Here is a 97,263-nt window from a genome sequence, read left to right as displayed (position 1 = left end):
CTACCCTCTCCTACCTCTCCCTAACCCTCTCCTACGAGGAGAGGGAAAAGAAAAAAGCTAGGGGTGGGTTCTGCAAAAATTGATGTCTGGCGATCAATAATACATATAAACCCGCCTTAACTCCTCAATATTCTCCCCTCGCCTTTTAGGAGAGGGGTTGGGGGAGAGGTCATAACGATAGAATTCTCCACCCGGAAACAGCCCTCCTCGTCAAAGAGCGAGGCGAGTTGAGTGAGGTTAAATCCTCTAGGCTACGTTTGCGGGTTGCTTCTCTAGCGGCACCTCAAACCGTTCACCAGGAGTGGGGTTGAGAACACGGGTAGACAGGTTGTGACGAGCCAATAACGACCGAAAATCCTCAAGCGTCCCGACGGCTTTCAGCAGAGAAACCAATAAACCCTCATAATCGACATCTCCACCTGCGGCCGTTGGTAATATGACTTGCGGCTTCACCCATTCCGCGATTTGTAATGCACTCTTGGTTCCTTTGATAATCGGCCCGATTAATGGTAAAGCTAAGTCAATAATCGGCGTAATCACCACATCAATCGGTGCTTCTTGTTGAAGTGATTTGTCGTGATAGCCGTGAGGTTCATAATAGGCTTTGAAATTTGTTTCTAACTCTCGGAATAAATAACCATTTTCGACTGTTGTCGGCCCGATGGGAGAACCCGGAACGGCTTTGATTTCAACTTGGTTATCCAAAAAATAAGTCGAACCATGTTCTAAGGCTCTGACTTGAGTAAATCCCAATTCTTGAGCGACTTTAGCCGCACTCGGCGAACCCACAACCGGAATCATTTTATCGAGTATTTTTAAGGTCGGAGGATGAGCATGATCTTCCAATCCCTGGGATAATACAATCAGGTCAATATTGGCAGGAGCAGGGCGAGGAGTGCGTTTTTCTCCTTTGAACAGCCAAGCCTGATTCCCAAATACTAACGGCCCAACTAGCCAGGGATCAATCAAAATTTTTTTGTTGGCGATCTCCAATAGCCAAGAGTTACTATCAAACCAAGTCAGATACATCAGATTTTTTGATCAAGATACTATATTCTCTATTGTAATTAACCTTTACATTCTCTGTTGAACGAAAACCAAAAAAGTAATGGGGATGATCTCCAGTGATGACCCCGCCACAGCAACAATTTTGTGAGTCTTACGAGCATTAAACCTCTATTTTTTTTGATTCATTCAGTAGAAATACGGTCTTGAATATTTAGACAAGCTTTGATTAGCTGCTTAAAGTTCCGTAGTCCTACGGATGCTTTTAAGGGGGTTTCTGTTGTAGATTTGCATATAGAACTTATCACTGGCTTCCTTGAGGGTCAACCCGAGTCAGTGACAACTTATTATATTTTGAGGTACTCTCATCATGGATGATCTAGAAGAACTTCTCAGTACATTACCTGAACTTGCTGAAAATGCACAGTTAACTATTGGTGACGCATCTACAATAAAACATGAAATCACTAGACTACAACAGATTGAAAAGAAATTAATCACAATTTATGATCGCTTAGAAATAGCTATAAATGATGAAAAGTTTAATAAAGGATTTATAGGGATATTACCTACTATTGGATCTGTAGCAAGTGTTTTTGTTCCTGGAGGATTCCTAGTACAAACAGCCCTTTCAGCAGGAAGTGGTTTTTTAGCAGAAAAGTTATTTGTTCCAGAGCAGGAAGAGACATTAGCTGATTGGTTAGCAACTGTTAAAGAACTAATAGATTGGTGTCAAATTCTTCAAGAATGGGCAAATGAAATTTTACAGAATAATGAATGTATAGCTTATTTAAAACAAAAAAGCAAACATCCAGGTATAGTTGAACAGGTAGGAAAAATTGATAAGAGCTTGAGGATTCATCTAGAGTTTGGTGAAAAGAGAGCTTTGAAAAAGCAAATTGAGTCCATTAAGTCCGCTCAATCTCAGCTTCAGCAGATTCAACCCGAGTTAGATAGTATTATTCACAACTTCGAGCGAGGTCTTGGATTTATTGAACGTATAAAAGCACTAATTGATTACTGTGGTAAAGCTGGATTCATCATTAAGTGGATTGATGAAGAAAATGGATTAATTATTTCCTATGACAATCAGATTATTACTAGAGAAACCATTTTGGAAAAATGCGAAGATCTCAAGGAAAAAACTGATAATTTAGTTGTACAAGCGAATAAGCTGAGAAGCCAAGCCGAGCAATCCATTCATCAAGGGAAAGAAGAAACACAACAATCTTTAAATCAGACCTTACTCGCCCAAAACAATACTGTTTTTCTCTTGAAGCCTTCTCTATTTTTTTTAACTATCATTGCAGCGATACTAAGCGTTGTGAGTTGGAAAATGGGAGATAAATTTCCTCAACTTCAACAACAATCAAAAACGAATACTTCACCTATAGAAACTGTAGAAGCAAGTTTGATTACAACTCAACCTGCTGTGGCTTCAGTGAATACACAAACTCAAGATACTGCTAACTTTGAAAAATCTCAAAAATTAGCAATGGAAGCTGCTGTGATGGTTCAAAATGCACCTCATCCTTTAGAAGTTTGGCAGCAAGCAGTTAACAAATGGCAAGAAGCAATTAACTTATTAGAAGCCATTCCAGAAAGTTCTTCAATAGCGGTTCAAGCTCAAGATAAATTAGCAAGCTACCGAACTAACTATACTGCTATCAATAATCGATTATTAACAGAACAAAAGGCTGCAAAGAATTTAGAAGAAGCCCAAAAACTGGCTTGGGAAGCTGCCGTTTTAGTTCAAAATCCTCCTCATCCCGAAGAAGTTTGGCAAGCTGCACAATCAAAACTACAGCAATCTATCAGCTTGTTACAAGGAGTTCCTCAAGGTACTTTTGTAAAATCACAAGCTGAAGAAAAAATGGAAAACTACAAAAATAACTATGCAGCTATCACCAAACAACTTGAAGCTGTGCAATCAACACCTTAAGTTGAAATTGAATTTATTAAAAATAGCGATCACATTTTTTATCTATCCCTATAAAGTGCGATCGCTTTCGTTACCCCCTCTATTTGAATTAACAAAAAACCCAAAAAGATGAACTACTCCTTTCAACAAAATTACGCTCAAAACACCAATTTAGACCTCATGTATCCCGCCACTGGAACCCTAGCGGGAGTCGGTTTATCCGCGACAATTGGTAATATGGGTTTAGTCGGATCATTTGGGGGCGTTGCGGTTGGTGCGTTTCCCGTTGCGGTTGCAGGTTCGGTAGTTGGTTTTGCGGTTTATGGTGCAACAGAAGCACTCAAAAATAACGATCCTGTTGCCATTTTTCCCATCGCTACAGGTGCAACAATTGGTGCCGGAATGTTTGGTATTTTTGGCGGAATGGGGTTAGGAGTTGCGGGAACTGCGGTGAGTATTGGCGGTGCAACAATGGGGTTGGCGGGGGGCGTTGTTGGGTTGGGGGTTTACGGTGCTTTTAAAATGATTGAAAAAGTTGATAAAGTGATGCCAGCAGAAACGCCTATGCAAGCTTTTTCCCGCATGGAAGAACGGATAAACGATGCTTATATGGATTCGTTTTTTTATACGGAAGCGTTGCTAGAAGTTGCGGAGTTAATTAATCCCGATCTGGCTTTGGAACAGAAATTTAGAGAGTTAGAAATTGAAGAAGAATTACAACAACTGAAAGCGCAGGTTAAACCGTTACCCAAACTTGAAAACATTAACGTACAAATAACAGTAACGGGTTGGTATGACTGGCATCCTCATCTGGATATTGCACCGAATAGTATAAAACGAGAGTTGGCGAAATACCTTTGTATTCAAATGAAACATTCCGAAATTAAGTTAATGATTTGGAGTATTAAAGAAATCGATGTTCAACCCTCCGCCAAAAATTATTTAGGGAAACAATACAAATCACCGAGTATTTCTAAGATTGTTGAGTTTGAGTTAAAAATTGGCTTAACGTTGTCGGTTCCTGCCGATATTCTTGTATCAGAAAACTTGAACGATATCGTTAACAAACATCTGGAGATAGGCGAACTTTTTAGCTTGGTTAAGGTGGATAAATTTGCTTTAGTTCAAGTCTAATGTTATCAAAATTATCGAGAAATTATCGCTTCGACTTCTTCTAACGCTTGAAAACTGCCAACTTGCCAAGAACGTTCTACCGCAGTTGTAATAATTTCAGGAATGTTGATATTTGGAAAATTAGGGCTAGTTTCAGATTGAATATATTGACTATTTTGAAATAGATAAATGTTCAACTTTCCCTGACTATAAATCCAGAGTTCTGGAACTTCTAGGGCTTCGTAGGCGGCTAACGTTGTTTGAGAAGTGACATCAACTTCTATTGCTAAATCTGGGGGTGGATCGTTCGGTTTGAGTCGCCGACAGTTAATCATTTGTTGATAGTTTTGGATATAAAAACTGGCATCGGCTTCAACTCCGGCTATTCCTTCTTTTTTAAACGTCGTTGAACGAAAAGATTCATATCGTTTACCGAGGGATTTTAACACCATTTTGACAATATCGGAAATAATTTCTGTAGGTTTTTCGTGTTCGGGTAAGGGAACCATAATTTCTAAAGTGTTGTGACTGTAAACGACTCTCGAAGATCGTTTTTCTCCGAGTTCTTGTAAAATCGCTTCAAATTCCTGCCAATTGACGTTAGGAATTGTGATCACACTTCCGGGGGAAAAGTGCATTTGACTAATGGGTTTAACAATAGGAGTTGTTACCGTCATTTTTTAAACCTATCTAATTGTTCTATATTTATTTTAACTCAAACCGAAAAAATAATAACCGAATGTTAAAACAACCGCTTGAGCAATTTATTGATATAATATAAATCAAACTAAAGATTCAAAAGCAAGACGAATTTTATTAGGAGATTATCCCCATGAATTCGACAAGCAGTTTACAAGAAATCGTAACCTCTTTACCGATTTTCAGCGAACCCGAACAAAAAGAAATATTTTTGTTTGTTTTGGGAGCTTTAACAGCGAAGATTATTAGCTTGAGGAAAGCCGCAGAAATGATGAATCTTGATGAGGATGGCTTGTTACAAACTTTAGATTTGTTAGGAATTGAGTTTTCCTATTTGACTCAAGAAGATATTGAACAAGAAAGCATTTGGTAGAAATCGTGAAAATTGTCATCAACTCATCTCCGATTATTTTTCTCGTCAAGTTACAATTACTCGACTTATTTTTAATCCGTAATGATGAGTTTTATATTCCCTCGGGAGTTGTTGAGGAAATTGAGGCAAAAAGTGATGAAGTCAGACAGGGAATTTTACCTTTTATAGAAGCGGGAAAGCTGCGGGTTGTTTCGACTCGTTTATTCACCTTGGTTAACCGTTTAAATCTCAATTTGGGACGGGGAGAATCCGAGGCGATTTCATTAGCAACTGAACTACAAGCTGATTTAATTATTTTAGATGATCGGGCGGCTCGAAGAAGGGCTGTAAATTTGGGGTTAAATGTAAAAGGAACTTTAGCTTTGATTAAAAAGCTGAGTCAAGAAGGTAAAATTACAATAGATAACGTTGATGAACTTTACGACAGACTGCGGCGAATCAACTTCCGAGTTTCTCGTTCCATCTTTGATGCTGTTTTTAAGAATTGTGAACCCTGATTGGCTCTAATTGTTATCCTTTATTTTAACTCAAATTTAAAAAATAATAATCGAGGAATTGCTAAACCCACAGGAATTGCTAAAGTCATTAATACTGCTTTTGTGGCTGCAATAACAGTATTAACTAACAATGACAATTCAGTGGCAGTTCCTAACGCTAAAATCTGAGTTAAACCGCTAATTGCACGAAAAATAAACACGCCTGGAATCATTCCCACAACCGCCCCAAATGCGATCGCAGCAGAAGGGGCTTGATAGCGTCGAGAAAAATAAACCGTCATCACACCGACTAAACTTGAGGCAATTAAATTTCCCCAAACTATTCCTAAATCTAAATTTAAACAGATTTCTCTCATTCCATGACCCACCATTCCACACAACACACAAGCGGCTAACATTTTCTGAGGAACGTTGAAAGCCAGTGCAAAACCCATAGCAACTAACCCCGCAAAAAACATATCTTCAGCGAGGGGTAAACGAACGCTTTTACTACTGGCAGAAATCAATGTTTCTGTTGCACTTGCAGCGAGTAATAACCCAAATGCAATTGAACTCAGAGTAACAAAACTTAAGCCCAAACGGGCGATGCCAATCGTAATATGATTTTCCAACAAATCTAATATAGCATTAATTAAATGAACACCAGGTACTAACATCAACGACGGTACAATTAAACAGAGTTCCGGCGTTGAACTCCAACCCAAACGCACCGCAATACCGCCAATACATCCACCCAAAAATGCCGCTAAAAAGGAAATTAAAAAAGGATTTAGTTTGCGTTTTACTAACTGTTGACGCAATACAACTCCCAGTGCAGTTGCAATAAAAACAATCATAAATGTTTGCCAGTCTGCCCCAAAAAGTTTAGCTAAACTTCCCGAAGTTATCCCCAACATTAAAATCAGTAACCAATGGTTATAATGAGGCAAACCTGCATCAATTCTTTCAAGTTCTTGAACGGCTTCTTCAGGTGTAATTTGTTCTTTTTTAATGGCATCAATAACTCGATACACATGAGTAATGACAGCCATGTTAATATTCATCGCTTGAACATTGCGGCTAAAGCGAGAAATAAAACGATTTCCGACTTGGGCTGTTAAGGTTAAAACTTTGTAGTCTACAAATAGACGAACCTGCCAGTTAAAAACATCAGCAAGTTGATAAACGGCTTGATAAACTCGACCTGTTGCTACACTATTTTGTAATAATAATCGACCACATAAAAGAATTAAATGAAATTTTTGTTCAACCGTAGCTTTTTCAGAATAATTGAGAGAATCCATATCAATAGTCATCGACTTAATATCCTAAAATTAATTAATAAAACTAAGCAAAAATCAAAAAAATGTGATAGAATTAATGCTAGATTAAATAATCTAACCAAGTGTCAATAATATCAGGTGAACCGTACCATTTTCCAGGCGATCGCGGAGAATGCCAAACCCCCTCTAAAGTTACATTTTCAGCCCCTTCTAAATGTGCCGCTTCTACAGGTGTAATGCCATCTCCCCAGGTTTCTCCTTGACCAATCGTAAGTTGATAACTATTGTAAGGAAGCCAAGTTTTAAAGGTTCGTTTCCCATAAACCGCTTTACCTGCAATACAAACATAACGAACCTGAGAATAAAAAGCACCTGGATAGTTATCTTTAACAAAATCTAGATTTTTTTTCGTCCATCGTTCTTGACTAATGTGAGGTGTTCCCAGTGTTATTAAAGTATTAACAACCGGGTACATATTCCACAAACCCATCGTTTCTTCTGTGACATCTCCATGCACAATATAGGGTTTTTCACCGATAAAAATTCTGGCGATCCATCCTCCCGCAGAATGTCCGACGAGATTAATTTGAGGAAGTGAATATTTATCTAAAACCTGTTGAACCGTTGCATTAATTTTCTGCAAAATTGGCACCATCGAACGTCCGCCAATGGTCTGAAACCAATCTCGTTTTCGCAGGGGAACTACAACCGTTGGAATTCCTTGTTGGTTGAGATATTGTGCTAAGAGATAGTAATCTTCAGCACCCGCAAAAAAACCCGGTAAAATGACAGTTGGTAATGGCATTCTGATTTTTGATAGATAAGATAGAACGGTTTGAGATCTATTGAGATTTTAGCGAGATTTTCAAAAAATTGACTGTAAAGAAGGGCGGGTTCACTCAGGTTGTTGGTGAGATGAATAAATCTATGTTTATTGTAAAACCTGTCCCACCCCCATCAACAAAATTAATTAAACATCAGATCATTTATTTTTAGTGTCACCCTTTGATAAAACGCCGACCCAACGTCAGCAGTGATACCGCAAATAAACCTGTAAAATAAGACGGTTCGGGAATCTTTTCAGCAGTTGTAACCGTGACATTATCATCGAGTTCATCGCCTACAGTATTTATGTATTCTAAAGCATCTTGATCGTTGACAACATAAGCTCGTAAAAAAGCCGCACTCCAGCGAGCAATTGTTTCCGTTGCAATTTCCTGTTCTACAGTTGGCTCGTTAACCGCTCGAACCGGATTATTTTCATTGGTAATTCCGTAATGATTCGCCCCTTCTAGTTCAATAAAAAGCTTCGGTGAATTGATTATTTTGTTGTAAGTATCGACCGTTGTACCGGGTCGAATTACTCCATCTTTTGTCCCCAAAATTAATCCTATCGGAGCCTGATTATCAATCGGAGGAACACCAGAAAAACCTAAATCTCTGAGGTTAAAAGCTGCCCCATAAAAAATTCCGGCTTTCAAAGCATCTGGGAAACGATAACTCTCCGTACAAATCCCAACAAAACACTCGTCTTGAAGCGCAGCAATTCCGACTAACCCCCCGAAAGAATGCCCCAATAAACCCAAAGAATTCGTATCAAGTAAACCCGCTATTGGTGATGTGGGATTATTGTTTTCTATAGTCATAAAATCCAACACCGCAGGAACTTGTCCCTGTTCTGATGCCAGACCTGTTAACTCCACACCTCCAGGCCCTTGTAACGTCCTCAAATTGTTAGGAACAACGACAGTAAATCCATAACGAGCCACGAGACTGGCATAATTACTATAGTCGGCTTTATCAACCAAAGCCCCTTGTAGTAATAAGGCTATTGGAGTTGATACAGTGGGATCGGAAACAACGGGATAGTAAATATCAGTCGGATCGCCGTCAATTACAGTAGAATATTGGCGAACTTCTGAATATATTGGTTCTCCGGTAAAGGTTGTTGCTTGAACAGAATTGTTCGCTGATGATAGGAATAGTAAAGCAGATCCGATAACAGAAACGGGGTTAAAAAGGGTGATTTGTGGTTTATTCATCTGAGTTTAACCAAAAATTATTCAATGAAGTTTTCAGGTGTATTGCTTTGGTGTAACAAAAATTATTTTTAGAGCAGCACCTGGGGTCTTTGAACGAGCGATCGCCGTCCCTATATTACGGGTTAATCTGGAGATTAATCTTAAAAATTATCAGTCAACTTTATAAATTCTGTCAAGCAGGACGATCAGATTAGTATTTGAGCTAGAGAAGTAGCAAATCAATTTTTGCTCAAAGATTAAAAATTCAACTATTCTTCTAAATCTCCCTCGTAGGTAATGCGATCAGATTTATAACTGAGTGGTTCTACATGAATTACAGTTCTAACCGGACTAAAATGTTTTTCGAGTTGAGCTTCTACTTGTTCAGTAATATTGTGAGCAGATTTGACATCATCCGCTTCAACAATCATGTGCATTTCAATAAAAATCTGCCGACCGACAACTCCACGAGAGGCAATATCATGGCAATTAATAACACCCGGAACTCTCATCGCTAATGCTCGAATTTTTTCAGGTGGAATTGCCATCCGATCTGTTAACCAAGGCAAATTTTCTTTGAGAATTTCCCAGGCACTATGAAACACTAAAACTGCAACGGGAAACGCCATTACTACATCTAAAGCTTCTAATTGAGGAACATTCCATTTTCGGCCGAGCCACACACCAATTAATCCACCAATTACCATTAAAGTAGTCCAAATATCACTCATAGTATGTTGGGCATCGGCAACCAAGAACGAACTCCCAAGTTTTTGACCCATATAACGTTCATAGTAGGCGACAAAAATGTTAATTCCTAATACAATTAACAAAATCCAGAGCGCACCCGAATCAATATTGATCGCATCTCCACCCACAAAAATGCGTTGAATTGCACTACTGAGTATTTCAAAACTAGCAATAGATAGAAAAACCGTCACCGCCAATGCACCCAAAGCATCAAATTTTTGATGTCCATAGGGATATTCGCGATCAGGTTCGGGAGAAGCAAATTGATTGGCAACTAAACCAATAATATTATTGGCTCCATCTGTTACACTATGTAGCGCATCAGCCAGTAAACTTAGAGAGCCAGTCAGTAACCCTAAAGTGGCTTTAATCGCCATAACAACGATATTCAGCACTAGAGTGAGAATGAGAACTTTGCGAATTTTTGGACGATTATCAATAACCATAATATCTCCTTTGTGTCAATAATTTTGGATGTATCTCTAGTTTATACAAATAATAGCAATTAGAGCTACTTCTAAGGGAATAGCTTTGATTAGTTTTAAGAATTTTTCTCAATAATTAATAAGACGAATTGATTGATATTTAGTAAACCTCAAATTTAAAAAGCTGAAATTAACGGATTAGAAAGGGATTATTTCTAGCAAACAATATTCTTTGCTCGGTATTTCTCAGTCCTGTACTTGCAAATATTATCTGTAACTCTATCTGTAACCAGCCTTGAGCTTTCAGTCAATCCCAGATTTTTGAGAAAATTGAACGAAACTAATCCGCCTGATGAACGTCAAGTGTATCACCTCTGTTGCATCCGCAGTCCCCAATTCTCTTTTTTTCGCTAATTAGTCCGGAATTTCTTCCATGACACCTGCATCAAACACATAGAGACCAACGAGTGTGACGAAATAGGGGAGGGTGGTTCCTCCCTCTTTCTAATCTCTAAGCGCTCAAACCGTTATAGATTAACGGACAGAACTCGGCTATTCCAGGGTAATTATCATCAGGATTTCGATGCAGTTGAGAACAGAAACAACATCTATCACTCAATCTGAAATCGAACCCTATAACACTGTTCATCGATTGGAATTGAGCTATAAATGTTTAATATTTTTGATAACGTTCTGAATTTTTTTAAAGGGAATTGGCCTGTATTTGAACCCCTAGTGAAAGTTCTATTCCCCGGTTATACTCCATTAATTAATGCAGCAGAACCGATTGCTGATCTACTGATCAAGACTTTGTTTTCCAAAGAAAAGACCGGATTTAATTCCAGTCAACTCATTCAAACTGAACCCGAAATTCTTGAGATTCAGAGTGATTCTGATTTTCTCAGTGATTACCAAACTCGAATGAACCGTTCTATCGATTCTATCGATTCCTCTAAATTATTTCTACTGACCAATGAAGCGGATATTTTAGCGCCTGCGGGTCTGGAAATGGAACCTCCCGCAACGGGTGAAATCAAACCGGAGTGGACCGCAGAAAATCCCGGTGGAATTTTAGCTTTAGACGGTGATGATTTCCTGATGGCTTCTGTTGAGATGGATGTCATCAATGGAAATCTAGGTGATGATACAATTGCAGGTTTAGACGGTGATGATGTTCTCCGAGGAGGTAAGGGAAATGACGTCATGGGAGGGGATTTAGGTAACGATTTAATCAACGGAAATCGAGAACGTGATCAAATTTGGGGGGGTGAAGGTGATGATATTATCCGAGGGGGTAAAGATAGCGATACTTTGTATGGAGGCGAAGGAAATGATCTCTTAATTGGAGATTTAGGGATTGATATTTTAACCGGGGATGAAGGTGCGGATCGATTTGTTCTCGCAGGAACCAATACTGAAGCTGATGTGATTACGGATTTAAACACCGCAGAAGGGGATCAGATTTTAATTGTTGCGAATTTTGGGGGTGAAAATATTACGGTGAGTTCCTTTGATTCTACTAATATTACCTCAAATCTTCCTATTGATGTTGATAATATTAAAGGCACTCTCATTCAAGAAACACAAACCGGAAATGTTTTGGGAATTGTGACTGATATCACTGACATCGAACAGGTAAAAAATGCAATCACTTTTGTAAATCCCGATGACCCAATGTTAATGCTTGGTTAAGTTGCCGGATCTGACTGCCTCCAAGCTGTAAACCTGACTCAAATACTCCCAAAAACTGCATAAGTGTTGTGGCGTGAGACATATGTAAAAGTAGAGTCGTAAAACGCTCAACCTGATTATCTTTATATTAACTTGAGGCTGTAGTTTTTGGGGTAAGTGTTCTGCCCTGGAGGTGATCCAAAATGCAAGTAAGATGGAAAAAACTAATTACTAAAACCTTGATTTGGCTACTTGCTGAACTCTTACTCAACTTGATTGGACTTGACGATTTAGCTGACTACAGTGAGTTTCTTTTCGAGAGAGATGTGATTATTCTCAAAGCTTAATGAAAATAGGTAGACATCAATTTTAGATCATTAATGTCTACTTTTATATGATCAACGATATTTATAATGAGTTGGTCACACTCACTTTAGATTTGGCATTGACGACAACTTTTGAACTCAAAACTAGATCAATTAATTCAGTCGTCCGTTGTTGGTGGCTCTTGGCATTTCTTTACTTATCTTAAATCACTTCATTGAAAATCGCAACCCTAGAATTAAAATTCAACTGAGTTTTTAGACATCAGATTAATTCTGAGACCATTTCTTGTATAAATCACTGCAAAAATACAAAAAAAGAGACTGGAAACATTTTCCAAATCTCTTTTGGTCTATCTACTCCACATTATTGAGAGAAATGAGAGCTTTGCGACTTAAACCCTTTGATGTCTCTAGTATGGCTAATTTTCTACCCGACTAACATATATAAAGTTAGTCTCTTACAACAAACTCTAATCAAAAAATTTTACACAAACTTTAAAAACCTATTCTCAACTTTTACAAAACAGTCTTGACTTCAAAAAATATTCACTAAGCTGCTTTACAAAATCTTTATAAAAGCTCATTTAGGCTTAATAAAACTGCCTTCAATATAAAAAGTATCCCAACTTTTTCACAAGCTTCAGATTGATCCACTTTTGTCAACCTATAAAGTTATGCAATCTTGAAAAAATCCGGGATAAACCCCTGATCCCTTAAGGAAACTGTCTCGATCTCACCTCCTGACAATATTGTTGGATCGCTTGAGTGACCCCTTCTTCCAAATTGGCATAAGTTTTCACAAAAGGCGGTTGCCAAGCCGATAACCCCAACAAATCCGGAGTCACCAACACCTGACCATCACAATGCGCCCCCGCCCCAATTCCAATCGTGGGAATGGTTAACTTTTGAGTAATTTCCATTGCCAACTTTGCCGGAATATGTTCTAATACAACCGCAAACGCCCCCGCATTCTCCAAAGCGATCGCTTCCGTTAAAATCCGATCAGCCGCTTCCGCCGTTTTCCCCTGTTTGCGAAATCCGCCTAACTGATGCACCGACTGCGGCGTTAACCCGACATGACCCATCACCGGAATACCCGCCTGTACCAAATAACGCACAGTTTGCGCCATTTCCGGATATCCGCCTTCAAGCTTCACCGCCTGCGCCCCCGCTTCCTTCATCACTCGTCCCGCCGATCGCATTGCTTGTTGGGGACTTTCTTGATAAGTTAAAAACGGTAAATCAACCACCATCAACGCATTTTTGACCCCACGCCGCACTGCTTTAGCATGATGCAACATCTCCTCTAAGGTCAACGGTAAAGTCGTTTCATAACCCAACGCCACCATCGCCAGAGAATCTCCGACTAAAATCACATCGACACCCGCTTGATCGAGTATTCGCGCCATCCCATAATCATAAGCAGTCAACACGGCGATCGCCCGCCCTTGTTGTTTCCATTGGATTAATTGTTGAATGGTAATAGTCATAATTTCACTGATAACTGATAACTGTAAACACTGATAACTGCTAACTGTTTACCGCCATCCTAACCAACGTAAAATCGGCACAATAAAATAATGATTCACAGCCAAAGATAAACCCGTTGCACAGCCCAAAAGCCCAATAAACCCCAAACCAAACCAAAATTCTTCCCACTGGGGTTGAACTCCAACAGAGGGAAATTGCAACACCTCGGGCGGAAACGTTTGATCTAAACTTAGTCCCCAAAAAATTGCCGTTGTTCCCACCGCGACGACCATCGCAGAAGCCCAACGATGACTCGGTAGCCCTAACCCCAACGTCAGGACGGCTGCCGAAAGACCCATACACAAATGTCCTACAGTCCCAAAAAGACTCAAAACTTGCCAACTGATCCCACCAACGATATAGCCCAAACTTCCCATCATCGCCGCCCATCGATAACGACGGTTGATATTAAACCCACCTGCATCGGTTAAACCCAGTCCTGTTCCCAAACCTGCTAAACCCAACACCAATATTTGGGTTCCGAGTTTCATCGCCGCCCCCGGAAACCAGAAGGGAAAATTACTCGACAAGATCTCCGCAAATGCTTGACCCACGGGAGTCCAATAAGCCAACACCAACCCAAATACCGCCCCCGCAATACCGCCAACCCCAGCCAGTCCCATTCCCCACAATATTGTCATACTGACTTGCATCAGTTGGGCGGTTAGATATCCCCCGGCTTTCATCAAATTCCACAAGGCGCGATCGCTTTCCAATAAAGCCGTTTTGACCACATCCAAACCCCACTGCGACAACGACATCATCCGGCGAGGATAGCGTTTATGACGGGCAATTTTAAACAAATAAGTCTGAATTTCGGTAGCAGTTTGGGGACGGCGAATGGCTTGATCTTGAACCATTTGATCAAGTAAATTGGCAAACCAGGGACTAACAACAGCCCGATGCTGCCATCGTAATTCTGCGGTAATGGGATCTTCAAGATCAGGCGGAAAAGTGCCTGTTAACAGATGAATACAAGTTCGACCCAACGCATAAAAATCCGCAGGTGGCCCAACAGTAGCACCAACAATTTGTTCAGGAGGACTGTAACCGGGAGAAACTAAACGAGTTGTGCTTCTGGGCGTGGCTTCGCGATCGCTGGACATCAACCGTCCCACCTGTTTCGCCCCGCCAAAATCAATCACGACCAATTGATGAGTTTGTATCGGAGTCACCGTCAATGGGAATGCAGGAGTCGAACGCAACATCAAGTTAGACGGTTTGAGATCTCGATGAATAATATTTGCCCCGTGTAATTCCCGTAAAATCTCTAAAGCCTGTTGTAACCAGTCAATTACCCATTCTTCTGGACAACCGTGGGGATGCTCGTCTAAAATCTCCTGTAGCGTTAACCCGTGAATTTTTTCCATCACCAAACACGGTAACGGCGAGAGAGTAGAGTTGCGTTTTTTGAGGAGAAAATAGCTATCAGGCGACACTTTCGGCACTCCAGGGTGACGCATCCGTGCCAGAACACTCGCCTCTTGTTCAAAGAGTTCTAACGCTTTAGGAGACGGTTCTAGCAATACTTTTAAGACTTTTTCTGTTTGTGTTTTTAAGTCCCAAACCACATAAAGCGTTGAAAATCCTCCTGTTCCCAGACTCCGTAAAGGAACATAACGATTATTGAGTTCTAAAGGGGCGCCGCAACGTTGGCAATATTTATTTCCCCAAGGTTGACCGTCCGGTTGAGAACACTTGGGGTTAATGCAGTGCAGTGTAGATGAAACAGGATGATCCACAGTGGGTTTTACAGTGAACAGCTTTTACAGTGACCAGCGCTTGTCTTGTGACAAAGTAACTCGTAATCGTCAGTTTACAGTTCTACAAAGTTGTTAGTCTTCAATTAATAAGGATACCTTGTATGTAGACGATTCATCCGGGGCAATTGTTCAGTGAATCGCCGACTCTCTCACTTCTTCTTTTTTCGGGCTTCTCCATCCTCAATTAATTTCTAAAATGATATGAGCTTGCACCATATTTTACTAGACCTGGTTTTACTTTTAGCAATTACGACTGTTTCTGTCATTCTATTCAAACGAGTTAAACTCGGTTCAGTTGTCGGTTTGTTAGTGGCGGGAGTGGTTCTTGGCCCTTCAGGTTTAGCCATTACAGACGATCCCGAAGGACTGCGACACATTACTGAACTGGGAGTGGTGTTTTTACTGTTTATCATCGGGTTGGAAATGCACCCGGAAAAATTGTGGTCAATGCGTCGGCTTGTTTTTGGTTTGGGTTCACTCCAATTGGGTTTAACTGCGATCGCTATTACTCTCTACGGACTGGTTCTCGGCTATTCTGGAAACGCGGCTTTAATTCTCGGACTGGGTTTGGCAATGTCTTCGACAGCATTTGTGATGCAGTTACTCGAAGAACGCAATGAAGGCTCGACTGAATACGGTCAAACGACTTTTGCAATTTTACTGCTACAAGATATCGCTATTGTTCCGATTTTGGCTTTGGTTCCTCTATTATCAAACCAACCAACCCAGACTAATAGTATTCCTTTTTGGCAACAGGGAGCGAGTATATTTGGTGGATTATTTGCGGTTTATTTGTTGGGATGTTACGGGGTGCCGTTTATTCTCAAAATTGTTGTCAGTCAACGCAATCGAGAAGCGATCGCCGGGATTGTGGGTTTAACTGTGATTGGTTCGGCTTGGGTGATGGATACGGTGGGGTTATCGATGTCTTTGGGTGCTTTTTTTATCGGAATGTTGTTATCGGGTTCCCATTATCGTCACTATTTAGAATCGGAAATTGAACCGTTTAAAAATCTTCTCCTGAGTTTGTTTTTTATCTCTGTCGGGATGTCGATTAATCTTGAGGCTTTCTTAAGTGAAGGGTTTCAGATGGTTGGTCATGCTTTGGCTTTAATGTTGGTGAAAGCAATTGTTTTGTTTGGCTTGTGTTTGGCTTTTCGCTTGAGTCGATCAACGTCTGTGCGGGTGGCGACTTTACTTCCTCAAAATGGTGAGTTTGGTTTTGTATTGTTTAGTGCAGCCGCAGAAACTGAATTAATTAGTGATGAGGCGTTTTCTTGGTTGGTGGTGATTATTGTGATTTCGATGGTAACAACACCTCTATTAGTTCAGTTTGGAGATTCACTGGCGCAACGTTTATCTCCATCAACGGAAATGAGTGAAGACTCTGTTCAAGCTTTATCTAAACGCAGAATTCGGAACCCCAAAGCTGTTTTAGTGATTGGTTATGGTCGAGTCGGACAGGTGGTTTGTACGATTCTTGAACGTATGAATATTCCTTATATTGCCCTCGAAAAAGATCTCGAACAAGTTGCTGCTGGACGCGCATCAGGTCGAGCGGTTTATTTTGGGGATGTGGATAATCCTCGGATTTTATCAGCAGTCAGAGTGAGGCGGGCGCGAGCGGTGGTGATTACGGTGGGAGAGTCTAAAATTACCAAAAAGTTAGTGGCTTTGTTGCAAAGTTCTTATCCGAATTTACCCTTAGTTGTCCGAACTCGCAATTTAGAAAAACGGGAAAAAATGTTAGGGGTTTGTGTCGGTCATGTTGTCCCTGAAGTGGTTGAAGCGGCGTTAATGATGGGAGAAAAAACACTCGAACTTTTAGGGATTTCTGAACTTGAATCGACCTCACTTTTGAGTTTACTTCGTCAAGATGAATACGCCGCCCTCCATCTTTCTAAAGATTAATGATCTTCGTCTTCTGGTTCCGCATCTGAAAACTATTTTAGATACTTTTGAGTATTTTTACATGGGGAAACTTCAGTCAGCTAGATTGACTGTTTTGGCTCGAAACACAGCGAGAAGGAATATGGCTACAAGTGTTGGACGTTAATAAAAGTTAACATAATCGTGTACAAAAACCTGATTTAATTACTCTAAAGTATGGAAAGAGTTAGTAGATAAGTTACTAACATCTCAAGCTGGAGATTTTTATGGGAGATGGATTACTGCTGATATTGTCGAGCCATTTAAAGGAGGATCTGGTACATGGGGTTGGTAGATAATCAAACTAATATTAACTCAATAACTGATGATTCTAATGCTTCAAAATCTTACTATCAAGCAGAAAATCTATATCTAAATTCATGGTTTCAGGTCACTCAAATAGATTACGAAAAATTAATTAAAGAATATTCATTTAATAATCTATTTAAAGGATTTGCTAAAAATCAACTCAAGCTTCTAGATTTAGGGTGTGGCACTGCTAAATTTTCTAGTTTGTTAGACAAGAAACTTGATGGTAATATTCATTTATTAGCAGATTTACTCGATATTTCTGAATACTGTCTACAGGTAGCACAAAAACAATTCGATAGTTTTCAGCATTTTAGTACAAATAAAACTTACTTATCTGCTACAGAAAATCTGCAACAATTCGTTTATAAAACTAATAGCTACGATATTATATGGGCGATTCATTCTCTTTACACTGTCGATCAAAATAGAATGGCAGATGTCTATCTTTATTGTTTAGACTTATTAGGTTATAATGGTAAGTTTTTAATTTATCAACTTGCTGAAAAATCTTCTTATAAAAACTTATATAGTTTTTATCTTAGCCATTATCCAGAACGAAAAAATACTAGATATTTTCTAACATCTGAAGAACACCAACAAATTTTAGATACATTAGGAATAAATTATGAAAATATTAGATTGCATTTTTCCCACAGGATAAATTGTGAAAGTAAAGATATACTAGAAATATATTTAAAAAAATGTGTTTTAGATAATACATTAGATGTCTTAAATTTTTTTCAACCCATATTGCAAGAATATTTTGATCGAGAAAATAATCAATACAAATTTGATCAGGTCGTTGATTTACTGATCATTAAAAAAGCTAGCCTGATGGGGTGACAAGCCCGCTAAAAGTGTTGTTAGTTGGTAATTAGAGTCATTTGTGGTGTAAGAAAAAACGGTCTCGATTGTTAACAAGACCATCCTTTTGAAAAGTTACCTCAATTTTACCAGACTCATCTTCAAAGTCGATTAAGTGCGACTCAATATCTTCCTGTACACAGGTGCAAGCGTCTCGCGATCTCGAAGTGATAGCAGTACCCACATAGTTTAGTACAAAAAGATGACTGATAGGCGGTTCGTAAAGACGCGCCATAGCGTATCTCTATACAAAAATTGGGGAGTTCGTTTCTGACGGTAGCAGATTCAAGAAACAGACATTGGTTATGACCAGCGACCAAGATGGTTCCACTACCATGATTTCGCTCTGATTGAGAACCATATTTAATTCAAACGACGAGCAGCTTATAACTGTTGCTTTTTGTCTGAAGTTAATTACTCCTCTGAAAAACGTCATAATCTTTAAAAAAGTTAACATTTATGGGTGCGGTTTGGTGATATAGAAAACAAAAAATCGGTTTGTCCCCTCAAAATGTAGGGGCATTTAAAGAAATATAAAGAAATATTATGTAAATCTTAAAAATATTCAAGGTAAATGAGGACAGATTCTTGATACTATCTTAAGTATCTTGGCATAAAGACCAAAATATAAGCGATTCCGACAAGGGAGATATCAAGGAGTTATGGCTTACTCGCAAACTCGAACTCAGTCAAAAGCTGGCTATCAAGCTGGTGTAAAAGACTATAAACTGACTTATTACACGCCCGACTATACGCCGAAAGATACAGATATCCTGGCTGCATTTCGTTTCAGCCCTCAGCCTGGAGTTCCTCCCGAAGAAGCAGGAGCAGCAATTGCCGCTGAATCCTCCACAGGAACCTGGACAACAGTATGGACGGACTTATTAACTGACCTCGACCGCTACAAAGGCCGTTGTTATGATATCGAATCCGTTCCCGGAGAAGATAATCAATACTTCTGTTTTGTTGCTTATCCTCTCGATCTGTTTGAGGAAGGCTCTGTTACCAATATGTTGACCTCCATCGTAGGTAACGTATTTGGATTTAAAGCACTGCGATCGCTGCGTTTAGAAGATCTACGCATTCCTATCGCTTACATGAAGACCTTCCAAGGTCCTCCTCACGGAATTACCGTAGAACGCGACAAACTCAACAAATACGGTCGTCCGCTCCTCGGTTGTACCATTAAACCCAAACTCGGTTTATCGGCAAAGAACTACGGACGTGCTGTATATGAATGTCTGCGGGGTGGCTTAGACTTCACCAAAGACGACGAAAACATTAACTCTCAGCCCTTCATGCGCTGGCGCGATCGCTTCCTGTTCGTTCAAGAAGCTATCGAAAAAGCTCAAGCAGAAACCGGAGAAGTTAAAGGTCACTACCTCAACGTTACCGCTCCCACCTGCGAAGAAATGCTGGAACGGGCAGAATTTGCCAAAGAAATTGGCACCCCGATCATCATGCACGACTACCTGACAGGGGGCTTCACCGCGAATACGACTTTAGCAAAATGGTGTCGTCGTAACGGTCTGTTACTCCACATTCACCGGGCAATGCACGCGGTAATTGACCGTCAACGCAACCACGGAATTCACTTCCGCGTCCTCGCCAAATGCTTACGGATGTCTGGTGGAGATCACCTTCACTCCGGTACCGTTGTGGGTAAACTCGAAGGCGAAAAAGGCATCACCATGGGTTTTGTTGACCTGATGCGTGAAGATCACATCGAACAAGATCGCGAACGCGGTATTTTCTTCACCCAAGATTGGGCTTCTATGCCGGGTGTAATGCCTGTAGCTTCCGGTGGTATCCACGTATGGCATATGCCTGCGTTGGTTGAAATCTTCGGCGACGACTCCTGCTTACAGTTCGGTGGTGGTACTCTTGGACACCCCTGGGGTAATGCTCCGGGTGCAACTGCAAACCGGGTTGCTCTTGAAGCTTGTATCCAAGCGCGTAACGAAGGCCGTAACCTGTTCCGTGAAGGCGGCGACGTCATCCGCGAAGCGACCAAGTGGAGTCCTGAACTGGCTGTTGCTTGCGAACTGTGGAAAGAAATCAAGTTCGAGTTTGAAGCAATGGATACAGTCTAAATCCACTTCCAGAGTGATGATAATGAATTTTAAGCAATCAGTAGATAAACTTAGAATTCAAAACTCAGAACTCTTGGAGGTTGGTGTCAGACATGGATATCAAAAAAGTTGCAAAAGACACGGCCAAGGTACTCTCAAGCTACCTAACCTACCAAGCTGTACAGGTGGTTTCATCTCAATTAAAAGAGACAAACCCCGGTCTAGCAATTTGGTTGAGCGGATTTTCGTCCACCGGAAAAATTCAAGACGGAGAAGCGTATCTCAAAGAGATGCTTCAGGAAAACCAGGAAATGGCTTTCAGAATTATGACGGTGCGAGAACATCTCGCTCAAGAGGTGGGGGATTATTTACCGGAGATGGTGCGTGAATCGATTCAGCAAGGCAATATGGAACATCGCCGTCAGTACCTTGAACGGATGACACAGGTTTCCTTGTCTGACACCAATCCTCATCCCGAATTTCAGATAGATTCCGAACCGACTCAGGACGAATAGAGCCTGAGCGCTGGACTGTTGTATACCTTTTTTAACGTTTTAGGAAATCGCAATGCAAACTTTACCCAAAGAGCGTCGCTACGAAACTCTGTCTTATCTGCCTCCGTTGACTGATGCTCAGATTGACAAGCAGATTCAATATATGCTGTCTCAGGGTTTTATTCCGGCTGTTGAGTTCAACGAAACCGCAGAACCCGAAGTTCACTATTGGACACTGTGGAAATTGCCTCTGTTCAACGCAACCACTGTCCGTGATGTGATGATGGAAATTCAAGCCTGTCGTCAAGAATATCCGAAGTGTTTCATTCGGGTTGCTGGTTTTGACAATGTGAAGCAGTGCCAAGTTTTAAGCTTCATTATTCACAGAGCTGATAACTCATCCGGTTATCGGTACTAATTCCTGATCGCCTAGTTTAACGGATTAATTTTGACAGGTAGGGAGTGATCTCTACCTTTTTTGTGCTGGCTGCAATTTAAGGACACATTATAACATCAAATAAATTTTATATGAGTCCCTTGACATTAGACCCGAAGACTAGGTATCTTAGTTTAAGGAACAGGTTTTTCACAATTGGGGTAGTCAATCTGTCAAGACTATTCAATTCTAGGGTGTATTTTTACAACTAAAGATAGACAGTGAAAGTAAATTTAATCTTTTCAGGGACAAGCATAAACCAGACTTTCCTGTTAATTTTGTCAGAAAAACAAGGGTGATCTGATCAAGATTGGCATAATCTTATCAAAGATAAATACTGTTAGTTGTCATCTTTTGAATATTCATCATTATCCAGTGTATAACTGGAGATTCTTCAATGTGCAGAAATTTACGAAATACTTACCTTTTTAAATCATTTGAGGTGTGTTAGTGGTTTATTTTTTAGTCCTAAAACAATATTCAACTGAAGCAAATACAATAAAATATTGTCTTATACTGTTAAAATTCAAATTCAAAGATTGGATAAAATCTTTAGCAAAATTAAAAAAAATTCGCTACAATATTATTAAAAGAGATAAGATAGATGAACCCCCATCAGAAAACTAGAACTTTAAGTTCCTACATCATCTTTGTGAACAGATTTCTAGTGAGTGCATCAGTTAACTTCATCTCAGTCAAAAGATGAAATAAGTTACATCAGTCACGACAACTCATCAATTCATTCTCACTTGATCAGAACTCAAGTTATACTCAAGTTAACAGAGAAACTTGTCCTGATAATCTTGGATTAAAAAGTAAAACAATAAATTTTTGATCCAATGAAATGAATAAAAATTGATCAGTCATTTGAAGCATCTACAAATTAGCTCAAACTATATAGCGCTACTTGAATCGGGAACAGGGAACAGCGCTTGCCTTGCGGCCCGGCGCGGTTTCCGGCGAGACTTAGTTTGCAATCTTAGGGAACAGGGAACAGCAGACTATGAAAGCGGTGTGACCCTGCGGCTTTGTAAGCCGCCAAGGAATGCACACGCCTGAGAGGGTTTCAGAATTTAGAAATGTCCTAACCAATTTGCGTAGTGCTATATATAGAGCTAAAAATCTCCTGACTGTAGTTATTCTTCAAATCTGTCCTTCATCAATTAACACTCAAACTCAATGAACGATTCTGCTATTATTCCCGTACAATCTTTTGTCGTTGAGACCGAGATGAACTCATCTGAATCCGAAGCAGCTTTAGGAGATCAAGCGAAAAGCACAGCCCTAGCAAAGGAATTAGCTGTTTTACGTTCTCACATGGAGTATCGAGTCAATCAACTTCAAGAATTAGTTGAAAAAGAAGGTGCAGCAAGTCAACGCGCCCAACTTCTAGATCGCATTACTGCTCAATTGCGAGAGTCTATCAGCAGCGATGAATTACTTCAAACATTAGTTCGGGAGATTCGTTCAGCCTTAAAAACAGATCGAGTTTTGGTCTGTCAATTAACGTCCAGTTTTTCCAATCAAACTAATCGGGGAAAAGTAGTCACAGAATCGGTTGAAAGCCAGTGGTTATCTTTACTAAACGCAGAAATTGTTGACCCCAGATTAGGCCGCTATGCTGAACAGTCTCGTCGCGGAAAAGTGCAAGCGATCGCCAATATTAAAGACGCGGGACTCGATCAACAGATAGTTCGTCAACTCACCACCTTACAAGTCCAAGCGAGCCTCCTCGTTCCGATTTATACTCGCAACTTCAACGAAGAAAAAACAAGAGGGGAAAAACAGCTTTACGGCTTCTTAATCGCTCATCAATGTAATCAACCTCGATTTTGGCAACCTTCAGAAATCGAATTTTTCCGGGCAATTTCCCTACAATTCAGTTACGCCCTCGATGAACTCCAACTACAACAACACCAACAAGCCATTATTCAACAAACCCGACGCTTAAATCAGATTAACGATCACCTGCGTCAATTTACTTGTGTCAATGAGATTTTAATGACCGCTGTTGAAGAAACCCGAGATGCTTTAAACTGCGATCGCGTTTTAGTGTACGAATTCGGGCCAGAATGGGATGGAAAAATCATTGCCGAATCCGTTGATAGTCAATGGCCTGCGGCAATTGGTGCCGAAATTGATGATCCTTGTTTTGCCAAACGCTACGTGCAACCATATCAACGAGGACGAGTCAAAGCCACCGATAATGTCTATGAAGCCGGTTTAACCGAATGTCATCTCAGTCAACTCGAACCCTTTGCGGTGAAAGCCAATCTCGTCGCCCCGATTTTGGTAGAGAATCAACTCAAAGGCTTATTAGTAGCGCATCAATGTTCTGGGCCAAGAGCTTGGACAGAACTCGATATTGATCTGATTCGGAGTGTAGCAATGCACTTAGGCTATGCCCTCGATCAAGCTTCAGCCCTCGCCCAACAGCAAGCCAACGCGGAAAAAGCAAAAATCTTAAACAACATCACCTACCAACTTCGCAACAGCGAAACAACAGAATCAGTCTTTGATCTGATTGTCGAACAAGTGCGTCAGTTGTTCAAAACCGATCAAGTCTTCATCTACAAATATTGTGAAAACGGTTCAGGGAGAGTGGTCGCCGAATCCGTTGTCAATAACCTACCGAATCTCTTAGGATTAAAAATTGAAAATGCGGCTTTGACAGACGAAGATCTTACCATTCTGGGGCGTAAACGAGTTTACCGAATTGACAATTTTCTCACCTGTGAACTCAACACCGAACTCTCCAACTTCCAGCCCTACGAGAAATTGCTGCTTTTGTCCAAAGCAAAAACTCATCTGATTGCACCCCTAATCACTTCCACGCAACTCCATGGTTTGTTAGTAATCAATCACGCCACCCCAAAGCGAATTTGGAAAGAGACAGAGTTAGACTTTCTCAAACAATTAACCGATCAAGTCAGTTTAGCACTCAATCAATTCACCTTACTCCAACACCAACAAACCGTCGCCCGACAAGAACATCGCCTCAATCAAATTAATGCCATACTGCAAGAGTCCCTCGATCCGGCTGATATTTTTAAAACGGTAGTCGGAGAAACTCGAACTGTACTCAATGTAGATCGTGTGAGTATTTATCAGTTTGAGACGGAATGGGCAGGTAAAATTGTTGCTGAATCGGTAGATCCGAAATTGCCGAGTGCGTTGGGTAATCAACTCTACGATCCGAGTTCAACTCACGAGATTCAACCCTATATTAAAGGTCAAGTGATGGCGATCGCAGATATCGACAAATCTTCATTGCAGGCTTTTCATCTGCGTCAACTCAAAAGCTTGTATGTCAAAGCCAAATTAGTCGCACCGATTATCGCCAAACAAAAATTACATGGGTTATTGATCATTCACAGTTGTAGTGAGTCTCGTCAATGGCAAAGCCATGAAATCAATTTTGTGCGACAATTAGCGGTTTCTGTTGGACACGTCCTCAACCAAAACTTTCTCCAACAACAACAACAAGCAACTCAACAAGCGACTCAACTCAATCAGATTTGCTTCCACATTCGCCAAACTCTCGATCCGCAACAAATTTGTCAAACTGCGGTTGAGGAGTTGCTTGAACTCATGCAAGCAGATCGGATTATTTTGTATCAGCCAGAAGTTGAGGAGTTGGAAGTTAGAAGTTCTCCAAAGACTCAAATTATTGCCGAAGCTGTACGATCAGGTAATTTGAGTATTAGGGGTTCTGGATTTACAGTCAAGTATCCTGATAAAAACGTGTTGAAAATACTCTCTGAAGGTGATGAAGTTGCACTTTCTGATCTCACCGAAGCCCCACTGACAAATGATCATAAACAACAACTTTATCAATGGCAGGTTCAAGCCGCTTTAATGATTCCTGTTTTTGTGAATCAAACCTTTTACGTGATCGAAACTCACTGTCGTCAGTCTCATCAATGGCAAAACGCTGAAATCGAACTGTTTAAACAAGTCGGTTTACAAGTGGGTTATGCGCTCGAACAAGCTCAACTGTTGCAACAAGTTCAGGAAAGTCGCAGCCTGGCTGAAAAAATGATGAACGAGCAACAGCAACAAAAACAACAACTCGAACATCAAATCGAAACCTTTTTAGGGCAAATTGAAGATTCTTTTCAAGGGGATTTAACTGTGCGAGCGCAGGTGAGTGAAGGGGTAATGGGAACCGTTGCCGACTTTTTTAATGCCACAATTGAGAGTTTACAACAGTTAGTTGCTCAAGTTCATCAAAGTGCAAACGTTGTGACTAAAACGGCTGCTGAACGTGAACAAGAAGTGGAAAATTTATCCGGTGAAATTTCCCAACAAACAGAAGCAATTGTCGAGGCTTTAGCCCAAATTCAAACGCTGACTCATTCTATCGAAGCGGTTTCAACTTCCGCCCAAGCCGCCCAAACTCAAGTGCAAACTGTAGCGGAGATTTTACAGGCAGGAGATCGGGCGATGAACCGCACTGTTAACGGGATTTTGACAGTAGAAAAAACCATCCGAGGGACTGCTATAAAAGTGAAGCATTTGGGAGAATCTTCTCAAAAAATTTCACGCATTGTCAAATTGATTAATGAGTTTGCCAATCAGACTCATGTGTTGGCGTTAAATGCTTCTGTAGAAGCCAGTCGAATTAGTCATCAGGAAGGAGGGTTTGCGATGGTGGCGACAGAAGTGCGAACTTTAGCCGAACAGTCAGGGAATGCAACAGCAGAAATTGAACAGATGATTGGGGAAATTCAAGCAGAAACTCACGAGGTTATACAGGCGATGAAAGTGGGTTTAAAACGAGTTCTTCAAGAAACAGAGTTGGTGAAAAAAACTCGTCAAACGCTAACTGAAATTGTACAAGCGAGTAATCAAACCCATGAGTTTGTCAATCAAATTGCAACTTCGGCTCACCATCAAGCCCAAACTTCAAGTCATCTGTCTGAAACCATGCAACAAGTCGCAGCCATCGCCCATGCTAGTTCTCAACAGTCTCTAGAGGTACGTCAAGCTTTTTCTCAACTGATGCAGGTTGCTCAAGAATTGCAGCAGGGAGTGACGCAGTTTAAGGTGACTCAAGACGAGTAACAAAAATCAATTCAGTTAGATTCTGTACCCGGATATAGCAATGTTACCTGATTTGTAAAAAAGTAATCGAGATCACCCCCCAACGTTGCAGGGCCGTTTCGTTCTAGCCCGAAAACTTGATTTGTGGGGAGGTGGGGAGGTAGGGAGGTAGGGAGGTAGGGAGGATTTTTATTAATAAAAAGCTATTTTTCCTCGGAAAAAACTCCTCTCCCCATCACCCCATCACCCTTTCACCCCATCAACCCCGGCAATTTTTAACTTAGAATGAAACAGCCCTGCCCAACGTTGGGGGGAAGGGGGGCGCGCGAGGAGGGGATTTGGAGGCAAAGTCGTTTACAAATGATTTCTTATTGCTATATTGATCCGATTTCTCCGTACAGAATCTCACCCTGGGATGAATGGGTATCTAAGTCTGGAGATAGAGGTTTTTATGGGGTATGATCCATTAATCTTAAAAATGTAAAGTATGGTGTAGTTGCTCCATGCTGAATAAATTGTATTAGGAGATTGGGATTAACATCCTGTTTCTTCATTTAAGGGTTTTTGTTAATGTTGAAATATAGAACAACCATCGGATGGTCACTCATTACTTCAGGGATTGTGACTCTTTTACTTAAGTATGTTTTACCGGGCGCTCCTGTAGGATGGGGAGTTGCATTTATTGTGATTGGTACTGCTATTTTCTTTATCCGAAAAAGCTAAAGTTTGAATCTGATCAAAAAAGATTCCCGAGTTTAGTTTCGGGAACCTTCGTATTTTTTTGACAAACAAAAAATTAATTGTTATAACGAAGAACAATAGGTTCTAGCCGCTAAGGTTGAATCAATCACAAAAGGATTTTCATTGCCTTGATATTCTGCAACTACATGAGAACGAGTTATTTCTTCGTCATCAACGGGATCTTCTAGATTCCACTGACACAATGTTTCTTGTTGGGCGGGAAAGAATCTAGCGTCGGCAGCATCCGCTTTATACCGATAAATTGTATAGAAATAAAACATCGCTCGGGCAACGTCTCCTTCCTTACTTTCTCGGGGTTCAAAGGCGCTTTTTGTGGCTTCGCTATACTCGTCAATTAATGTTGTGGGTATGGCTTCTTGTTGTTGAGCGAGTCGAAACCAACCTTCTGTCTGAGTATCATTTATTTCGGCAAAGGGGTTATTTCCTCGTCTGCTATTGACATAAACACGAGAGGGATAAAGGCTGTGTAAATCACTTTTGGCTGAACCATTCGCCCCTTTACTTTGAGGATAAATATGTTCGGCGTTAATATCTTGTTGATAGGCGGTTTGTCGGGGTTCAGAAGAATTGGGATCGAGTTTGATAGAATAATCTGTATAAATTCCTTTTAATATCCCGTCGTGATTGTCAACTTTGCTATATAATATATCTCGTCCTCGTCGATAACCTAATGTTTGTTCGGGAGTATAGTCTTGGGCGACAACTTTCAGGAGTTCAGTCCCTTCTAAGTTGGGTGAAATTACATGAAGTTGATGATTGTCTAAGTTCTCTGCAAAACTTGGAGAAATACCACTCAGGAGTAATAAACAACTTAAACCTAATCCGATGATTATTTTGTTGATCCAGTTCATTATAAACTTTAACTAACTTCTTGATTACTTTACTCCGGTTGTGGTATCCAATCCGTCAAAAATTCGCAATGATCTAGAATTTTTTGACTTAATTTTGACTCAATAACGAGTTGTACAAGCCCAGGTTTCGATCCGACAAGTTCCGGTTCCACAAGCAGCAACAGCTGAGGCTTCGGCTTGTTTGCGTGTATCTGCCCAAGCCCAACCCAATTTTCCTTCTTCGTTTTTCGCCACGGCACCACAAGCATTTTTAAACCATACTTGTACTTGACAATTTGACTCTCCACATTCTTCTAAAGCCCTTTGTTCGGCTTGTTCTCGCGAAGGATAATCATAAGCATAACCCCAAACTTGCCCATCTGGAGTAATTGCGATCGCCCCATAGCTGTCTGATGGTTGTGCAGAAGCAATAGGACTGACTAATATTTCAGTTGCCACAAACAATCCAATCACTATTCCTAAACGTTTCATCTCGATTGAGTCTGGTCGCATCTTTTCTGAATAATATTATTATGCAACATTTAGCTCAATTAAGAAAGGGTAAGATTAATTAATACTGAGGTTTGAGTTGGGCTGAAATATTATTTCCTACTGTCAGACTCAACGATAGAAAATCCTCGATGATAGGGTTTCGGTTCAGCCACTTGCACTTGAAACTGAATGCTTTCTGTGCGATCGCCTTGTTTAACTGTTAACGTCCATTTTCCCGGTTGCATTTGCCAAAATAGAGAATTAGCCGCTTTTGTTGCTAATTTCTGATCATTTAACCACCATTCTACAGGCTGTTGAGTATTTGTGGTAATTTTAAATTCGAGTTGATCAGATTGATCAGAATCAACCAAAAAATAATCATCTGATAAAGGGGATAAAATTCTCAGTTGATTTGGGATTAAATCCCATCGATTTTGTTGGGCTAACCATTCGTTATATTCAGAGGTTAACTTCAAGTTTTCGGCTGAATTTTGATACGCTGGAATATCGTCTTGATGAAAATATTCTAAGACAATTCCTGACTGACAATCTGATGTTGGTTTTTTTCCGGTTGTTGCACAAATTGGTAACTTGACAAACTCAGCAGGAACAGAAAAATTAAGCGGTTCTTCTTGGGAATGTAACTGCATCATAATTCGACTCCACAACGGGGCGGCACCCATCACTCCTGAGACATTTTGCATTGGTTTTCCGTCAAAGTTTCCTACCCAAGTTGCAACCGTATAATCAGGGGTAAATCCAACTGTCCAAGTATCACGATGATCGGAAGATGTTCCGGTTTTCACCGCCACGGGAAAGGGTAAATTTAAGACAGATTCGACTCCAAATGCAGCCGCCCTCGCATGAGAATCACTCAACATATCGGTGATAATTTGCCAAGTTTCCGGGGTATGAATTTGTGGTGTTTTCTCTTGACAATTTTGATTGTTTTCTAGACAAGTTTGAGGGGGAATTGTAGTTAATATTGTTACGAGAGGTTTAACCTGTCCCTGATTTGCTAAGGTTACATAAGCTTGGGCGAGTTCCCATAATTTGACTTCTCCACTGCCTAAACTTAATCCTAAGCCATAGTGTTCGGGTGGATGGTTTAAAGATGCAAATCCTAATGTTTGTAAATGAGATAAAAACACAGGAACGGTAACTTTTTCTAAGACTCTAACCGCTGGAATATTTAAGGAATTTGCCAACGCTAAACGCACTCTCACCGGGCCTAAAAAGGTTTCGCTATAATCGGTTGGGGTGTAGAGTTTTGCACCAGGAATCGCGTAATAAGTGGGAACATCGGCGAGAATCGTATTAGGCTGAATCATGTCTTGTTCTAAAGCCAGTTCATAGAGAAAAGGTTTTAAGGTTGAACCCGGTTGACGTAGGGCTTGAACACCGTCGTTACTTCCCAGTTTAAGGGTGTTAAAATAGTTGGGAGAACCCACATAAGCTAAGACTTCTCCGGTTTTATTTTCAATCACAATTGCGGCAGCATGATTAACATTTTGATCGGACAATGCCATCACAACTTGCCGAACTTGGGCTTCTACAAATTGTTGTAAGTTTAAATCTAATGTGGTTTGAATATGGGGTTTTGGGTGAGAATTTTGAGCAGAATTAGACATCTGTTCAGATACCCAAAATAAAAAGTGCGGGGCGGCGATCGCACCGAGTTGAGGGGGTTGTAATTCTACATTTTCTTGATAGGCATGATTGGCATGGTTTAGAGTAATATAACCCTCGGCAACCATCCGATCTAAAACATAGCGTTGTCGTTGTTTTAAAGCTTGCCAATTGTAGTAGGGATTTAAGTCAGTTGGATCGTTGGGTAAAGCGGCGAGTAAACTGGCTTGAGATAGGCTTAAATCTGTGGCGGGAATGTTAAAATAAGCCCGAGAAGCTGCCTCAACACCATACAGATTTCCACCCATGGGTAAACGGTTGATATAGGCTTGGAGAATTTCATCTTTATTCATTCCTGCAAATAACCGCCAAGCTAACCAAATTTCTCGACTTTTATTGATTAATGTTGTGGGTGCAGGTTCCAACATTCGGGCGAGTTGCATAGTAATTGTCGAGGCACCACTGACAATTTCTCGGGCTTGGATGGCTTCTAAAATCGCTCTAACGATGGCTATACTATCGACGGCACCTTGTTGATAATATCGTTTATCTTCTGCGGCAATAATGGCTTGAATAAAAAGGGGTGAAACTTGCGCTAAAGGCACAACTGCGGTATGATTTTGATCTCGGCTGAGTAATGTTCCGAGGGGTTGTCCATAGCGATCGCTAAACTCAACAGCAAGGCTATCTTGAGTAATATCTTGGGCGTGAATGGGGGCGAGATAGGGAATTGATCGCACTGTTACCCCTGTCAGAATAACAGCTAAAATCACTTTGATTTTTGTATCGCAAAACCAACGAGTTTGTTTCATCAAAATTAAATATTCTAAATTAAATATTCTCCGCCTCTCTCTATTCTATTTTGACAATGCGATCGCTAGTTATTCCGGAAAATGATCTGATGTCGTGATATAACTTGATTTGTAAAAAATTAATCAATCTAATATAGCAATTCTTTAATCATTTGAAAATTGTTTAGCCCCCAAACCCCCAATAATGGGGGCTGTAAACGGGTAGGATTTTAATGTAGTTTACAAATGATTGCTTGTTGCGATATAATTTAATAGCAGTATCGATTTGTTCCTGACTCTTTTTTTGACTGTTCTTGTCCGGTACGAACGACTCCGATTAAAGTAGAAACAATCACACAACGTTTTGCATTTTTTAGGTTTTTGTGTTTGAGTCCCAAGCGTCCTTTTGCACGCAAAGATGTTTGAGTACATTCATCAGTCGGCTTGTACACTGGACAACCTTTGTAGTTGAATAAAGCGCGATAAACGGTTCCTGAATTTCTCACTTTATTATCTTTCGGATCAACTCGAATAAGTGTTGTTTCGTCCCCAAACTTTTCATCTTGATCGTTATCTTCCTCTTGAGGTTCTTGTGTTTGATCATCGATTAAAACACCCACAGGAAGGCTTTCCCAAGCTGCATCTGATAGGTCATTGGGAGGAATATTGGGTCGATGAACCGCCCATTGAACTTGATTATCTTGCTCTCGAAAACTGGCTTGAACAGCAATTTTTTGACGTTTGGCTTCACTTTGAGCAGTTCGCATCGCCCAATAGACTCGGTTTGCACCCGCACGCAGTTGTTGACGCCCAACAAACCCATTCCAAGCGGGAACTGCTATTGCACTAAATAGACTAATTAAAGTCACAACTGATAGGACTTCAATAATAGTATATCCGGTGGTATTTCTAATCTTTGAAGTTGAGGAGAGAGAGGTAAAAGGCTTATGATAAATTTGGCGATCGCATATTAATCGCGTGTCTGGTTTCATTGAGTTGAACTACCCTGATTAGAATTAAAAGATTAATCTAATTTTACATCAACTCTTAATTATACGGACATCCAATTTTATTATCATCCCCTTCAGATGTTATCATTGCTCCTAATAATGTCACAACTTTTACACATTGTTGGAAAATGACTAATTCCTATCTTTCATCAATTATTAATTAGAGCCGCATCCGGTGTCAGGATCATCACCCTCAGCCGTTATCATTGCACCTAACAATGTTTGAACAATCACACATCTTTTTAGCCCACCGTCTGGAGTAGAAATAACTACTTTTATAGGTAAACTCCCACCATATTCCTCTAGTAGTTTTTCTGTATCTACAATACCCTGATCAGTAAATGGTATTCCTTGATCCAAACTATATTGACCTTGGGGTATATTGTACATATCGAGCTTAACCATTTTTCGATCAATCTCACCTTCAATACTAAATTCTTCCCAGTTCCGTATTATTCCTGGTTTATCTACTAATTCTTCTTCCTTATCTGCATCTTCTATTATTGTTGTTGGTTTATGAAAAACAAACCTTGGTGGATCATTAAGTGGATGATCTTCCTCATAGGCAAACGTTACAGTTAAAGGTTGTTTCTTACGTTTGGCTTCTGCTTGTGCAGTTTGTAACGTTCGTAAAACTTGACCATTAACGGCTCGAATACGTTGACGGTTAACAAAACCAGTCCAGGCGGGTGCAGCAATAGCAGCAAAAATACCGACAATAATGACTACCACCATCAACTCTAGCATTGTGAAACCCAGTTCAGAGCGTCGAGATTGACCTGTTTTTTGCCTTCTTTGTCGGAGTAAGTGTTTCAATAAAATATTTTTCATAATTTCCCTTTTTCATTGTTGATATTTTCATTCTCATAAATTTGGCTATTGAATTTTAACCTTTAGCCCCTGTACTCGAACACTTGCTTTAGGACAGTAGGCGGAACCTTGACCCTCATCACTCTCACAAAAGCCTGTCTTCTTTCCATCTATTCGGCGCATAGCATTAGCTTTTATTGTGAATTGAACTGAATCATTAGTGTCTGATACATCAATTCGATCTTCAGAATCTTGATCTGGATAACAAATTGAATCTGAAAAACAACTAATATAATTAACTAAAACCTGTGGATCTTCTGAAACTGCTGGAAAGGAACTTGATATCGGATCTTCTTCCAATGAAAAGGTATTAGGAATCATTAGTGTTCCCTTTTGAGAATCTTTCAAATCACCTTCTGGGTAAGGTATCCCAGTTCCCCGAAACTTTTCTAGGGGTTCATGGGCTAGATAACGAACAATTCTTTGGGGACAATCTTTTCCATCACCTGTTGTTGGCTGACACCAGATCGAATTAGGATTGGTTTCCTTAACCAAATAATAAGCGACGACTGCTCGAACAGAGGTATCATTACACTCATCTGGTGTACAGTTTTTTGGGGCTGTTATTCTACTTCCAGGAATAGGAATGGCATTCCGCAACCTGTGCAGTTTCCAGAACACTAGAATTGGCGTTTCGGACGCCCGAGGAAGTTTAGCTTGAATTGCATCAATCTGATTAATTGTTTTTTCATCTTCTTGATGCTCTGGATCATAGATGTAATAAGCTTGAGATAAATCTTCACTAATGAAGTCTACCGCAGCTTGTAGTTCATAATCTGTTGTGGTTTTAACTTGTTCTCTGGAGTCATCATTGAGAATATTCACAACAAAGCCTAGCAACGGTCCCATAATCAGAAAGGCTATGACCGCTCCAACTACTAATTCAATCATCGTAAAGCCATCTGTTGAGTGAGTCGGTTCCGAAGGTTTTGATCGAGAGCGAGTTTTGAGCAAAAGTTGTAGTAAAGTCATCTTTTTAAATTTCCAGTACAAGAAATTTGGTTGATTCTAGGGAGAGGGAGGGGGAACACATCCATTCGTCCTTTCACAATATGAATTATAAAGGCTTCGGTCAGCACTAGCTGAGGGTGAAATAAAAGTTGCGGTTTGAAATAGGGGTAAAGTTCGATTTCCTAATGCTTGAGCAACACTACTATCTACCTCACCATCTTGTTTTAATGCTCCTACATCATCAGCAAAAGAATTAGCACGGTATACTCGAAGGGATAGATTATAGCCCAAATCAGTGGCTATGGGATTATTGTCTGTATCTAGAGCTACCTCTCTAATCGGCCAGACAACCATATCTACCATGCTACTCTTTTGACAGCCTTCTTCCTCATCAAAATTAACGCAATACAACGTTCTACCCGTCTCCGGTTTATCTGCTTGATAGGAACAGTATCCGTCACTATCCTCACAATCACCTGTCAAGTCGCCAATATTAGCGATATCTTCTTCTGTACTTGGAGCTAAACCATCATTTTCTTTTGGGTTTGCTTTGAGATCAGCCAGATAACTTTGTGAGGCTTGAGTGGCGAGTTGTATTCGCTTGGCTTGCATTCGCGCTCCCATTGAAAAGACAATCATCGGAGTCACCGCAGTCATCAGGATAGCAACAACAACGATCGCAATTAATGACTCGATGAGGGCGTAGCCAGCCTCCTCCGACTGACAGGGATTGCGTTGATGGATGAGTTTTTTCATGGCTTGATTCCTCCTATTTTGTTTTGAGTTTGTAGGCTGTTAATTTGATGCTAGTCATCGTATCCTTCCGAGCAGTCCAATGATCCCCGAATCACATCAGGAGCAACATTCTCACCATTTTCCTTAACCTTTGCACACAAGATACCTTTCACCCAAGGATCATCTTGAGGGAGTTCTCGGAAATACTGCTGGACAATCAGATCTCCTTCTGCATCTTTATCCAATCGCGCAAACTTACGAGAGAAGTAATCGGGCGGTTGATAGTACAAGCCCAAATCAAAACCCCAACTCCGATTAGGCGGTGCAAAGTATCCTATTTTTCCACCTGCGTTAGCGACGTTGTACTTGGCATCGTTACCTGTTTCACCAAAGATTGTTCCATCATCATCTTCTCGAAGCCCAAAATAAGGAGCGGTTGAATATTCACTGCGACCAGACTGAACAAATGAGCCTGCAATTGTAGTCGTACTTTTACTGTCCTTACCACTCCTCTTTTGTTGCCAGTTTTCTAGGAATCGTGCCAGGTTTTGTAAACCTCCATTCGTCTCATCTGGACGGGCAGGCACATCACCCGCTCCAAACACTAGGTTATATTCATAGTCGTTTCTCGGTGTTTTTGGCAGCCAACGTGTGTTTTCTTGTGCTTTGTTGTTAGTAACGGGGAAAGTGGTACCGCCTGGAGTCTCCCGAGACGCATGAAGTTGTAGAACAGGAACCAAAAGCGGTTGTTGAACTGTTGCTGGAACAGTCGCTGGAGTATCAGTAGGTTTGTTAGCTAGAGGGTCGTAGTACCATAAAGGATTACTTGCTTTCCAGTTTCTCGCGCCATTATTGTTTGTTTGGAACCACAGAGCGTTCTCTGGTGTATCAGGAGTAGTAGCAGCATCAGCAAATGTTGCTTGAATAATGTTGTTGCTTCTAATACCCAGTGGAATCGGCGATGAGCCACTAGGAAAATCTAACTCGTTCTCAGGAGGACTCGTAGTACGCTTGAAGGCAACTCGACGAGGATAACGTTGATATTCTGGAGAAGCTAAACGAGCTGTTGTACCAGAACCATCAATGTCAGCATAGCTATCACCGTTAATAAAAGCTTCTGATGCGGTTTTGCTAGCCCCACCATCTTTGTCAACCACAACCCAATCACCAGGCTCACAAGCAGAAACAGAGGGTTTTAGACACATCTCCATCACATACTCAGAGAAGGTTCCTCGCCGTTGAACGGGGGTAACGTAGTTATTGAAGTATGAACTATCCAGCGCTGTGTTTCTGTTCATGCTGTAGAGTTCGTCGGTGTAGGCTCTATATCTAGTACCCGTACCACCCGGACCATCAAAGTCAAAATCCCAACTACTCAAACCATTTACCGCGAAATCGTTGTAAGCGTTGAAACCATTCAGTTGACGGGCGGCTTTAGCTGTTACCTGATTTTCCGGAACATCATCATTTGTATCACCATCACCAGTCAAATCAATCCCAAAAGTAGTCTCATTAACTGAATTCGTTCCGATACTACCATTTCCATTCAAGTCATAACCAACAACTGCGTTACCCGCATTATTTCTCAGGTCAAAGTCTCCTTCATTACGGAAACCTTCCTGATACTCATCTGTTAACAAAGTAATCGCATCGGCAAAAACCGTTACAGGACGCCAGTTATCCCCCTCTGTACAAGGTTTTTGTAACTCTTTCCGAATGGGATCACCCTTGCGACAAGCAAAGCTAGCATTCAGAGTTTTGCGGCCATTGTAGAAGCTATTAATATTCCAGTCAAAATCTTCTTCAAACTCCTCTTGAGTGTGCTGGTTGAATGTACCTCTTGCGTCTATATTGCCACTGTCAGAAGCAACACCATTTCTATCATCCGCCTTGATATAAACCGGGAGATTAGAGATTAGGGTTAACCCTTTTTCCTTCAGCACATCTTCTGTACTGGTGGGTGCTTGACTATCGTTGCGACCTAAACTTCCGCCATGAACTAGCATGATTCCATTCGGCTTACGAGTCGGATCGAGTACAAAGTCTACCGGACTGAGGGCTTTACTTTTATCCTCATCCATGATCCCAGTACCATCATCTTCTCGGAAACTACGATCTGGCAGGGCATCATCCCGTGTGGCGTAGATAATACCACTGTAGGGAAGCATATACTCAGGATCTAATTCATCCTTCACGTCAGCATTTGTATTTGCAATTGGTGTGTTTCGGAGAATACCCAAATCGATTTGAGTCACCCGAACTTCTATAGGCAAACGATCTTCGAGAGGTAAGTCGTATTGCGTGTTAATTACACTCGCCTTTTCTGTCCCCGTCAAAGGACTGCTTAAAGTAAAGGTTTCATCAACCTCTGTTGTATCATTATCTTTGTGAATTGCCTTCACTTCTCGGGCGTTGAGTAGCGTAACTTCTTTAATGGCTCCGTCAAAAGCACTCAGATAGGCAGGAACACCACCAAGCGTAAAACCATTTGTTTCTGTTCCTATTCCTAAAATCCCCAGTGAACAGAGAGTGGCATCAATAGCAGCTTTATCAGCTAAACTGCGATTATCCTCATCTCTCAGTAAAGCATCTCTCAAGGGTTTATTGGCAAAACGTCCATTAGGAAATACATAATTTGCTTGTTTTTCAAGGTCAGAAGGAGTCGTACCTCCCAGTAAACCACCTGCTACAGTTGAAGCATTTTCGGGTCTAGCCGTTGCGGGTGGCCCGTAAACAATACCATTGTTTGAGCGGCCGCCTTGTCTGGTTGTATCTGGATCTTCATTCCACCCTAAACCCGTTTCATTAAAAGCTGTAATCAATGTAGAAGGATCATAGTAGCTACTGACACAAGCAATCGGTCTTTGATCTAAGTCTGGTGGATCATTTGATGGATCAAAGGCGTCCTGAGCGTAGTGATAAACAGCAGTTGCTCGCATCTTCAGGTCGCCCTTAGCATACTTGGGCGTGTTGGGGTCTATCGAGTTAGCAGGTGGAGGTGAATTCGTTGTTGTTAGTGGCCAGTTAGAAGCAAGAATTGTACTATCCCATGCAAGAGTGCCGGGGTCATTGTCAAATACCTCAGAATTTTGCCCTGGAGGTGACATTGGCATCGTATCCGGCCAGACAATTGGAAATTCTTCATCAGTTGCTGCGGTTGCTGGATCGTTATATAGATAATAGGGATTCCCGGCGGGATCAGGAATGCTACCCTTGACTTGAGGAAGAGGTAAGAAAGAACTTTCTCGCTCATAGACTCCGCCTCCTGTGACGACTCGCAATCCTCCCACACCTTCAATAAAGCTTTTTGGTAGACGAGCGGCTGCTTTTTCCCAAAAACCGTTCCGACTCAAATCTCCAGCCTCCGGCAAGGGTTCTGCTTGAGTTGGACGAGTGCGATCAGTTTCTGTGTCTGTCCATGTTCCTAAGACTTGTTCGGCTACCACGAGTTGACCATTTTCTTCTTCTTTCAAAGCTGGTTGGTTGTTCCCGACTAAAACGCGATCGCCGAGTTCGTTTTCTTCACCTGTCTTCCGAGTCTCGTCAGTCGGTTCAGTTGCTTGTAGCTGATCGGGTTTAACACTCACTTCCCCATATGGAATTTTTGGCTCTAGTGCTTGGTAGTGCCTTTCTAACTGATCTCTTCGAGTCTTTTCTACTGCGGCATCTCCTTCTTCATTACTAACCCGATCTACAATTGCTTTGACTTTTACTGGATCTGTACTCAGATCTTGGGCGAGTTGAGCTTTAACCTTCTCTTCTATCAATTCTCGATATGGCTCATCGTTGTACATTGCCACCTTCGCCGCATTTCCCGCAACTGACTGATTGTTCTCCGATATCTCAGCGACTTTCGGATCATCTTCACCTTGGTAGAGGTGAACTTGAACAGGCTTTTGTTCATCAGTATCCACCATACCGTTGATCACGTTACCCCCAACCGTTATCTTGCTGAGTTCGGGATCGTAGAAACAAGATTTTTTGGCACTCGCTTGATAGATCGTGATGTTATTCCCAAACGGTGAAACAATTAAGTTACTTTGGGTTAATAAACTGCCATTAAAGTTAAATGCAGGGCCAGGGTTAATATTTAAGTCATCTCGATAAACAACACCGTTAAGCGGTTTAATCTGCCAGTCTTGCTGATATTCCACAGGTGAGGCAGCAGGGGAGTTTGCTTGTAAGCTTGCTTCATATTCTCGGTCAGGTAAATTTTGTGCCTGCATCATCTCCTCTGTAACTGGCACAGTGGTCGCATAAGCAAAGATACTTTTCTTAAACTTTCCTCGGGTTGGAGTGAGTCCTTCTTCTGTCACCAAGTCATCAACCCCACCACTGACAAAAGCACATTCTTTGCGTGCATCGAGAGAGGGGAGAGGTTGAGTTCTGGCATTGAGTGGATTTCTAGGTTTGCCCTGTTGTGGAGTTGTAGAGAAAATTCCATACAGGATGAAACTATCAAATTTCCCGTTATTATCTGTATCAAACGGGAACCGCCATGCCGTCTCTACCTGTTCGTTATCATTAATCTTCTCTGTTGCTCCGGCGGGGTTAATCCCACCCTTACCATCAACATCATATCGAACTTGTACAACCTTTTCGTCACCAAATACAAATCGACTGGTGGTTAATATTTTGTAGATTTCCTCATCAGAAACCTCTGTAACTTCTTGTAAAGCTTGAGTAACTTTTGCTTTGGCTCGGTCAATTGCGGGTGCAACTGCATTTAGAGTCTGTTGACTGACTCTTGTATACTGAGCATCCTGCGCCCGATCAAACGCCCGAAACATAATCGCGAGTGATAGCAACACCACCACCAACATCACCATCGTTACTGTTGGCAAGACAAACCCCGCCCGACCATAGCGATCGCGTCGGTTTACTCTCATCCAAGTCCTCAACAGCGATCGCATCAGCCTTTGAATGATTCTTTCTATAGGCCGATACACATTCTGTAATTGAGATAGTATTGACAAATTTGACTTTTTGTGTTTAGACATAGCCCCTGTCCTGACCTTTATCCTAGAGGAGTTTGCGAGAAACAGCGATCAAGCGGCGGTGTTGCCCCAGCACCTGACATCATCCGTTTTGGCATCCCCCGGCAGTAATTAATTTCAATTTTATAAAATTGAGATAAATTTGTTTTTTGATTTGGCAGTCATCGAGGGTTTGGGGAGGCGGGGATGCTAACCTACTCATCCTGGAGTCAGCCCGAAAGCACCAAAAGCGTTAACCGTATCTGACCCTACTAAAATCCTAGCAACAATCCTAAGTGAGCGAGTGATTTCTCTCACTCTGGACATTACTATTCCCCATTTGGGGAAAAAATTGATCACCTCCGAAGCAATTGATACGGAAATTCAAAGCGGTTAACCACCGTACCCCCTCAACGCACATAGGCTCCTGAAGTGCAAGTCACGCTAAAATGCAGCTATCTCGCGACGATCAATCCTTCCCTGCAACTCTTGAAACATGAATCAACACCCCGCTTCCAATCCTCCGTCCCCATTTGATAGCCTTCAGATCGGGGTTGCTCGATTTCTTAGCGCTCCCCTAAGAATGTTACCCCATTTTATTATTATTGGCGTTCAGAAGGCGGGAACAAGCTCCCTTTATAACTATTTAAGTCAACACCCCTGCATTTATCCGGCTTGTACCAAAGAAGTTCACTATTTCGACCTGAATTTTTCTCGGGGATTGACCTGGTATCGCAGCCATTTTCCCCTCCAATTGAAAGCCCATTATCAAACTTTATTCAAACAACAAAAGTTTTTGACCGGAGAAGCAAGTCCCTATTATATTTTTCATCCCCTAGTTGCCGAAAGAGTCGCCCAAATCGTGCCGAATGTTAAATTAATCGTTCTGCTGAGAAATCCGGTTGATCGAGCCTATTCTCATTATCAGCACGAGTTTAAGCTTGGATTTGAAACCATTTTGTCTTTTGAGGAGGCGATCGCCAAGGAAGAAGAAAGACTAGCCGAAGAAGCAGATAAAATCGGAGAAAATCCATCTTATAACAGCTTTAACTATCAGCATTACTCTTACCTTTCTCGGGGGATATATCTTCCCCAGATTGAAAAATGGCAACAGTTTTTTAAGCCTGAACAAATTTTGATTCTTGCCATGGATGATTTATTGACATATCCCAAGATTCTCTACAAAAAAACGCTGGACTTTTTAGAATTGCCCGAATGGTTTCCCCAAAAGTTTAAAAAATATAATCGCAATCAATATTCTTCTCTCAATCCAGAAACTCGGCAAAAATTGGTTGATTATTTCAGACCCCACAATCAACGGCTTTATGAATATTTGGGGGTTCGCTATGACTGGGAGCAATAATAGAATTTCAACATAATTTCAAATCATATAATTTCCAAAAATACGCCCCTCTCCTGCAAAGAAAAGGGGTTGGGGACAAAAGCCGCGACCCCCTGCGTCCCCGTAATGAAACGGTTTTCCCTGGGTGTAGGGGGACACCCAAAGGATGGGTTAAAACTTATTAAGATTCAGCCCAGCTTCTTTCGCCATTGCGTGAATTCCTTTCGTTTCTAGGGTTTTAATCGCCTTCGTCGAAATTTTCAGTCTCACCCAACGCTTTCCTTGAGGCCACCAAATCCGTTTCCATTGCAAGTTCGGTTGTTGTAACTTGTGGGTACGACGGTGGGAGTGAGACACAGCCATCGCGTTATTTGCTTTTTTCCCGGTTAGCTGGCATCTACGAGACATAAAACCTCCTAAATTAACATTTTACTTACAGTCCAAACCTTTATTATATTGCCTCATCTGTAGAACCAAAAAATCTGTGATGTCACTGAAAACTAAAATTTTGTTAAACTCAAGCCAAATCTGCAATTGTGCGATCGCGATTTTTGTCAACTTCTCTATTATCTCCCCGATCTCTCCGCCTGCGGCATCTCCCTTAACAAGCTACCATTTATACCCATCTCAAGTTCTACCTTAAGCATTCTACATTTTGCCCCCCTCCCTCCGCCTCTAACTTTAGGAAGCCCCCCTTTGTCCCCCCAAGTTTGGCAGGGCTGTTTCATTCTAAGTTAAAAATTGCCGGGGTTGATGGGGTGAAAGGGTGATGGGGTGATGGGGAGAGGAGTTTTTTCCGAGGAAAAATAGCTTTTTATTAATAAAAATCCTCCCAACCTCCCTACCTCCCGCGCACGGGTTCGCCACTCCCCTCAACGCGGGGAACCCGCGCACGGGGGTGGACTCACTACCTCCCCACCTCCCCACAAATCAAGTTTTCGGGCAACGAAACGGCCCTGCCCAAGTTTGGGGGGAATCAATCTTTTCCAAGTCCCCCAGGATTGGGGGATTTAGGGGGCAGGGGACAGGGAGGAAGAAAGAGGGGTTGGAGGAGAGGTGAATTAAACCGCCCGTTGAGTTAACTGAGTTAACACATGATTTGACCGTTCTACAAAAGATTTCATCCCATTTGCATCAAAGCCTTTTTGTGCCATTAATGCCAAGTCATAAACATGGTGACAAATCATATTTGCTAGTTCTGCGGAAGGAGATTCAGCCCCTTCTATACTTCCTTGACTTAAGTTGGCAAGATTTTGAATTAAGGGATGAGAAGTATTAACCAACAGAACATGATTGTCAGGAAATTCGGCTTTTTGTTGCTGCATTAATGCGGTCATATCCTGTAACCGTCGCATCGCTTCTGGAAGTAAAACCATCGCTGGAGGGGTGTCTTCCGATTTCAGCGCTTCGGTGCGAATATTCACACTCGGTTTATTGAGAGATTTCTCAAACAATTCTTTGATTTGTTCGCTACGAGTTTTATTGGTTTTGGGATCGACAATTTCTGTTTTACTACTTTCTTTGTCAATCAAATCTTCGTTAATTTCTGAGTCAACTCGCTGGAATTTCACATCGCTGTGTTCCCGTTCGAGGAAGCTAATAAAGTGAGTATCGATGAAAGAATCAAGGAACAACACTTCCAACCCTTGACTCTTGTGCAGTTCGATGTATGTAGCTTGGGCGGCTTCTTCGGTGCAGTAAAAAACACTATTTTCATGGCGTTCTTTGTTGCGTTCCAAATATTCGTTTAAAGTGGTGTAATAGTTTCCTTGTTCATCAAAACTACCAGCAGCATCTTCTGAAGACTGCCAAGCATCATCTGTTGCTTCGGGTTTTTGGCTGTCAGTAGGTTCGGGTTTATAAGTTGTTCGGAAGACGAGAACATCTTCGACTTGCTTTTTAAACTTCTCGTCGTTGAGAGAACCAAACTTGACAAAAGTTCCGATATCTTGCCAACAGCGAATATATTCTTTGCGATCATCTCGATACACTTCTTTTAAGCGATCGCCGACTTTTTTAGCTACATAATCGGCAATTTTCCGAACAGTACGGTTGCTTTGTAAAGCACTCCGAGAAATATTTAGGGGAATGTCGGTGCTGTCAATTACACCCCGCAACGGTAGCAGGAATTTAGGAATGATTTCTTCGCAGTGTTCGCTGACAAAAACTTGGTTACAAAAGAGTTTAATATTGCCTTGACTAACATCAACATCAGGCTTGAGTTTGGGGAAGTAGAGAATACCGTTGACAATGAAGGGATAATCAGTATTCAAATGAACCCATAATAGGGGATCTTCTTGGAAGGGATAGAGATAACGGTACAGATCGAGATAATCATCGTCTGTGAGGTTACTCGGTGACTCTCTCCAGGGTGCTTTCTGACGGTTGAGGGTTTCACCGTCCATCTTGATAGAGACGGGCATAAAGTCGCAATAGGTTTTCACCAGTTGACGAATGCGACTTGCTTCGGAGTATTCGAGTTCATCATCCATCAAGGTGAGGGTGATGGTGGTGCCGCGTTGAGTGCGGTTGGAGTCTTCGAGTTTAAATTCGGGGGAACCATCACAAGTCCAGTGAACCGCTTGCGCTCCCTCTTGGTAAGATAGGGTATCGATTTCGACTTGTCGAGCGACCATGAAGGACGAATAAAAGCCTAACCCGAAATGTCCGATAATGGCGTTATCTGCGTTGGATTGATATTTCTCGATGAATTCTTCGGCGCTGGAAAAGGCGACTTGGTTGATGTATTTTTTGATTTCATCAGCCGTTAAGCCAATTCCATTATCGGTGATGGAAAGGGTTTTGTTGTCTTTGTTGACTTCGACGATAATTTCAGGTTCGCCTGTTTCCCCGGAATATTCCCCAGTGCGGGCGATGGTTTTGAGTTTGGAGATGGCATCAACGCCGTTAGAGACAAGTTCCCGAAAGAAGACTTCGTGATCGGTGTAAAGGGATTTTTTGATAATCGGGAAGATATTCTCGGTGTGAATAGTAATCGTTCCCTGTTCAAGTACGGTCATAGGTTATACTGCTAATGCTCTATAAATATGGTATCCAGGAACCATTGTCTGCGATCGCGATCCTTTTTGGTGAATGGGATCACCCCCAAGTAGGGATTCGGATTTCCGTATTGATCAGCTTTGGCTTGAATATTAATCCAAATAGTGGCTATATTTTGTAGATTTTAGCTGTTGAGTGAGGCTTTCGTAGTTTAACACCAAGTCTTGTAAGTTTCTCGGAACGATTTTCACCAAGTTGGTTTGAATTGAGGTGGCTGGAATTTCTAAATAATCAAAAATGAGATTGGCTGTTTTTTGATGACAGCTTGCATCCTGAAGATGTTCTTCGTAGGTTAAGCTTAGATAGGGTAAATCTTTCAAGATTTTCTTTTCATATTCTGCTAAAGATTGACTATGTTCAATCCAATGAATCAGGTCTTCTAGGTCAAGATAAATCGGTTGAAATTTGGGTTTCTTTTCGTTGGCTTGATGATGAAATTTATTCTGTCTAGCGTTAAGATTAGAAATGGCATGATAAAATAGATTCGTCCGAGTCAGATAGATAATTTTGTATCCTTTTAAATAGAGGTCTGATAAAAACTTTTTGGCATTAATAATGGGCTGAACATCTCTCAGTTGATAGCTGAGTAATTTAAAGCCATAGACAGGAAGTTGACCGCGTGATGAACAAACATCAATATACAATTGAGGCCAAGAAACGGGGTGATGTAAAATCTCGCCATCGCAGCGAATTTGTTGATGAGAATCTAGTAAACTTACCAGGAGTGTACTTCCTGAACGACCTCGACCAAAGAGAACAAATCGTTTTTCAGGTAAAGTTTGGCGATTGATCCAATACTGTCCATAAGCCCAGAATTATTTGAGGGTTTGCTTGTTTTTTTGAATCAAGTTCATAAACTTTTAAGGGTAGGATTTTTGAGAACGTTATTCAAGTATTTTCTTTCTAAGATTTTAGTCAATCAAGATTTAAGTTGTCAATGATCCAGGTCTTGAATTTGTTGATTCACTTCAGCAACCTGATCGAAGATATATTGTCTTTGCGACCCATCAAAGATCCGATTAAATTTCTCAGACTGAGAAGGGTTTATTTTTTGAGTATCAACCGTGCGACCATGATTCGGTTGCAACAGAGGTGAGGCGGCTTTGCTATAATTTTTGATCAGATTTTGGTCATCAGCAATGCTCAAAAAATGACAGATTTTTTTCAACACTATTTCAGGCGTTTCGGTTAACTGTTCATAACTGACTAAATGATGATTGAGTTTATTTTTAGTGTTTAAACTCAGTTTAACGGCTTGTTTCCAATGGTCAACACATCGATCAATTTCCCATTTTCCATCCCAACCTTGCGGATAACGGTGTGTTACCTCATACAAAGACGCAACCACATCAGTTCCACTGCGTAAAAGATGAATGATTTTAGCATTGGGGATATACTTTTCAATGGTATGGATATAAAAAATATGCTGGGGAGTTTTTTCCAGAAAAAGGGGTTTCCCCTGTTCTTCGGCTAAAAGACTGAGAACTTTAATAAACTGTCGGACATAAAGAAATTGTAAAGGAATAACCGGAAAATAAGTCAGTAAATCAGAGCGACCCAGTTCATCTGTAAAATAATGCTTGAGCCAGGGCTTTAATCGTTGAGAGATGAATCCGAGTCTTTTTCGGCGTCGTTCGTATTCTGGGGTAAAATATTGAAAAAACTTCGACTCAGGAAAAGATATAATATCAGGATGAGCCGCGAGTAAGCTTTGAAGTAGTGTTGTACCGGAGCGGGGACATCCAACCAAAAAAACAGGAGTTTTGGACTGTACTCTCATTTCTAGCGCCAAGCTAAACGTTATTGAAACCCGGAGCCAATTGGAGATGCCACAAGTTTCTGTTATTATTCCAGTATACAACGGTGAAAAGACAATTCAAGAAACGATTAAATCAGTTTTAGATCAGAGTTTTACTGATTTTGAATTGATTATTATTAATGACGGTTCAACAGATAAAACCCCTGAAATTTTAGAAAATATTTCCGACTCTCGGATCAAAATATTTTCTTTTCCGAATGCTGGATTATCTACCAGTCGAAATCGGGGAATTGATCGCGCATCGGGTAAATATATTGCTTTTATTGATGCAGATGATTTATGGAAGCCCGGTAAACTTGAAGCTCAATATCAGGCTTTAGAAGCGAATATAGAAGCGGCTGTTGCTTATAGTTGGACAGATTATATTGATGAAACGGGTCAATTTCTCCGTCGTGGCCCTCATTGTGATTTTAGCGGTAATGTTTATAAAAAATTATTATTAGCAGATTTTATTGGAAGTGGTTCTAATCCGATGATTCGGACTCAGGTATTTTCTGAAGTGGGAACATTTAATAAATCCCTTCGTTATGTAGAAGATTGGGAAATGTGGTTACGTTTAGCGGCGCGTTATTCGTTTATCGTTGTGCCATTTGTTCAGGTTTTTTATCGAAAATATGCCTATTCTATGTCTTATAATGTTTGGGGAATGGAAGCAGCCAGTTTACAAATTTTAGAACAAGCATTTGCTGAGGCACCAGAATCAATTCAATCTCTGAAATCGATTTGTTTAGGAAATCGTTATAAAGGTTTAACAACAATGGCGTTAGAAGCAAAACCCGAACGGCTTCGTGCTTTTAAAGCTGCATCTCTATTTTGGAAAACAGTTGGTTATGATTCATCTCTGATCAAAACTCGAACTTTCTACAAAGTGCTACTCAAAATTACAGCAATGGCGGTGTTACCTTCTTCATTAGCCCAAGCTTGTTTTACTCGGTTTGAACGGGTATTTAATACAACAACGTTATCTGGATATGCACGTTTAGATGATCGCTAACAAACTTTTAATGGACATTTTTAGGACAAAAGGAAATTGAGATAAAAGATGAGACTCATTTTGAGTATAATTCCAAAGATAACGAATCGCTTGTAAACCTTTGTGTTGTTTTGATCCGGCGAGTGTTTTCCAGAGTAAATACTTATAAAGATCAGCTAAACTCTCTTTTTTGAGATATTGAACTGATTGAGGAGCTTGACTATATGCTTTTTCTATAACTCTCAAAGATTCTAGCTCCTGCTTGCTAAAATTGCTTGTGATCGAGTGAGGAGACATTCGATACAAGACTTGAGTTTTGGGTATCGCAACAAATTTATAAAGCTGGGAAAGACGAATACTCAAATCCCAATCTTCGACACCAAAGATAGATTCATCAAAGCCTCCAACTTTCAGATAAGCATCTTTACGAATTAAAAAATTGGAACCGTTTTCTAGAACATATCGAACTAATAACTTTTCATAAATATTGCCATTTAATGTAATATGTCTACCTGAATAAATGATTTGATCGGACTCATCGATATAGTCTGTCCAACTGTATGCAACCGCAGCTTTTGGATGTTCTTGTAAAGCTTTGAGTTGCAATTCTAATTTATCAGGAGTCCACAGATCATCAGCATCGATAAAGGCTAAAAACTCACCTGAAGATTTGTTAACGCCTCGATTTCTTGCGGCTGAAACTCCTGCATTTGGAAAAGAAAAAAGAAATATGCGATTATCTTTTATTTCTGCAACGACTTCCTTTGTACTATCCGTTGAACCATCATCTACAACGATTAATTCCCAATCTAAAAAAGTTTGATTTAAAACAGATTGAATTGTTTTTTTAATTGTTTTTTCTGCATTGTAAGCAGGAATAATCACAGAAATTATTGGCATAAAAGTAGTAGATAATTTTATTATTTAGTCAAATTTTATGAGCGATAAAGTTTACCTAAACCAAGGACTATAAAATTGACCCAGTTTAGCTTCCAATTCACAGGCTTTTCCAAAATCTTCAGGTATTTCTTGACGGTTTTTGAGATAAAAATTAAACACTCGTATTCCTTCCCGTAAACTCAGGAGAGGTGTTAATAAAGGGATGAAGGGTCGTTGCCAAGCGTAATATCGAGCCATGCGAACCGGATGTTGAGATAGGCCGTAACCCCGTGCTAATTTCAGCAAATACGCTTTTTCTAAACGTTCTGGATAAATATGATGCCAGATTTCCATCTTGGGGTTATGCCAGATTTCCCAATCTGTATTTTGTAAATAATATAAAACTTCCGCATCTTCTCCGGCTGCTAGGGTTTTAGGATCACGTCCACTAATGAGAAGCTTGTCTACAGGGGGAACAACTTGGTTCCAAGCTTGTTTTCGGAAGACACACCCGGCACCGGCTGGAACTTTACGTGCCTTTGCAGAACGGCTATAGCAAAAGGCTTCTGAACCTCTATTATAAATTGTTAAATAAATTTTGATTTGATCAAAATACTCTGGAGGAGGAGAATCGAGTTTAAAGTGAATATTACCTCCATAGGCACCAGCTTGAGGATTTTCTATGGCAAAATCATAAGTCTCAGCAACCCAATTGAGAGCCGGAATATTATCATCATCTAAAAAAGCAACTAAATCCTGACTATTTGCCGCTTGTATAGCTCGTATTCGGGCATAAGCTAACCCCTTTCGTTCTTCTCGAACATATCGAAGCTGAGAATCAGACCGCCAATTTTTTATCAATTCTGAAACAACTTTCCCTGTCCCATCAGTGCTATTATTATCAACAACCAAAACTTCCCAGGCAACCCCTTCGGTTTTTTGTTGTCGAAGCAGAGCATCTAGAACCTCCCGAATGCGAGCTTCACCGTTGTAAGTACAGATGGCAACTGTTAAGTCCACGGCACTATGTTCTAACCCTTGCATTATTAGCCAAGCTTAACATAAATAGGTTAACTGGTTTGCTGTAGCTTGAGAAAAAAGTAAAATGGACTGAGTAATCTACCGATTAAAAACTGCATTTCACTAGCGGCCACAACCTCAGTACGAATGGCAATTTTATATTTAAACAAATGTATAATAATCTTGCGGAGATCGTTGAGTAAGTAAGCAACGGCTATCAATGGCTGTTGCCACTGAGGAAATTTTAACATTCGGATAGCGTGACTACTTAACCCGACTCCAAAACACAATTTCATTAAATAGTCTTTTTCCAAGCGTTGACGAGGAATACAATGATAAACAACCATGTCTGAACAGTACCAAATTTCCCATCCTGCTTGCTGAATATATCGTAATGCTTCTAAGTCTTCACTGGCTAACATTTTACCCCCAACTCGACCGGCAAGAACCAACTGTGAGGGAACATTTTTTAACCAAGCTTCTCTACGAACAACTAAACCCGCTCCCGGTGGTAGTATTTTTTTTCCCGGTTCATAAAGAGAGGGCTGGTTCCCCCGTTCTGTTAAAGCCAGAAATGAGGCGATGCGTTCAAAGTTTTCCGGAGGAGTGACTTCAAACTTTCCCAGAACTCGACTTCCAAATGCACCCACTTGGGAGTGAGTTTGAGTGAATTTATCGGCTGCGGTTAACCATTGAGGTTCGGGATAATTATCATCATCAAGAAAGCCAACCCATTCACCTAATGCTTCTGTTATACCCCGTTGTCGAGCGAAAGCTAAACCTTGTTGGGCTTCAAAACAATACCGTAATGGAACGTTTGATAACCAATTTTGCTGATACTGTTTAACCACTTCAGCCGTGTTATCGGTGCTATTGTTGTCAATAACAATGACTTCCCAGGAAACTTGTTCGACATTGGTTTGCGATCGTAATTTGTCGAGAACCTGGGGTAAACGTTTGGCGCCATTGTAGGTTGGGATCGCGATTGTGAAATTAACCATAACCACTTATTTGTTAGGGTTTTAGAGATACGCTTTGCTCCGATTGGCTCTCTGTTAATAGAGAACTATATCGGATTGAATAGCACCCCCCAATATAACTCAATTCTACCCAGTTAACCAATGTTTTATTATCAGTCCAAGGTTTTAGGTTCTATACTAATAAGCAGCTCTACCCGAATGCAGATTCAGGATGCCACAAATATCGATTATTATTCCCGTCTATAACGGTGCGACGACCATTCAAGCCACAATTGATTCTGTTCTCAAGCAAACTTTTTCAGATTTTGAATTGATTATTGTTAATGATGGTTCAACGGATAGTACCCTAGAGATTATCTCTCAGTATCGCGATCGGCGTCTTCAAGTGTTGTCCTATCCCCATGCTGGCGCTTCCGCTACTCGTAACCGAGGACTCAAACAGGCTTCTGGGGAATATATTGCATTTTTGGATGCTGATGATTTGTGGACTCCCGATAAACTAGAAGCCCAACTCAACGCCCTCCAAACCCACCCCAAAGCCGCAGTTGCTTATAGTTGGACTGATTTTCTAGATGAGGCGGGTTCCTGGCGACAAGCAGGTAGACATACGACAGTTAATGGAGAACCCTATGCTGCGATGCTCCTCTATAACTTTATCGAAAGTGGTTCAAACCCGTTAATTCGTCGTGATGCTCTTGACGATGTAGGAGGTTTTGATGAGTCTCTGAGCGGGGGACAAGATTGGGATTTATACTTGCGTTTAGCGGCTCGTTATCTGTTTGTCAATGTTCCGGCTGTTCAGATCTTTTACCGCATCCGCAATAACTCAATATCTTCTAATATTACTCGCCAAGAACAACAAGTTGTGAAAGTCTTAAATCGGGCTTTTTCGCAAGCTCCCGACAGCTTACAACCGTTAAAGCAAAAAAGCTTGGCTCTTGTGTATAAGTATCTGGTGTGCAGAACCCTTGACCTTTTACCAAATCGTTCTAACGGTTGGAAAGCGTTACGACTCATTGTTATTTATGTGAGGTACGAACCGGAAATTATTGGACAATTGAAGTTAATTTTCATTCTCCTACTCAAAAGTATTGGTTTAATCCTAACCCCTCAATTTCCCCAACTCCTTCAAAAACTCAAACGTCTCATTCACTCAGAAGTTCATGCTTCGGGTTGAATTTTTGTGGTAATTGCCGTTAACTGAGAGGGAAGTTTTTCTTCTTTTTCGGAAGTTGCGGGTTTGTTAGTAAAAGACAAACCTTCCTCGGAACGATCAATATAAATCGTATCTCCGGCTACATACTTTTGTTCTAATAATAAATTCGCAATCGGATTTTCTAACTCCCGTTGAATGGCTCGTTTTAACGGTCTAGCCCCATACACTGGATCGTAACCCACTTCTGCAATATAATTCATTGCCTCTGGAGACAACACCAAACTAATTTTTTGATCGACTAATAACCGCATCAGTCGCTTGACTTGAATCGCCACAATATGACGCAATTCTGATTTATTCAAAGCATGGAATAGAATCGTTTCATCGACTCGATTGAGAAATTCGGGGCGGAAATGCGATCGCAAAGCACCCATTACCCGACGGTACATTTCTTCATAGCGAGAGTCATCTCCAGCCACATCAAGAATGTATTCACCCCCAATATTACTCGTCATCACAATGACTGTATTGCGGAAATCAACTTTCCGGCCGTGAGAGTCGGTAATTCGGCCATCATCGAGGACTTGTAAGAGGATATTAAAGACATCGGGATGGGCTTTTTCCACCTCATCAAAGAGAATCACAGAGTAGGGATGACGGCGCACAGCTTCAGAAAGTTGACCGCCTTCATCGTAGCCAATATACCCTGGAGGCGCCCCGACTAACCGAGAAACGGCGTGTTTTTCCATATATTCGGACATATCAATCCGAATCAAGGAGTCTTCGCTGTCAAACAGAAACTCGGCTAAGGCTCGGGCTAACTCGGTTTTTCCGACCCCTGTTGGCCCCATAAACAGGAACGAACCGATGGGACGGCTGGGATCTTTCATTCCGGCTCTCGCCCGTCTAATTGCGGCAGAAACGGCGGCTACGGCTTCTTGTTGTCCGATGACTCGTTGATGCAGATGGCTTTCGAGTTGCAGGAGTTTTTGGCGTTCAGACTCTAACAATCGATTAACAGGAATTCCAGTCCATTTAGCGACAATCGCGGCGATGTCAGCTTCGGTGACTTGTTCTCGTAGGAGGGTTGAACCTTGAGATTGTAATTTCAGCAGTTCGGCTTCTTTGGCTTCGCGATCGCGATGAACCGCTTCTAGTCTACCGTATTTTAATTGTGCAGCTTTATTGAGATCATAATCTCGTTCGGCTTGTTCGATTTGAACTCGCAGTTTTTCTTCTTCTTCTTTGAGGGTATTAATTCCGTCGAGTAACTCTTTTTCAGATTTCCATTGCGAGGATAATTTTTCTTGCTTGAGTTTCAACGCTTCAATTTCTTGTTTGATGCGATCTAAGCGGAAACTCACGCCTACATCGGCTTTGTGGAGTGCATCTCCATTTTTAGCATCACTTTCGCCTTCAATGGAGAGTTTTTCCATTTCTAGCTGCATGATCCGCCGATCTATTTGTTCGAGTTCGACGGGTTTGGAGGTGATCTCCATTTTGAGTTGGGCTGCGGCTTCATCCACTAAATCAATGGCTTTATCGGGTAGAAAGCGATCGCTAATATAACGACTAGAAAGTATCGCCGCCGCGACTAAAGCAGAGTCCGTAATTTTAACCCCATGATGACGTTCGTAGCGGTCTTTGAGACCTCGTAGAATAGAAATCGTATCCTCTGGGGAAGGCTGATCAACGTAAACCTGTTGGAAACGTCGTTCTAAGGCGGCATCTTTTTCGATATGTTTGCGATATTCATCGAGGGTAGTTGCTCCGATACAGCGCAATTCGCCCCGTGCTAACATCGGTTTGAGTAAATTTCCGGCATCCATCCCCGAGCCTCCGGTACTCGCACCCCCGCCTGCACCAACAACGGTATGCAGTTCATCGATAAATAGTACAATTTGTCCGTCGGAGTGGGTGACTTCTCGCAAGACTGAGCGTAATCGTTCTTCAAATTCGCCTCGATATTTGGCACCAGCGATTAAACTCCCCATATCGAGGGAAATTAACTGACGATTTTTGAGAGATTCGGGAACGTCTCCATTGACGATTCGTTGAGCGAGTCCTTCGGCGATCGCTGTTTTTCCGACTCCGGGTTCTCCGATTAATACGGGGTTATTTTTGGTGCGCCGGGACAGACAACTGACGACTCGACGAATTTCTTCATCCCGACCAATAACGGGGTCAAGTTTTCCGGCTTTGGCTTGTTCGGTGAGGTCGCGCCCATAGCGTTTGAGGGCATCATAACCGGTTTCGGGGTTCTGTGTTTCGACTTTTGCACTGCCCCGAGTGGCTTTGATGGCGTCTTCTAGCTTTTTACGACCAGCAACAGTCGGAGGACGAGCGGATGTGCGTTGCTCCATTCCAGGGCGACCGGGGCGTGCGGGAGGTTGTTGTTGTCCACCACCACCGAGAAGACGACGCCCAATCCGTTCATCGTCTGCAAAAGCCAGCAAAAGGTGTTCGACGGAGATAAATTCATCTTGCCAAGTTTCTCGGGTTTGTTCGGCGACATCGAGTAATACATCTAACCCACGACCCAGGTAGAGATGATCGATTTTACCGACTCGGGGCTGACGCTTGGTATGGGCTTCGAGTTGTTGGGTGATATTTTCTGGGTCTATTCCTGCGCGCTCTAGGATGTTGGTCGCGAGTCCATTTTGTTCGAGTAGAGCAATGATTAAATGTTCGACTTCGAGTTGCTGATTTTGAAAACGACGAGCCACATCCTGGGATTTTACGATCGCTTCCCAGGCTTTATCTGTAAATTTGCTCGGATCAGTCGGTTGCATCTTGCGATTTTAAGTTGGGGGTTTGGAATTGAAAAAGGAAGGTTGGGGATAGAAGCAGGAAAATTTTAGAATTGACTGCTGGTCAGATGGCGTTAGGGCTTTACTGCTGTTTGTTTTCCTACTTCTATCATTTTTTGTTAGCTGGCAGCAGTTGCGGTTTCTTTTTCTGGGGTGCTGCTGTGGGTGCTGAGTTGAATCAGTTCTATCTTATACCCATCGGGGTCTTGTACGAAGGCAATTACGGTAGAACCATGTTTCATTGGGCCAGGTTCACGGGTGACTTTACCCCCTGCGGCTTTAATTTGGTCACAGGTGCTGTAGATATCTTCTACTCCTAAAGCAATGTGGCCGTATCCATCCCCGATGTCATAATGATCGGTTCCCCAGTTGTAGGTTAACTCAATAACGGAGTGATCGGCTTCATCCCCATAACCGACAAATGCCAGGGTAAATTCTCCGCCGGGATAGTCTTTCTGGCGTAGGAGCTTCATTCCGAGAATATCACAGTAAAACTTTTTAGATTCTTCTAGGTTGCCGACGCGCAACATGGTATGTAACAGTCTCATTACTCGTATTTACCTTTTTTTATGTACCCTCACTGTTTATTTTAAGAGGATGTTTGCGACTTGAGCAGAGATTGGGGTTGAAATTTGCTGAGGCTTTCCTCTGTGTTCCCTGACTTTTGCGGGGTTGTCTTCCGTATTTTAAGAGACGTTAAGTTGATTATCGGTTCGTTTTAATTTCTTTGACATCCTCTCCGTCGTAAACAACGGAGATTCCAAACATCACTGTCTGGGCTTCCTCTTTCCACGAGCTGACTTACTAGGTTGAGTTTCCCCAACAGAGCAGAGGGCATTCTCTTCAGAGGCGTTAATTACCACCTGCCCGGCGGTATTTTAAAAACAGATATTAAGCGGAAGAACGGATTAAGTTATCTGTAGGACAGCATAAATCTCTGATACTCGCAGTTAAATTAATCCGTTAATCGATTTCTTATCCGTTTCTTTATTTGATAGCTGTTTTAATGCAGATTTCAATATGTTTCTGGCGGCATTTTCATCTCGGTCAGCAATATACCCGCAGTGAGGGCATTCATGGGTTCTCGTACTGAGAGTTTTTACAACTTTCTCGCCACAATTTGAACAGTTTTGAGAAGTATATGCGGGTTCGACAGCAATAACTGGAACCCCATAAACCCGCGCCATATATTCTAACCATTCTCGAAACCTGTACCAAGCTGCATCGCTAATTGATTTGGCTAGATGATGATTTTTAACCATGTTGCGAATCCGTAGGTTTTCAACCGCTACCAAGTCGTTAGACTGTATGACGTGTTGGGCTAGTTTACAAGCCCAATCATTACGCCTGCGTGAAACCTTGAGATGCGCTCTACCTAATTTGTTTCTGGCTTTTTGGCGATTTTGACTGCCTTTTTGAGTTCTTGATAATCGACGTTGTAGCTTTTTAAGCTTGCGTTCATCTTTTCTCAAAAACCGGGGATTATCTATTTGATTACCAGAACAATCTGTGTAGAAATAGTTAAGACCTACATCTAATCCTGTTTGTTTTCCTGTGAGTTCTTTTTTCTCCTCTCGTTCATGGTCTATCAGAAATTGAGCATAATACCCGTCATGTCTTCTAATTACCCTCACTCGTTTGATTTGTTTTAACTGATAATAGTGCAGGTTCCGGCTTCCCCAAAGCTTAAATGTACCCGTTTGAAACTTGTCTGTGAACGTTAGATAACGTCTGTCCTCTGAAAGTTTCCATCCTGATGTTTTGTATTCAACAGACGCTCTAACTTGATACTTTTTAAACTTTGGGAATCCTTTTGAGCCTGGTATTTTCTGCTTGCAATTCCGATAAAATCTTTCAATTGATGCCCAAGCTCTTTCTGCGTGTGCTTGTCGTGCCATTGAGTTTAACCTTGATGCCCAAGGAAACTCTGGATTGTCTGACAACAGTTTGCAGTGCTTGTAGGCATCGTTGCGACTTTTAACTTGACCGTCTAACCATGCCCTGATGACGCTGTTGCGAACAAATCGACCTGTCCGAATGGCTTCATCCAAGCTTCGGTACTGGCAATATGTTCCTTGCAGCTTCATTTCATATACGAGCATAATTTGTCGTCGTCGCTGACGATAACCCATCATAGCACGAACATAATCCGTCGTGAACGACGGGGCTTTTGACCCGCTTTTTTTGGTAAGGAGTAACTGACAATTTTAGAAAAGAATGCTTAAATTGTAATAGGGAATACAAAAACCTGACCCTGAAAGTCTGTGGATCTCGTTTCAGGCTTAATTCCCCGGAATTCATTTCAGTTTGAATGACAAAGCACCGCCAAGATTCGACCTGTTAGACGAACCGTTCCCACGTCGCTCTTTTTAGGCTTATAGAATTTTTGGGTTGACCATGAATAAACTGACCTCAACGCTGGATCCCTTGACCGCAGAAGATATCACTCGCTTAACTGGAATTGATACTCCTGTCGTCGAAAAAATGTTTAATGCAATTGCTGATTTTACAAAAGGTGATTATCGCCAAATTCGACGTGCTGAACAAGCAGGAGTAAAAGATGAGAAGATTGAACTTCTCAATACTTTTATGAATAAAATGTCAGGCTATCAGGGAGAGATTTATCGAGGACTATCTTTTGGTGAGAAATCGATTCAGACCTTTATTGAAAATCTCAAACAACCGGGCGGTTATACTTTAGAAGCAATGGCTAGCTTTACCTATAGCTTAAATGTTGCTGAAAATTATTCGGGTTCTTGCTATTGCGTTGTACTCCGAGTCAAAGGAAATCGTTCGGGTGTGGCGATTTGTGATTTTTCTGCGATGTATGCTGAATGTGAAGTGTTGGTTCCCAAAGGCACTAGATACCAAGTTGTTAATCTCCCGGATAAAATAGAACGGGGAAAAATTAATTATATTGATCTGCAAGAGATTTAAAATCATCAACTTAGTGTTTACTGTTTCTAGGTGGGGGCAATTTATGAATTTCCCCTACTTTTTTTAGGGATCACTTTTGACTGTCTATGAACCTGACCTAACCATTTTTGCAATCGATATAACTCACTTAATCCGATGGATTTAGTTTTGACCGAAATTTACTTCCCGATGGCGATGCTTTAATTAGTCTTTTGGCCGAATGTGCAAACGATGGTATGGCGATGGCGATGCACTTTGAACCCAATAAAACTACGCCTGCAAGCGTTCCTGAACCCACCACTGTTACCAGTTTGGCTTTAGTTGGTTTGGCGTTGGTTGGTGGCAAACTTCGCAACCGCAACAAAGCTTAGTTAACATTTTGCTAACATTTATGAGCAGCGGTTTCCCTTTTGGCGTCTACTTAATTTTGAACAATAAACATAAACAGAAAAAATCTCAGAATATAAACGGTAGAGAAGTTAAATTTTCTACCGTTTAGTTTTGCTTTGAGGAGAAAGGCTTTTACAAAAAGGACTTTCAGAGGTAGACTGGAAAACTTAGATTCATTCTACTGTTTCAGTGTTTTCCTCTCCAAACTCATGCAACTGATTGACTGGTTAATTGTTTTACTATACCTTATCGTGACAATGGCGATGGGGTTGTATTTGTCTCGTCAAGGTTCAAAAAGTCTTGCTGATTTCTTCGTTTCTGGGCGATCGCTTCCTTGGTGGTTAGCAGGAATTAGCATGGCGGCGACGACGTTTTCGATTGATACTCCTCTCTATATTACCGGAGTTGTCGCTAATCGAGGAATTGCTGGAAATTGGGAATGGTGGACGTTTGGTATCTCTCACGTCATCATGGTCTATGTTTTTGCACGAATGTGGCGACGTTCAGAGGTTCTCACCGATGCCGAATTAACCGAATTGCGTTATGGTGGCAAAATGGGGGCTGTTTTAAGGGGTGTAAAAGCGTTTATTTTTGCAGTTCCAATGAATTGTATTGCCATTGGTTATGCTATGTTAGCGATGGTAAAAGTGGTAGAAGCGTTAAATATTTGGCAAGCATTAGGGATTGAAGCAACTGAAACCAATTTCAAACTTTTGAGTGTGATTGGGGTGAGTATTTTTGTTTTATTTTATGCCGGATTAGCCGGACTTTGGGGTGTTGTTGCTACTGACTTTTTTCAGTTTTTTCTGGCTTTATTTGGAGCGGTCATTGTTGCTTATTTTGCTTTAAATAGTGTGGGTGGAATTGGGGAATTAGTGGCAAAAGTTCCCCTTGCTTCTCCCGACAAAGATATTTTATCTTTACTTCCGGTTTCTTTTGGCGGTGAAAATGGATTGATTAGCTTTAGCAAAACAGCCGGAATTACAGCAAGTACCTTTTTTGCTTATATTTTTATTCAATGGTGGTCTTGGCGAAGAAGTGATGGGGGCGGTGAATTTGTTCAACGATTTGCAGCGGCGAAAACAGAAGCTGAAGCTGAAAAAGCGGCTTGGACGTTTAATATTATGCACTATGTTATTAGAACTTGGCCGTGGATTTTGGTGGCGTTGGCTTCGATAGTTCTTTATCCAGATTTAGAAGATAAAGAGTTGGGTTATCCTCAATTAATGCTGGATTTTTTGCCTCCGGGAATTTTGGGATTAGTTGTGGCTTCTTTGTTGGCTGCATTTATGAGTACAGTTTCTACTTCGATTAATTGGGGGGCTTCTTTTATTACTAATGATCTTTATTTGCGTTTTGTTAAACCTGATGCGTCTCAAACTCAATTGGTTTTTATCGGGCGATTATCTTCGGTTTTAGTTACTGTTTTAGGGGCGGGTGCAGCATTTTTAGCAACGGATGTAGCGACGGTTTTTCGGTTAGTTATTGCCATTGGTACGGGTTCGGGATTGATTTTGATTTTACGCTGGTTTTGGTGGCGAATTAATGCAGCAGCCGAATTAACCGCAATTTTAGCCAGCTTTTTTGTGGGGATGACCACCAGCTTAGTTCCGCTTTTTAAGATCGAAGATTTTGGCTTGCGGATTATGTTTATTACCGCTTGTGTGACGATTTTGTGGGTGACGGTTTTGCTGTTGACTTCACCAGAATCTGAGGAAACTTTAGAAGCATTTTATCGCCAGGTTCGACCCGGTGGGCCAGGATGGACAAAACAACGTCTGAAAACGAGTTTACCTCCAGATCAAGATTTGGGGTTGGATTTACAAAAGGCGATCGCAGCGATTGTATTATTGTTAGGGACGCTGTTAAGTGTGGGTGGATTTTTACTGTTGCAAGAAACCCTCGCTTGGGTTTGTCTAATTTTAGCCGTTGGGGGCGGAGTAACCTTGCGTCAATTGAGTAAAACTCGAATCTTACCCACACCCAGGCCAGGACTCGATGATCAAGATCTAGAAGATGATCAGTAGAAAACTACACCCAAAATAGATTACAATTGTCAAAGCATTCTCCGGCTGAATTTGAAAATCCTATGGCTATTTTTCGTCAATATATTGCGCCTTTGTTGGCGGTTTTGATCTTTTTATTGGCTTTGGTTGCAGTCAGCGCTCGGATCTTTTTACCGGGTGATTTAGCGGCACCTGCACCCGTCAGTGAAATGAGTCCGACCGGAGAACAAGCTCTAGTTTTCCTCAATCGGATTCGTGTCTGATCCGTTCATTCCCGGTTATCGATTGCGTTCGGGTTCTCGTTTGGATCGGGCGTTGCTGTTGAAGTTTATGACTCGCACTTATCGAGAACTCTATAGCGATCGCAACTTTAACCATTTAGCCGATACCATTGAGCAGTATTTTAGCGCCCAAACGCCTCTGTGGTGGGTGGAAGTTACAGGGGATCAAAAGTCCTCAGAAACACCCGTTTATTCAACTCCATTCCGAACGCTTTCGCCGATTGCTTGTTTGTGGATGGGAAATGCTATTGATCAGTTGCAGGGTGAACGAATTGCTCATATTTTTCTGGTGTACGTTCATCCGCAACATCGTCGTCGGGGAATTGGTTCAGCTTTAATGCTTCAGGCCGAAAATTGGGCGAAACAACGAGGAGATCAACAAATTAGCTTACAAGTTTTCTCCCATAATCAACCTGCACTTAATCTTTATCAGAAATTGGGTTATCAAACTCAGTCCATTTCGATGTTGAAGTCCCTCGCCGATCAATAAAGGTAAGAAATTTGCGATCGCGTGGCTCAGATGTGACCGTCGTGCTGTAAATTAATAATATGGAGGATGAGAAGCTTAGTGTAATTCATAGCCCAGAAGCCTGGGAAAGCCCCCTGGATCACATGGAGGAATCAGAAATTCCCAAGCCCGATCCAGAGGAAATGTTGCCGTTGCTTGAATCACCGGAATCGCAACGCCGGATGATTGCAGCGAGGGCATTTTGTGAGATTCAAGACAAGCGGGCAGTTCTGCCGTTGATTAATTTGTTGACGGAGGCTTGTCCATTAATTCGGGTGAGTGCAGCTTATGCTTTAGGACGAAACCCAAGCCCCGATGCAGTCGAAGCGTTAATTGAGCAACTCGAACAAGATTGGAATGGTTATGTTCGTAAAGGCGTCGTTTGGGCTTTGGGAAATTGTCGAGATCAGCGGGCCTTAACTCCATTGGTCGATGCGTTGAAAACCGATATTCCCGCCGTGCGGTTGTGGGCCGCCAGTTCTCTCGGTCAAATGGCAAAAGTCGGGTATGATGTGGTAGTTCGGGCGGTTCCGCCTGTGATTGAAGGGCTAATACACGATGAAGTCGCCGCTGTTCGCAGTAATTGCGCTTGGGCATTAGGTCAGTTGTGTCGAGAAATGCCTTCTAATGCAGTGTATGCTGGAGCGATTGATGCCCTGATTGAAGCCTTAGAAGAAGACAAGGATGTAGGTGTGCGAGAGGATGCCAAATCGTCGTTATTACGAGTCGGTGATCCCCGTGGGTTACAGATTATTGAGGAGTTACAACGGGATGGTTTATTATAACCTCTGAACTTGGGGTTTTTGCTAATTGCGCTAAAACCATGAACAATGAACCGTGAACTTCTCAAGTGCAATAAATATTCATGGACTTAAACACCATTACGATTTCTGCGGAAACAGACAGTCCCGAAGGTTTAATCGTGTTTCTGCATGGTTGGGGCGCCAATGCTGAAGATTTAGCTTCATTAACGCCGTTGCTGAGGCTACCCCAATATCAGTTTATCTTCCCCGATGGCCCCTTTCCCCATCCCCAAGTTCCGTTAGGACGGGCGTGGTATAGTCTAGAAACCTCTGAATACAAAGGACTAGATGAAAGTCGTCAAACGCTACAAGACTGGTTAGCTTCCCTGGAAACTTCTACAGGGATTCCGGCGAGTCGAACAATTTTAGGCGGTTTTTCTCAGGGAGGGGCGATGACGATGGATGTGGGACGAAAATTGGGCTTGGCTGGATTAGTGGTGTTGAGTGGCTATCTGCACTTTTCTCCTGAACCTCAAGAGGATTCTTTACCTCCGATGTTAATTGTACATGGTCGTCTGGATCGGGTGGTGCCGTTGAGTGCTGCTCTAAGAGCCAGAGATAGTTTTCAGAAACTTGGAGCAAATATACAGTATCACGAATTTGATATGGCGCACGAAATTCGTCCGGAAGTTTTAAGTTTAATACGAAGTTTTGTTGTGGAGGTGATGTCGAAATCCAGTTAAAACCTTACACTAGAAATAGGGAGTCTGATGTGAGATTTACCCACACAAAGGCTCAAAGCAAATGCGACTTAACGGAGGTAGCTACAGATGGAAACGTTGACTCGATCCTCACCGCAAATTTCTACACTGACTGTAGAGGATGTGGCTGAATTAGCTACACGTTTGGAAATCGATGACTATAGCGATCCGTTTGAGGGTCTTAACGATTGGCATTTGCTACGAGCGATCGCATTTCAGCGTCCAGAGTTAGCTGAACCTTATCTGTATTTACTCGATATCGAGACTTACGACGAGGCTTAATCGTTCATCGGTGAGTTGAGATGAATAATTTGAGGGGTTCACAGCATGGGCTGTACCCCTATTTTCATTTTAATTCCGAGTGATAACAAGGGTTTAAAGGTCAACTGATTTCTCTATTTTTACCCTTTTTATTTGGAAGATAGAAGATGAAACAAATTTTACCTTCTCCTTTTAAAAGAAAAATCTTAATCGCGGTTAGTGGGGGAATTGCAGCTTATAAAATTTGTGAGGTGATCTCAACTTTAGCGAAAGCTGGAGCGGAAGTCAGAGCGATTTTAACCGACTCAGCACAACAGTTTATTACGCCTTTAACGATCGCGACGCTTTGCCGTCATCAAGCCTACACTGATGCCGATTTTTGGCAACCGACTCACGGGCGTCCACTACATATTCAGTTAGGAGAATGGGCGGAATTAGTGGTCATTGCTCCAATAACTGCCAATACTTTAGCGAAAATTGCGACCGGAATGGCGGATAATTTGTTAACCAATACTATTCTCGCTTCGAGTTGTCCAGTGTTGTTGGTTCCCGCGATGAACCGTCAGATGTGGCAACAAAATATTGTTCAGCAAAATTGGCAGCAAGTTTTGAGTCACGAGCGCTTTCATGGGATGACTCCGGTTGCGGGGATTCTTGCTTGTGATCTTCCCCTCAAAGAAAGGGAGGGTTGGCAAGTGAGTGCAGGACGTATGGCTGAACCGAAACAAATTCTAGCTCATATCGAGTCATTGCTGCATACGGGTGGAAAACGGGATTTACTCGGAAAGCGGGTGTTAGTCAGTGCAGGAGGCACCCGAGAACATCTTGATCCGGTGCGGTTTATTGGCAATCCTTCCACGGGGAAAATGGGGCTGGCTGTTGCTCAAGCGGCGATACATCGGGGGGCGACGGTAATGTTCGTACACGCACCGATAAAGACGGAGTTGCTGGCACTGTTGCCCGATGAGGTGGAAGGGGTGAGTGTTACCACTGCCGAACAGATGCGTCAGGCGATGTTAGAACGGTTCTCGCCAGCCGATATTACGGTGATGACGGCAGCCGTGGGAGATGTTCAACCTGCGGACTATTACGATTACAAGCTCTCAAAAGGGGATTTACCTACAGCTATCCCATTAAAGCAATGTGTAGATATTTTAGCAGAATTGGGTAAAATAAAGCAACCCCCTCAATTTTTAGTCGGATTTGCAGCACAAACAGGGGAGATTTTAACGCCTGCTTTACGGAAATTAGAAGCAAAGAATTTGGATATTATTGTTGCGAATCCTGTGGATCAAGTTAATGCCGGGTTTGGGAGTGATACGAATACAGCGACATTAATTAATAAAATGGGAAAACAGGTTGATTTTGTCGGATGTAGTAAGTTAAAACTCGCCCATCATTTGTTTGATTTTATAGAGATTGATCATTAAATAATTATAGAAAAAAGAAGGACTAAAATCATCCTTCTTTAGAATAAACTTGCATGAAGTTAAAGCGAACAAAATGTTTTAGTTATCGCTTTCCCTAGAGGAATGTTGAAATTCCGAGTGATGACCATTACTATCTGGATTAGAACTTTCGTTATCGTGACGCCAGAGAAGACGTTGAGGCATTCCAATGGCAATTCCTTCGCGATCAAAAGCCAACTTAATTCGTAAGCGAAACTCTCGTCCAACTGCCCATTGTTGAATAGGTTGAGTCTTAATCCAAACTTGAATTAAAATACCATTGTGTGTAATCCCATCTACCCCTAAAATAGAAGCAGGTTCGATCATTAAATCCTGCCATTGAGGTTCACTTCGCATTTCCTCAGCGACTTGATGAATCACTTCTAAGGCGTGTTTAACATCAGCATCATAAGCAATCTCAATTTTGAAGTCAACCCGTGACCATTCTTTCGTTAAGTTTTGAACAACATCAATATTTCCATTCGGAATGGAAATCAAACGCCCTTCATCACCTCGCAAATGAGTCATGTACAAGTTCATTTTTTCGACAAACCCGGCAACATTACCCAACACAATCACATCACCCACTGCAAATTGATCGGTAAAAAGAATCAAACACCCACGAATTACATTGGTAATATGAGGTTGAAAAATATAGGTCACAATCAAAGTGATCACACCCGCACTAGCAAGTCCTTCTGTAGAAAGTCCTAACACTGATAAAGAGAGAATTGTTGCTAACCCATAAGCAATCACAGAGGTGAGTTGAGACAAAGCCGCAGAATAGGTTTTTACCCGCATGGTATAGCGTTGAGGTGTGGATGAAGTTTGTTGTGCTTCTGTCGCCCAACGGTTGAGAAGGGAATCAATAAAGAAATCAACAACTTTGTCAGCAATACTCAAAACAATCCAGATTAAAGCAATCCAAATCGGACTTTTAGCCAATAATACGGCATAAACTTTAGTAGGAGGATAGAAAAACAAAATCGCTGCGATTCCAAGCCCCCAAACAATCAGTTGTACCCAGAACAAAATATTTTCAATTAACAACATTAAGTTGATTTGCTGTTTTAAAATACTTTGTTGCTTTAAAGAATTTTGAGTTATGTACTGCCAGATCGACTCCACACTGGAAGTCACTAAATCAAACGGAATGTCTGTTAAATCAGTGTTGGTATTCTGCCGCTTGGAAGAATGTGTAGATCTTTGCTCAGTATGAGTTTGATCTGTCTTTTTCGCTGCATTAATTGCTTCTTCAGCTTCGGCAGCTTTGGCGGCTAACTCCTCAGAAGTTGTATCGGGTTCTACCGCGATTGATTTTTCTAAATCTTCTAACTGTTTGCGAACTTTACGGCGTCTGGCTTTAATTTGCTTTTTAATCCAAAAGAAGATGAAACTCAGGAGGAAAATTGCCGATAAGATAATTAAGAAAAGAACAACAAAATAAAAAGTATTTGCAGCAACAGCCTCTTGGGTTTTCAAAGAACTACTTAACTGTTGTTGAATTTTATATTGCCAGATTTTTGCCAGAACAAAGGCTTCTGTTTTCTCATAGGAGAAATTGGGAAAATTTTCAGTAATTTGCTGACGCCACTGTTCAATTCGTTTGAGTTGTTGAGGATCATTGGGTATCAATACATCCTGGTTAGGAATAACATCCCATTCCCGCACACTCAACAGGGTTTGCTTTAAAAATCCTTCTTGAGAAGGTAGATAGATAACCGGTATATTATTTTCAAGTGCAACTTCTATTTTAGGAGTTTGAGGGTGAAGACTTTCATCGGTCGTTTCAGATTGAGAGGTGAGTTTTTTACCGATGGCAGTATCTTTACTTTGTTCAAGGATAATTCTCTTCGCTGAATTCTTATTTCTATTTTTATTTAATGAAATTTCAGAGTTAGCTTGATTGGATGTTGCCCGACTTTGGGCTTTTTTTTGAATAAGATTCAGTTGTCGCTGAATTCTTCTGGCTCGTAATTCAACTGGTAAACTCGTGTTTTCTCCATTTTCAGTAACGGGTGGTGAAGCAATCTTCAAAACTGGCTCTGTACTTCCAGTCATCCAGACATGACTACACAACTGAAGATTCACGCAATTGAAGGGTTTATTAAAGGCATTGAAAATCGGTGTCTCGTTATTGCCTGTGGATTCGAGAGAAATGGGAATCGGAAATTGTGCTGTCGCTGTGGGTATTGCAGTTACAATTAGGATAAACGTTAGCACCGAAATAGACACAAACCGCATGGGTCTGTAGAGTCGGCTTCGTAAATGGCTGCTAAACGCTTCTAGTGTTCGGATAATCCCGATGTGGATGTCCACTAATTTAGGCATATTTACTTAACCTCTTGTTCGCACTTTTTCCATTCTACGCAACCCGAACAGAAACTGGGGGGAAATACTACTAAGGGGAGAGAACCCTACCCCTTCCTGTTTTCCCAATTTTTGACTGTAGCGAGAAGGTTAAGCAGATGACTCTATCTGAAGATAGAAAGATAAACCGGGTTAAAATCCGGATGATTACCCCTTTTTTATCTGATTTAAAGTAACTCGATAGTTTTAAGTGATTAGATGATCTAAAATTAATAATTCTAATTTATGAATATCGGGGAAGCGGGTATCATTTGTTGTAAAAAAGGTGATTGTAGAGGGGATAACTTTCAATTTAACTTGACTCAGAGCTTGAAAAAAAGCACTAACAACTGTCAAATAAGTTGAATTTTGTTCAATAAAATAAATCAGTAATGGAAATTCAGACTGACTAAATCCCCATAAAATATTTCCCTAGCTGAGAAAACTAGGGAAACAACTTAATATTAGATAATACTCCGTTCAGGTTGATAAGAAGTAATGGCTTTCATGTATTGAGCGCGTTCATAGGCCGATTGATTTTCACAATGGAGTTGTGACATAGAACCTTGCATCTGTTTAACAGACTCATATTCTTTCTCCTCCATCCAGGTTTTGATCTCAGTTTCCATCGTCTGAAGGTAGGGAATTCCATGTCGCAATAACGCCGAACAAACATGAGTTACTTTTGCCCCGGCCATTAACATTTTTATCGCATCTCGACCCCGTTGAATGCCACTTGTTGAGGCTAAATCTGCATTAATTCGACCTGATAAAATCGCTATCCACCGCATCGGTAAACGCAAAGCTTGAGCATTACTTAAAATCGAACCAGGTTCAACTTCTAATTCCTCGGGATTAATATCGGGTTGTAAGAAACGATTAAACAAAACTAACCCATCCGCCCCGGCTTCATCTAACTGTTTTGCCATGTTTGCCATATTGCTAAAAAACGGACTGAGTTTCACGGTGACGGGAATATTAACCTCCGCTTTCACTTCTCGCAAAGTATCAATATAATTCTGTTCAACTTGCGCTCCACTCATGTTAAAATCAGTTGGGACGTAGTAAATATTCAGTTCAATCGCATCGGCTCCGGCGTCTTGCATGAGTTTGGCATATTCGACCCAACCGCCCGAAGAAAAGCCATTTAAACTGGCAATAATTGGAATTTGAACCGCTTGTTTGGCTTGGCGAATATGGTCTAAATACAATTCCGGGCCAACATGAAATTCATCGGGTTCAGGAAAGTAAGTTAAGGCTTCTGCAAAGCTTTCGGTACCGTATTCTAAATGATGTTGAAGTTCAAATTTTTCGCGCAATAATTGTTCTTCAAACAGCGAATGCAAGACCACTGCACCCGCCCCCGCGTCTTCGAGACGTTTAATATTATCAATGTCTTCTGATAAAGGTGCCGCCGCAGAAGGAACGAGAGGTGAACGCAAATCTAAGCCCAAATAAGTTGTCGTTATATCCATGGTTTTGTTCTCTAAATACTGGGAAATTGAGGCGTGTTTATGAGCTTTTATCCCCCCTTCCTGTCTTCAAAAAGGGGGTGATTTGTCGGAGTTTAAATTATTCGGTATCGCTACTCGGACGAGAAGAATCATTTGTTTCCGGCGAACGATTTGCCAAATATTGATACATTTCCCAACGAGTATTTACATCTTGTTGGGCTTCTTTCATCAACTGTTTTGCATCAGCAGGTTTGCTCTTGGTTAACATCTTAAAGCGGTTTTCTTTATACATCGATGTTTCTACAGGTTGCTTCGGCGATCGCGAATCAAGTTGCAGTGGATTTTTACCTTGATCTGCAAGTTCTGGATGATAACGATACAACAACCAACGACCACTTTCAACAATCTCTTTTTGAAGGCTCATAGCAGTCATCATATTAATCCCATGAGCAATACAATGAGAGTAGGCAATAATTAATGACGGCCCGTCATAAGCTTCTGCTTCTAAGAAAGCTTTTAAAGTGTGTTCATCTCGCGCCCCCATCGCCACACTCGCCACATAAACATTACCGTAAGTCATGGCAATTAAGCCCAAATCTTTCTTCTGTGCAGGTTTACCGCCTGCGGCAAATTTTGCCACCGCAGCGCGAGGTGTAGACTTAGAAGATTGACCTCCGGTATTAGAATAAACCTCGGTATCCATCACTAAAATATTGACATTTCGACCACTAGCTATGACATGATCGACACCCCCAAAACCAATATCATAAGCCCAACCATCCCCACCGAAAATCCAAACCGATTTCTTCACTAAATAATCAGCAACACTGACTAATTGTTGAGCATCAGGATCATCAACACCCCGCAGGTTTTGTTTCAGTTGGGCGACGAGTTCCCGTTGTTCCCAAATATCAGCTTCTGATTTTTGCGGGTTATTGAGAATTTGCGAGACTAAATTATCGCCAATCATTCCGCCTAATTTCTGCAATAATTCTGTGGCAAAAGCGGCGTGTTTGTCTATCGAAAGTCGGAACCCAAAACCAAATTCGGCGTTATCTTCAAACAAACTATTTGACCAAGCTGGCCCCCGTCCTTCGGCGTTTGTGGTGTAGGGTGTGGTGGGTAAATTTCCGCCGTAAATAGATGAACAACCTGTGGCATTTGCAATCACCATGCGATCGCCAAATAACTGGGTTGCTAGCTTAATATAAGGCGTTTCTCCACAGCCTGAACAAGCCCCAGAGAACTCAAATAACGGTTCTTGCCATTGTTGTTGACGAATGCGATCAACGTGCAGTTGACGGCGATCTGGGTTGGGTAAATTGAGGAAGAAATCCCAATTTTCTCGTTCTTGTTCCCGCAGGGGTTGTTGCGGTTCCATATTAATCGCTTTGCGGGATGCCATTGATTTGTTTTTCGCCGGACAAATATCAACACAAATTCCGCATCCGGTACAATCTTCTGGGGCGACTTGAATGGTGAATTTTTGACCGGAATATTCTTTATCTTTGATATTGGTAAACTTAAAGCTTTCCGGCGCTTTTTCTAATTCTTTTTCCTCATAAACTTTACCGCGAATGACCGCATGAGGACAAACCATAATACACTTGCCACACTGTACGCAAACATCCGGGTCCCAAACGGGAATTTCTTGAGCAAGGTTGCGTTTTTCCCATTTTGCAGTTCCCGTTGGATAAGTGCCGTCACTGGGTAAAGCACTCACAGGTAATTCGTCTCCCCGTCCGGCGATCATTGCCCCTTCGACTTCCTGAACAAATATCGGTGCATTAACAGGAATTGGCGGTAAACGACGCAGATCGCTATTCACTTCGCTGACATTAACTTCGTGTAGATTTGCTAATGTATTTTCTACGGCTTGGATATTCATTCTAACAATTTCCGCACCTTTTTTACCGTAGGTTTTTTCAATGGATTTCTTGATGTTGGCGATCGCTTCTTCTCGGGGTAAAACTCCTGATAAGGCAAAGAAACAGGTTTGCATAATGGTATTGATGCGTCGTCCCATGCCACTGTCACGGGCAACTGTATCAGCATCAATCACATAGAATTTGAGTTGCTTGCGGATGATTTGTTCCTGCATTTCTAGGGGCAATTTACCCCAAACTGACTCGACACTGTAAGGACTATTCAACAGGAACGTTGAACCCTGAGCGGCACATTTGAGAACATCTAATTTTTCCACAAACGTCCATTGATGACAGCCAATAAAGTTGGCTTGAGAAATCAAATAAGTGGAACGAATGGGGTTCGGGCCGAAACGCAGGTGAGAAACTGTTACCGCCCCGGATTTTTTGGAGTCGTAAACAAAATAACCTTGGGCGTAATTGTCGGTATCGTTCCCAATAATTTTAATTGAGTTTTTGTTGGCGCCAACGGTACCATCGGAACCCAACCCATAAAACATCGCCCGAACAACGTGATCAGGTTCGATTGAATATTCAGGTTCAAAAGGTAGGGAAGTTAAACCTAAATCATCGTTAATCCCAATCGTGAAGTGATTTTTGAGATTTCCTTGAGCTAGGTGATCAAACACGCCTTTGATCATCGCCGGAGTAAACTCTTTCGAGGATAAACCATAACGTCCCCCGATGATTTTGGGGAATTGTCCAACCCACGCTTCCATGAAAGCGGTAACAACATCGAGATAAAGGGGTTCACCACCTGCGCCCGGTTCTTTGGTGCGATCTAATACCGCAATGGTTTTAACGGTTTTGGGGATAGCTTCGATGAAGCGTTGGTTATCCCAGGGACGATACAACCGCACTTTTAACACCCCGACTTTTTCGCCTTGGGCGGTGAGGGTGTCAACGGTTTCGTGAACAGTTTCGCAACCGGAACCCATGAGGATAATGATCTGTTCGGCATCGGGGGCGCCGTGATATTCAAACAGTTTATAATGACGCCCGGTGAGTTCTCCGACTTGATCCATTGCGTTTTGAACCATCGCCGGACAAGCGGTATAGAAGGAATTCACCGTTTCTCGGGCTTGGAAGTAAACGTCGGGGTTTTGGGCAGTTCCCCGCAATACCGGGGCATCGGGGGTTAAGGCGCGGGCGCGATGTTCATAAACGTATTTGTCGTCAATGACTGAACGCAACACCGACTCATCAAGGGTTTCGATTTTTTGGACTTCGTGGGAGGTGCGGAACCCGTCGAAGAAATGAACGAAGGGAAGGCGAGACTCTAGGGTAGCCGCTTGAGAAATGAGGGCAAAATCATGGGCTTCTTGGACGGAGGCGGAACACAACATCGCAAAACCGGTTGCCCGAGTTGCCATGACATCGCTATGATCACCAAAAATGGAGAGGCCTTGGGCGGCTAGACTACGCGCAGCAACGTGGATAACGCAGCTTGTCAGTTCTCCGGCTATTTTGTACATATTAGGGATCATCAGCAATAATCCCTGAGAAGCGGTGAAGGTGGTCGTCAGAGAACCCGCTTGTAAGGCCCCATGCACCGCCCCGGCTGCACCTGCTTCGCTTTGCATTTCCACAACAGAGGGAATGGTTCCCCAGAGGTTGGGTTGGGCTTCAGACATCCAAGTATCTGACCATTCTCCCATCGGTGAGGAGGGGGTGATGGGGTAAATAGCGATCACTTCGTTGAGACGGTAAGCAACACGGGCGACTGCTTCGTTCCCGTCGAGGGTTGCATAGGTTTTTGTGTTCATTTGGATTTCCTCTAGATGCTGCGGTTATCAGCAGATTAACGACAGATTAAAATAGACTCAGTTTGATGCGACTGTATTGGGTTAAGGTTAAGGGTTTTCCTTTCTGTTATTAAACCTGCAAAAAATTTCATCCAATTTTACGGTTTACGGCAATCATTGCTATTTTGTGTTGAGTTCCTCAATGTCAATTATAAACGGTTATATATTCTTTAATCAACGGTTAAAAATTTAGGGTTAAGTTGTCTGTTTCCCTGAAAAGTTTACTCCGTTGATTCTGGGTTGGCGGATCTTGCCTGTTTTTGTTCTCTAAATCTTGGCTTTCACACCTGAGTCTGATCCCTCCCCCCATTTTCACTTTTTGAGTGAGTTGGTGAGAAGATTTGAAATTTTAACGGGGATAACCTCCTATCGGCTTCTCTGTGTTGATCTTCCAATAGATTTTCTGAAAAGGGATCGGCTCTTCATGTTTTTTAATAGTTTGTGACTTTCTGTTGCTTTTTTCCGGCCGAAAACTTGAATCTAGGATTTGATTCGGGGTATTTTTCAGAATATGTCTCTACCAATCACCAAGTCTTTTTGTAAATAAACAATAATTTTACCACTCAACTGAATCGATTAATGGGTTAGATGTCTATTCAGCAGCAATTCTTAACAAACTTTGTTCGCTGAATTTTTAGAAGAAATTTAACAATTGCAGACAAAACATTCCGATATACTTAAAATTAGAAATTGAACCCTAGCTAGAGGTTGGTTGACAAATTTACATAAACAACCCTGCTGTTGTTTTGAACAAGTTTGAATTGTCTTGTTGATCGTTAAAATTCTCTCAACGGTGTGTACAGTCAAAGGTAGAAATAACAGACCCTTCAACACCGAAAAGCAACGGAAATTGTCACCAAAAGAACTATGCAATCTTCGACAAAAACCCCCCCTGCATCGGGACAAACCCCAGATTCATCGACTCATCCGAGTGGCGATAAGCGCTTTAAGGTCTTAGATGTCACCATGAAACGCAGCCAATATCGTCAAGATGCCCTGATTGAAGTGCTACACAAAGCCCAAGAAGCCTTCGGGTATCTCGAAGATGACGTGTTAATGTACGTTGCCCGTAACCTGAAACTGCCCCTCAGTAAAGTCTACGGCGTTGCCACCTTTTATCATCTATTTTCCCTCAAACCCGCAGGCCGTCATAACTGCGTCATCTGTATGGGAACAGCCTGTTATGTCAGAGGCGGTGACAAAGTGTTAGCCGCTATCGAAGAACAGACCGGAGTTCATTCGGGAGAAACCACCCCAGACGGTTTAGTCTCCCTGGTAACAGCCCGTTGTGTCGGGGCTTGTGGGATTGCGCCTGTGGTTGTCTATGATGGCAAAATGGCACCCCAACAAACCGCAGAATCTTCGGTTGAAAAAATTAAGGAATGGCAAGCGGAATAGGGAACAGGGAACAGCGCTTGCCTTGCGGCGGGCGCGGTTTCCGGCGAGACTTAGTTTGCAATCTTAGGGAACAGGGAACAGGTAAGAGGCAACCATGCAATAGTTTTGTGGCTTCTGCTTCCCCCCTTTTTTAAGCAGGGCGAGGGGGAATAAAAACCTGATGACTCCAAGCCAAATTCAATCCCAAGTTACTTCCCGAACTTCTAATAAAAAAACCGTTGGGTTTCTCAAGTTAAACCCAAGTTACATTTGAGAGAAGAACACTATGGAATTAAATGAACTCTTAGAACTCGCCGAACAAGAACGTCAATCTTTGAAAAGTATTCGCATTCATTGTTGTACGTCTACCGGATGTCAAGCGGCGAATTCCTTGGCGGTGAAAAAAGAAATGGAACAGGCTGTTAAAAAAGCCGGACTCCAAGATAAAGTACAAGTGGTTGGCGTCGGTTGTATGGGGTTTTGTGGCAAAGGCCCAATTGTTGAAATTGAACCCGAAGGCTTACAATATGAAACCGTTAAACCCGAAGTTGCCGCTTCAATTGTAGAAGGATTAAATGGAGGAGAAGTTAAAGCCACTCCCGGCGATCCTCAACATCCATTTTTCAGTCGTCAAATGTTGGTGGTTCGTGAACATAGCGGCAAAATTGACCCCGAAAAAATTGGCGAATATTTAAGCGTTGGTGGCTATCAAGCCCTGCATCACGCCATCTATGAAATGACCCCGGAAGACGTCGTTTCAGAAATCACAAAATCGGGTTTGAGAGGACGAGGCGGGGCGGGTTATCCCACGGGTTTAAAATGGGCAACGGTGGCTAAAATGCCCCCCGGACAAAAGTATGTGATTTGTAACGCCGATGAAGGTGATCCGGGCGCTTTTATGGATCGTAGTGTGCTGGAAAGTGATCCGCATCGGATTTTAGAAGGCATGGCGATCGCCGGCTATGCAGTCGGTGCAACTCAAGGGTATATTTATGTTCGGGCAGAATATCCCCTGGCGATTTCTCGTTTACAAAAAGCCATCCAACAAGCCAAACGTCAAGGTATTTTAGGCACACAAGTTTTCGGATCACCTGTTAATTTTACCGTCGATATTCGCGTCGGTGCGGGGGCGTTTGTTTGCGGGGAAGAAACCGCTTTAATTGCTTCCATTGATGGAAATCGAGGCGTACCTCGTCCCCGTCCTCCTTATCCGGCTGTTTCAGGGTTGTGGGGAGAACCGACATTAATTAACAACGTTGAAACATTGGCAAATATTGCCCCAATTATCCGTAAAGGTGCCGATTGGTTTGCTAGTATCGGCACAGAAAAAAGCAAAGGCACCAAAATATTCTCTCTAACGGGTAAAATAAGAAATACGGGATTAATTGAAGTTCCGATGGGAATTTCTCTCCGAGAAATTGTAGAAGAAATGGGCGGAGGAGTTCCCGATGGAGAAGTCAAAGCCGTACAAACAGGAGGGCCGTCAGGCGGTTGTATTCCGGTTCATTTGTTAGATACACCTGTCGATTATGAATCGTTAACAAAATTAGGTTCAATGATGGGTTCGGGCGGTATGGTGGTAATGGATCAAGGCACTAGCATGATTCAAGTCGCACAATTTTATATGGATTTTTGCCGCGAAGAAAGTTGTGGAAAATGTATTCCTTGTCGCGCCGGAACCGTACAAATGTATCAGCTTTTAACTAAACTGATTAAAAAACAAGCCACCGCAGCAGACCTCGAAAAACTCAAAGAATTGTGTGAGATGGTAAAAGCTACAAGTTTGTGTGGATTAGGACAAACAGCACCGAACCCGATTGTCAGTACCTTGCATTATTTTGAATCTGAATACACCGAATTATTGGTTTCTCAAGAAGTTTCTAATAGCAAGGTTTTGGTTTAATTAACCTGTTTGAATTTTCAGAGGAATTAACCATGTTTTGTGAACAATGTGAACAAACCGCAAGCGGACAAGGCTGCCATCAATGGGGTGCTTGTGGGAAAAGTCCAGAAGTAAATGCTGTACAAGATTTACTCGTTTATTGCTTGCGAGGAATTGCCCCTGTTGCCTTAAAAGCGAAGGAATTGGGAATATTAACCCATGAAATTGATGTGTTTACCTGTGAGTCGTTGTTTTCCACAATGACAAACGTTAACTTCAATAAAAAACGCTTTGGGGAATACGTTCAACACGCCATTCAACTCCGAGAAAATTTAAAAGCTGAAGTTGAAAAACAGAGTTCAACTCCGGTTGAATGGTCTGAGATTAGTGACTATCAACCCGACTTTACCGAAAGTTTGGCACAACAAGGTCAAGATGTTGCCTTGAAGTTGATCACGCAGTCTGAAAGTAATGTTGATATTTTCTCACTCAAACTAACAGTGCTTTATGGGGTAAAAGGGTTAGCATCTTATAGTTTTCACGCCCAAGAATTGGGTCAGGAAGATGACCGCATTTACCAATTTTGTTACGAAGCCTTAGCCGCTTTAGACCAAAATAACCTCAGTTTAGAAGATTGGGTGAATTTGGTGTTAAAAGTCGGAGAAATCAACTATTTGGCAATGGAATTGTTGGATGCGGGTCATACTCAAACCTACGGCCATCCCACGCCAACAGTTGTCCCGTTAAACCCGAAATTGGGTAAAGCAATGTTAGTCTCAGGACACGACATTAAACAACTCGAAGCTATTCTAAAACAAACCGAAAATACCGGGATTACCGTTTACACACATGGCGAATTATTACCCGCCCACGGTTATCCGCTTTTGAAGCAAAAATATCCCCATTTGTACGGGCATTACGGCACGGCTTGGCAGAATCAAACTAAAGAATTTGCGAAGTTTCCGGGGGCGATTATTGTCACAACTAACTGTTTAATGCCCACCCAAGAAACCTACGAAGATAAACTGTTTACACTAGGGCCAGTGGGTTATCCGGGAATTAGCTATTTAGCGGATACAGAAGACAATACGCCTAACTATACTCTCGCCATTCAAAAAGCCCTGGCGTTACCAGGATTTACAGAAGAAAAAGAACCTCGTCAAGTCACCGTAGGTTTTGCCCGCAATAGTGTTTTAAATGTTGCCGATCAAGTTATTTCTGCGGTAAAAGAAGGCAAAATTCGTCATTTCTTCCTGGTTGGGGGTTGTGATGGCGCAAAACCGGATCGCAATTATTACACCGAATTTGTGGAGAAAGTTCCCAAAGATTGCATTGTTTTAACGCTAGCTTGTGGTAAATTCCGTTTCTTCGATAAACAGTTGGGAGAGATTGGAAATCTGCCCCGGTTGATGGATGTGGGACAGTGTAATGATGCCTATTCTGCCATTCAAATTGCGTTGGGACTCGCCCAAGCATTTGAGATGGATGTGAATGAATTGCCGTTATCAATGATTCTGTCTTGGTATGAACAAAAAGCCATCGCAGTGTTATTAACCCTATTGTATTTAGGGATTAAAGATATTCGCTTAGGGCCGACTTTACCCGCTTTTCTATCTACCAATGTATTGAATTTGTTGTCGGAAAAATATAACCTGCAACCGATTACAACACCGGATCAAGATTTAGCCGCTTGTTTAGGTTAACCCCCACCAACCTCCCCCTAAAAGGAGGAGGCTAATTACACCCTCTCCTCGCAGGGGAGGGATGGGGAGGGGTCGATAAAGAGGTCAAAAAAACACCCATCTGACTCAAAGAGGAGAACACCATTTATGTCTGTAAAAACCCTGAAAATTAATGACATTGATGTAGCCATTGAAGAAGGTTCGACAATATTAGATGCTGCCAAAGAAGCCGGGGTTCATATTCCCGTCCTCTGTCATTTAGAAGGAGTTTCTGATGTGGGGGCTTGTCGGTTATGTTTAGTCGAAATCAAAGGCCTCAACAAATTACTTCCTGCTTGTATTACCGAAGTTTCTGAAGGAATGGAAGTCACAACACACACTTCTCAACTGCAAGACTATCGTAAAATGGTTGTAGAATTGTTATTCTCAGAAGGGAATCATGTTTGTGCCGTTTGTGTGTCCAATGGTAACTGTGAATTGCAAGATGTGGCGATAGAAGTCGGGATGGATCATACCCGTTTCCCCTACATATTTCCCAAGCGAGACGTTGATATTTCTCATCCCCAATTTGGCATCGATCATAACCGTTGTATTCTCTGTACTCGCTGTGTTCGAGTCTGTGATGAAATTGAAGGCGCCCACGTTTGGGATGTCGCCGGACGAGGTGCCGATGCTAAAGTGATTACAGGATTAAATCAACCTTGGGGTCAGGTCAGCGCTTGTACATCTTGTGGAAAATGTGTAGATGCTTGTCCGACGGGTTCAATTTTCCGTAAAGGATCTACAGTAGAAGAAATGATTCACGACCATTCTAAGCTTGACTTTATTGTTACCGCACGGGAGAAAAAAGAATGGATAAGATAAGATTTGCTACCATTTGGTTAGCGGGTTGTTCCGGTTGTCATATGTCCTTTTTAGACTTAGATGAATGGCTAATTGATCTCGCTGAAAAAGTCGATGTTGTCTTCAGTCCGGTGGGCAGTGATATTAAAGAATTTCCCGAAAATGTAGATGTTTGTTTGGTGGAAGGGGCGGTTGCCAATGAAGAAAATTGGGAATTGTTAAAAAAAGCTAGAGAAAGGTCGAAATTTCTAATTTCTTTCGGAGACTGTGCGGTAACAGCCAACGTTCCCGCCATGCGAAATATGTTAGGGGGTTCTGAACCTGTTTTAAAACGTTGTTACTTAGAGTTAGGTGATGTCACGCCGCAAATTCCGAAAGACCCCGGTATTGTCCCAGAACTCCTTGATCGGGTATGCCCCATCCATGAAGTCGTGGATGTCGATTTGTTTTTACCGGGTTGTCCGCCATCCGCCGATCGGATTAAAGCTGCGATCGCACCCTTATTAGCCGGAGAAAAACCCCAAATTACCGGGCGAGAAATGCTCAAATTTGGATAAAAAAAGGATGATAATTTATGTCTAAAACAGTTGTCATTGACCCGGTAACTAGAATCGAGGGTCATGCTAAAATTTCGGTGTATTTAGATGATGCGGGCGAAGTGGAAAATGCTCGTTTTCACGTTGTAGAATTTCGCGGTTTTGAGAAATTCTGCGAAGGTCGCCCGATGTTTGAAATGGCGGGAATTACCGCTAGAATTTGTGGAATTTGTCCGGTTAGTCATTTATTGGCTTCTGCAAAAACTGGCGATAAAATATTAGCGGTTCAAGTTCCGCCTGCGGGTGAAAAACTGCGGCGAATGATGAATTTAGCCCAGTTAACTCAATCTCATGCGCTATCGTTTTTTCACCTGAGTAGTCCCGATTTTCTGATCGGTTGGGATAGCGATCCAGCAAAACGAAATATTTTTGGATTAATTGCTTCTGATCCGGATTTAGCCCGAGGAGGAATTCGCCTGCGTCAGTTTGGTCAAACGGTGATTGAACTATTAGGTGCGAAGAAAATTCATGCGGCTTGGGCGGTGCCTGGAGGAGTGCGATCGCCATTATCAGAAGAAGGTCGAACTTGGATTAGAGAACGTCTTCCTGAGTCAAAAACGACCGCAGAAAATGCCCTAGATTTGTTTAAAAATTTGCTGGATTCTCACTTTACTGATGAGGTGGATGCGTTTGGAAAATTCCCCTCATTATTTATGAGTTTAGTTGCAGAAAATGGGAACTGGGAACATTACGGAGGTCATCTCAGGTTTATTGATAGTGATGGAATTATTGTTGCCGATAATTTGAGTGAAGATGATTACCAAGAATTCTTGGGAGAAGCTGTTGAAAGTTGGTCTTATCTCAAGTTTCCCTATTACAAACCTTTGGGATATCCTAATGGAATGTATCGGGTTGGGCCGTTAGCCCGCTTGAATGTTTGCGATCGCATTGGCACCCCAGAAGCGGATCGAGAATTACGAGAATTTCGCGATCGCGCAGGTGGACGGGTGGCGACTTCTTCTTTCTTTTATCACTATGCAAGACTAATTGAAATTATTGCTTGTTTAGAAGAAATTGAGCGTTTAGTTAATGATCCAGATATCGTTTCTTCACGGGTTCGCGCCAATGCTGGAATTAATAATTTAGAAGGAATTGGCGTCAGTGAAGCCCCACGCGGAACGTTATTTCATCACTACAACGTCGATGAAAATGGCTTAATTCAAAAGGTGAATTTGATTATTGCCACCGGACAAAATAACCTCGCCATGAATAAAACCGTTACGCAAATTGCTAAACATTATATTCATGGTCAGGACATTCCTGAAGGGCTTTTAAACCGGGTAGAAGCCGGAATTCGGGCGTTTGATCCTTGTTTAAGTTGTTCGACTCATGCTATGGGTCAAATGCCTTTACAGGTGCAGTTAATTCGCCCTGATGGTACAATTGTTAACGAAGTTTTCCGCAATTAATCTGTTTGATTGGGGAAAAGGATTTTAAGTTTTGGATTTAGACCTTTTCCCTTTATCTCAAACTTTTATTGAGGAGATATTGTATCAAGTTCATCTTCTAACTTACTTTCCCGAACATACAAAAACAGGGGAAGGGCAAAGGAATAAGCAATTAAAAACCCAATGAGGATATAAATAAATCCGAACTTTATACTCAAGCGTTTGGATTCAAAATACATCCAAATTGAACCAACAACAGTCGCAATAAACAAATCTAAACTAATCGATTGCGTCGCTAAATTCCCCGAAGAAGCAGCCACAAATTCCCCTAAACTTCCCGTGAGAAAAAACTGAACATTATAGTACCAGGGAAAAATCAAACCTGCGATCGCAAGTATGAAATAGACAATTTTTTTTAGGTTCATACTGTTTACATGATCTTAGCTTAATATATTTTATAATAACCTGAGTCTGTTGTTATACTTTAGTACAATTAAATCTTAGCTTTCTCGTAGAGTTGGGAAAAACAAGCTTTGTGATCTGATTAATTTAGACTCAAAAATGAATCAAAAAACGGTCTTAGTTATGGGATATGGTAATCCCATTCGGGGTGATGATGGAATCGGAGAAAGGGTAGCAACGGAAGTCGAAAACTGGAATTTTTCCAACGTGCGATCGCAAAGTTTACATCAGTTAGTTCCTGAAGTTGCCGAAGATTTAACTCAAGTCGATGTTGTGATTTTTGTTGATGCGTCGATCACTGGAGAAACCGTAGAACTTTTAGCTGTAGAACCCTTAGAAACAACAGAACTTAACTGGGGACATTATCTCAATCCTCAGTCTTTATTAACTTTAGCAAAAACTCTTTATCACAAAACGCCTGAAGCTTGGTTAATATCAGTTCCTGGCGTTGATTTTGAATTGGGTGAAAATCTCTCGGAAATAGCCAAACAAGGAGTAACAGTTGCGTTAGAAAAAATTAAACAATTAATCAGTTAAATATTGTCTTTCATCCATTGTCGAAACTCTCGTACAGCTTTACTTCTGCCTTGAGTTAATGCTTTTTGCACAAACTGATTAATCAACTCAAGAATCGGAATACCGGGAAAATTAGGACTGGTTTTAGACTTGACATATTCTCCCATTTGTAATAAATTAATCTCCAAACCTTTTTGATTGTAACGCCAAAGTTCAGGAACTCTTAACAAACGATAATTATCAAATTTTGTGCGGGAGGTAATATCAATTTCAATAGCGAGATCAGGAGGTGGATTAACAGTTAAATCAATCCGATTTTTACCAATAACTGCTTGATGATTTTGAATATAAAAACAGGTGTCCGCTTCTATGGCTTGGGTCATTTGTTCACTTTTAAACGTGGTTGAACCCAAAGCCTCAAAATCAATATTCAGCGTATCTAATAACATTTTAACTAAATCCCCAACCATTTCTTTGTCTTTTTCATGTTCCAATGAAGGTGTCATCATTTCTAAAACTCCATGACTATAAGACAATCGAGAAGCACGGCTTTCTCCCAATTCCTCTAAAATTTGTTCAAATTCTTGCCAAGTTATATCTTTCAGCAAAACTTGATGACCGGGAGAAACGACAATTTGTTCAAGCTTAATTTTCATTGTTATTCATCCTCATTTTCAGGTTCAGATAATTCTAAATCCGTCGGTTTATGACTTAGCAAATAAGACTTACCTGGATGTACTAAAAAATGTTCTCGTACAGCAGCCCGTCCGAGTAGCATCCGAAACCCCATCACATCTCGATTGGTTAAAGTCAGTTCAATTGGCCATCGTTGTCCGTGAAGTTCAACTGTGGTTAAAATCGCAATTCTTTTTTCGGCGTGACCCCCAGAATTACGCACTTCTCGTTCATCTAAAATTTCAGCTTCGGCTGTGATTGTTTTCGATGTATTTCGCTGGAAAGGGTGCATTTGAAAACGAACCCAGTGCTTTTCATCTTTCCAAAAGGTTTCGACATGAAAAGCATGGATGGCGGAGGAACGGGCGCCTGTATCAATTTTTGCTTTGATGGCGGTTACTCCGAGTTCGGGTAATACAATCCACTCTCGCCAACCGATGATTGATAATTGTTTTTGTTTGGACAATTTAAACTTGATTTAAACTTTTTCATTACAACTCTAATTTTAGATTTTATCTCAAACGGTATCTAAAGTCACTAGATTAAAACAGTTTTTGAACCAAAATACAATTCTGTTCAGAGAAAAGGAACACGTTTTTAGAAATAAGGTTTAAAATCTATCAAGGATGTCTCTACTGAGTTGATCTTCTCGTGATTTTATCAGAATGAGGAGTAATCATTGAACAAACAAGCTGCAAATTAATTGACTTAAAAAAATGAAGACAATCTTTAAAAAATCTCGCTGGCTGGCCTTGGGTACCTTATCTTTTATTTTAAATTCCTTTCCGGTTGTAGCGGCTGAACGCATTTACATTGACTATGGTTCAATGGAAACTTCTATTTCTGTGACTACTTTAGAAAATTATGCAAAAGATAATAATATTGAGCCTGAACTATCTCCCTATCTTAATCTTTTAACGCCAGAACAAAAGGAACAATTTCGTCAACTATTAAAAATGCAGTTGACATTTGATCCCCAACAAGTTCAGCAAGTTTTTAAAGCTAAAATGGGAGAACTTTTATTTGAAACAATTGGAGAAATGATTCAGATAAAAGAGGGAGAAAATGGTGCTGTTGCCCTGCAAAATGCCGTACTGAAAGCATCCGCAAATCCCGAAGGTTTAACTCTCCTTAGTATTATTCGTCAGTTTCCTGGAGAAATTCAGCTTGATATTGTCAAAATTCAGGAATTATTCGATAATCTATCCAGTTTAAAACAAGAAACTCTATCTCTAGTTCAAACCTTAGAAACAAGGACTCAAGCAGAAGCTCAACAGGAGCCAGAAATCGACTTTTATCAGTTAGCAGATATTCGCACAATAGGTCAATATAAAGTTTCCCGAGAAACATTTACACTACAAGATACTCAACGTAATCGTGAATTTAATGTTAATCTTTATTTTCCAACTCAATTACAAGGAGAACCCGAATCTATTCCTGTCATTGTCATTTCACCCGGTTTAGGTGCAACATCTGAAACCTGGTTACATCTCGTTCAACACCTCGTTTCTCATGGATATGTTGTCGCTACAGTTCATCATCCAGGGAGCAACTTTAGCCATTTACAAGCCTTTTTTGAAGGACGAGAAACTGATGTTTTTGATGTGCAAGAATTTATTAATCGTCCTTTGGATATAACCCAGGTTCTCAACGAACTCGAAGATCGAAACTTGTCTCAATTTCAAGGAAAACTGAACCTCAAAAAAGTCGGAATTGCAGGTCAATCTTTCGGTGCTTATACCGCCCTTGCTTTAGCCGGAGCAAAAATCAACTTTGAGCAACTGAAACAAGATTGTCGTTCTCCCATTGAACTCTTAAATCTTTCTCGTCTGTTACAATGTCAAGCCCTCACACTTCCTCAACAAAACTATAACCTAAAAGATGACCGAATTGTTGCTGCTTTTCTAGTCGATCCAGTCAGTAGTAGCGTTTTTGGTCAAGCCAGTTTAAGTCAAGTCAATTTGCCAATTTTTTGGGGTTCTGGAAGTAATGATCGACTGACACCTGTAATCCTCGAACAACTCCATTCTTTCACCTGGTTATCCTCAAAAAATAAATATTTTGCATTAACCAAAGGATCACAACACCTCAATCTTAATTTTTCAGCATTGCAAAAATTGCGTTCTTTAGAAGAAGAAGCTTTACCGGAATTAGTCAGTCAAAACTTACCTGTTGTTGAATCCTATGTAAATGCTTTGAGTCTGGCATTTTTCCAAGTCTATATCGCCAATCAACCGAGCTATCAACCCTATCTGCGTTCTTCCTATGCAATGATGATTAGCCAAGAACCTCATACCCTAAGTTTCCTCTCCTCCTCAACTTCTCATCAGCTTACAGATATTTTGACCCAGATAATCGGGAGTACAAATAAATAACCCGGAAATTATCAAAAGTGACCCGAATTATCTATACTAAATGATAACCCTTAAGTTTGATTCAACATGAACAAGCGAGTTCAGCTAGCCCGAGTCAGTATCGTCAGTTTGCTCTCTTTAAGTTTAGTCTGGAGTTGTGGAATATTACCCAGTTTATTCAAGCCAAAAGCTGCTTTGGGAGCCGAACAGATTACCTTTTCCTATCCTCCCATCAATGTTTATATGTCTGTTGAGAACTTGGAAACTTTTGTCAATGAGGGCAGAATAACAGGTGACTTTGGAGTTTATGCTCAGTTAATTGGTAAAAACAGATTAGGAGATTTTCGTAAAATTTTAGGACAGCGTTTTGATGTCAACCCTGAAATTGTTTCTCGGGCAATTAATATGCCCCTTGCTGATCCGTTATTTGAAAGATTAGGACAAGTCTTGCAAACCGAGACTAACATCAATGGTTCCGAGGCTTTACGCTTGGCAATTATGACGGCGGCTTCTGATCCCGAGGGGTTCACATTATTAAATGTAATTCGGAAATTTCCGGCAGAAAGTATCCAAGTTGATGCTAATCTCATCTTTGAACTCGCTGAAGAATTACCCATTCTATTAGGATATCGAGAAGTCGCAACTCAAGTCATCATTCAAGAAGCGATCGCCGAAGCCGCAGCAGACCCTAAAGTTGATTTTTCTCAATTAATTGATTTACGAGAACCTGGGCCTTATAAACTCACAAAAAAAGAAGTCAGTTTTCAAATTAAAAATATTCGTCAAACCGAGACAGGTTTATCCGGTTCCTATCAACTCGATGTTGATTTTTTAATTCCAGAAGGACTCACCGAACCCGTTCCTTTAATTATTTCTAGTCATGGTTTTGGTTCCTACAAAGGTCACGATAGTTTAGCCCGACATATTGCCTCTTATGGGTATATTGTTGCTACTCCTGAACACATCGGAAGTAGTTTAGGATATCGAGATGCCTTTATTCGAGGCGAGGTAGATTTATTGCTCAGTCCGATTGAATATATCAGCCGTCCTTTAGATATTATTTATCTGTTAGATGAGGTTGAAAAGTTAGTTAAAACCGATCCCTTTTGGAAAAAATTAATTGATTTTGATCAAATTGGTGCGATTGGAAATTCCTTTGGAGGAACAACCGCCTTAGCGTTAGGGGGTGCAGAAATCAACTACAATCGACTCAGACAACAATGTACACCGGATCTCTTTACCTTAAATGCGTCTTTATTACTGCAATGTCGAGCGGTTTATCTCCCTCAAAACAACTATGATTTACGAGATCCTCGCATTAAAGCAATTGTTGCCGCTCATCCTCTCACCAGTGCATTATACGGCCCGGAAGGAATGAGTAAAGTCGAAGTTCCAACCTTAATGGTTGCGGGTGCAAATGATATTGTCACTCCAGTTATTCAAGAACAAGTCCATCCTTTTTTGTGGTTGAATTCCCCGGAAAAATATCTCTCCTTAATGGTGCCAGGAACCCATTTTTCTTCAACGCTGCGTTCTGATACAAAAGGCGTTGCAGGTGTTCCTAAATTTATTATTGGGACAAATTTCGACCTGGGAAGACCTTATTTCTTTGGTTTAAGCACAGCATTCTTTAATGTCTACCTCAAACAACGTCAACAAGACTTACCTTACCTAAGTTCTTCTTACAATAAATCTCTCAGTCAAGAAGGCTTAGATATTAACTTCATTCAGTCCCTTTCTCTCTCCCAACTCGAAGCCGCTTATGGAGGGCCGGTACCTGCTCCACTCTTACCCAAATCCCCAATTGTTGAACTTCCCCCACCCCCCGCAGGAGAAACAATTTTAGAAGAAATTAAACGCACAGGAGTTTTAAAAGCAGCGATGAGACGGGATGCCGCCCCGTTTGGCTATATTGACAATAAACAGAATTGGACAGGATATTGTTCAGACTTTTTGAATGATTTTGCGAATCATTTAACCGAAAAACTGGATACAGCTATTAAAGTTCAATTAGTTCGATTTCCGTCTAATCTCGATAACCGTTTTCAATTAGTTCGCAACAAAACTGTCCATCTCGAATGCGGCCCTAATACAATTCGCAATAATATTCCAGATGTCGCTTTTTCTCAACCTTTCTTTGTCACCGGAACCCAATTTTTAATTCAAACCAAAAACGAAGATCAAATTCAGCCCAACACAAGCTTAAATGACATCAAAACCGGAGTCGTTAGAAACTCAACAAATGAACAATTTATCCGCCAACAATATCCCCAAGCACAAACCATTTATTTTCGCGGAGAAAATGCCATATCAGACGCCGTTAAAGCAGTAACAAACAACCAAATTGATACCTTCGCGAATGATGGAATTCTCACTTTAGGAGAACTCTTTAGACAACAAGTACCGATAGAAAACTACACCTTAGTTCCCGAAAAACCCCTCACCTGTGATTTTTATGGGGTGGCTTTACCCAATAACGATACCCGGTGGCGGAGAATGGTCAACAGTTTTATTGATAGTCAACAAGCCGAACAAGTTTGGGAAGGTTGGTTTACCTTTGCCTTTCCTTATGTCTTATTAAACCTAGATTATTGTGTCAATCGTTAAACATTTGATTGCCGAGTTCACCAACTGACGATAAAACATGAGAATATTATCTTACGCATAATCACAGTCAAATGTTTTTTGGGAAACTAATCGTTTTCATTCTCAGTAGTTTTAGCTTGGGTGCCCTTCCTCTGACTTACTTTGTCGTCAAAATTTTGACGGGTATCGACTTAACCCAAGTCGGCACGGGGAACGTCAGTGTCGCCGCCGCCTTCACCCACGCCGGAAAAAAAGCCGGAATTGCCGCCGTTTTAGCCGAGATAGCCCGAGGAATTTTCCCCGTCCTACTGGCAAAGGCCTGGTTTCCTGGCATTTCTGCCTTAGAATTAGTAGGATTAATCTTTCTAGTTTTAGGGCGATATTTCATCGCTCGGGGTGGAGGTGTCACCAACGCGACTTGGGGAACTCTAGTTTACTCTGTAACCGTGACCTTGAGTACAATCATCACAGGCTTAGTCATCTGGCAAATTGGGCGTTTAGTGACTCCCTCTCATCCGACTCAAGCCAGACTGAGGGCTGTGCGTTGGGGTTGCCTTAGCGGGCCGTTTTGGGTCGGATTGTGGCGTATTCCCTTCACGACTTCCCTCGCTGACTTTCTTTTAGAAATATTGGCAGCTATTGGTTTAGCAGTGACTTTAATCGTTATTAATTTGCGTCAAGGAGATGATTTTGGTTTGTATAAAAAACAGCGTTTATTAACTTTATCAGACCCCTTAGATGAAGCCATTTATGGTGCAAAAGCCAGTCGATTGAGCCAACTGAAACAAGCCGGGTTTAAAGTGCCTTCCGGTTGGGTTTTACCGACCTTTAAACTGAAAACACAAACCGCACCCAAACTTTCTCATTTTAGTCTACCGATTCCGAATGCTAATCTGCCCTTAATTGTCAGGTCTTCAGCGATTGGAGAAGATAGCGAGAACAATTCGGCTGCCGGACAATATCAAACTATTGGGCCAGTCACCACAGAGACAGAATTAATCGAAGCTATTGATTGTTGTCGTCAGTCCTATTGGAGTTCCGAGGCGATTTCCTATCGGCATCAGCGCCAAATTCCAGATGAAGGAATTGCGATTTTAATTCAACCTTATATTAGTAGCAAAGTCGCCGGGGTAATGTTTAGTCGTCATCCCCTCGATGGGTCTACAAAAGTGATTATTGAAGCGTTACCGGGTGGGGCAGAAAGTGTGGTTGGGGGAAAATTTACACCCCTTCATTTAGAGATTGACTTCACTAATCTAAAATCCAAAAAAGAGATGTCAAATGTACTCAAAAATTCATCTCTTTTACCGAGAACTATTATCGCTGAATTGGTTAAACTGGCTCAAGACATTGAAGTTTTTTATCATGGTTTACCTCAAGATATTGAATGGGGTTGGGATGAGGAGAATATCTGGATTTTACAAAGTCGTCCAATTACAAATTTAAGACCAATTTGGACAAGAACGATTGCTTCTGAAGTCATTCCGGGTACAATTCCTCCTTTAACGTGGTCAATTAATCGTCCTTTAACCTGTGGGGTTTGGGGCGAAATTTTTACACTGGTTTTGGGAAAAGAAAAAGCCGCCCAATTAGATTTTAAAGAAACAGCAACCTTGTTAGGTTCTCATGCTTATTTTAATGCCACCTTACTCGGTGCAATTTTTCGGATGATGGGATTACCCGAACAGGGGTTAGAGTTTTTGTTACGAGGTCAAAAAATGGGAAAACCTCCCATCAGTAAAGTTTTACCTTCTTTACCCGGGTTGTTACGTTTAGTACGGCGAGAAATGATTTTAGCTCAATCGTTTCAGCGAGATTATCGTCAAACCTTTTTACCTGCCTTAAACCGACTTAAAGCCGAGTCTAATAATCCGTCTTATCCCTTGAATTCTCAATCTCTGACTGAACTGCTTGACCGGGCAGAACGGATTCAAGAATTACTGAAATCTCTCACTTATTATAATATTTTAGGGCCGATTGGGTTAGCCATTCGACGTACTATTTTTCAAGTTTCTGATGAATGGTTGCCCACCGAAAATAATCCCGAAGTTATGGCAATGTGTTCCCTACAAACCTTAGCGGATAAATTTCGAGGACAAATCTCTATCAATGAAACCGCTTCATTATCTGAATTAGAACAACAATTCAATCAAATCTCAGAATTACAAGTTGAATTTACCGAGTGGTTAAATACTTATGGTTATTTAAGTGAAGTTGGGACTAATATTGCTGTATCAACCTGGAAAGAACAACCCGAAGTGTTCCGAAAAAGCTTTTTATCGATGATTCAAAATCCAACGGTTAAAGTTGAAAAATTCAATCCCAATAAGCTGAGTATTGGACAACGTTTGCGACTATCTCAATGTCGAGAAAGAGCAATAATTAAAGGAAGAATTGCTGAAGCTTATGGTCAACTTTTAGCCCATCTCCGGTGGACATTTTTAGCCATTGCTGAAAAAGGAATTGCAACGAATCTTTTAGACAAAACTGATGACATTTTCTTTTTAGAATTTGCAGAAATTCAAGATTGGATTCGTCAAGATAATACAGATGCTCTGCAAACAAAAGTCAAGGAAAGACGCGAAAAATTTGAACAAAATAAAACCCTTAAAGTTCCTGATTTAGTTTACGGAAATACATTGCCTAAAACTTTAAATTCTCCCCAAATTGAATCTCAAAATTCCTCAATTTTTACCGGAATTCCAGCGAGTGTTGGCTGTGTAGAAGGAACAATTCAAATTTGTCGGAGTATTGGAGATAGTCTCACCAACAGCCCAGAAAAATATATTTTAGTTGTTCCTTATACTGATGCAGGTTGGGCGCCTTTGCTCATCAATGCTCAAGCGATTATTTCCGAAGTCGGTGGACAACTTTCTCATGGCGCAATTATCGCTCGCGAATATCGAATTCCCGCCGTGATGAATATTCCAAATGCAGTTTCTTTGTTTAGAAATGGTCAACGGGTACGAGTTGATGGTTATCGAGGAACGATAGAAATTTTAGCTGAGAATGAGTTGAAATAAACTCCAAATAGAGGCGTTTTCATTGAATCGTTTACCATGAATAAAAAAATCACTAACCTCTCGTTTTGTAAGATTAAAATATTACCGCTTTCCCTTCTGATGCAAGCAATTTCTGCGTTACTCACTGTGGGAGTTGTGATTAGCATTCCCTCACCTCCGGTTGCGGTTGAACTGACTCCTGAACCTCAACAATTAACTCCCCTACAAGGAAAACAAAAAATTATTTTATTGGGGGATAGTATTACCCAAGCAGGCGGAAATTATGGGGGTTATGTCTGGTTAATGCAGCGATATCTGAATACCCTCTATCCTCAATCTAAAATTGAACTGATTCAAGCCGGAGTATCCGGTCAAACTTCTGCTGATTTACAACAACGATTTCAACAAGATGTCCTCGAGAAAAAACCCGATTTAGTGACGATTAATGTCGGCGTTAACGATATTATTCAAAGTTTTAAAACAGCCTCAAACGAGTCACAAAATACAGCCAATATAGAAAGTTACCGCCAAAATTTAACCGCAATGGTAAAAGCAGCACAAGCTCGAAATATACCTATTTTATTTTTGTCTCCTACTATCATTACCGAAGATTTAAACAGTCGAGAAAATATCCGTTTGCGTGAATATATTGCCGTCATGCGAGCCGTTTCCACTCAAAATAGATGTCAATTTTTGGATCTCAACCTTCCCTTTCGAGATGTAATTTTAACCTATCAACGTTATGGTGGACAGGCTCAAAATATCCTGACTCGGGATGGGATTCATCCCAATTTAGCAGGTCATCAAATTTTAGCTTATACTATTTTAAGAAGTTGGGGAATTCCTGAACAACAAATTAAAAAATTACAAGTGATCGAGTAATCGACTTCAACCTGATCTACCTGCTCATCTTCTCCAGTAAATCTGGAGTTTTAATGAAAAGTTTCAGCCAATTCTAGCCAATCACTCAGACAGTCCTTATACTAAGAAATAAAGCCTTACTCAAAAAATATGGAAGTTCAGTTTAAGATTATTCGTCAAACTCAAGACAGCAGCCCTCGCATTCAAACCTACAAGCTAGAAGTCGAGCCAGGAAATACAATTCTTGAATGTCTAAATCGCATTAAATGGGAACTAGACGGCACCTTAGCCTTTCGTAAAAATTGCCGCAATACCATCTGTGGAAGCTGTGGAATGCGAATTAATGGCCGTTCCGCTTTAGCCTGTAAAGAAAATATTACCAGTGAATTGGCTCGTTTAGAACAAATCGCCGCCTCAAGTTCCGCCCCGACTGCATCCAACGGCATTCCCGAAATTACCATTGCACCGATGGGAAATATGCCCGTCATCAAAGATTTGGTGGTCGATATGAAGCGGTTTTGGGGCAATCTCGAAAAAGTTGAACCCTATGTTAGCACCCAGAGTCGCGACATCCCCGAACGTGAATTTTTGCAGACCCCCGAAGAACGCGCAAAACTCAATCAAATGGGAAATTGTATTCTCTGTGGGGCTTGTTACTCGGAATGTAATGCCTTAGAAGTCAACCCCGAATTTGCAGGCCCCCACGCCCTAGCCAAAGCCCAACGGATGATTGCCGATAACCGTGATGATCACACCGAAGATCGCTTAGAACACTACAATCAAGGAACAGAAGGAGTTTGGGGTTGTACTCGCTGCTTCAACTGTAACACCGCCTGTCCGATGGAAGTTGCCCCGATGGATCAGATCACCAAAATTAAACATGAAATCCTTGAACGCAAAAATGCCGGGGATAGCACAGCCATTCGTCACCGCAAAGTGCTGGTTGATTTGGTCAAACAAGGCGGATGGGTCGATGAACGCAAATTTGGTATTTTAGTAATTGGGAACTATTTCCGTGATGTCAAAGCATTGCTCGGTTTGGGGCCTTTGGGGTTTAAAATGCTCACTCGAGGGAAGTTTCCGTTGAGCTTTGAACCCTCAGAAGGCACAAAAACCGTGCGATCGCTGATCGAATCTGTTCAACGTTTGGAGCAACAAAAATGAGTTCTTCCACGCCTCCGTCTACAGACTCCAATTCCCCTCCCAACTCAACTGAGGCTGAACCTGGGTTTGGTTGGACTCGCTACGCCGAGAAGATTAATGGTCGCTTTGCGATGGTGGGTTTTATTCTCCTTTTGGGGTTGGAGTTTTTTACCGGTCAAGATTTATTCACCTGGCTCGGTTTACGTTAAAATTGAGGGAAATTAATAGGAATGAGGCAATTGATTATCACTCAATTTCACAGTCCTCATTCCCTATTTTTACTTAATTTTTAGGTTGTATTTGCCCTTTCCCTGATCATCGTAGGAATTAACAATCACTCGATAAGTTCCCTCACTCGGTAAAGTGACCACAATTTGAGAATTCGAGTTGCTTTGATTGATATCATCATGTTCTTCGAGCAACGCATTATCTGGTGTAAAAATCGCTAAATAAGTATCAAAGTCACCACTATCAAGCGTAATTGTAACTTCCTGTCCTTCTACTCCCTCAAAAGTGTATTCATCATACAAACTTCCATCAGACGCCAGCACAGAGTCACCTTCACCGAGTTCGCCCTGCTCATTTAAAATGAAATCAGAGGTCTGTGAACCTTCTGTATCAGGAGACTCTGGCTGTTCGTCGGGAGTTGGAGTTGGAGTTGGAGTTGGAGTTGGAGTTGGAGTTGGAGTTGGAGTTGGAGTTGCTTCAGGTGTAGGAGACTCAGCCGGACTCGGAGTTTCTGTCGTCGGGGGATTACTTTCAGGTTCAGGAGAGGCTTCCGGTTCAGGAGAAGCGGACGGTGCGGGTGTTTCCTGAGCAAGGAGATCACCCAACTGAATCTCTTTGATTTGACTCAAATTAGGATCGCTTGATGTTTCTCCCAAACGAGACTGAACCGTTAAAGAAGGACTAAGAGCATGAGCGGGAAAAACGGTCAGTAGACTGGCAATCACGACCCAAAATTGAATTTGATGCATAAATAACCTCAATAGGATGGAAAATTGACAAGTTTAGATATTCACTCCGACAGGAGTGCCATCTTGATTTCGACTCGTAGATGTTTAGCGAACGGTTAATAGGTACTGACCTTGACCTGTACTATCATAGGCGTTGACGACCACTCGATAGCGGCCTGTCATCGGTAAAGTTACAGTTAATACGGCATTTTTCTCTGACGAATTTGCATCGTCATTTTCTCCCACAAGCTGACCATTCGGACCAAACAGAGCGACATAGGGATCGAAATCTGAACTTTCGAGTCGAATTGTAACAGCCTGACCTCCGACTCCATCAAAGCTATACTCTTCATACCGACTCCCATCAGAGGGAAGTGCCGCATCTGTGCGATCTAAGGTTCCTTGTTCCTCTAGAATCAAACGACTGCTACGCTCACTCGGATTGACTGTCTCAGTCTCAATTCGGAGTTTTAATCGATAGTCGCCAGACTCTCCCGCCTCATAGGAATTCGCCAAAAAAGTATATTCACCATCTTCCGGCAGTGTAACCATAATTTTGGCATCTTTCTGGCCACCACTATCGTCGTCTTGAGCCAGTTCACTCCCATCAGAATTGAGCAAAATTAAGTAGGGATCTAAATCCTGACTTCTCATTTCTATCGCAATCTGCTGACCTGCTTTTCCCTCAAAAGAATACATATCATAAAAGCTATTATCAATCGGCAAAATACTATCACTTTCATCTAAGCGACCTCGAACTTCTGGGCCATCAAGGATCAGTTTTTCCGAAGGTTCACTCGAAAACGCAAATGGCCTTTGGGATTGGGCAACCCGTGGCGCTCGTCCTTCTTTGACCGCTTGCAAAAAGGGCGGAACTTTATCGACGGAAATGGCAAAACCAATCCCAATATTACCGCCACTACGACCCCGTGTAAAAATTGCCGTATTCACCCCAATCAATTCACCTTGACTATTCAGTAGTGGGCCACCAGAATTTCCGGGGTTAATAGCCGCATCGGTTTGAATCAGATTTCGTTCTCCATCAATCCGACTGACAATTCCAATTGTAAACGTCCCTTGAAATTGACCAAAAGGATTCCCAATCGCAAAAGCACGTTGACCCACTTTTACCGAACCCGGTTTAGCAATGGGAATTGTCGGTAAATTACGAGCATTTTGAATTTTCAAAACCGCTAAATCTAGCCCATCTTCTCCGTAGGCGATGACATCGGCTTTCATTTCTCGACCATCGGCTAACGTTACTTTGACTTCTCCACCCTGAGAAACCACATGAGCATTGGTGAGAACCATACCATCAGGCGAGATAATCGTACCACTGCCATTGGCTTTTTCCGTATCGATGGAAACGACAGCCGGACTTGCTTTTTCATAAACCCGAATATTTGTTTCTTCACCCTCGTCTTGAGCTAAGAGTTGATTAGACTGATTGAGAAGACGATTCGAGTTGAAATCCGGTTGCTCGGAAGTTGGGGCTAAATCGAGTAGAAGGGTTTTAGAGGAACTGGCTTGAACCCCATTGATACTCACTGTTGTTCCTATCGCTAAGAGTCCAGATGTCGCTAAACTCAGAAATTTCAGATTCATTGATCGTTCCCGCTGAATTCACCCCCGATATTAACGCCCGGAGGTGGGTTGGAAAACGGGGCGGGTCTACCGCTTTCCTGTGGACAAAATCAGAAGCTCTATCCGTTTGTGAATTAGATTCCCTGCTTCAATGTTAGCTTTTGCGTCATTGAGTGCATGAATCTCAGCAGCTTAAATGATTAATTATAAATCCACTCAGATTGGCTTATCTATCAGGAAATGTTGTCTAGAAGTTTCGGATTTGTCTTATTTGTAGATTCCCAATCCACTACGCTTAACAGTGTTGGTGTTTACTGAGGAATTAAAGGTAAATTTAAGGGTTGTCCGTACCGATTATAAACAAGGATATCCCACTGACCGTTCACACTCGATTCAAAGGCAATCATTCCCCCTTCTCCACTCATTGTGGGATTTCGGACTTCAGCCTGAAGGTTTTGGGTTAAATTTCTCAGTTGACGAGTTTCCCGGTTGTAGAGATAGATGTCTGACTGTTTTCCTCGGGTTCCTTGAAAAGCAATATATTGACCCTCTCTAGAAATCAGCGGAGCCGAAGCGATCATATCTAAACGATTTAATCCCGGTAAATCAATTAACGCCTGCTCTTGTCTATCATATAAGTAAATATCCTGTCGTCCTCGTCGATCTGAGGCGAACACGATATAACGATCTGTGATTTGAGCATCAAACTCAGCCGCAGGACTATTGAGGCTCATTTCGTGGGTATCGACTGGATATTTAATTAATCGAGGAGAGCCAACACAGCTTGTTAACAACAATCCAGCGATCAAGACAATACCAATAAAGTGTAAACAACGTTTCACGATCCTCAGCTCACAGTCAATTAAGGTCAAACAAAAAAGAGTTAAAATCCCTCAGTTCCGGTGCAAATTCTGACCCCGAAAACTATTCTGATTCTTGACTCGCACCCTTACCCTCAATTTGATCGAGTGTATCGAGTTCTACCTTAGAACCTCGATCAAGCACTTCTAAATCCCATTGACCCCGACGCCCACTTTCAAAGACAATATAACGACCATCTGGGCTAATGCGAGGATGACGTATCCACCCCCGATAACCTTGAGAAACAATCTGCACGTGATTGGTTTTGCGATCATACAGTTCAATTTCTGGGCGTCCTGAATCACTCGCCAGATAAACCAGATAACGCGCCGTGCTGCTCAGACTCGGATTTTCGGCGATCGCCGAACCGTTATTTAAACCCGGTAAATCGATCAATGTTTGTCGTTGTAAATCATACAAAACGATCTGACGTTGACCATTGCGGTTGGAGACATAGGCTAAAAACTGACCATTCCCACTCAAAGTCGGTTGCTCATCACTGGCTGAACTATTGAGAGCGATCGCCCCGACTTCAGGAACAACTAGGGTGAATCTCAAGATCAGACAGATGGCGATCATCACGATCGCTCTTATTCGCCGTTTCATTGACAAGATCTCCGCAAACCTTCAATCTCTATGAGCAAGAGGAGAGAAACAGCAGCAAGATTAGCACTTCCCCTCCTCTAAACTTGATCTTCAACAACACATCGCAACCGTTTTCTTTCTGCCATTCCTTGATGATCAAGGGAGTTTTAACTCTCAAAATCGTCGTCAGAGTAGTCAACAGGTCGATAGTCTACATAATCTGTCGAACTACTGGGGTCTGGATCTAGGCGATCGCTACTGCGGCTTCTTGAGCGGGTGTTTTCTGGAGGACGAGTTCTTCGGGATCTAGATGAGGATTTCGTCGGGTTGACATCATCCCAACGATTGTCATCGCGATCATTTAAGGAACTCTCGGTTCCAGAGGGTGGACGACTGCTGCTACGACTGCGAGAAGTTCTTTCGGGTGTCGAATCAATTGAAGCTTCCCATTCATCAGAATAAGAAGAACGGTTTCGACTATCTGGACGGGGACTCCGACGACGAGCCGGAGGTTCAGGTTTTTCAAGGCTTGGAGGTCGATTGCTCGGACTTCTGCGATTGCTGCTCGGACGACGACGAGGCCCTTCATCTTCATAGGCTTGTGATCGACTTAAACGAGTATCCCGACTTCCTCTAATTTGACGTGCCATCGGTTGATATTCGTCATTGGGTTCGAGTTCGTCGAGTTCTGCATCGACTCGATAAACATCACTCACATAGCGATCATCGTCTACAATGGGTGACGAGCGTTCTTTTGCGTTTGCTGTTGCTAAACCTCGCAGGCGAATACTTTCTACGGCGAAAAAGATAGCACTTCCTGTTAACAGAAATTGACCAAATGCCAAGATGGGATCAAGTCGCCATCCTTGAAACAGTAAAATCCCGCCACAGAGTAAGCCAATTGCCGCAAAGAATATATCGTGATCACGGGCTAGCTTGGGACGCCATGACCGGAGGAAATACAGTGCTGCACCGGATACTGCCAGGATAATACCTAGCAGGCTGCTCCAGTTCAATCCTAAATTAACCATTTGTAATTCTCCTATGCCAGTCCTATCTTAGCGAGTTCTCTGTATCTTCTCTACTTGAGCCAGAGTCTACAAGTTTGCTGCGTTCGCAGAGTGTGTGCTTAAGGTTTTATATATCTACAGAAATATTTTCTGAAGTCCGAGTTGGGGCCCGCGAATTGAGTTGAACTTTTTACAGATGTCTGTCTTGATCAACCCCAACCCCTTGCCCCAGTTAAAACTCCGATGCCATTAAGAACGGATGACTTTATCTTTCTGACTGAGGACAAATAGACCAATACAGGCTGGAATTACAACAATTAAAGTGCCTGCCAGTAAGCTGTAAAGGAAGTTTGCTAAAGAAGGTGTCATAGTAAGCTGATCCTTAAATTTACGAAGATTGCTTTAAGTTTATCATTTTAACAATAGGTTACACTCTTGAGTCATTGAGTTTGATTTTGTGCTTGACTATCCCCTAACCCGCTAAAATATTGATGAATCCTTGTAGTTACAAAACTTAAAGTTTCGAGAAGAACATGACCACCCTTACCGCAGTTAGTTGGATTTTGAGCATTGTCCTGGGGGTAATGACCTTTTTCTTCATTTTCCGCATTGTCCTGACTTGGTATCCACAAGTTGATCAGAGTCGCTTCCCGTTTAATCTGATTGTCTGGCCTACAGAGCCGTTTCTCGCCGTTACCCGCAAAATTATTCCTCCTCTAGGCGGAGTCGATATTACCCCGATTCTCTGGGTTGGAGTTTTCAGTTTTTTACGCGAAATTCTACTCGGTCAACAAGGCTTACTACGAATGATGATGTAGTAGGAGAGAAAACAAACAATATTATTTGGATTGACGACTCATCCACTGTTCGACAAAATTAGTGTAGACTTCACCTTGCAGAAATTCTGAAGTTTCCAAGATTTTTTGATGAAAACCAATCGTCGTGGGAATTCCAGTAATCGCAAATTCCCGTAAAGCCCGTTTCATCCGAGCAATTGCGCTGTCACGATCAGGCCCCCAAACAATCAGTTTCCCAATCAAAGAATCGTAATAAGGCGGGATTTCATAATCAGTGTAGACATGAGAATCAATTCGCACCCCATTGCCTCCAGGGGGAAGATAGGCACTAATTCGTCCGGGACAGGGCCGGAAGTTGTGATCTGGATCTTCTGCATTAATCCGACATTCAATCGCATGACCTCGTAGTTGAACCTGTTGTTGAGTTAACCGCAGTTTTTCCCCTTGAGCCACCCGAATTTGCTCGGCAATTAAATCTAAGCCTGTTACCATCTCTGTTACGGGATGTTCAACTTGGATGCGGGTGTTCATCTCCATAAAATAAAAATTTCCCGTCTTATCGAGGAGAAATTCAACGGTTCCCGCTCCGGTATAGTTAATAGACTGAGCTGCTTTGACTGCTGCTTCTCCCATTTTTTCCCGCAGTTGTGAACTTAAAGCCGGACTGGGAGATTCTTCAAGCAGTTTTTGATGACGTCGTTGAATAGAACAGTCTCGTTCTCCTAAGTGAATCACATTTCCGTGACCATCCGCTAAAATCTGAAACTCAATGTGACGCGGAAGTTCAATAAATTTTTCGAGATAAACACCGGGATTTCCGAAAGCGGCTTCAGCTTCTCCTTGGGCGGCGGAAAACTGTTTTGAGAGTTCAGACGGTTCTCGAACTAAACGCATTCCTCGTCCCCCTCCGCCTGCGGTTGCTTTAATGATGACCGGATAGCCAATTTGTAAGGCAATTTTCGCGGCTTCTTTTTCGTTGGTGACTAAGCCATCACTCCCCGGAACGGTGGGAACCCCAACTTTTTGCATGGTTTCTTTGGCTGTGGACTTGTCCCCCATTGAGCGGATTGCTTCGGGAGTCGGGCCAATGAAGGCAATATCGTGATCAGCGCAAATTTCCGCAAAACGGGCATTTTCAGCGAGGAAGCCGTAGCCGGGATGAATGGCTGTTGCGTTGCGAGTCAGGGCGGCGGAGATAATATTGGGGATATTGAGATAGCTTTTACCACTGCTCGGTTCACCAATGCAAACGGCTTCGTCCGCCAACTGAACATGAAGGGCATGGCGGTCAATGGTAGAATGTACGGCAACTGTGGCAATACCCAGTTCCTCACAAGTTCGGAGGATGCGTAAGGCAATTTCCCCCCGATTGGCAATTAGGATCTTTGAAAACCGCATCTTCTGTGCTGCTCGGTCAATAATCTGTTTAGGATAAACTGTTTTGGTCAACAGGGAAAGAGTTAAACTGCAACAATCTTGTTACATGGCGATCGCTAACTTAAACAACTGACTTGATCTTTTTGGATTTTGTGATATAGTTAAAGTTCAGCAGTGAAACTTCAGTTTGACTGAGATTTCATTGAGCCTAAGCGGATGTGGCGGAATTGGTATACGCGCACGTTTGAGGGGCGTGTGGCTTTGCCTTGCGAGTTCGAGTCTCGC

Annotated in this window: 78 protein-coding genes; 39 read left to right on the top strand and 39 right to left on the bottom strand. The window is 41.7% G+C overall.

The features are described 5' to 3' along the window. Window positions 1-246: 246 nt before the first annotated feature. Window positions 247-1,029, bottom strand: coding sequence for an MBL fold metallo-hydrolase (locus L8106_RS16790; RefSeq protein ID WP_009785568.1), 783 nt, complete (start codon window positions 1,027-1,029; stop codon window positions 247-249). Between the two features lie 346 nt (window positions 1,030-1,375). On the opposite strand from L8106_RS16790, the gene L8106_RS16785 reads away from it, so the two are divergent. Beyond that, window positions 1,376-2,947, top strand: a complete 1,572-nt coding sequence (locus L8106_RS16785; protein ID WP_009785567.1) for a hypothetical protein — start codon at window positions 1,376-1,378, stop codon at window positions 2,945-2,947. Window positions 2,948-3,055: 108 nt separating this feature from the next. Continuing rightward, window positions 3,056-4,060, top strand: a complete 1,005-nt coding sequence (locus L8106_RS33065) for a hypothetical protein (RefSeq protein ID WP_009785566.1) — start codon at window positions 3,056-3,058, stop codon at window positions 4,058-4,060. 11 nt (window positions 4,061-4,071) lie between these two features. On the opposite strand, the gene L8106_RS16775 is transcribed toward L8106_RS33065, so the two are convergent. After that, window positions 4,072-4,716 (bottom strand): Uma2 family endonuclease, encoded by a 645-nt coding sequence (locus tag L8106_RS16775; protein ID WP_009785565.1) that lies wholly within the window; start codon window positions 4,714-4,716, stop codon window positions 4,072-4,074. Between the two features lie 155 nt (window positions 4,717-4,871). Between L8106_RS16775 and L8106_RS16770 the strand changes: the two genes are divergently transcribed. Together L8106_RS16770 and L8106_RS16765 are read left to right on the top strand one after the other, a co-directional pair. After that, entirely contained in the window at window positions 4,872-5,111 is a 240-nt protein-coding gene (locus tag L8106_RS16770) for a hypothetical protein (RefSeq protein WP_009785564.1), read from the top strand. A 5-nt stretch (window positions 5,112-5,116) separates the two neighbouring features. Next, window positions 5,117-5,608, top strand: coding sequence for a DUF3368 domain-containing protein (locus tag L8106_RS16765; protein ID WP_039896550.1), 492 nt, complete (start codon window positions 5,117-5,119; stop codon window positions 5,606-5,608). Between the two features lie 20 nt (window positions 5,609-5,628). On the opposite strand, the gene L8106_RS16760 is transcribed toward L8106_RS16765, so the two are convergent. The 4 genes from L8106_RS16760 to L8106_RS16745 all read right to left on the bottom strand — a co-directional run bounded on the left by L8106_RS16760 (window position 5,629) and on the right by L8106_RS16745 (window position 10,087). After that, entirely contained in the window at window positions 5,629-6,903 is a 1,275-nt protein-coding gene (locus L8106_RS16760) for a threonine/serine exporter ThrE family protein (RefSeq protein ID WP_009785562.1), read from the bottom strand. Window positions 6,904-6,970: 67 nt separating this feature from the next. Further along, entirely contained in the window at window positions 6,971-7,675 is a 705-nt protein-coding gene (locus L8106_RS16755; RefSeq protein WP_009785561.1) for a triacylglycerol lipase, read from the bottom strand. 193 nt (window positions 7,676-7,868) lie between these two features. Then, complete coding sequence (locus tag L8106_RS16750) at window positions 7,869-8,912, bottom strand: alpha/beta hydrolase (RefSeq protein ID WP_009785560.1); 1,044 nt, start codon at window positions 8,910-8,912, stop codon at window positions 7,869-7,871. Window positions 8,913-9,160: 248 nt separating this feature from the next. Then, window positions 9,161-10,087, bottom strand: coding sequence for a cation diffusion facilitator family transporter (locus L8106_RS16745; protein WP_009785559.1), 927 nt, complete (start codon window positions 10,085-10,087; stop codon window positions 9,161-9,163). Between the two features lie 648 nt (window positions 10,088-10,735). Between L8106_RS16745 and L8106_RS29725 the strand changes: the two genes are divergently transcribed. Together L8106_RS29725 and L8106_RS33060 are read left to right on the top strand one after the other, a co-directional pair. Then, window positions 10,736-11,758, top strand: coding sequence for a calcium-binding protein (locus L8106_RS29725; protein ID WP_009785558.1), 1,023 nt, complete (start codon window positions 10,736-10,738; stop codon window positions 11,756-11,758). Between the two features lie 182 nt (window positions 11,759-11,940). Next, window positions 11,941-12,084 carry a hypothetical protein gene (locus L8106_RS33060; RefSeq protein WP_009785557.1) on the top strand — a complete coding sequence of 48 codons (144 nt, stop codon included), beginning with the start codon at window positions 11,941-11,943 and terminating at the stop codon, window positions 12,082-12,084. Between the two features lie 692 nt (window positions 12,085-12,776). Here L8106_RS33060 and panB read toward each other — a convergent pair. Then, window positions 12,777-13,553 carry a 3-methyl-2-oxobutanoate hydroxymethyltransferase gene (gene panB / locus L8106_RS16735; protein ID WP_009785556.1) on the bottom strand — a complete coding sequence of 259 codons (777 nt, stop codon included), beginning with the start codon at window positions 13,551-13,553 and terminating at the stop codon, window positions 12,777-12,779. 48 nt (window positions 13,554-13,601) lie between these two features. Further along, window positions 13,602-15,335 carry a serine/threonine-protein kinase gene (locus L8106_RS16730; protein ID WP_009785555.1) on the bottom strand — a complete coding sequence of 578 codons (1,734 nt, stop codon included), beginning with the start codon at window positions 15,333-15,335 and terminating at the stop codon, window positions 13,602-13,604. 222 nt (window positions 15,336-15,557) lie between these two features. Between L8106_RS16730 and L8106_RS16725 the strand changes: the two genes are divergently transcribed. The 7 genes from L8106_RS16725 to L8106_RS32310 all read left to right on the top strand — a co-directional run bounded on the left by L8106_RS16725 (window position 15,558) and on the right by L8106_RS32310 (window position 27,232). Next, complete coding sequence (locus L8106_RS16725) at window positions 15,558-17,267, top strand: cation:proton antiporter (RefSeq protein ID WP_009785554.1); 1,710 nt, start codon at window positions 15,558-15,560, stop codon at window positions 17,265-17,267. Window positions 17,268-17,573: 306 nt separating this feature from the next. After that, window positions 17,574-18,440 (top strand): class I SAM-dependent methyltransferase, encoded by an 867-nt coding sequence (locus L8106_RS16720; RefSeq protein ID WP_198012961.1) that lies wholly within the window; start codon window positions 17,574-17,576, stop codon window positions 18,438-18,440. 683 nt (window positions 18,441-19,123) lie between these two features. Continuing rightward, the gene (locus L8106_RS16710; RefSeq protein WP_009785551.1) at window positions 19,124-20,554 is read left to right on the top strand and encodes a form I ribulose bisphosphate carboxylase large subunit; all 1,431 of its coding nucleotides are present in this window, start codon (window positions 19,124-19,126) and stop codon (window positions 20,552-20,554) included. 92 nt (window positions 20,555-20,646) lie between these two features. Further along, window positions 20,647-21,048, top strand: a complete 402-nt coding sequence (locus L8106_RS16705; RefSeq protein ID WP_009785550.1) for a chaperonin family protein RbcX — start codon at window positions 20,647-20,649, stop codon at window positions 21,046-21,048. A 52-nt stretch (window positions 21,049-21,100) separates the two neighbouring features. Then, the gene (locus L8106_RS16700) at window positions 21,101-21,445 is read left to right on the top strand and encodes a ribulose bisphosphate carboxylase small subunit (protein ID WP_009785549.1); all 345 of its coding nucleotides are present in this window, start codon (window positions 21,101-21,103) and stop codon (window positions 21,443-21,445) included. Window positions 21,446-22,642: 1,197 nt separating this feature from the next. Continuing rightward, entirely contained in the window at window positions 22,643-26,530 is a 3,888-nt protein-coding gene (locus tag L8106_RS16695; protein WP_009785548.1) for a GAF domain-containing protein, read from the top strand. Window positions 26,531-27,079: 549 nt separating this feature from the next. Then, window positions 27,080-27,232 carry a hypothetical protein gene (locus L8106_RS32310; protein ID WP_156803726.1) on the top strand — a complete coding sequence of 51 codons (153 nt, stop codon included), beginning with the start codon at window positions 27,080-27,082 and terminating at the stop codon, window positions 27,230-27,232. 80 nt (window positions 27,233-27,312) lie between these two features. Here the strand turns inward: L8106_RS32310 and L8106_RS16690 are convergent, their stop codons facing one another. The 8 genes from L8106_RS16690 to hpsA form a co-directional block, all read right to left on the bottom strand. Further along, window positions 27,313-28,122 (bottom strand): endonuclease I family protein, encoded by an 810-nt coding sequence (locus L8106_RS16690; protein ID WP_009785546.1) that lies wholly within the window; start codon window positions 28,120-28,122, stop codon window positions 27,313-27,315. Window positions 28,123-28,221: 99 nt separating this feature from the next. Beyond that, window positions 28,222-28,614 (bottom strand): DUF4189 domain-containing protein, encoded by a 393-nt coding sequence (locus L8106_RS16685; protein WP_156803725.1) that lies wholly within the window; start codon window positions 28,612-28,614, stop codon window positions 28,222-28,224. A gap of 89 nt (window positions 28,615-28,703) precedes the next feature. Beyond that, complete coding sequence (pbpC, locus tag L8106_RS16680; protein WP_009785544.1) at window positions 28,704-31,034, bottom strand: penicillin-binding protein 1C; 2,331 nt, start codon at window positions 31,032-31,034, stop codon at window positions 28,704-28,706. Window positions 31,035-31,282: 248 nt separating this feature from the next. Then, window positions 31,283-32,005 carry a Tfp pilus assembly protein FimT/FimU gene (locus tag L8106_RS16675; protein ID WP_009785543.1) on the bottom strand — a complete coding sequence of 241 codons (723 nt, stop codon included), beginning with the start codon at window positions 32,003-32,005 and terminating at the stop codon, window positions 31,283-31,285. Window positions 32,006-32,179: 174 nt separating this feature from the next. Beyond that, complete coding sequence (locus L8106_RS16670; RefSeq protein ID WP_198012960.1) at window positions 32,180-32,839, bottom strand: Tfp pilus assembly protein FimT/FimU; 660 nt, start codon at window positions 32,837-32,839, stop codon at window positions 32,180-32,182. 60 nt (window positions 32,840-32,899) lie between these two features. After that, complete coding sequence (locus L8106_RS16665) at window positions 32,900-33,865, bottom strand: PilW family protein (protein WP_009785541.1); 966 nt, start codon at window positions 33,863-33,865, stop codon at window positions 32,900-32,902. Between the two features lie 36 nt (window positions 33,866-33,901). Further along, window positions 33,902-34,600, bottom strand: coding sequence for a hormogonium polysaccharide secretion pseudopilin HpsB (hpsB, locus tag L8106_RS16660; protein ID WP_009785540.1), 699 nt, complete (start codon window positions 34,598-34,600; stop codon window positions 33,902-33,904). A 50-nt stretch (window positions 34,601-34,650) separates the two neighbouring features. Continuing rightward, window positions 34,651-39,579, bottom strand: a complete 4,929-nt coding sequence (gene hpsA / locus L8106_RS16655) for a hormogonium polysaccharide biosynthesis protein HpsA (protein WP_255348892.1) — start codon at window positions 39,577-39,579, stop codon at window positions 34,651-34,653. Between the two features lie 472 nt (window positions 39,580-40,051). On the opposite strand from hpsA, the gene L8106_RS16650 reads away from it, so the two are divergent. After that, window positions 40,052-40,918, top strand: a complete 867-nt coding sequence (locus L8106_RS16650; protein WP_009785538.1) for a sulfotransferase domain-containing protein — start codon at window positions 40,052-40,054, stop codon at window positions 40,916-40,918. Between the two features lie 150 nt (window positions 40,919-41,068). Here L8106_RS16650 and rpmB read toward each other — a convergent pair whose 3' ends face one another. From rpmB to L8106_RS16630, 4 genes are all read right to left on the bottom strand, one after another. Beyond that, window positions 41,069-41,305, bottom strand: a complete 237-nt coding sequence (gene rpmB / locus L8106_RS16645) for a 50S ribosomal protein L28 (RefSeq protein WP_039896548.1) — start codon at window positions 41,303-41,305, stop codon at window positions 41,069-41,071. Between the two features lie 653 nt (window positions 41,306-41,958). Continuing rightward, on the bottom strand, window positions 41,959-43,917 hold the full coding sequence (gene htpG, locus L8106_RS16640) for a molecular chaperone HtpG (RefSeq protein WP_009785535.1): 1,959 nt from the start codon (window positions 43,915-43,917) through the stop codon (window positions 41,959-41,961). Between the two features lie 132 nt (window positions 43,918-44,049). After that, entirely contained in the window at window positions 44,050-44,601 is a 552-nt protein-coding gene (locus L8106_RS16635; protein WP_009785534.1) for a hypothetical protein, read from the bottom strand. A gap of 290 nt (window positions 44,602-44,891) precedes the next feature. Next, complete coding sequence (locus tag L8106_RS16630) at window positions 44,892-45,707, bottom strand: sulfotransferase (RefSeq protein ID WP_232228515.1); 816 nt, start codon at window positions 45,705-45,707, stop codon at window positions 44,892-44,894. A gap of 76 nt (window positions 45,708-45,783) precedes the next feature. On the opposite strand from L8106_RS16630, the gene L8106_RS16625 reads away from it, so the two are divergent. Next, the gene (locus L8106_RS16625; protein ID WP_009785531.1) at window positions 45,784-46,770 is read left to right on the top strand and encodes a glycosyltransferase; all 987 of its coding nucleotides are present in this window, start codon (window positions 45,784-45,786) and stop codon (window positions 46,768-46,770) included. Here the strand turns inward: L8106_RS16625 and L8106_RS16620 are convergent. Genes L8106_RS16620 through hpsE (L8106_RS16610) form a run of 3 tightly spaced genes read right to left on the bottom strand, consistent with a single transcriptional unit; the run spans window position 46,756 to window position 49,649 of the window. After that, entirely contained in the window at window positions 46,756-47,649 is an 894-nt protein-coding gene (locus L8106_RS16620) for a glycosyltransferase (protein ID WP_009785530.1), read from the bottom strand. The two genes, L8106_RS16625 and L8106_RS16620, sit on opposite strands and share 15 nt — an antisense overlap. Before the next feature lie 51 nt (window positions 47,650-47,700). Beyond that, on the bottom strand, window positions 47,701-48,672 hold the full coding sequence (gene hpsE / locus L8106_RS16615) for a hormogonium polysaccharide biosynthesis glycosyltransferase HpsE (RefSeq protein WP_009785529.1): 972 nt from the start codon (window positions 48,670-48,672) through the stop codon (window positions 47,701-47,703). A 26-nt stretch (window positions 48,673-48,698) separates the two neighbouring features. Further along, window positions 48,699-49,649, bottom strand: coding sequence for a hormogonium polysaccharide biosynthesis glycosyltransferase HpsE (gene hpsE, locus L8106_RS16610; RefSeq protein WP_009785528.1), 951 nt, complete (start codon window positions 49,647-49,649; stop codon window positions 48,699-48,701). Window positions 49,650-49,839: 190 nt separating this feature from the next. Here hpsE (L8106_RS16610) and L8106_RS16605 point away from each other — a divergent pair, with 190 nt between their 5' ends. Beyond that, window positions 49,840-50,805, top strand: coding sequence for a glycosyltransferase (locus L8106_RS16605; protein ID WP_009785527.1), 966 nt, complete (start codon window positions 49,840-49,842; stop codon window positions 50,803-50,805). Here L8106_RS16605 and L8106_RS16600 read toward each other — a convergent pair. The 3 genes from L8106_RS16600 to L8106_RS16590 form a co-directional block, all read right to left on the bottom strand. Then, entirely contained in the window at window positions 50,790-53,576 is a 2,787-nt protein-coding gene (locus L8106_RS16600) for an ATP-dependent Clp protease ATP-binding subunit (RefSeq protein WP_009785526.1), read from the bottom strand. The genes L8106_RS16605 and L8106_RS16600 overlap by 16 nt on opposite strands. 137 nt (window positions 53,577-53,713) lie before the next feature. Continuing rightward, a complete protein-coding gene (gene gloA, locus L8106_RS16595; RefSeq protein ID WP_039896546.1) occupies window positions 53,714-54,142 on the bottom strand; it encodes a lactoylglutathione lyase in 429 nt (142 codons plus the stop codon). Window positions 54,143-54,544: 402 nt separating this feature from the next. Beyond that, window positions 54,545-55,696, bottom strand: coding sequence for an RNA-guided endonuclease TnpB family protein (locus L8106_RS16590; protein WP_039896556.1), 1,152 nt, complete (start codon window positions 55,694-55,696; stop codon window positions 54,545-54,547). 295 nt (window positions 55,697-55,991) lie between these two features. On the opposite strand from L8106_RS16590, the gene L8106_RS16585 reads away from it, so the two are divergent. The 9 genes from L8106_RS16585 to coaBC all read left to right on the top strand — a co-directional run bounded on the left by L8106_RS16585 (window position 55,992) and on the right by coaBC (window position 62,890). Beyond that, window positions 55,992-56,531 (top strand): hypothetical protein, encoded by a 540-nt coding sequence (locus tag L8106_RS16585; protein ID WP_009785523.1) that lies wholly within the window; start codon window positions 55,992-55,994, stop codon window positions 56,529-56,531. A gap of 191 nt (window positions 56,532-56,722) precedes the next feature. Next, window positions 56,723-56,881 carry a PEP-CTERM sorting domain-containing protein gene (locus L8106_RS31585; RefSeq protein ID WP_156803724.1) on the top strand — a complete coding sequence of 53 codons (159 nt, stop codon included), beginning with the start codon at window positions 56,723-56,725 and terminating at the stop codon, window positions 56,879-56,881. 228 nt (window positions 56,882-57,109) lie between these two features. Then, window positions 57,110-58,927, top strand: a complete 1,818-nt coding sequence (locus tag L8106_RS16580) for a sodium:solute symporter family protein (RefSeq protein WP_009785521.1) — start codon at window positions 57,110-57,112, stop codon at window positions 58,925-58,927. Window positions 58,928-58,989: 62 nt separating this feature from the next. Beyond that, on the top strand, window positions 58,990-59,169 hold the full coding sequence (locus tag L8106_RS16575; RefSeq protein WP_009785520.1) for a hypothetical protein: 180 nt from the start codon (window positions 58,990-58,992) through the stop codon (window positions 59,167-59,169). Continuing rightward, window positions 59,162-59,677 carry an N-acetyltransferase gene (locus tag L8106_RS16570; RefSeq protein ID WP_009785519.1) on the top strand — a complete coding sequence of 172 codons (516 nt, stop codon included), beginning with the start codon at window positions 59,162-59,164 and terminating at the stop codon, window positions 59,675-59,677. Before L8106_RS16575 ends, L8106_RS16570 begins: the two co-directional genes overlap by 8 nt. Window positions 59,678-59,736: 59 nt before the next feature. Beyond that, window positions 59,737-60,480: a HEAT repeat domain-containing protein gene (locus L8106_RS16565; RefSeq protein ID WP_039896544.1), complete on the top strand. Its 744-nt coding sequence runs from the start codon at window positions 59,737-59,739 to the stop codon at window positions 60,478-60,480. Between the two features lie 80 nt (window positions 60,481-60,560). After that, window positions 60,561-61,181 carry an alpha/beta hydrolase gene (locus tag L8106_RS16560; protein WP_009785517.1) on the top strand — a complete coding sequence of 207 codons (621 nt, stop codon included), beginning with the start codon at window positions 60,561-60,563 and terminating at the stop codon, window positions 61,179-61,181. Window positions 61,182-61,268: 87 nt separating this feature from the next. Beyond that, complete coding sequence (locus L8106_RS16555; RefSeq protein WP_009785516.1) at window positions 61,269-61,481, top strand: DUF2555 domain-containing protein; 213 nt, start codon at window positions 61,269-61,271, stop codon at window positions 61,479-61,481. Between the two features lie 146 nt (window positions 61,482-61,627). Beyond that, a complete protein-coding gene (gene coaBC, locus L8106_RS16550; RefSeq protein ID WP_009785515.1) occupies window positions 61,628-62,890 on the top strand; it encodes a bifunctional phosphopantothenoylcysteine decarboxylase/phosphopantothenate--cysteine ligase CoaBC in 1,263 nt (420 codons plus the stop codon). Between the two features lie 78 nt (window positions 62,891-62,968). Here coaBC and L8106_RS16545 read toward each other — a convergent pair whose 3' ends face one another. From L8106_RS16545 to nifJ, 3 genes are all read right to left on the bottom strand, one after another. After that, window positions 62,969-65,239 (bottom strand): mechanosensitive ion channel family protein, encoded by a 2,271-nt coding sequence (locus tag L8106_RS16545; RefSeq protein ID WP_083798433.1) that lies wholly within the window; start codon window positions 65,237-65,239, stop codon window positions 62,969-62,971. A gap of 482 nt (window positions 65,240-65,721) precedes the next feature. Continuing rightward, complete coding sequence (locus L8106_RS16540) at window positions 65,722-66,732, bottom strand: dihydroorotate dehydrogenase-like protein (protein WP_009785512.1); 1,011 nt, start codon at window positions 66,730-66,732, stop codon at window positions 65,722-65,724. A gap of 97 nt (window positions 66,733-66,829) precedes the next feature. Beyond that, window positions 66,830-70,402, bottom strand: coding sequence for a pyruvate:ferredoxin (flavodoxin) oxidoreductase (gene nifJ, locus L8106_RS16535; RefSeq protein WP_009785511.1), 3,573 nt, complete (start codon window positions 70,400-70,402; stop codon window positions 66,830-66,832). A gap of 906 nt (window positions 70,403-71,308) precedes the next feature. Here nifJ and hoxE point away from each other — a divergent pair. The 6 genes from hoxE (at window position 71,309) to L8106_RS16505 (ending at window position 78,230) form a co-directional block, all read left to right on the top strand. Next, the gene (gene hoxE / locus L8106_RS16530; RefSeq protein ID WP_009785510.1) at window positions 71,309-71,839 is read left to right on the top strand and encodes a bidirectional hydrogenase complex protein HoxE; all 531 of its coding nucleotides are present in this window, start codon (window positions 71,309-71,311) and stop codon (window positions 71,837-71,839) included. Between the two features lie 265 nt (window positions 71,840-72,104). Next, entirely contained in the window at window positions 72,105-73,721 is a 1,617-nt protein-coding gene (locus tag L8106_RS16525; protein WP_009785509.1) for a NuoF family protein, read from the top strand. A gap of 32 nt (window positions 73,722-73,753) precedes the next feature. Then, the gene (gene hcp / locus L8106_RS16520) at window positions 73,754-75,403 is read left to right on the top strand and encodes a hydroxylamine reductase (protein ID WP_009785508.1); all 1,650 of its coding nucleotides are present in this window, start codon (window positions 73,754-73,756) and stop codon (window positions 75,401-75,403) included. A 126-nt stretch (window positions 75,404-75,529) separates the two neighbouring features. Further along, the gene (gene hoxU / locus L8106_RS16515) at window positions 75,530-76,246 is read left to right on the top strand and encodes a bidirectional hydrogenase complex protein HoxU (protein WP_009785507.1); all 717 of its coding nucleotides are present in this window, start codon (window positions 75,530-75,532) and stop codon (window positions 76,244-76,246) included. Continuing rightward, the gene (locus L8106_RS16510) at window positions 76,234-76,782 is read left to right on the top strand and encodes an oxidoreductase (RefSeq protein ID WP_009785506.1); all 549 of its coding nucleotides are present in this window, start codon (window positions 76,234-76,236) and stop codon (window positions 76,780-76,782) included. The genes hoxU and L8106_RS16510 overlap by 13 nt, the downstream gene beginning before the upstream one ends. A gap of 17 nt (window positions 76,783-76,799) precedes the next feature. Then, window positions 76,800-78,230 carry a Ni/Fe hydrogenase subunit alpha gene (locus tag L8106_RS16505; RefSeq protein WP_009785505.1) on the top strand — a complete coding sequence of 477 codons (1,431 nt, stop codon included), beginning with the start codon at window positions 76,800-76,802 and terminating at the stop codon, window positions 78,228-78,230. Window positions 78,231-78,295: 65 nt separating this feature from the next. Here L8106_RS16505 and L8106_RS16500 read toward each other — a convergent pair whose 3' ends face one another. After that, entirely contained in the window at window positions 78,296-78,634 is a 339-nt protein-coding gene (locus tag L8106_RS16500) for a DUF2834 domain-containing protein (protein WP_009785504.1), read from the bottom strand. Window positions 78,635-78,770: 136 nt separating this feature from the next. Between L8106_RS16500 and L8106_RS16495 the strand changes: the two genes are divergently transcribed. Continuing rightward, the gene (locus tag L8106_RS16495) at window positions 78,771-79,208 is read left to right on the top strand and encodes a hydrogenase maturation protease (RefSeq protein WP_009785503.1); all 438 of its coding nucleotides are present in this window, start codon (window positions 78,771-78,773) and stop codon (window positions 79,206-79,208) included. Here L8106_RS16495 and L8106_RS16490 read toward each other — a convergent pair. Together L8106_RS16490 and L8106_RS16485 are read right to left on the bottom strand one after the other, a co-directional pair. Beyond that, on the bottom strand, window positions 79,205-79,843 hold the full coding sequence (locus L8106_RS16490; RefSeq protein WP_009785502.1) for a Uma2 family endonuclease: 639 nt from the start codon (window positions 79,841-79,843) through the stop codon (window positions 79,205-79,207). The two genes, L8106_RS16495 and L8106_RS16490, sit on opposite strands and share 4 nt — an antisense overlap. A 2-nt stretch (window positions 79,844-79,845) precedes the next feature. Beyond that, a complete protein-coding gene (locus tag L8106_RS16485) occupies window positions 79,846-80,328 on the bottom strand; it encodes a RimK/LysX family protein (protein WP_009785501.1) in 483 nt (160 codons plus the stop codon). A gap of 250 nt (window positions 80,329-80,578) precedes the next feature. Between L8106_RS16485 and L8106_RS16480 the strand changes: the two genes are divergently transcribed. The 6 genes from L8106_RS16480 to L8106_RS16455 all read left to right on the top strand — a co-directional run bounded on the left by L8106_RS16480 (window position 80,579) and on the right by L8106_RS16455 (window position 90,017). Continuing rightward, window positions 80,579-82,237 (top strand): alpha/beta hydrolase, encoded by a 1,659-nt coding sequence (locus L8106_RS16480; RefSeq protein WP_009785500.1) that lies wholly within the window; start codon window positions 80,579-80,581, stop codon window positions 82,235-82,237. Between the two features lie 66 nt (window positions 82,238-82,303). Next, complete coding sequence (locus tag L8106_RS16475) at window positions 82,304-84,823, top strand: alpha/beta hydrolase (RefSeq protein WP_009785499.1); 2,520 nt, start codon at window positions 82,304-82,306, stop codon at window positions 84,821-84,823. A gap of 71 nt (window positions 84,824-84,894) precedes the next feature. Continuing rightward, window positions 84,895-87,825, top strand: coding sequence for a glycerol-3-phosphate acyltransferase (locus tag L8106_RS16470; RefSeq protein WP_009785498.1), 2,931 nt, complete (start codon window positions 84,895-84,897; stop codon window positions 87,823-87,825). Window positions 87,826-87,861: 36 nt separating this feature from the next. Next, the gene (locus L8106_RS16465) at window positions 87,862-88,686 is read left to right on the top strand and encodes an SGNH/GDSL hydrolase family protein (protein ID WP_232228514.1); all 825 of its coding nucleotides are present in this window, start codon (window positions 87,862-87,864) and stop codon (window positions 88,684-88,686) included. A 129-nt stretch (window positions 88,687-88,815) separates the two neighbouring features. Beyond that, a complete protein-coding gene (locus tag L8106_RS16460) occupies window positions 88,816-89,829 on the top strand; it encodes a succinate dehydrogenase/fumarate reductase iron-sulfur subunit (protein ID WP_009785496.1) in 1,014 nt (337 codons plus the stop codon). Beyond that, entirely contained in the window at window positions 89,826-90,017 is a 192-nt protein-coding gene (locus tag L8106_RS16455) for a chlorophyll a/b-binding protein (protein ID WP_009785495.1), read from the top strand. The genes L8106_RS16460 and L8106_RS16455 overlap by 4 nt, the downstream gene beginning before the upstream one ends. A gap of 69 nt (window positions 90,018-90,086) precedes the next feature. Here L8106_RS16455 and L8106_RS31580 read toward each other — a convergent pair whose 3' ends face one another. The 6 genes from L8106_RS31580 to psbX all read right to left on the bottom strand — a co-directional run bounded on the left by L8106_RS31580 (window position 90,087) and on the right by psbX (window position 95,173). Then, entirely contained in the window at window positions 90,087-90,785 is a 699-nt protein-coding gene (locus tag L8106_RS31580; RefSeq protein WP_009785494.1) for a PPC domain-containing protein, read from the bottom strand. Window positions 90,786-90,869: 84 nt separating this feature from the next. Continuing rightward, window positions 90,870-92,369, bottom strand: coding sequence for a trypsin-like peptidase domain-containing protein (locus L8106_RS16445; RefSeq protein ID WP_009785493.1), 1,500 nt, complete (start codon window positions 92,367-92,369; stop codon window positions 90,870-90,872). Window positions 92,370-92,659: 290 nt separating this feature from the next. Next, window positions 92,660-93,190 carry a hypothetical protein gene (locus tag L8106_RS16440; RefSeq protein WP_009785492.1) on the bottom strand — a complete coding sequence of 177 codons (531 nt, stop codon included), beginning with the start codon at window positions 93,188-93,190 and terminating at the stop codon, window positions 92,660-92,662. A gap of 82 nt (window positions 93,191-93,272) precedes the next feature. Then, window positions 93,273-93,815, bottom strand: coding sequence for a TolB family protein (locus L8106_RS16435; RefSeq protein ID WP_009785491.1), 543 nt, complete (start codon window positions 93,813-93,815; stop codon window positions 93,273-93,275). A 146-nt stretch (window positions 93,816-93,961) separates the two neighbouring features. Next, the gene (locus tag L8106_RS16430) at window positions 93,962-94,825 is read right to left on the bottom strand and encodes a Ycf66 family protein (protein ID WP_009785490.1); all 864 of its coding nucleotides are present in this window, start codon (window positions 94,823-94,825) and stop codon (window positions 93,962-93,964) included. Window positions 94,826-95,053: 228 nt separating this feature from the next. Continuing rightward, a complete protein-coding gene (gene psbX / locus L8106_RS30685; protein ID WP_071809955.1) occupies window positions 95,054-95,173 on the bottom strand; it encodes a photosystem II reaction center X protein in 120 nt (39 codons plus the stop codon). A gap of 164 nt (window positions 95,174-95,337) precedes the next feature. On the opposite strand from psbX, the gene L8106_RS16425 reads away from it, so the two are divergent. After that, the gene (locus L8106_RS16425; protein WP_009785489.1) at window positions 95,338-95,622 is read left to right on the top strand and encodes a YggT family protein; all 285 of its coding nucleotides are present in this window, start codon (window positions 95,338-95,340) and stop codon (window positions 95,620-95,622) included. Window positions 95,623-95,643: 21 nt separating this feature from the next. On the opposite strand, the gene accC is transcribed toward L8106_RS16425, so the two are convergent. Continuing rightward, complete coding sequence (gene accC, locus L8106_RS16420) at window positions 95,644-96,999, bottom strand: acetyl-CoA carboxylase biotin carboxylase subunit (protein ID WP_009785488.1); 1,356 nt, start codon at window positions 96,997-96,999, stop codon at window positions 95,644-95,646. Between the last annotated feature and the right edge of the window lie 264 nt (window positions 97,000-97,263).

Source organism: Lyngbya sp. PCC 8106, assembly GCF_000169095.1.
Lineage (GTDB): Bacteria > Cyanobacteriota > Cyanobacteriia > Cyanobacteriales > Microcoleaceae > Capilliphycus.
The sequence above is the reverse complement of the archived record's forward strand: the minus strand, read 5'-3'. Positions and strand labels throughout refer to the sequence as shown.

Bases quoted from the DNA above. Each gene is read 5' to 3' on its own strand.
- hoxU (WP_009785507.1), top strand. From the start codon at position 75,530: ATGTCTGTAAAAACCCTGAAAATTAATGACATTGATGTAGCCATTGAA.
- L8106_RS16625 (WP_009785531.1), top strand. From the start codon at position 45,784: ATGCCACAAGTTTCTGTTATTATTCCAGTATACAACGGTGAAAAGACA.
- L8106_RS32310 (WP_156803726.1), top strand. From the start codon at position 27,080: ATGTTGAAATATAGAACAACCATCGGATGGTCACTCATTACTTCAGGG.
- L8106_RS16650 (WP_009785538.1), top strand. From the start codon at position 40,052: ATGAATCAACACCCCGCTTCCAATCCTCCGTCCCCATTTGATAGCCTT.
- L8106_RS31580 (WP_009785494.1), bottom strand. From the start codon at position 90,785: ATGCATCAAATTCAATTTTGGGTCGTGATTGCCAGTCTACTGACCGTT.
- hoxE (WP_009785510.1), top strand. From the start codon at position 71,309: ATGCAATCTTCGACAAAAACCCCCCCTGCATCGGGACAAACCCCAGAT.
- L8106_RS16790 (WP_009785568.1), bottom strand. From the start codon at position 1,029: ATGTATCTGACTTGGTTTGATAGTAACTCTTGGCTATTGGAGATCGCC.
- L8106_RS16430 (WP_009785490.1), bottom strand. From the start codon at position 94,825: ATGGTTAATTTAGGATTGAACTGGAGCAGCCTGCTAGGTATTATCCTG.
- L8106_RS16690 (WP_009785546.1), bottom strand. From the start codon at position 28,122: ATGAACTGGATCAACAAAATAATCATCGGATTAGGTTTAAGTTGTTTA.
- pbpC (WP_009785544.1), bottom strand. From the start codon at position 31,034: ATGAAACAAACTCGTTGGTTTTGCGATACAAAAATCAAAGTGATTTTA.
- L8106_RS16545 (WP_083798433.1), bottom strand. From the start codon at position 65,239: ATGCCTAAATTAGTGGACATCCACATCGGGATTATCCGAACACTAGAA.
- L8106_RS16445 (WP_009785493.1), bottom strand. From the start codon at position 92,369: ATGAATCTGAAATTTCTGAGTTTAGCGACATCTGGACTCTTAGCGATA.
- hpsA (WP_255348892.1), bottom strand. From the start codon at position 39,579: ATGTCTAAACACAAAAAGTCAAATTTGTCAATACTATCTCAATTACAG.
- L8106_RS16460 (WP_009785496.1), top strand. From the start codon at position 88,816: ATGGAAGTTCAGTTTAAGATTATTCGTCAAACTCAAGACAGCAGCCCT.
- psbX (WP_071809955.1), bottom strand. From the start codon at position 95,173: ATGACACCTTCTTTAGCAAACTTCCTTTACAGCTTACTGGCAGGCACT.
- L8106_RS16600 (WP_009785526.1), bottom strand. From the start codon at position 53,576: ATGCAACCGACTGATCCGAGCAAATTTACAGATAAAGCCTGGGAAGCG.
- L8106_RS16490 (WP_009785502.1), bottom strand. From the start codon at position 79,843: ATGAAAATTAAGCTTGAACAAATTGTCGTTTCTCCCGGTCATCAAGTT.
- L8106_RS16560 (WP_009785517.1), top strand. From the start codon at position 60,561: ATGGACTTAAACACCATTACGATTTCTGCGGAAACAGACAGTCCCGAA.
- L8106_RS16465 (WP_232228514.1), top strand. From the start codon at position 87,862: ATGAATAAAAAAATCACTAACCTCTCGTTTTGTAAGATTAAAATATTA.
- htpG (WP_009785535.1), bottom strand. From the start codon at position 43,917: ATGACCGTACTTGAACAGGGAACGATTACTATTCACACCGAGAATATC.
- L8106_RS16540 (WP_009785512.1), bottom strand. From the start codon at position 66,732: ATGGATATAACGACAACTTATTTGGGCTTAGATTTGCGTTCACCTCTC.
- L8106_RS16605 (WP_009785527.1), top strand. From the start codon at position 49,840: ATGCCACAAATATCGATTATTATTCCCGTCTATAACGGTGCGACGACC.
- accC (WP_009785488.1), bottom strand. From the start codon at position 96,999: ATGCGGTTTTCAAAGATCCTAATTGCCAATCGGGGGGAAATTGCCTTA.
- L8106_RS16425 (WP_009785489.1), top strand. From the start codon at position 95,338: ATGACCACCCTTACCGCAGTTAGTTGGATTTTGAGCATTGTCCTGGGG.
- L8106_RS16500 (WP_009785504.1), bottom strand. From the start codon at position 78,634: ATGAACCTAAAAAAAATTGTCTATTTCATACTTGCGATCGCAGGTTTG.
- hpsE (WP_009785528.1), bottom strand. From the start codon at position 49,649: ATGGTTAATTTCACAATCGCGATCCCAACCTACAATGGCGCCAAACGT.
- L8106_RS16710 (WP_009785551.1), top strand. From the start codon at position 19,124: ATGGCTTACTCGCAAACTCGAACTCAGTCAAAAGCTGGCTATCAAGCT.
- L8106_RS16725 (WP_009785554.1), top strand. From the start codon at position 15,558: ATGAGCTTGCACCATATTTTACTAGACCTGGTTTTACTTTTAGCAATT.
- nifJ (WP_009785511.1), bottom strand. From the start codon at position 70,402: ATGAACACAAAAACCTATGCAACCCTCGACGGGAACGAAGCAGTCGCC.
- L8106_RS16695 (WP_009785548.1), top strand. From the start codon at position 22,643: ATGAACGATTCTGCTATTATTCCCGTACAATCTTTTGTCGTTGAGACC.
- L8106_RS16745 (WP_009785559.1), bottom strand. From the start codon at position 10,087: ATGGTTATTGATAATCGTCCAAAAATTCGCAAAGTTCTCATTCTCACT.
- L8106_RS16565 (WP_039896544.1), top strand. From the start codon at position 59,737: ATGGAGGATGAGAAGCTTAGTGTAATTCATAGCCCAGAAGCCTGGGAA.
- L8106_RS29725 (WP_009785558.1), top strand. From the start codon at position 10,736: ATGTTTAATATTTTTGATAACGTTCTGAATTTTTTTAAAGGGAATTGG.
- L8106_RS33065 (WP_009785566.1), top strand. From the start codon at position 3,056: ATGAACTACTCCTTTCAACAAAATTACGCTCAAAACACCAATTTAGAC.
- L8106_RS16585 (WP_009785523.1), top strand. From the start codon at position 55,992: ATGAATAAACTGACCTCAACGCTGGATCCCTTGACCGCAGAAGATATC.
- L8106_RS16455 (WP_009785495.1), top strand. From the start codon at position 89,826: ATGAGTTCTTCCACGCCTCCGTCTACAGACTCCAATTCCCCTCCCAAC.
- L8106_RS16590 (WP_039896556.1), bottom strand. From the start codon at position 55,696: ATGCTCGTATATGAAATGAAGCTGCAAGGAACATATTGCCAGTACCGA.
- rpmB (WP_039896548.1), bottom strand. From the start codon at position 41,305: ATGTCTCGTAGATGCCAGCTAACCGGGAAAAAAGCAAATAACGCGATG.
- L8106_RS16505 (WP_009785505.1), top strand. From the start codon at position 76,800: ATGTCTAAAACAGTTGTCATTGACCCGGTAACTAGAATCGAGGGTCAT.
- L8106_RS16705 (WP_009785550.1), top strand. From the start codon at position 20,647: ATGGATATCAAAAAAGTTGCAAAAGACACGGCCAAGGTACTCTCAAGC.
- L8106_RS16470 (WP_009785498.1), top strand. From the start codon at position 84,895: ATGTTTTTTGGGAAACTAATCGTTTTCATTCTCAGTAGTTTTAGCTTG.
- L8106_RS16770 (WP_009785564.1), top strand. From the start codon at position 4,872: ATGAATTCGACAAGCAGTTTACAAGAAATCGTAACCTCTTTACCGATT.
- L8106_RS16665 (WP_009785541.1), bottom strand. From the start codon at position 33,865: ATGACTTTACTACAACTTTTGCTCAAAACTCGCTCTCGATCAAAACCT.
- L8106_RS16475 (WP_009785499.1), top strand. From the start codon at position 82,304: ATGAACAAGCGAGTTCAGCTAGCCCGAGTCAGTATCGTCAGTTTGCTC.
- hcp (WP_009785508.1), top strand. From the start codon at position 73,754: ATGTTTTGTGAACAATGTGAACAAACCGCAAGCGGACAAGGCTGCCAT.
- L8106_RS16685 (WP_156803725.1), bottom strand. From the start codon at position 28,614: ATGCGACCAGACTCAATCGAGATGAAACGTTTAGGAATAGTGATTGGA.
- L8106_RS16480 (WP_009785500.1), top strand. From the start codon at position 80,579: ATGAAGACAATCTTTAAAAAATCTCGCTGGCTGGCCTTGGGTACCTTA.
- L8106_RS16755 (WP_009785561.1), bottom strand. From the start codon at position 7,675: ATGCCATTACCAACTGTCATTTTACCGGGTTTTTTTGCGGGTGCTGAA.
- coaBC (WP_009785515.1), top strand. From the start codon at position 61,628: ATGAAACAAATTTTACCTTCTCCTTTTAAAAGAAAAATCTTAATCGCG.
- hpsB (WP_009785540.1), bottom strand. From the start codon at position 34,600: ATGAAAAAACTCATCCATCAACGCAATCCCTGTCAGTCGGAGGAGGCT.
- panB (WP_009785556.1), bottom strand. From the start codon at position 13,553: ATGACTATTACCATTCAACAATTAATCCAATGGAAACAACAAGGGCGG.
- gloA (WP_039896546.1), bottom strand. From the start codon at position 54,142: ATGAGACTGTTACATACCATGTTGCGCGTCGGCAACCTAGAAGAATCT.
- L8106_RS16555 (WP_009785516.1), top strand. From the start codon at position 61,269: ATGGAAACGTTGACTCGATCCTCACCGCAAATTTCTACACTGACTGTA.
- L8106_RS16580 (WP_009785521.1), top strand. From the start codon at position 57,110: ATGCAACTGATTGACTGGTTAATTGTTTTACTATACCTTATCGTGACA.
- L8106_RS16700 (WP_009785549.1), top strand. From the start codon at position 21,101: ATGCAAACTTTACCCAAAGAGCGTCGCTACGAAACTCTGTCTTATCTG.
- L8106_RS16760 (WP_009785562.1), bottom strand. From the start codon at position 6,903: ATGACTATTGATATGGATTCTCTCAATTATTCTGAAAAAGCTACGGTT.
- L8106_RS16750 (WP_009785560.1), bottom strand. From the start codon at position 8,912: ATGAATAAACCACAAATCACCCTTTTTAACCCCGTTTCTGTTATCGGA.
- L8106_RS16510 (WP_009785506.1), top strand. From the start codon at position 76,234: ATGGATAAGATAAGATTTGCTACCATTTGGTTAGCGGGTTGTTCCGGT.
- L8106_RS16620 (WP_009785530.1), bottom strand. From the start codon at position 47,649: ATGCCAATAATTTCTGTGATTATTCCTGCTTACAATGCAGAAAAAACA.
- L8106_RS33060 (WP_009785557.1), top strand. From the start codon at position 11,941: ATGCAAGTAAGATGGAAAAAACTAATTACTAAAACCTTGATTTGGCTA.
- L8106_RS16495 (WP_009785503.1), top strand. From the start codon at position 78,771: ATGAATCAAAAAACGGTCTTAGTTATGGGATATGGTAATCCCATTCGG.
- L8106_RS16575 (WP_009785520.1), top strand. From the start codon at position 58,990: ATGGCTATTTTTCGTCAATATATTGCGCCTTTGTTGGCGGTTTTGATC.
- L8106_RS16435 (WP_009785491.1), bottom strand. From the start codon at position 93,815: ATGAAACGGCGAATAAGAGCGATCGTGATGATCGCCATCTGTCTGATC.
- L8106_RS16775 (WP_009785565.1), bottom strand. From the start codon at position 4,716: ATGACGGTAACAACTCCTATTGTTAAACCCATTAGTCAAATGCACTTT.
- L8106_RS16525 (WP_009785509.1), top strand. From the start codon at position 72,105: ATGGAATTAAATGAACTCTTAGAACTCGCCGAACAAGAACGTCAATCT.
- L8106_RS16785 (WP_009785567.1), top strand. From the start codon at position 1,376: ATGGATGATCTAGAAGAACTTCTCAGTACATTACCTGAACTTGCTGAA.
- hpsE (WP_009785529.1), bottom strand. From the start codon at position 48,672: ATGCAAGGGTTAGAACATAGTGCCGTGGACTTAACAGTTGCCATCTGT.
- L8106_RS16675 (WP_009785543.1), bottom strand. From the start codon at position 32,005: ATGAAACCAGACACGCGATTAATATGCGATCGCCAAATTTATCATAAG.